The following is a 115343-nucleotide window of genomic DNA, read 5'->3' as shown; positions in this document are numbered from 1 at the left end:
AGACGGGCCGGGATTCGATACGGACGAGCCTGTGGAACATTTGGGCGAATCGCTGGCTCTGCCTCCTTTCCTTGAACCAAAACGCGAGGAAATCGAAGCGGTCCTGCATCCCATTGATACAAAGCAGGGATGACACGGATCTCGCAGAAGTTATGAGATAGTCCGGAATCATCCTGGTTCCATACGAAAGGAGTGCGTTGTATGGAGAGAGAGTACAAACGCTATACGGGAAAGGACATCGACGTCCTGTTCCATGCGGAAACATGCGCTCATGCGGCCAAGTGCGTGAGGGGGCTGCCGGGAGTTTTTGACGTAAAAAAGAAACCCTGGGTCAACGCCGACGGTGCCGAAGCGGACTTGATAGCGCAACTTATCGACCAATGCCCGAGCGGTGCGCTGAAATATGAAAGAAAACAAGGATAAAGCCCAGGAGAACCGTTTGCGGGGCATGTAGGAGGGGCAACGAATGTTGGAATTGAAACAGGACAGCAATACGTTTTATTTGGGGGAACCGGATCACAAGGAGGCGGAAATCCATTACGTGCGCAGAGAGGGCAAGCTGATCGTGGACCATACGTTTGTCGCTGAGAGTTTACGCGGCCGGAAGATCGGCGATGCCTTAGTCCGGAGAATGGTCGAGTTTGCGCGTGAGGAACAGGCGGTTCTTGTGCCGTTATGTCCTTTTGCTAAGAAAGTCATCGAACGTACGCCGGAGTATCAGGATATAGCATCGAAATGAGAAAAAGCATCCCGGGCCGCTTGTTTGGCCGGGGATGCTTTTTTAGTGTGAAAATGAGGATCTTGCAGGCTGCTCCTTGGATGGTGCCATCGGCTCGTTTGGTTCTTTCGAGTCCATGAACGGCCAGTAGTTGGCGGGGCCAAAGGTACGGACCATCACCGGAATGAACAGCGGAAGCAAGACCAGTGCGTACAGGAATAACCCGCACAACAGGATTGTAGCGATCTGCAGCAGCGACATGACCCCGGAAGGCAGCATCGCAGCGAACGTTCCGCCCAGAATGACGGCAGCGGACATAATGACTCCGCCCATATGCTTCATGGCCAGCAAAATCGCTTCCTGCGGTGACAAATGACGGTACTCTTTGAACCGGTCCATCAGGAAGATGCTGTAGTCTACGCCCAGCGCCATCAGCAGGACGAAACCGAAGAACGGCACGGCCCACGAGATGCCGGAATGGCCCAGCATGCGGACAAAGATTACTTCGGCAATCGCCAGGGAAGTGTAGTACGTCAGCAGCAAGGACAGGATCAGGTAGATCGGAATGACAATCGAACGGAACCGTACGATCAAGATTAATCCAATGCCGACCAGCATCAGCATTACGGTTCGGGCGTAATCGTCCGCCGAGATGTGACGCAGATCGTTGTTGATGCTCGTTACGCCGCTGACGGCGAATTCAGAACCTTCCAGCGGGGTGCCTTTGACGGCACGGGCTGCCGCTTCGTTAAGTGCATCGACCTTCTCCAGCGTCTTCACGTCATAAGGATTTCCCTCGAACACGACGTCGAACGTCGCCGTGCGGCGGTCTTCGGACATGTATACGTCCAGCGCTTTTTGGAAGTCAGCGTTCTTGAGCGCTTCCTCCGGCACGTACCAGCCTGTCATCTGCTTGTTCGGCTCATCGGACAGGCTCTGCAGGTAGTTTCCGGCCGAGTCGAGGCCGCCATTTACCTGTTTCAGGCCGTCGGCGCTCTGCTTCAAGCCGTCGGTCAACTGGCCGAGCTGACCGTCGAGCTGCGCGAAGCCGGTCTGCAGCTGTTTTTGCCCTTCGGCCAGGTCGCCGAGTCCCTGCGTGACCTGCGGCAGCTTCGCGAGGATCTGCCCTTGGCCGTCCGCTGCGCGGGCAATGCCCGCCTGCAGCTGATCGAGGCCTGCGGCGATCTTCGCCAGCCCCTGCGCCAAGGCGGCCTGCCCGGCGGCCGCCTGGTTCAGGCCGGCATTCGCCTTCGCCATGCCGGCGCTAACCCTCGCCAGCTGGCCGTTCAGCAGCTTCAGGCCGTCCGCCAGCGCGCCCGCTCCATCCTGGAGCTGGGCGACTGCGCCTTTCGTCTTCTGAAAATCCGGATCGCTTGCGATCTCCGGATATTTCTCCGCAAGGCCGCTCAGGCCTGAACCGACGCCGGCCAGCCCGCCGGCGAATCCGGACGCCTGCTGTGCGGCGCCCGTGTAGGCCTTGGACAGCTGGGCCAAACCGCCGCCCAGCTGCTCATACGAGTCCTGCAGCTGCTTCGCGGCTGCGGCTAACCGCCCGGCGCTGGCTTTCGCCTGCTTCACGCCCCGGCTGAGCTCCGCCGCCCCGCCGGAACCGTCGCGCAAGCCGCGCTCAATCTGCTGCAGCCCGGCGCCTAACTGCGTGACGCCGGTCTTCAGCTCGTTCGTGCCGTCGATCAGCGCCGACGTGCCGCTCACGGCTTCCTGCAGCTTCGGCGCGTTGCTGCTGAGCGAGCTGCTCGCCTCCGCCAACCCCGCCCCGATCTTGCCGAGCGCTTCGCCGCCCTGATCGAGACCGCTGCCGAGCGTGTCGGCCTGCTTCGCCACTTCAAAGTCCTCCTGGGCTTCGCCGGTCGGACGAGTGGCGCTGCGGACGGCTTTCACGCCGTCCACCTTGGCCAGCTCCCGTGTCACTTGTTCCACGGCCGCTAAGCCCTCGGTCGTATCCAGCGGCTGCTCCGCTTTCACGACCACCTTAGACGGCATCGACTCGCCCGGGCCGAAGCCGTCCGCAATATAATTGAACGCTTTGACCGAGTTGTATTTATCTCCAATTTCCTCAAGCGAGTTAAAAGAGGTAGATCCTTTGTACGCCACTAGAAACGGCACCACAATAATGCCTAGGATCACCAGAGCCCAAATCGGGCGGGTGAGAGAGAATTTGCCTGCCGCTCCCCACAGTCGGCTTGGTTTGTGCTCCAGGTCCCCTTTGGACGGCCAAAAAATCGCTTTTCCCAGCACCGCCATAAAGAACGGAACCAAAGTAACCAGCCCAATCAGCAGCATAGCAACGCCTACCGCAACAGCTACGGCTGATTTATAGAGTGCGAAGGTGGACAGCCCGATCGAGCTGAAGCCGACCAGCACCGCCAATCCGGAGAAGAACACCGTCTTCCCTGCCGTCCTGTAAGTATTCAGGATCGCTTCTTCGCGGTCTTTGCCTTGGGCAAGCTCTTCCTTAAACCGGCTGATCAACAGAATGCAGTAATCCGTACCGATCCCGAACATGACCGCTACCATGAAAATTTGAGTGAAGTTCGATAACGGGAAGTTTACCGTGTCTACAAGGATCGCTACCACGGATTGGGCCGTTACATAGCTTAACCCGACGACCAGCAGCGGTATGAACGGCGCCACCACCGAGCGGAACACGAGGAACAGGATCGCAAGGATGAAGACCACCGTGATCCACTCTGTTTTCTTCAGCCCTTCCTGTGAGCTCTGCACGACATCTTCGGAAATCAGCCATTCTCCGGTGTAGTAATGAGGTACCTTCACCCCGTCCAGTGCGGCATACAACCCATCGTGCATTTCCGCCGGCGTCCGGCCTTCCGATTTCACGTTGACCAGTGCCAAAACGGTTTGGCCGTCTTTAGAAACCAGCTGCTTCTCCAATTCTTTCGTGTCAAAATGAGTTGTCACCGACGCAATATCCGGGTCGCTCTTCAGCTTTTCAATTCCTTTTTTCATCTCTGCCCGGTCATCCGCGGTGAGAGAATGTTCCCCGTGGAACACTAGGACAGCGGAGGCTTCACCTGAATCCTTCTCCGAACCCGGATTCATTTCCCGGATCAGCTTAGCCGCATTGGATGAGGAATAGCCGTCCGGCACGCTGATTTGCCCTTTTTCCCGGACCAGCTCCTCCATATTGGGCGCCGACAGCATCAGTCCGACTGCAGCTCCGATCCACAGGATCAGCATCAGCCATCTCCATTTTACAATCTGTTTCATGGTTACTCCCGTCCTCCTTCTTGCTCTGATAACACTTTTCCTAACTTCTCTAATGTATTGATGAACGCCAGCGCCTCTTCTTCCTCAAAATGGACGATATATTTCGCCAGCAGCTGCTCAATGGTCCTGTTCAGCTCTTGGGACAGCCTCTTGCCCTCTTCGGTCAGCGCCAAATACGTGACTCTCCTGTCTTTTTCATCGGGATGCCGGACAATCAGTTCCTTTTCCGCCAGCCGGTTAATCATCGCAGTAATGGAACTCTTTCCTACAAAAAACACCTCGGACAGCTCCGAAGAAGTACACTGCTCCTGCTCGCCTATGTACTTCAAAATGCAAAATTGATCGGACGTCAAATGCTTCGGCATCCGCTCCGTAATCATCACGTTCATAGCCCGCTGAACGGTATTCATCGAAGAAAAATACCGGTCAATCAGCTGGGACAACAGCTTCGAATCCAAATGGCAGCCTCCTTCGGCTCGTACTAAATAGTTTCACAGTAAAACAGTTCTATATGTGAACTATATCAGCGGAAAATGGTTTCCGTCAACTAGAAACTGGGATATCCTTCAATTTATCAAATTTCCAAAAAGGGGACAGGAGTTCCATCTGGGCGTGCCGAATGTAGTCAAACAAAACTGCGCACAAAGGAGAATACCTATGACAAATACAAAGTCACTCATCAAGGGCATCGGCCAAGTATCCATTCCCGTCCGCCGCCTGAACGAATCCGCCGATTTCTACCGGGATGTGCTGGGCCTGCAGGAATTATTTCGCATGAACAACATGGCCTTGTTTGATTGCGGCGGCATCCACCTGCTGCTCGGTATCGCCGAAAAACCCGAATTCGACCACAAAAGCTCCATCATCTACTTCAATGTGGACAGCATTCACGAGGCTTATGACAGGCTCTGTTCTGCAGGCGTAACCTTCACCTCCGCACCCCACAAAGTCGGGGACCTCGGCACTGTGGAAATTTGGCTGGCATTCTTCACTGATCCGGACGATAATGTGCATGCCATCCGCAGCGAAATTTCAAAAAGCTAAATTTCTCACCCCAGCACGAAGAACCCCCATTCCGCAGAATGAGGGTTCTTTTGTCTTCCCTTATTAGCTAGCTGTAATTCCTGGGGCAGCATACATCAATCTTCCATAGGCCCCGCAACCACCTATTCCTGCACCTGAAAGGCCTGAACCTGCTCCAACAGCTTAGTCACTTTCATCTGTACCTCTGCCGCTTCCTCCGCGTCAAATCCCGCTGAGCATAATAGTTTCGCAGGGACATCGAACGCTTTTTCCTTCAAATTGGCGCCCTTCTCCGTCAGTGTGATCACCACGCTGCGCTCGTCGGACTTCTCCCGCTCCCGGGTTACCAGGCCCATCGACTCCATTTTCTTAAGCAGCGGAGTCAACGTTCCCGAATCCAGATACAGTTTTCCGCCCAGCTCCTTGACGGACACTCCGTCCTTCTCCCACAGCGCCAGCATCGTCACATACTGCGTATAGGTCAGCCCCAGCTCGTCGAGAATGGGACGGTACAGTTTGATAATTTCTCGGGAACAAGCATAAACTGCGAAACAAAGCTGGTTCTCCAGCTTCAGTATATCTTCCTGAGCGCCTGCCATGGTGCACCCTCCTGTTTCTATATTAAAATTGAACCAGTCAATTTAATTGCATACAATATAATTGGTATTGTAATTATATCACTGCTGCATAAGAGTGTCAAAGCAGCTTATGTGGTACAATTAAATTTAGTAAAATCATTTTCAGGAAGGGAGCCGGTCTTATGTCTATCTATGATATTGAAATGAAAACCATCAAAGGGGAAACCCAGCCGATGGATGATTACAGAGGCAAAGTGCTGCTGATTGTAAATACGGCCAGCAAATGCGGATTTACGCCTCAGTACACGGGCTTGGAGAAGCTTTATGAGGAGTATGCCGATCGCGGTCTGGTTGTCTTAGGCTTTCCCTGTAACCAATTTATGAATCAGGAGCCGGGGGACGAAACGGAGATTGCGGAATTTTGTTCGTTGAATCATGGGGTTACATTCCCGCTGTTTGCCAAGGTCGATGTGAACGGCTCGAACGCGCATCCGCTCTATAAGCATTTAACTTCGCATGCGCGCGGCTTCCTTGGTTCCAAGGCCATCAAATGGAATTTCACCAAATTCCTGATCGACCGTGAGGGTAATGTAGTGAAACGTTTTGCGCCGACGGATACGCCTGAGCAGATCGAAAAAGACATCAAAGCGCTGCTAACTTAATCTCCAGCAAAAAAGGGCAATCCCACGACAAGATGGCAAGCAAACACGGCCGCCTTGCAGGGATTGCCTTCTTCTGTTTCAACAGTTATTGCAGCTTCAGCCTCCGGCTGGCCGGCCGCAGCAGGTAAGAGGCAATCGTCAGTGCCAGAAACACAAGCGGCTGAGCAATGACGGACAAGGCATCCCCCGCAAGCGCATGAACGGCAGCGGCTCCCGACAGATGGAAAAAGAAGCCCGCATAAGCCCATTCTTTCAGCAGCGGAGTGCGCGGTATAACAACGGCTATCGCTCCGAGCAGCTTCCATACCCCGAGAATCGTGAGCAAGTATAGCGGAAAACCCAAATGCTTCATCTGTTCGACAGGCTGCTCTGCTCCCGTCAGGAACAGCGTCCCTCCAATTATAAAGCTCGCTGGTCCGAATAAAGTAGTCACCCAATAAGCGATCGTTCTCCAACGTGATTGATTCATGTTCTCAACATTCCTCTCCATAGTCAATGATTGCAGCATGAGTAACCCTAATTAGCGTCAATTCTTGCTCTATATAAACACAACGAATGAACCTGCTGACAATAGACACCCCTGTGGAAAATATTTTAGACAAAAAAAACCGTCCGACCCAGGGCCGACGGCTTTGCTTTTATACATAAAACATAGAAGACACGTACACAAAGCTAAACCAATCACAAATGCTGGATCATCCCATAAACCGTGTTCTTTAGAATCAATTGAAAATAAATTTCTAACACAATGGTATCCACAAATGTTATGACAAACCACAAAGGATACTTTTTCATACGCTGCTTTCCTCCGTACTCCGCTCTCCGTCCGTTACGGCCCCTTCACCCTTCCTCTGGGCGTTGACCAGCCGATGCAGCAGCTGAATGATCTCGGAAATTCCAATGAGCAGCATTCCGAACACAGCACCCGCTATCCACAGGTAAAGTGCGAAGATTCCGCTCCCGCTGACCAAGAGCCCGACAAAAAAGCTAAGCACGGTCAAACAACAACCGACGATAAACAAGACTGTGCCTGTCGTATTATAATCCTTCATCCGTTACCTCCGATTTTTTTCCATATTATAACACCTGAGGAACGAACAGTAACTCCTACCTTGAACTCAAAAGCTTACTCGTCCACCAAACGGTATCCTACTCCGCGGACGGTAGCGATATACTTTGGTGCGGCCGGGGTGTCGCCGAGTTTTTTGCGCAAGCTTTTGACATGGACGTCGACCACATTGCTTCCCCCGAAAAAGTCGCCGCCCCACAAGCGCTCCATCACCTCATCGCGGGACAGGACAGCCCCGTCGGATTGAAGGAACAGCTGGAGAAGCTCATATTCCGTCTTTGTGAGATCGATCCGGTTCCCCTGGTGGAGTACCGTCATTTTTTTCGTATAGACCTCCAGGTCTTTGAACTGACGGACGGCATCAGCCAGCCCCGGCTCGGCGCTTTCCAGCTTAACCGCCGAAGCTACACTGCTGCTGCTTTCCATCACGCGGTTTACATGCGTAAGCGCATCGGGGATCTCCATCGGCCACACGGCAGGCTGGCCGTATTCGGACAGCTCCTTGGCATCGACCTCGTCGCTAACTAGAAGCAGCGTCCGCTGCGCCCGCGCGGCATCCCGGTCCATAGCCTGAAACAAGCGGAGATCGCCCTCTGAAGCCTGGGTTGTAAAATCCAGGATGAAGGCGTCCACCGGGAAGTCGGACAGCAGCGAGGGCTCGAAACGGTGAAAAATCATCACATCGTTACAACTCGCTGAAAGCGCCGTAATCAGCTCCCGAAACCGGTTTGGAAACGGGCTCACCACGACAATCCGGCTCGTCCGGACACAGACGGCTCCAGTCATCGCCTGCAAATCCCGATCGTTTAGTTCTTCTGCGTTAAGCACTCGGCACACACTCCTTCAAAAACAACTTTCACTTCCGCCACCTGAAACCCGGTCTCCCGGGAAACCGCCGCAGCCCACTCCGCCGGAGGCTCCGTCATCACTTCATCCACTTTACCGCACTTGCTGCAAACGACGTGATGATGGTCCTCCGTGCGCGCATCGTACCGGCTGGCAGCCTCGCCCAGCTTCAACTCGCGGATCAGTCCGCTGTCCGTTAGGTACCGAAGCGAATTATAGATCGTGCCGTAGGCAAAGTTATGCCCCTTCTCGCGAAGCGCCTCAATGACATCAGCGGCTGTAGGATGATCATTACGGGTCTGGATCACTTCCAGAATCGCTTTGCGTTGGCTTGTTAAGTTAATTTTATTCATAAAGAACCACCTTCGGCTCGTATAGTAAATGGTTTTTATAATCGTATTTAGACTAAGTATAAATATATCTCTTCAAGAAATCAACTGTACAAAAAAAGGACCCTCGACGCCAAATGCGCCGAGGGTCTTTATTATATAGCTGCTTAATGGCGCTCGGGAGCAGACTTCCGGGGTTAGAGTAACCATTGTTGCCTCGTTAGTAATATCACATATCACTAACCGCGGCCTTGTTGGAAGTTAGTGATACCACATAGCACTAACTGGCACTCGGGAGCAGTTTCCGGGGTTAAAGTAACCATTGTCACCTCGTTAGTAATATCACAAATCACTAACTGCCGCCTCGTTGGAAGTTAGTGATACCACATAACACTAACTGGCACTCGGGAGCAGTTTCCGGGGTTAAACGCCCACCGGCAGCGTCACCTGAAACACAGAGCCCTCGCCCGGGGTGCTCTCCACCGTTACTGAGCCGCCGTGCATCTCGGCGATCCGCTTGACGATGGATAACCCCAGGCCGCTTCCTCCGCGCTCTCGGTTCCGTGACTGGTCCGCCTTGTAGAACCGCTCAAAGATATGAGCTTGTTCCTCCAACGTCATACCGATCCCCGTATCGGCAATGCGGACCCGCACCCACGCACCCTCCTGCTCCGCAGTAATCCGCAGCTCTCCGCCCGCAGGGGTGAATTTCACCCCGTTGCCAATGAGATTCATCCATACCTGGCTCAACAGCTCCTCATCGGCTGAAATATATAAGGGAGTAAGCGAAACTTCCGGCTCTACCCCCTTCTCCCGCCACTGCGGCTCGCAAGCCAGCAACACCTGTTTGAGCTGCATATCCAAGCGGTACCGTTTCGGTTCAAAAGGGTGATGATTCGACTCCAGAGATGTCAGCTTCAGCAGATTTTCACTGATTTTGGACAGCCGCCCGCTCTCCGTTTCAATGATGTTCAGGTAGCGTTTCCGGTCCTCCGCACTCAAGTCACCGCTCTGCAAAGCCCGGGCGAAGCCCTGTATCGAAGTCAACGGCGACTGGATTTCATGGGAAACGTTAGATACGAACTCCTGGCGCATTTTCTCCATCTGATCCAGCTCACTCGCCATATCTTTCAAACTGTCCACCAGCGTACCGAAAGGCCCCATATACTTCCGATCCTCCTCGCGCACCTCTACACGGTAGTCTCCTTTCGCTATTCTTTTCATCGATTCGACCAGGTTGGCCAGGATCTCCATCTGTTTCTGGCGCGCCTCTCTCGGGACAATCAGAAAAGCAGTTACCCCCATCAGGACAAATCCGCCGATAATGGACCATAAATAACTGCCAAACCCCTCCCAGAGAGGGTGCTGCACCGAAGCCGTTATATTTTTACGAACAAACGCAACCGCGAAAAAAGAAACGCTCCAAAATCCCGTTATGGCCAGCATAAAAACAGTCGTTCCCAGAGCTCTTCCCAGGGCCGGACGCTCTTCCATCTTTTTTCGAAAGCGCTTGATCCAAGGGGTTTCCGCATTCCACCTTTTCATGAACGCGCCTCCAGCCTGTACCCGAGCCCCCGGATCGTATGAATGCGGAAACCGCATTGCTCCTCTGAAAACCGGTCCCTCAGCCGGTTGATATGCACGTCTACCGTACGTTCGTTTCCTTCAAAATCATAGCCCCAGATCTGCTCGATCAGCTGTTCCCGGGTAACTGTGCTCCCGGGGGACCCCGCCAGTTTGAACAGCACTTCAAACTCCTTTAGAGGGAGTGTTAAAGCTTCCCCGTTCAACGAGGCCTCATACGTTTTTCGGTTCATCGTTAACCCGCCGACGCTCACGGTTTGAGAGACCGCAATTTTGTACCGCTTCAGCAGCGCCTTTACCCGGGCAATCAGTTCCTCCGGCTCGAACGGCTTCACCAGATAGTCGTCGGCGCCAAGGTCGAACCCTTTCACCTTTTGGGATGTCTCCCCTTTGGCGGTAAGCATTAATACGGGAAGATCGTAATTCTTCCGGATCTCCCTGCACAGCTCCCACCCGTCCATGTTCGGCATCATAATATCCATGACTACAAGGCTGATCCCGCCCGGTTCCTCCAGAAGGGCCAACGCTTTCATCCCGTCCGGGGCCATGACCGTCTCCAACCCTTCCCGCTCCAGAAACACCTTTACCAGCTCCCGAATATGGGGATCGTCATCCACCACGAGAATGTTAACCACGTGTGGACACCGCCTTATCGCCGGCTGCCGTAACCTTCACCGCAGTTTCCGCGCCTTCCCCGTCGTTCAGCCTCAGCTGATGCGTCGCAAATTCCCTATACAGGTCATGCGTCTCCAGCAGCTCTTCGTGAGTTCCGGCACCCGTAATGGTGCCTTTCTCGATAAAAATAATCTGGTCCGCATCCACCACTGTAGACAGCCTATGCGCAATAACCAGTGTCGTGCGTCCCTGCATCAGGTTGTTCAAAGCCTGCTGCACGACGCCTTCGGACTTGCTGTCCAGGCTGGACGTCGCCTCGTCCAGCATCAGAATCTGCGGGTCGCGCAGCAGCGCCCTCGCAATCCCGATCCGCTGCCGTTGCCCGCCCGACAGCTTGATCCCCCGCTCGCCGACTTCCGTATCGTATCCGTCCGGCAGCTCGCTGATGAACGTGTCGGCGTAAGCCATCGCCGCCGCACGGCGCAGCTCTTCTTCGCTTACGTCCCTGTCCAGGCCGTAGCAGATATTGTAGCGGATCGTGCCCGCCAGGATCGGGCTCTCTTGCGAAACGTAGCCGATATGGCTCCGCCAGGAATACAGGGAATAGGCGTCGATGGGCTCATCGCCCAATCGGATCACGCCAGCCTGCGGATGATAGTAGCGTTCCAGGAGCGAGAACAGCGTCGTCTTCCCTCCGCCGCTCGGCCCCACAATCGCCGTCACCTTGCCCGACGGCGCAGCAAAACTGACGTCCCGCAAAATCGGCTCGTCTTCGTTATAAGCAAAATGCAGCCCTTCCACATAGATCGTTTGCGCTGCATCCGTCAGCGTGTTCCCCGCATAAGGATCTTCCTCTTTCAAATCCAGCGTGGCGACGATCCGTTCGGTAGCGCCGACAGCCTTTTGCAATTGGGTAAAGAACATCGTCACTTGGCTGACCGGAAATATAATCTGGAACAAATACAACAGGAAGGCAACAAGCTCGCCGGCCGTCAGCTCACCGGAAGAGACGCGGACACCGCCGTAGCCGATAATGACCACTAGCAGCGTCATGATGACAAAAGTCATCAACGGCCCGACCATTGCCTGAACACGGCCTTCTTTGACCCCGAAGCGGAACAGGGCGGTAATCCCCTGCCGGCCGCGCTCATATTCCAGCTGCTCTGAGCCGGAGGACTTGACCAGACGGATTTCAGACAGAACTTGACTCAGGACAGCCGTAAATTTCGCTGTCTCATCCTGCGTTCCCTTGGCGATGTTATGCATCTGCCGGCCGAGCGGCATGAGGATGGCCATCGTCAACGGAATGGCGGTGAAGAGAACAAGCGTCATCTGCCAATCCAGAAACAGCAATATTGTAATAGAACCGATAATGGAAACAAGTCCTGTCACAAATGTGGCCATATGCTCGGATATGAGACCTTTCACCACGCCGGTGTCGTTCGTCATCCTGCTGATCGTATCGCCTGTCTGGTGCGTGTCGTAGTAAGGAACCGGCAGCACCAAAAGCTTTTTCCACAAACGGTCCCGGATATTCGCCACGACGTTCTGCCCGATCCTATTTAACATATAGATGGCGAATCCTGCAGCTACAGCCTGGACCGCGGCAGCAAGCGCCAGAAATGCGATGATAGTGACATTAAGAGAATCCTTGGAGAATTGATCGATGAGGTTTTTGGTAAACATCGGCACAAACAGGCCGGCTACCGTAGTAACTAAAGAAAGCGACAGCGCCGCCGCAATCCATGCTTTGGAGGGTTTGGTATCTGCAATGAGCTTCAAAAATCGCCGGAAGCCCTGTTTGGTCACTTTGACCGCTTCTTTCGGCTTTCCGGACGGCCCCAATTCTGTTTGATCATTAGACATCTTGTTCACCCGTTTCTATCAAAATAGGGAGCCCGGCAGCCGGAACGGTCCGCTCCTTGCAAAGCTCACTGTGCCAAGATTACTACGTCTTTATAAACAGAATATAAATTGGCCGGCCTGAAAGCAAATGACAACTCCTCAAGTCACAGAATAGGCGACAACAATCTCACGCAGGACTCTTTAAATTTAGCCAGGTAGGACCGCTTCCGATACGCATCTACTGTCAGTTCGTGGGAATGCAGCATGTCCACTTCGAACACGCGCTTCAGCCGGGAAGCTGACGCAGTGTCATACAATACGGCATTTACTTCAAAATTCAGCTTAAAGCTGCGAATATCGATGTTCGCTGTTCCGACCGAAGCGACTTTCCCGTCGACGACCATCGTTTTGGCGTGAAGAAACCCTTTTTCATATAAAAAGCATCGCACCCCCGCCTCCAACAGCTCGCCCAAATAGGAAAAGGACGCCAGATACACGAGTTTATGATCCGGCTGGCTCGGCAGCATAATTTTCACTTCCACTCCGGAGGCCGCAGCAATCGTAAGGGCGGTGATCAGGCTCTCGTCCGGGATAAAATAAGGGGTTTGCAGGTAGATGCTCTTTTTGGCGGAATGGATCATTTTGATATAAGAATTCTTGATCTGCTGCATTTCCGAATGAGGCCCGCTGGACACAATCTGCATGCCGGTTTTACCCGTGCCTTCCAGCTTAGGGAAACAATCCCCGTCAAACACATTCAAGCCGGTCGCCAAGCTCCAATCCAGCAGGAATAAGGCCTGCATCTGGCCGACCGCTCCGCCCTGCACTCTCAGATGGGTATCCCGCCAAAAGCCAAAGTGCTTGTTCAGCCCCAAATATTCATCCCCTACGTTGAAGCCGCCGATGTAGCCGATTTTGCCGTCGAAGACCGCCATTTTCCGGTGATTCCGGTAGTTGAGCCTTAGGTTGAAGTACGGAATTTTGGAGGGGAAAAAGACACCCACTTCGCCCCCGGCGGCGATCAGGCTATCAAAGAGGCTCTTAGGAGTACGGTTGCTTCCGATGGCGTCATACAGCAGGCGCACCTGAACCCCGGCCCGGGCTTTCTTCTCCAGCTCCTGTACCAGGCGCTGCCCGAGATGGTCGTTATGCACAATGTAATAGATTAAGTGAATATGGTCCTGCGCTTCGGCAATATCCTTGAACAACGCATCGAACTTCTGGTTCCCTTCCGTAAACAGCTCGATCTCGTTGTCCTGCGAGAAAATGGACTGGCTGCTCACCAGGTTCATATACATCATATCCCTGTATTCGGTCATAGCCGGGTCGTGAAACTTCATTTCGCCATGCTTCAGCTCTTCTTTCTGATGCTGGACATGGCTTTGAATCAGCATGCGCTGTTTCTTTTTGATCCGGTAGATTTTGCGGCGGCTCAGGTTCTGTCCCAACAACAGATACAGGATAAAGCCGATGTAGGGAAGGAAGAACATAACCATCAGCCATGCCCAGGTTACTGCGGCATTCCGCCGCTCCAGAAAGATGATGGCGCCTGCAAAAACGATATTGATTAACGGTAAAAGTGAGATTAAGTCCGGAAACTTCATGATGCGGCACCCTGCCCTTGGTTAATTATGGTGTAGCGTTCTATATTGTATCCATAAACGCCTCCATACTCAACAGAAACGAAAAATTACCGCAAATCGGAGGTCCTCAAGAAGTCATTTACCCGTTTCTTATACTCTTCACGATCCCCGCAGCCCTTGTACAGCCTATCATTCACCTGAGCAGCATTGCCGAAGAAAAAGCGTTCATACACCGTCTGCCGTCCGCCAAAAGCGCTGACGCTCATTTCCCAGGCGAGGCGTAACAGCCGGACATGATCTTTGCCGTTCCTGTCAACGCCCTGCAGGTAGCGTTGAAGCTGGCTTTCCAGGGGGGAATGGAAATCCTGTTCCCCGGGGATCATGATTACGCCGCTTGCACCGAGCAGCTGAATGATCTCGATCATTCGCGGGTACATTTTGGGATAATAGACGTTGGCGGCCAGCAGCGGTTTCCGGTCGGGCAGCATACTCCCCCAGCGGTCGCGGGAAGCGTTTCGTTCGGCTGCCAGCAGCAGCGATTTCAGCGTTTCTAACGCCAGGATCAGCTCCGTGACCATCTCTCTGACTTGGGGATAACGGTCGATGCCGCCGGTTTCAACCATCAATTCGGCAGTCCCTAGGAAGAATTCGGTTTTAGCCATGTTTTTGCACATGATTTGCATGCCCGCATGCGTGTGGAAATCACTTTCCTCAAAAAAGCGGACAGCCAGCTTCTGGTCCCCGCAGATAAATACTCTGTCCCACGGTACGAGCGCATCTTCAAACAGGACAAGGGTATCCATCTCCTCAAACCGGGAGCTGAGCGGGTAATCGTAGGCCGAGTCGCCGCCAACGAAGCTTTCCCTGCATACAAACCGGACACCGGGGTGGCTGCTTGGCACAGCAAAAGCAAAGGCGTACGGACTATCTTCTTCTTCGCACATAACGGGAGCTGGATAAACGAGAATTTCGTCGCAAGTGGCGCCTTGGGTGTCGAGGAGGAAAGCCCCCCTAATAACGATCCCGTCTTTGTTCTTATCGACAATACGAGTCGCAGTCGGCTCCTCAATCAGTGATAGAAGTACCGCCAAGTGAGCGGTTTTGGGTTGAACGAATACGTGGGAGAGGGTAATATCCTGTTCCCGGCAGTATTCGTAATAACGCCGCAGGTTAGCCGCATACTCCGGGTACTTCTCTTCTATAAAGCCCGCCGCCGCAGCAAAAGCCATCAGTGCCGTGTTCATATAATCCGGCGCCCTGCCTAGGAAGCCGTGATGCTGTAAGGCCCACGTCTGCATCATTTTCCGGCGGGCAGCCATATCTTTCTTGGTTTTGGGCTGGAGGAACGACAGTCCGACGGGGTCTCCGGTCAGGGGGGAGGGATAGGTCAGTTTGCGGCGGAAGGCCGGGTCCAGCTGCATATCGTACATTGCCGCTTGCGTGGACATCAGCCCTTTGAACGCAGGGTGCTCCGATAGAGGGCCATGAATTTGCCCGCCTGTTATCCTGACATCAGGCGGGTAGGAATCGATCCGCCGGATATACTCGGTGCCGCTCTTCACTGCCATGACGCATACACCTCTTTTGTGTGTTTACCGCATTATATTCCGGCGGCCGCGGACGGGTTCGTTATCCGCGGGCTGACATCCTTTGGACGATAGCCGAAGCCGTAAGCGAGAACGAAGCCAAAAAGCAGAGCAGCGCCGACGTTTCGAGAATTTCTTCGGCTGTTTGCTCCAGCCGTTCCACCGGTTTGGTCATGTTGGACACATCGTATGAATCCATCAAAACAGCGGTAACGGCGAGCACAGCCCCCGCTATAAACCAGCGCTTGGCCCCGGGGCGAAACTGCAGTTCTTTCCATACGAAGCGGAGAAAGATCAGTCCGGCGGCGGCATATAACAATACCAGAAAATCTCCCGCTCCTACCCAGGGAAGCAGCTTAATGCTTGCAGCCGTGCTGATGGCCTCGGATCGAGCAAGCGCGATAACTGGAGCCGTGGCCAATGTGACCTGCGGCGAAATCGTCGACTGAACGGGATCCGCCATATCCGCTCCTCTTTGTATTGTTAGGCTTACTTTGAGTATACAGCCCTACTTTTTACGTTACCAGATTCCCCTGTTCCGCGCCTGCTCCGCCAATAATCTGAGATCTTCAATAAATTTGTTATAAAGTACCGGGCGCCTCCTTACGGCCAAAGGATGATAGGCCGTATTCATCGGGATCCCGCTGAATTCCAACCACTGCCCCCGCAGCTGTTTTACTTCAGCCTCTTCGTTGGCCAGCAAAGACTGGAGCACTACATTTCCCAGTGCGCACAACAGCTTGGGCTGTCCTGCTTGAACTTGGGCATGCAGATGCTGCATACATAACTTGCGGGCAGCCGGTTTGTCATAAGCCCGCAAAGGCCGCCGCTTTAACAGATATGTTACATACACCTGATCTGCGGGAATCCCCGTATCCGCTAGTCCTTGAAGCAGCGTCTGCCTAGTGCCGCATACGACCGGATCTCCCTCCCGGGATTCCCTCGCCCCCGGATTATCCAAAATAAAGTATACGGCCGCTTCCGAATTCCCTTCCCCCCATATCATCCTGCTGTGAAGCCCTGCTTCTTTGCACATGTGGCAAGCCGCTGCCTCAGCAGGTACGACTTCCTCCGGAAGCCCGTCGCACGGACTGTAGATCATGCGGAACGTCCCCTCTCTTTTGTTACGATGTTGAAGTCTATATTTTCCTGGTTATTTCCTTTTTAATCCAGTCGCGTTTATCTTCATGCCGATATTTCCACGTGGAACATGGTTTGACAGAGCTGCCCCAAGTCCGTTACGATTCAGCTGAATGGATAAATACGGATAATTTCAATCAAAAGGGGGATATTATGAACCTTCGTCCTGTGTTACGCAAGATGGGAAACTCCAGCCTTCTCCCGTCTCCGCTTGGGCTTGGATGCTGGCAATTCAGCAACGGCCAGGGCTTGGTGGGCAAATTTTGGCCTGTGCTGCAGCCGCCGGATGTGCTGAAGATTGTCCGCACCAGCCTGGAGGGCGGGATCAATTGGTTCGATACCGCGGAAGTTTACGGGAACGGCCAATCCGAACAGATGCTGGCTCAAGCGTTGAAGCAGGCCGGCCCGCTGGCCGAGGAAGCGTATATTGCCACCAAGTGGTGGCCGCTGTTCCGCACCGCATCCAGCATCAGCGAAACCATTGAAGCGCGCAAACGAATGCTGGATCACCGGACCATCCATCTCCATCAGGTGCATCAGCCGTTTTCTTTTTCCTCTGTGAAGGAGGAAATGAATGCGATGGCCGGTTTGGTCAAACAAGGCCACATCCGGCATGTTGGCGTGAGTAACTTCTCGGCAGCCAAAATGCGCGAAGCAGACCAGGTTTTGCGTGAACATGGCCTGCGCCTTACCTCCAATCAGGTGAAGTACAGCCTGCTGGACCGCCGGATTGAACGCAACGGCATTCTGGAAACGGCACAGGAACTGGGCGTAGCGATCATTGCTTATTCCCCGTTGGAACAAGGTATTTTGAGCGGAAAGTTCCATCGGAACCCAGAGCTTGTGCAAGCGGTGAAAGGACCGCGCAAATGGTCCTCCGCCTTCCGCGCTTCCGGGATGCAGAAATCCAGGCCGCTGATCGAAGCGCTGGAGGAGATTGCAGTGCGTTACGACTCATCGCCTACTCAGATTGCACTCAACTGGCTGATCCATGCGCATGGCGATACTATCTTTGCCATTCCCGGCGCCTCTAAGACGCATCATGCCGAAGAAAATGTGAAAGCCATGCAAATCCGGCTGACACCTGATGAGATACGGCATCTAAGCGATGTGTCTAACCGGATCAAATAATGGGTTAGCTCTTATTCATAACAAAAACGCCCGGCCTCCCGAAGGTGCGGGCGTTTTTTCGCGTTTGTCTGATGTGCTGCGTATATTGATTATCTGTCTTCTTTCATCGGCTCTACTTGGGTCAGAGCGTCATAATCCGCCTCCAGCATATCCCGGGCAATGCCGGCGGGCTCCTGATAAGGGCTGTCCTGCGTCTGCGCTACCGCATGCTCGGCTTTGGCTAGGGCATTTTCCGCCTGATCGATCATTTGGGAAGAAGGATGGGACTGTGCCTGTTGTACGGCGTGGTGCGCGCGGTCCACGGAGTTTTGGGCTTGAGATATCGGGTTTTGCGCTTGCAGGCTGGTGTCGCGGTCGGGCATGGTTCGGCCTCCTTTGGATTTCAGGTCATCTCAGTTAATTTGTTGTAAAAGAGGGGCAATTATGCATAACACCTAACCGATCTAGGACCTTGGTCTGATTGATGATGCGCTCCGCTTGCCGCGAACGTTTAAGCAGTGGGTAATATGGGTTATGAGGTAACAGAGTGTTTTGGTGAGCATAAAGAATTTGGAAGTTAGCTAGGGGGAGCCGGATAGTGACGGAACGTAACCATACGATTATGCAGTTTTTTGAATGGCATGTGGAGGCCGATGGATCCCATTGGAACCGCTTGAAGGAGCTTGCGCCCGAGTTGAAGAGGCTGGGAATGGATTCTGTGTGGATTCCCCCGGTCACAAAAAGCCAGTCTGCTGAGGATACCGGATACAGTGTGTACGATCTGTACGATTTGGGCGAGTTTGATCAAAAGGGCACTGTGCGCACCAAATACGGCACCAAACAAGAGCTGATCGAGGCGATCCAGGCTTGCAAAGAGGCGGGAATCGCCGTTTATGTCGATCTTGTGATGAATCATAAAGCGGGAGCGGATGAGACCGAGACGTTCCAAGTGGTGCAGGTCAACGATCAGGACCGGACGGAAGTGATTTCGGAGCCTTTTGATATCGAGGGTTGGACGAAATTTACCTTTCCGGGGCGGGGGGACCGGTATTCGTCTTTCAAGTGGAATTTTGAGCATTTTAACGGCACGGATTATGACGCCAAAGACGGACGAACCGGCGTGTTCCGCATCGTCGGCGAAAATAAAGACTGGAACGAAAATGTCGATCACGAGTTCGGGAACTACGACTATCTGATGTTCGCCAACATCGATTATAATCATCCGGGCGTGCGCGAGGAAATGATCCGCTGGGGCCGCTGGATTGCGGAAACGACGGGCTGCGACGGGTTCCGGCTGGATGCGATCAAGCATATCAATCATCATTTTATTAAAGATTTTGTGTCGGCTGTGCTGGAGGACCGAGGCGAGAATTTCTATATTGTCGGGGAATTTTGGAACAATGATTTGGGTGCTTGTCAGCACTTTTTGGATACGGTGGAGTACAAAATCGACCTTTTCGACGTATCCTTACATTACAAGCTGTGTGAGGCTTCCAATTCCGGCAGAGACTTCGATTTGACAACCGTGTTTGACGATACGCTGGTGAAGTCACATCCTTTACATGCGGTGACGTTTGTAGATAACCATGATTCGCAGCCGGACGAGGCGCTGGAGTCGTGGGTGCAGGATTGGTTCAAGCAGAGTGCGTATGCGTTGATTTTACTGCGGCAGGACGGGTATCCCGTGGTGTTTTACGGCGATTACTACGGCATTGGCGGAGAGAACCCGATTCCCGGCAAAAAGGAAGCGATCGACCCGCTGTTACACGCCCGCTATCATAAGGCCTATGGGGAGCAGCAGGATTATTTTGACCATCCGAATACGATCGGCTGGGTGCGCTTGGGGGTGCCCGATGTGGAGGGCTCCGGCTGTGCGGTTGTGATCTCGAACGGCGAAGACGGCGAGAAGCGCATGTTTGTCGGGGAGGACCGCGCCGGCGAGGTGTGGTCGGACCTGACCGGCAACCGCGGCGACCAGGTGACCATCGGGGAGGACGGCTTCGCCGCCTTCCCCGTCACCGGCGGCAGCGTGTCGGTGTGGTGCCTAGGGGGCGCGGCGGAGTAGCGGCGCCGGAGCTGGGGGGCCGCTGGGGACGGGGTACCCCGCGCTGCAGCGGTACTTTTTACCGCTGCGGACGGGACTGGCACGATAGAGCGGTACTTTTTACCGCTCCAGCTACTGGCCCTACTCTGCAGCGGTACTTATTTCCGTTACAGCTGGCGGACGGGCGCTGTAGCGAACCTTTTTACCGCTGCAGCTGCCAACCGGACGCTGGAGCGGTACTTTTTGCCGCTGCAGCCAGTGCCCGTGCGCTGGAGCGGTATTTTTTACCGCTGCGGACGGGACTGGCACGATAGAGCGGTACTTTTTACCGCTCCAGCTACTGGCCCTACTCTGCAGCGGTACTTATTTCCGTTACAGCTGGCAGACGGGCGCTGTAGCGAACCTTTTTACCGCTGCAGCTGCCAACCGGACGCTGGAGCGGTACTTTTTACCGTTGCAGCCGGCACTAGAGCACCGGGGCGGTACATTACTAAATTTTGCACCAAACTGCAATTACTATCTGAATTTCAAGAAAGCCGAATCCCAGCGGACTCGGCTTTCTCTGATGCTATTTATCGCTTTTAAGTGGCTACGCCTGCTACTCCACCAAGCCCTGCTCCTTCAGCCATTCGTCGGCGACGTCGCGGGCCTTCCGCCCCTCAAGGTCCACCTTGCCGTTCAGTACAGACATGGCTTCGTCGTCGATTTTGCCTGCCAGCAGGTTAAGCGCCTCTGCCAGTTCCGGATGGGCTTTCAGCGTCTCCATACGGATGACCGGAGCTGCGAAGTAAGGCGGAAAGAACTGCTTGTCGTCCTTCAGCACTTTCAACTTAAAGGCCGGAATGCGGCCGTCGGTTGAAAAAGCGTCATTCACATCGGTTCTACCGTCTTTTACAGCACCGTAAGTCAGACCGGGATCCAATCCCTTGATCTCTTTAAACTTTAGGTTATAGGCTTTTTGCAGCCCTTTATAACCATCAGGGCGCTCCAAAAACTCAAACGTGGCCCCGAAGACCATATTGCCTGATTGCTTGGCCAGATCCGAGAACGTTTCAATCCCCAGCTGGTCCGCCCGGTCCTTTCGCATGGCCAGCGAGTACGTGTTGTTAAACCCGATCGGCTTCAGCCACGTAACTTGGAACTGCTTTTCATAAGCCGCCTTTACCTGGTTATACGTTTCGTTCGGATCTCCGCCTAACGGCTTCTGTTTTAAAACGGATGTCCAGCCGGTCCCGGTATACTCCGGATATATATCGATATCTCCGCTTACAATGGCATTGTGCGTTACTTGAGATCCCCCGAGAAACGGCTTCCGCACAACGTTCAGGTCTGTCTTGGCCTCAATTAATCCGGCAAAAATGTGTACAAGAATATCCTGCTCGGTGAAATTTTTCCCGCCAACAACGACCGTTTCTCCGCTTGTCCCCCCTTTGCCATACTGGGTAAACAAGCCTGCGATCAGCAGCAGCACCAATACTCCGGCAATCCCTGCCTCAATCCATTTGAACACCTTGGAACGCGGCTTCTTCTTACGTTTTAACCCTTTTGGCGTTGCAGCCTGTTCCAATCTTCCCAGCAAATAATCAAACAACAACGCCAGCAGCGCCGCCGGAATCGTACCAGCCAGGATCAACTCCGTATTCACCGTGGAAATCCCCCGGAAAATGAGGTCGCCTAACCCGCCCGCGCCTACAAACGAGGCCAATGTTGCAACCCCGATCAGCATGACGGTTGCCGTCCGGATCCCTGCCATGATGACACTCAGTGCCAAAGGCAGCTCCACCTTGGTCATCACCTGGAAGCTGGTCATCCCCATCCCTACGCCGGCTTCTTTAATAGGCTTCTCGACATTCATAATTCCCGTATAGGTGTTCCGCATGATCGGCAGCAGGGCATAAATCGTTAACGCCACAATGGCCGGTATCCGGCCTATCCCCAACAACGGAATCATAAAGCCTAGCAAAGCCAAGCTCGGTATAGTCTGAAAAAGCGATGCAACCCCGATAATCGGCGATGCCAGCCTCGGATAACGGGTCAGCAGCAGCCCTGTCGGAATCGAAATTAAAATAGCGATCAATAATGCAATAAATGAAATCTGTATATGCTCCATCGTGGCCCGGATGATCTCATCCTGCCGGTTTACGATTACCTGCCATAAATTCATACTATTTTCCAGCCTCCACTTACATTTGTTTAAGCAGTGCGTCGACCAAGCTTGAATTGGTCACCAGGCCGGCTAAATGTCCATTGTTGTGAACGACCGGAAGGCTGCTTAAACCATGCTTTTTCATCATTTCCACAGCTTCCCCGATGCCCGTACCAACCTCTACGAAAGGTGCATCGACCTTCATGATGCTCTGCAAGGACAATTCTTCATCATGGTACTGCTCTTCTAACATTTCTTTCGTAACTACGCCGCGCAAAATACGGTATTTATCAGTAATCAATAAGCTGTTGACGTGATGCTGCCGCATCAGCTTCGCCCCGTGCGCAAGTCCGCGTGTCAAGGCAGCCGTTACCGGATTCGTGATCATAACATCCTCAACACTAAGAGTACCCGCATCGGACAGCCTTCCTTCGCCGATGAACGTCCTCACAAAGTCATTCTTAGGCCGGCGCAAAATCTGGTCCGGCGTATCTGCCTGTACAATCTCCCCGTCTTTCATCAGAACGATCCGGTCCGCAATCTTCAACGCCTCGTCCATGTCGTGGGAAACAAAGACGATCGTTTTCTTTACTTCCTCCTGCAAACGTATCAGCTCATCCTGCAGCTGTTCGCGGCTGATCGGGTCCAGTGCGCTGAAAGGCTCGTCCATCAGAATAATGGACGGCTCCGCCGCCATGGCCCGGATTACCCCGATTCTCTGCTGCTGCCCGCCGCTCAGCTCGGCCGGGTATCGGTCCCGATATAGATCCGGGTTTAATCCCACCATCTCCATCAGCTCATCGATTCGCTTTTCGTAGGCGCGCTTGTCCATCTTTTTCAGTCTGGGAACGATGGCTACATTGTCTTTGATCGTCATATGAGGAAAAAGACCGATCTGCTGGATCACATAGCCGATGTTTCGGCGCAGCTCCACAGGATCGATCTTTGATATATCCTTACCGTCTACAAGAACCTGCCCTGAGGTCGGTTCCACTAACCGGTTTATCATTTTCATCGTCGTTGTTTTGCCGCAACCGCTGGGGCCGATCAGAGTAATCAGTTCGCCCGCCTTAACTTCCAAGTTCAATCCCTTTAATGCCGTACTGCCGTCAGGATACTTCTTAACTACATCTATAAATTGAATCAATTGCTTTGCACCTCGTTCTATTTGTATCTACTTCTCAGATTCCACCTAGATTAGTAATGTACCCATGGAAGTTCATTTTGAATCTCCAGGACCCGCGGATTATAGAAAAAGAGAGCCCTTAAAGGACTCTCTCAAACGTCAATATTACTTAGTATCCCTAAGTATAACTAGGTATTACTTGGTACTACAATCGTAAAGTATTACAATTAGTTACCAAGTATTACTTGGTAATATTTCATCTCATTTCAGTTTAAATCCATGACTCAATGTCATCTTCATCGATGTCGTCTTCAGCCGGTACAGGAGGCTCTGCAGCGTATTTCTCGTTCTGCTCAGCAGAGGATTGCGTACGGCCGGAAGCCGCCTGAGGCCCGGAAACATTTGCCTGTTTGGAATCGGCTGCGTCCCGTTCGGAAGATGCCTCCGTCGACCTAGAAGTATGGCCCGCCGTTTGTACAGGGACCGCCCGCTCGAACTCAGACTTTCGTGCATCCCCGGCATGCTCCCTTTCAACTGCAGCAGCCGGCGCCGACAGAGGTACCGCTGCAGCCGATGCAGCCGCAAGCTCCTGCCGGCCCTGCCCCAGTTCCTGCAAGGCAACCCCGGCCATTTGACTGACCGGTCCGCGTTCCGTTGGAATGTGCGCCTGTAAATTGCGAATGCCGTTTCGGCTGATCTCATTCTCGATCAAGTAACGCACCGAATCCATCAGATTCGTCTGCGTATTGATCCAGCTCATGACCGCGGGATCTTCATTCTTCTTCGTTTTTAAGCTAAAATTGTCGCCGGGTTGCTTGGTCTTCTTCACGCAGGCTGCACCGCTTTATTCTTCAGCACTTCGTAAATTTTTCCGCGGACAAACGCATCCAGTCCCATCGCATTCAGCTTCACGGCATACTCCGAAGGAATGTACAGCAGCTGCATTTCACGCTCGGAACACAGCTCTTCCAGATGAGCATAAAGCATCGAGCGCATCAGAATGCTTCCCCCGCCGTACACGCAGATCAGATCAATCTCGTTCCGCGCTTTGGTCAGCTGTTTTTTCACGTTCTGCACGATTTGGCGCACTTGGCTTTCCAAAGGGCGCTTCAACGTCTTCAAGGCACGTGCATGGTACTTATGCTTCGGATTCTTAATAACGTCACTGAAGAACTGGCGCGGACTGTCCGGCAGATGAATCAAGCGGTTGAACTCGTCCAGCGCCTCTTCGATCGCGTAGCCGACCCCGTGGTGGCTTCCGTGCACGAACTGACGAAGAAATTTGTTCCCGTCTGTAATCGGGTACTCGGTGGAACCGTCTCCGATGTCAACATGAAGGATGCGCTTGTCCTTGAAGTACGTCCCGCTAAATTTGGCGCCCATTTCATAGGTTTCCGCAAACTCTTTGAAAATGTCGCCCTCTCTCCAGTTGCCGTCGGCATCCTTTTGCAGCGTAAAAATAACCGGTGTCGCTTCCGGAACCACCTTCGTAAAAGGAAACACGATTTTCACAGCTACCCGATGCGTCCCCAAATGCACCGTTACATGATGCGTGCCAGACGTAAACCGCTTCTCGAACTTCGCGGAAGTTTCGTCCGTATGCTGGGTGACCGGCAGCGCCGTGGCCATATCTACTTCCAGGTCAATGCTAACCGGCACCTTTTTCTCTTCCTCATATGCCTTCTGAACGGCTACAGCCGCAATTTGAGCCAACGTATTGACGATAGGCAGGTCCATATCGCTCTTCAAATCGATGCCGATTTGCAGGTTATCCAGCAGCTCTCCGCTTTCCAGCGCAAATTTGCCGATATAGTACATGCCCGGACGTGCTGCCGGAGAATCGACGGTCACGACCAGCTGTTCCTGCAGGTTTTTGATGAAACTCTCGGGTGCTTGCTCTTCACTCCACGGAAGCTCGTCCACCGTACAGTTTACATTCGGCTGTTGAATCAGCTTCCCGTCTACGATCAGGTCGTGCTCGCTGTTTCCGTTATCGTTCCCTACGAAAAAATGATAGTTCATGAGGTCTTCCTCCTTCTTTCTATGTAAAAATACTAGACACGGTATTACTATGTCATACGAAGTAGTATAGTTCAACGGCAGAAGGACCCAGGAACTAGATTAAATTTTTCCAAGAATTTGTCGCAAAATGGTGAAGCCTGGCCTGCATCCCCGCAAAAGCATCATCAAACTGCTTGTGCCGGTGCCCGTTTGCCCCGGAAGGGTGCGGAAATCCCCACAAAACATCCGATTCCTTAAGACTGCCTCTTTCGGTCAGCGTCCGAAGGATATCCTCTACGGCCCTGCCCAAAGGAATGAGTAACGGAGACGATAAATGAGCCAGTTCCTGCTCCATACCGGCCACTGCTTTCGATCGCAAAAAACCGTTTCCCGCCAACCGCGGGGTGGAGCCGGTGTAATTTTTCCCTTTGTAAAATACGGGGTAGCGAAGCAGAGAAGTAGTGTGCACAAGCGTCTGATGTTCCGCGAAAAGGGTTCCGGCAGACGGAATGCCGAGATACCGGTGCACCTCCAGCTTGTCCAGCATGCCGATCAGGTTATGGCGCATAGAGCCGACAAAGCAGGCTGCCTCTTTCGCCCGGCGGCAAACGTCCTCTGGACTGCAGCCTTCCCTTACCGCTCTTGCGGCCGTTTCCCACGAAACTTTCATCTGATTCCAGCCTGGCGTGATGCCGACAATCATCAGCTTTGCTTTCGGTTGGAGGTAGTCGTTATGCGGGGCATAGTACACTTCCAGGTCGCCGTCCTTATCAAGCAGGATGGGTTCTTTCAACAAATCCTGGGCGGTCAGCGCCCGCTCCGGCAGCCGGGAAAGCTGTGACATGTATTGTTCCAACAGTGAATTCAGCAGCATATTTTCTCCCTCCACCCGTGTTTGCAGGACGCACTTCTCAACACTTTACTTTACCTTGTCCAAACTACTTCTTTACCATAAGATACCCGGTCTTCCGAAGCGGAGCAAGCTATTGGCCAAGAAGAAAGCCGACGCGGGTACGCCGGCTCTCAAACATCATAACGGATTAGTGCAAAAAAGGTTCGTTCCCCTTATTTCTTCTCCACATTTGCGCGCACAATCGCGAAGAACCAGCGCTCCGGCAGCAATTTGCGCAGGGGCAGCAGCCACGGCGCAGGGCTGCCCACCGCATAGCGGAGCCGGTTCGAACGATCCGTCGCCGCTTTATAGATGGAAGCTGCCACCGCTTCAGGCGCCACGCCATTAGCTCCTGCACTCTGCATACTGCTGCGGACAACCTTGACATAGTCCTGGTACTCCGGCAGTTCCCCGCTGTTGATGAAATCCTCTGAACGTGAATAGAAATCTGTTTTAATAACCCCAGGTTCGATAATTTTCACGTTAATTCCAAGAGGCTTCAGCTCATAATGCAGCGACTCGGAGAAGCCCTCCAGCGCCCATTTGGAGCCATGATACAGGCTGTAAAGCGGGAACGTCACCTTGCCGCCGACGGAGGTTACATTGATGATCGTCCCTTCCCGGCTCCCTCGAAAATGCGGCAGCAAAGCTTGAATCACCTGCATCGTGCCATATACGTTCGTCTCGAATTGCCTGCGGACCTGCTCTGGAGTAGAGGCCTCAAAGATACCTACCGCACCGTATCCTGCGTTATTCAACACCGCGTCAATGCGCCCGAAATCCCGGATCGCGTCCTCCACAGCCGCTTCAATACTTACCCTGTCGGTCACATCCAAACGATACGTCCGCACCCTTGATTGATCGTTATATCCCTTGCTTCCTTCCGGATTTCGCATCGTCGCCGCCACATTCCACCCTTTCGCCGCAAACAGCTCCGCAGCTGCTCTGCCGATCCCGGTAGAAGCACCTGTAATAAAAATCGTTTTTGACAAATAAATAACCTCCATACTAATAAGTTTCTATGTTTAAACATATTGACATAAATGATAAAAAAATTAATCTCTATCTTCGAAGCATGCACGGGTTTGTTCCGTTTAAATGTTTAAGTTCTTAAACATATTAAAACACGCTCAACCTTTCTTGTCAATCGCCGCAAGAAAGGCACCCTTTTCCAAAGGATGCCCCTCCATATCAATATCCGCAGCTTTAACTACCCGTTCCCCGCATCCGATTCCGCTGTCACCGGAATCAAGATCGTAAACTCCGGCTTCGTCGTATAGGGATCCTGGGACATCGGGTATTTCTCAAAATGAGTCAGATCCCTCTGGTCATGACGGTATCCGTTGCGCTCCATCCAGGCGAACAGGTTGCCGTACGATTGCTGTACGCTGTCCCCTTTCGGGTGAGAGTAAGTCAAGTACTCGCGTTCAGGCACGGTAACCGAAGTCATGCTTTCCGGAACCTGCTCAGCCTGCTCCACTTCTACTACGGCATAATGGGTGAACCGGTCCTTATCCGTGTGGTAGGACAGGCCCAGCAGCGTATGAGGATCCGTCACATGCTTGATCTCAAGCAACCGTCTCTGCACCTCTTCTTGAACGGCGCGGATTCCTCCCGCTTCCGCCTCGGCAAAGGTTCCCTCCCATTTTATGCCCACCGCCTGAAAGCCGTGATGTTTCTTAAATGTATATGGGGTCGTATCCATTATCCGCACCCTCCTTTTGTTCATCCCTAATCCGGATTATAACTTTATGAGCGGCTGCCAAGATGTATACCTTACCAATTCGACTTTCACGCAGCCAATCCTCCCGGACCCTGGATGTTACATTCCGTTATGCTGCAGCAGGTCCAGCCGGTTGCCGTATAAGTCCTCAAATACCACTTCCACGCCCCACGGCACTTGTTTCGGCTCCCCGAAAAACTTGACGCCCTTCGCTTTCATGCGCTCATAGTCTCCACGGCAGTCATCCGTCTCCAGCACAAAAAACACATGCCCCGCCGCCTGGCTCCCTACACGCTCCGCCTTTTCCGCCGAGTCCGCCTTCACAAACACGATCGCCGTTTCACTGTCCCTCGCAGGCGCAACTGTCACCCAACGCATATCCGGCCCGAACTTGTTATCCGCCATCAATTCAAAACCAAGTTTGTCCGTATAAAAATCAATCGCTTCCTCATAGTCCGCAACAAGCAGGGTTAGATGCCCGATTTTTTTGACCATCAACGACGACCTCCTATGTATTGTTCCTTTCCTAAGTATAAACCAAGATCGGCACAAACTTCCCTTTTTCAACCCATATGTCTTACTATAGAGAAAAAGGAGGCTGCGGAGATTGAACGTACTCGAGAAAAAAGTTACCTGGCTGGAATTGTTTTATGATCTGATCTTCGTGGCGGCGGTGGCGACGACAACCCATGTGCTGACGCATCCGGAGCACGGTGTCGTACCTGTGGAATCGCTGTTTAAGTATGTATTAATGTTTGTCCCGGTATGGTGGGCCTGGGTCGGCCAGACGCTGTTCATCAACCGGTTCGGGGAGGATTTGCTGCACCAGCGCTTATTTATGATGATCCAGATGATCTTCGTCCTGCTGATGACGTCCAGCTTATCCGAGAATTTCGACCCGTATTATTACACCTTTCTGATCGGCTATATCAGTTTGCGGACCTTAACGGCCCTGCAATATCTCTTCGTGCGAAGCAAAGAAACCGGGGCACGCAGGAGTATCGCTCACTTCCTGGGCACCCGGTTTTGGATCGGCATTATCATCTCGGCTTGTTCGGTTTTCTTTGAATCCTGGGTTCGGTACGCCATACTGTACAGCGGGATTGTAGTGGACATCATTATTCCGCTGCTGGGCCGGAAGGTTCTTGCGAAAATGCCAGTCAATACAGCCCATTTGCTGGAACGGTTCGCCTTGCTGACCCTTATCCTGTTCGGAGAAATGATTGTCAGCACGTTGGCTGTCCTGAAGCCTCAAAATGGAGACTGGAACTCGATCGCCTACTCGGTCGCTGCCTTTGTTCTGATCTTGTCGATGTGGTGGCAGTACTTTGACAGCGTAGAAAAGAAAACGAATAAGAGCCTCGACACGGTCGGCCACGCCATTATCTACGGGCATCTGTTTATCCTGATGTCGCTCAGCATGATGGCGGCAGCGATTAAACTGCTGTTTTTGGGCGAAGTTACCTACTCATTCGGGCTGATTGCTATCTATGGCGCCGCATTTCTCTTTTTTGCCGTCACTGCCTTGATCTTTCATCCGTACCGATTTGAGGAACAGCGTCTCCGCAAAACACAAATACTGGCACTAACCGTGCTGCTGCTCAGCCTGTTTGTACTTCAACTCCTTGTGCCTGTACCGAATTTAGCCGTGCTGGGCGGACTTGCGGGCTTCTTCATCGTGTATGCCTGGCTGACTACCAAGTGATGCACCTGCCGTTATGCAGTGTCAGGCTCTTTCGGCCATCCGCGCCCGTTCCCTGAGCAGCAGCCCGAACGTATCCACCACATCGACGCGAAAAGACGATCCTTTCAGCTTCTCGATCTCCCGGTAGGCATCCTCTTCGGAAATCGCCTGCCGGTACGATCTTGGCGTAATCATCGCCAGAAACACCTCCACCAGGCCCAGCATCTGAGACAGCACCGGAATCTGATCTCCTGTCAGCTGGTACGGATAGCCTGTACCGTCCACTTTTTCATGATGATGCAGGAATACCGTCTGAACATGGTGAAAATCCGGGATATCCTCGCACAATTCTTTGGCCATATAACAATGTTCTTGTACCACTTCGAACTCAAACTCCGACAGCTTGCCCTCTTTTTCAAACATGTAGTCCGGGAGCTTTACTCTGCTCACAAAATGCAGCAGCGACAACAAATCGATTTCCCAATCCTCTGCTGCAATGCCGCCATGCCTTTGGGCCAGCTCCTTCAGCAGAATGCTCATCTCGGTAATCTCCTTGCGGGAAGTCTGCGTCTTACGCTCCCCTACCGGGATAAAGCATTGAAGAAGATGGATCACCTGCTGTTTTTGCTGTGCCAGAAATTCGGCCTCCTGCCGGCTCGCCCGCTGCATGAACGCATAAACAATGATAGAGCCCAAGCCCATCATCCCCGACGCGAACAGCACTCTAGTGACAGCTTGGCGGACTGCCTCCTCCGCAATCAGGGTTCCGTAAGAAGCATCGTACAGGTTAAACGCCAGAAAATAAACGCTGAACAGCGCGCAGCTGCGAAGATAAGGTTTCATATTCAAAAGAACGCTGACAAGGACGGGGTACATGATAACGACCATCCATACATGTTCCTTCGGCAGCGGACTATAGAAGGAGAGGGAGGCAATCATCAGAAAAATGATCCATGCCGAAATTCGGCTGGAGTTCTTGATATTTCTGGATAAGGCCCAGTGCAGTCCGTACAAGCCCGCGGTGACCACGAGGACGACGAGCGAAGCCATAAACAGGTTCCAATTTTCCCGGGTGTCCTCCCCAAGCCAATAGATGAGACAGGCCATAGCGCTTCCGGCGCTGACCAAGGCAATCAAGGCAAGAACTAAATGAGGAACCGGCAGCGATTCATTACGTTCCGTTTTCAAAATACCCCTCCTAAGCCTGTATCCCCGCAAAACCCGGTATACACGGACCGGCCGCTCATGACGCTCCGCACCGTGCCCAGAATGACCTCCGGGTCGGTATCTTTGCTCAGGTATCCGTCTACGCCGGCGCTTTTTGCTTTATAAATATCTTCACTCTCGTCCAAAGCGGTCAATATGATCACTTTGATATCCGGGTACATCCTTTTCAGCTGTCTTGTTCCCTCGATCATAGAGCAGCCCGGCATTTTCAGATCGGTTAATACCAGCTCGGGCTTCAGCATAATAGACTGATCCATCGCATCATTCCCGTCAACGGCTTCTCCCACAATGCTGAAGTCCGGACACCCGCTTAACAGCATGCGCAGCCCTTGCCTTGCCATGGCATGATCATCCGCAATTACGACTCTATACATAGGCCAGGCTCCTTTCTCTAGGGATATATGCCGTTATGGTAGTTCCTTCCGAGGGAACCGACTGGAACGAGATGACCCCGTTCAATCCTTTCACCCGGTTCTCCATCCCGGTCAGCCCATGTTTGCCGGGCAGGTGAAGGCTGTCCGGATCCATCCCCACCCCGTTATCCTTGACGGTAACGGACCATTGGACGCTGGTCACCTCGATCCGCACATGCAGCCGTGTAGCCTTGGCGTGCTTGATCACATTGTTAGCGGCTTCCTCCACCAGATGATAGATCGCCTCTTCTATGTCCAGCAGCTCGCCAGGCACCCACCCGATTTTCTCAAATACCGGAACCACACCCGATTGCGCCGTGAGCCTTTGAAGCAGGTTCCCGATAGCGTGGTCCAAATGAAATGCCCGCTTCTCATCTTTCAGCTCCATTATGAAGTTACGGATTCCCTTGTGGCTCTCTTTCACCTTCTTCTCGACGTCGGCAACCAGCGGAAGCGCGTCCTGCGGGGAAGGCCCGGCCAACTGGGTGCGAAGCTGAAACAGCTGGATCGAGATGAAGAATAATTCTTGCGCTATCCCGTCATGAATGTTTTGGGCAATCTGGCTTCGTTCCGCCGCCAGAGCGTGCTCTTGGGCCTTGCGCGTCTCCGTTTCACGGTCCAGGGCACCTTCCAGCCTGACCAGGGACAGACGCACATACATCTTTTGAAGAAGAGTAAGCTCCTCCCGCTCCGCTTTTACCAACACCCAGCCGTATAAGCTGCCCGATTGATCCGTAAAAGGCTGCACATAAAACAAATGTTCTTCACCGGTTAGCGAATGAATGGCTGTATAGCTGCTGCGGACCGAATAAGGCTGCCTGGAGAGATAGTTGGCGTAGTAATTGTGCTCCCAACTCTGTTCCAATTCGGGACTGGAGGACGGCAGCACACAGATCCTGACCTCAGTACGGTCCAGTATTCTGGCCAGTAATCGTTCCAGGTAGGGAACCCGCTCCCGCAGGGAGGGCCCGGGCACACGGGAAGATGCATATAACATCACCAGCTTTCTGAGCTGTTTCACTGCATGCACGGTGACAAGATGGACAGCCCCCGCGACGCAAAAAAATATCAGAACATACAGCCCGAATGCCGCATGTTCCTTTAGCAGACTCATCAGGGAGATGCCGTCCATCAAAGCAAACACTGCCGCTGCCAATACGAAATACACCCAAACCAGCGGGTAATAGTTTCTCCAGCTCAAATACGCTTTGGCCGCTAACAAATCCGCAAAACAGTAGAACAGAAACGGACTGCTGAGCCCTCCGGTAGACCGGAGCAGCACCAAATGAAAGCTCATATAACCGGCAAGCCAGACGCCAGCCCTCCAGCCCCGCACCCGTTTCCACAGCAGCACACTGTATACCGCCTGCAGGCTTACAGTCAGCAGGACCAGCTCCGCCATTCGCATGTTTTCACCTCGATAGTCCAAAAGACCCATCAGCAAAAACAGCAGCCGCACCCCGATTGTGATATAAATTACAAAAAGTTTATCCTTCATGATGTGCTTTCCCCTAAGTTTCAGTAGTCAAACAGGAAATAATGTAATACAATGGAAATATGAGAATTAGTTTTTGGGACTTGAGAACTACATTGTAACACGAAAATAGAATCAGGAGGAATAAATTGTATGTTGAGCATGATCATACTTGATGACCATCCGCTCGTACGTCAAGGCATCCGCCTGGTCGTTTCCATGAATCCGGGAATCTTAGTGGCAGGCGAAGCTTCCACTCCAACGGAGGCGCTGGCTCTCATGAAGGAGAAGCAGCCGGATTTGGTCCTTGTCGATTTAAATTTGGGACAGGCGAACGGACTTCAATTTATCCAGGACGCGAAACAAGCGGGGTTCCTTTGCAAGTTTATGATTCTTACCTCCTCAGCGAGCCACAGTGAACTCGCTCTGGCCCAATCTTTGCAGGTGGAGGGGTTTTGCCTCAAAGAGGCTTTGCCGGAAGATCTAATGTATGCCATCGACGTGATTTCCCGGGGCCGAAAGTACTACGACCCGGTGTTTATGGACTCCCTTCTGGATCCGAAACAGCCTCAGGAAGATGCCGGTTTTTCTGAACTCACGCCGAAGGAGATGGAAGTACTTATGGCGCTGGGCAGAGGATTATCCAACAAGGAAATTGCCTCCGAGCAGTTTATTACAGAGTTTACCGTCAAGAAGCACGTCAGCCAGATTCTACTGAAACTGAACGTAGCCGACCGTACAAAGGCAGCCTTGTTTGCTTCCTCCAAAGGTCTCGTCCAGTTTGAGATGAAGGCAGCTTGTACATAGTAAAGATCCGAGGGGATGCTTTCCCACTCGGATCTTCTTTTGTTGCAGCCCTAGAGTTCCAGCGGTTTTGCGATCCTGTGCATCGGCCAAAGCGAAACGACGGCATAGCCTTTGACGTCGCTCGTAAGAATCTGGCCTAGCCCGGGATCCCGGCTGTCCAAGCTCGCTCCTGGGCTGCGGTTGTCTCCCGCAACAAAGATATGCCCCGGATCAACAGTCACTTCATCCATATCCTGCGATTGGCCCAGCGTGTACAGCTCGGCTAGCGGATTCCCGTTTACGTAGACCACTCCGCCCCTGATCGCCACCTTGTCGCCGCCAACCGCAATTACGCGTTTTATGATGCTGAAGTCCATCCGCTCATCCTTGATGGTAACTACGTCGCCGTATTTAGGCTCACTGAACAGCAGGGAGAGCTTGTTGATCAGCATAATATTGCCGTTTTGCAGCGTAGGATTCATGGAATTGCCGGACACTTTCGTCAGGCCTGCCAGGTTGTGGATGATAAGAAAAGCCGCGCCGATGATCAGCAAAAATCTAATCCAGCCCCATACTTCGCTTTTTACGGAGGGTTTAGAACTTCTTGCTGTGATCACGTCAGCTGGTTGCTCCGTCAAGGTTCTACTCTCCATATACATCCCCGGTAACACCCGGTTGCACCTGCTCAGCCGGCAGCGAAGGAGTAAACGTTAAGGCCGGAGGATCGTAACTGTCCATAAGCGAATCCATAGCCTGTTGTGCACTGGTTTCGATGGCGTTGAGCTTATCCAGAAGCTGCTGTTTATCCTGTTCGTTGGAAACGGAAGCCTGTTCCAGCAAGGCCGCTGCATATTGCCGAATAGCCTCGATGCGCAGCTTGGTCTGCTCCTCCGTAAAAGCGTCCATTTCCTTGGAGGACTGCTCAAGTCGGCTCTGCAGTTCTGTCTTTAACATTTCCTTCTGAATCTCGGTTTCAGACTTCACGGCTTGCTCCAAGCTCTCGATCGAGATTTCGGCTTTCTTGTTGTACCAAGACAGCAGCGAACCCGCAATGTCGATATCCGCATAGGAAACGCCTGTAACCGCAGCGATGGAAATAGTTAAAGATACAAGTCCAGCGGCGACTTTGGATTTTGACAATAAAGGCTTTTTACCTCTTCTAACCATAAGGGACCTCTCCTTTACCGCAAAATTATTCCGGGAGACCTGGGACAGGCCTCCCGGCTGAATTTACTTGAATTAGTTGTTGATTCCGTTCACTACCGCGTTCAGCGCGTCGATTGCTTCAGCTTGAAGCTGGTCGCTTTTTGCAACGATTCTGCCTTGGGCTGCTGCAGTCAGTTGCGCTGTCAGAGCTTCCAAAGTTGCTTTCAGCTCGCTGATTTTGCTGTCCAGGTTAGCGTTGATTTCGTTAGTCGCGTTCGCTTTGCCTTGTTCTACAAGACCGTTCAACTCAGCTTTAACAGCAGCGATCTTTGCTTGCAGAGCAGCAACTGCTTCGCTTTGTGTTTTTGTTGCAGCTTCGTTAAGTCTTGTTGTGTAAACGCCTTCGTGGTTTTTAACCGCGTTCGCGATGGATTTCTCAGAAGCTGTTCCGATAACGGCAAGATCTGAGTTCGTTTTTGCGTTAATACCGCTTACGAAGCTGTTGTATTCTGCTTGCATAGAACCTTGGATCGAGGAGTTTGTGCTGTCGATTTGGCCTAGGTAAGTGTTCAGCTGGCCGTTCACGTTGTTGTTTAGACGAGTTACTTCAGCTCTGCCGGTGTCTCTGATATTTTCACGAGCTGTGTTAATTGTGTTGTTAACCGAAGTGTTCAGCTTTGCCGTCTCAGCGTTGTAGTAGCTGTTGAAGTTTCCTGTAACCAGTGCTTTTGCTGCATTAGCTGTTGCCGTGTACCAGTTTTGCAGTTGTGTTCCTGCATTCGGGTTTACCGCCGCATAAGCCGTACCCATAGTCGCTACCATACTTACTGCCAATACCCCTGCCGCTACTTTGCTTTTCATAAATTTCATCTTCATCAATCTCCTTTTATTTGGTTTTCATTGCATCCTGAATCGTACTTTCGATAAGCTGCTGTAACTCTTCATCGATTTGCTTGTCCGCTTCGGTTATGTATCCGTCGAATAATTGCTGGCCGGATTCTGAGGCGATCTTTCTTTTCTGCTGTTCCAGTTGCTCCAGATACGCTTGGTTCCTGGACTTGATGGCTTGTGTCGTATCCAACGTTTCCTTGACGGCGCTGTACCCGGCATCGACTCCGGCTTTCAGAACCAGCTGTGCCGTTTTTAGCTGCAGTACCAAGTAAGCTTTGGGAAGTTCATTGCGTTCCACTTTACGTTGGATTTCCTTTTTGGACTGGTCCTTCGTCAGCTTGTACCATCCCTTCACCAAGGTGCCGGCGTCGGATTGTGCATAGGCGCTTCCAATTGCTAGAGCAGCGGATATCCCCAACGAGGCGGCAATAAACTTGAATTTAGTGCGTTTCATTGTGACCTCCTTTGTACTAGCCTTGCTTGTTGACTTAAGTATACTTCGCCCGAATTCATTCCGCGTCAGCCGGAAGTGTACTAATGATCTTTCTACTTTAGAGGCGGGGATGGTATACTTTCGTACCATAACGATGGCAGCGGCTTACGGCCGTCACATAAAAAAAGGCACCGCAGAGGGTGCCTTCTAACTAGTACTAGTGTTATCTGAGATTAAGCCAAAGCATCGGGATACCGAGCCCGATGATCCATAACATGGGGATGAAGTTCAGCAGCAGGGCAGCCCGCCTCTTCCGCACTCTAAGCATCCAAGCGGCAATGGAGCATAGGATCACCGCGACTGGAAAAAGGCCAATGATCGTCACAAAGGCGACGGCCTGCCAATGAAACCCGCTGTCAAAACCCATGAAAGATAAACCAAAGACACCCATCCAGGGTACCAGGCACAGCACGTAGAATGCCTGGGTGATGATAAAGATTCGCTTCATAAAGATCACCTGCTTTCAAGCTTTTCATTTTATGGTTATTTTACTAGTAACCATATATGGAAGCCATTAAGCATGTCGGAAAAGAGCCTTTCCTGCCCTTCTTTAAGAGAACTTGCCTGCAGCGCAAGTTACCTGCCTTTAGCAGGAGCGTCTCTCCCTTTAGCGGGGGGCTTTTTAGCCTTGGTGCATTTCAGGCAATACTGCCGCCCGTAGGCTTTGCCAAAGGAGACGATCTTCCGGATGCTGCTCTGGTCCGCCAGCTTTGTAAAGGGACAAGGGTCCGGCCGGGTGTTGACCTCCAGAATCCAAGGTATCCCGTTCCGGTCTACGGCGACATCCAGCCCCAACTCCTTCATGGCCGGATAAGCCCGGCCGAATTGCACTGCAGTAAGCCAAGCCAGCTTCTCCATGCTCCGCTTTGCCCGCTCCGCACCCGGCTTCGTCTTTATCAATTCCTCTAACCCGTAAATGGTCCCCCCTTGGCTTCCGTTCGTCACGGCTTTGCCGGGATGGGCCACCCTGCCCGCGATTCCCGTAGCCTCCCACTTGCCGGAAGGATTCTTCTGAATCATGACCCGGAAATCAAACGGCCGCCCTTTGCGCGTCAAGACATGAATTCCTCTCTGAACCAGATACGGCCTTAAAGAGGTATACCGCTGTATAGAGCGGTTCATTCCCTCGAAAGTCCGGAAAGACCGGGTAACTAGTCCGCGCTGATACCGGTATAAGCTTCCCTGCTTCTCCACTTTCATAACGCCAATCCCCAGAGACCCCGTATCAGGCTTTACATAGACCATACCAGTCCGGTCCAGCATCTGTTTCAGGCGAACGGAAGTAAGCGGATAAGTCTCGGGCACATGCCTGGCTAGTTCGGGGTCCCGGAGCAGAATCCGGGTCTTTTCCATTTTGCTCGAAACGGCGTTCCGGCCGGTGTTCAAGGGGATCCCCTCCATTTTTTTCATACATCATACGGCGCGGCAGCCGCGCGGGTGAAGACGCAAGCGCGCCGGCAAAAATTTATCACTCCGCTCGAACCCTAGGCAAGCTTCAGGCATAACGTGATAGGAGACTAAGAATAAGCCTTCAAAACCTGGGGACAACCCAACCGGAGGGGATAAACATATGCCGGCAAGGCACGTAGAGCACTGGAATTCGGTTATAAACCGCATGGCTTCCTGCCTCCCGTGGTACCAGCCTTGGCTTCTTCGTGCCGCGCAGGGTGCGTCGGCCGGGGAGGGCGGCTTGAGCGGACTGCCTTTGATTACTGCTGATGTACTGGAAGAGCATTATTATTCCGAAATCAACTTGCTGCATAAGCGCAATGATTTATACCGTTACCTTACTTCGGGAACGAGCTCTGGACGCCGCAAGGCCATCTATTATACGGAAGCCGACGAAGAGAACTATCTTAGGATTAAGCTGGACGTATTCCGCACCATCCTGGGGGAGGGCGTCTATCGTACGGCTTTGGCGGATATGGGCACGGGCCATGCTGAGGCGACGGCTTTGGATGTTTTTCGCCGCTTGGGGATGAAAGCGGAATCGGTTTCCTTCCGGCTGCCCGTGGAACAGCATCTGGAAAGGCTTGCCGAAGTGCGGCCGGAGGTTCTGTACACGATGCCGTCTATTTTAAACAGATTGCTGATGGAATCTCCGGACCCTTCCGCCTACGGGATCCGCCATGTGGTGTTGGTAGGGGAGATTGCACCGCCCTTATGGATACAGGCCGCAGCAGAACGGCTTGGAATCGGTGCGGACCAAATCACGGATACCTATGGTTCCATTGAGATCGGCACGATCGCTTATTTTTCCCATGAACATGGAAGGTATCTGTTTGCGGAAGGAATTCATGCTGAAGGCGTACAGCCGGAAGAGATTCATCCTGAGTTGGAGCCGCTGGTTCACCCCGACGAGCAGGTACTGGTGCTGACCTCGAGAGTGAGAGAAGCCTTCCCCGCTCTGCGTTATGTGACCTATGATATCGTGCGCGACCTGCGGCCGGTAACGGTCGGCGGGGAAGAAAGGCAAAGCTTTCAAAGCATCGTCCGGCGGATCGGACCGGATTTGAAGCATGGCGAAAAGATCAGCGTTTACGATATCGAAAATGTGGTCTACCGCCATCTGACCGATGCAGGCGTCAGGATCAAAGTAACCGGAAACGCCCTTCACGTCCTTGTCTATTCCAATAACGTCCCAGGAAAAGTGCTGGAGGCCATCCGGCTTGATTTGGAACGGCACATACCGGAAATCGGCCATATGATCTCGGCGGGGATTTTGGAACGGATGGAAGTCACTCAAGGGGAACGGGAACAGTCATACGACCGGTTTTCGATTAAAAATAAGAAAATAATCTACGAGTAGAGAAGGGATTCCATGAATTTGGAAGGCGGAATCGCCGATGCGATCGGCCGCACCCCGATGGTTCCCCTGCAGCGGATGTTTGAAGGTATGCCCGTACAGGTTTATGGGAAGCTGGAGTGGATGAATCCGGGGGGAAGCTCGAAGGACAGACCCGCCTTGTTTATGCTCCGGGAAGCCATCCGCCGCGGGGAGATCACGGAGGAGACTGTGATCGTCGAATCCAGTTCGGGAAATTTGGCAATCAGTCTGGCACAGCTGTGCTGTATGCTGGGACTTCGTTTCATTTGTGTGGTGGACCCTCGTACAACGGAGTCTCATAAACAGATTATCCGGACGCTTGGCGGGGAAATCGATCTGGTTACGGAAACGGACCCGGCAACGGGCGAGTTCCTGCCCGCGCGGATCCGCAGGGTACAAGAACTGTTATCGGAACTGCCGTCAGCCTTCTGGACCAACCAATACGGGAATCCAGATAACTATAAGGCCCATGCTGAGACTACGATGAGGGAAATCGCGGCGCAGCTGGCAAGCGTGGATTATCTATTCTGCGGAGTGAGCTCCTGCGGAACGATCCGGGGCTGCCAGGAGTATATCAGCAGCTTAGATATGAATACGAAAGTGATTGCGGTGGATGCGTTCGGCAGCGTTATTTTCGGCGGTTCGAAGGCCTCCCGCAAGCTGCCTGGATTGGGTGCCGGCATTCGACCGGGGCAGTATCGGGATAATGTTGCGGATCAGGTCATTTACGTGAGCGATATCGATTGTATCAAAGCCTGCAGGGACCTGGTTCGGACGGAAGGCATTCTTGCAGGCGCCTCCTCCGGAGGAGTGCTGGCAGCGGTCCGCAAAGCCGCCGGCACGCTTCCCCCAGGTTCCGTATGCGCCGCCATTCTGCCGGACCGGGGCGAGCGCTACTTATCCACTGTGTATAACAAGGAATGGGTGCTCCATGAACTGGGTGTGGATATGTGAATAAGCCGAAAGGAGTTTCCTTATGATTTATTTGCATGACGGCCATATCAGGGACATCGGTATCAATTGGCATGAGTTGACCTATGTGGTTGAGAGCACATTGCGGAGTAGCGCTGCCGGCAACTGCGTTCATCCTTTGAAGCCGTATTTGCGTTACGGGGACCGTGCCAACCGCATCATTGCGATGCCGGCTTATGTCGGAGAACCCCTGCATCTGGCGGGCATCAAATGGATTGCCAGCTTTCCCGGCAACCATGCCTTGGGCCTCCCGCGGGCTCATAATACGCTGTTGTTGAACGATGCCTCTACCGGAAAGCCGACTGCTTTCTTCCAGAGCGGCCTGCTCAACTGTCTTCGTACGGCAGCCGTCAGCGGAGTCATGACCACCGCCTTTCTGAAGGCGAGGCCGCTGGAGAAGCTGCGAGTCGGCATCATCGGCTGGGGCCCTATTGGCCGCGCGCACTTGGAGATGTTCATCGGCCTGTTCGAAGACCGCCTGGACCAGGTCATGATATACGACTTGAAGCCCGTTGCTGCCGAGTCCATACCGGAATCCGTGCGCAGTATCACTTTGATCGCTGACTACTGGCAGTCCGTTTATAGAGAGTCGGCTATTTGCGCTACTTGCACCGTTTCTCCTGAGCGTTATATTGATCAGGCACCGCCGCGGGGCTCCCTCCTTCTGAACGTGTCGCTGCGGGATTACCTGCCGGAAAGCGTCTCTTCTTTGAAAGCGGTCGTTGTAGACGACTGGCAGGAAATCTGCCGTGAAAATACAGATATCGAGCAGCTTCATCTGACTTGCGGCTTGCGGGAGGAAGATGCGATTCTGCTGGAGGATGTTGTCTGCGGTTCAGGCTTGGCAGACTATGCCTCATCAGACGAACCGGTCTTCTTCAATCCGATGGGCTTGGCGGTGTTCGATATTGCGATTGCCGGGCATTATCTTCAGGAAGCAGTGCGGCTCGGCGCGGGTGTGGTATTAGAGGACGGGTAACTCTGCAACAGAGTATGGGTTGTCCCCTGCACAACAAAAAAAAAGGGAGCCCCCATCCGGGACTCCCTCACATACGAATTGTTATGCAGCAACGTCTCTGCGGGTAAACACAAGCCATGACGTCAGATTAAACACGATGAAATACGCGCTGAGCACAAGAACGGAGAACGTCGTGGTCATCCCCTCCTGGTACGGCCTTTCGCCCAGGGACAGCCCCAAGTTCGAGAACAGCAGATATTTGCTCCACTCATAAGGCTGTAACAAATCCATCATCAGTGCGCCTGCAAACAAAGCGAAAATGGACAAGCCGATGGCCAAGGCACTGCTGCGGAATGCCGATGAGATCATGAACGCCATTGTGACGAACATGACAGTAGAAACACAGTTGATTAAATAGGATTCCCATAGGTTGGCGACCATATTCTTCTCGATGACCTGCCCTTCGGCGCCGATCTCCAATAACGGTAAATTCATATGACCGAACTGATAGAGGATTCCATTGAACAATACCGATACCGCAAATAAAATGACGAGCAGCAAAATACCGAACATCAGCATGGATAAATACTTGGATATCAGAATCTTCAGCCGGCTGGCCGGACGGATCAGGAGCAGCTTGATCGTGCCTCCTGTGAATTCCCCTGCCATGCTGTCCCCCGCCACAATGACGGTAAACAAGGTTATGAGTACAATCAGCTCCGCGGAATTGTTAATCCCGTCCCACATCGTCCCGTCCTCGGAACGGATATCGTTGTCCAGCCTGTACGAGTTTAGTTTCACCTGCTCTTCAAAATATGCCTTGGTTTCCGGATCCAGATCAGGGTCGGCCAACGCTTTTTGATATTTCCTTGTATCTTCCTGCACCTGCTGCTTCCAGCCATCCCCTTTTGCTTCCTTGCCGTCATAATACCAGTCCATGAAGCTTGCCAAAATAACAACGACGATCATCAGGCCCATCATGGTCCATGTGCGCCAGCGGCGGTACAGCTTCATATTCTCATTCAAAATCAGGTTAACCAACCTGAACACCCCCTGTCATTTCCAGGAACCGGTCTTCGAGAGACTGCCGGACTTCCTGCACACCATAGATAGGGACATCTCTGCGCATTAATTCGTAAAGAATGGCGGGAATATGATCCCTCTCCGTAATGAGTTCCACTCCTCCCGGAACTAAGGTAACGGAACTGACCGCTTCCATGCCCGAGAGCATAGCCACGTGCTTGTCTTCGAGCACAGCTTCGATCCTGTACCTTTGTTCCCCGCCGTCCGAACCGATAAAATCTTCAATCCGCTTCACATCGACCAGTTTCCCTTGCTGAAGGATGGCAACCCTGTCGCACATCAGCTCCATCTCAGAAAGCAAATGACTGGATACGATAACACTGATTCCTTCTTCTCTGGTCAAGTGCCGCAAATAGTCCCGGAGCTCCCGGATCCCGGCAGGATCCAGCCCGTTGGTAGGTTCATCCAGAATAAGGAGAGACGGTCTGTGAAGCAGCGCCTGTGCTACGCCTAACCGCTGGCGCATGCCAAGCGAATACTTTCTGACCTTGTCATGTATCCGGTCTTCCAGTTTTACCAATTTAATGACTTCCTCGATCCGTTCCTTCGTAACCCCCGGCACCATACGCGCATAATGAATCAGATTATGATACCCGCTCAGGAATTTATACATTTCCGGGTTCTCCACAATCGCCCCTACATGCCTGATCGCCTGTTCAAACTCGGTAGCAATGCTTTTGCCCATAATCCGGACCTCTCCTTTGGATATGGACATCAGGCCAACCATCATCCGGATGGTGGTCGTTTTACCGGCCCCGTTCGGCCCTAAGAATCCGAATACTTCCCCCTTATGCACTTCAAAAGACACATTGTCGATAATCGTTGCGCGCCCGATCTGCTTCGTCACATTTCGCAGACTGACTATGGCTTGTTCGCTCATGTACATCCCCCTTAATAAATAGACTTCTTATTTGTGCTGAATGATGATATCGGCCGAATCGGCCTTTACATCCGCCTTCCAGGCGCCCTCACCGATGATGCCTTTTATCCGTTCCGTATACTCCCCGTCGCGGTCCGTAACCATTGGCAGTGGAAGATGGGTCAGGATCCGCCCGTTAGTTGCAGCGGCATCCAATCGGTAGCCTTCTTTCTCAGGAATCAAAAGCCTGATTTCCCCTGTTTTTGCGAGTAATTGCAGATCTCCAAGTACGTTTGCTGCCTGAATCGCCGTTTCCCTGCCTTGGAGAGCAACAGGTCCCGATATCTCCTCCACTTGAATCGAACCAGCCAGCGTTGTACCGGTTACCCCTCCCTGGATCTTCCGAATCCGGGTCTGGTCGTACTGGTTCTGGAGATGAACTTTGCCTTGAATCTGCTCCGCATTCGTCTGGCCATTGTGGCTGTTCAAGTCGAGATTCCCGACAATGTCCGCTACATAAATATTGCTTAGGGAGGACTCGACAGATATATTCCCTTCTACATCCAAGATCTCCAGCATCCCTCTAGCCAGCTTCACTTTCACATCGCCGCGGGCAGCCTGAACACGAACCGCTCCTCCCTCGTTCTCCACCCGAAGGCTTAATGAATCAGGCAGGTAGAGGGTGTACTCCATGAAGACCCAATCGGAATGAATCGGCTTGCCGGCGGACAGGGCCCGGAACATCAGTTTCCCGTCCTTGGTTTCCGCTTGAACCGTGATCCGGTTAAGTTCTGCGGCAAGTTTCTCTTTCGAGGAGCCGGAAACCTTCACGTTGTATTCCAGCCGGATTTTCTCGCCTCCAGCGCGCTGTATGGACATGTTCACGCCGATGCCGGTCAGCAGCACTTCTTCAATCCCCTGTCGGTCCATCTCCACTTGACGCTGCTCTTCCGCGGTTTCACCATGCAGAGTTTGTTCATGAGCTTCGGTCCGCTGCACATTCACAAACTGCTCCGAGAACATTTCCAACATCTCTTCCTTCCGGATGGAAGCATCCAAAATCATAAGCACGAACAAAATGACGACAGAGGAGAGAAGAACGGTTCTTTTTTTGCGAAAAGACATCTTCACACCTCCACTTCTTTCTCGAAAATATATCCGTTTAATGCCAGCAGCCCTGCACTAATGAGCAGCAATACGGCAAACGGTCCGGGATGCAGATAAATGACCTCGGTATCGTTCCCGCCGTAAATCAGTTCCGGAGCCCATAGCAGCAAATCAGACAGGACAGGGCTGATCCGCAGCACAAGCCACAAAGTTCCGAAACACGCGCAGGTCATAACCAGCCATTTGAATTTTGCCGTAAGCTGCCCGCAGAGAAAGGTAAACTGGACCAAAAGAAGCAGGAACAAGGTTACCAGACAGTAAATCCAAAACGTGTTGAGAGCTATATTGAATAACGATGGGAACAGCGGCGGTAATTCTTCGGGCCCGATGACCTCTTCCCAGGCTACTTTCAACAGAACCAGGGCAAAGCTTACGCCGATCCAGAGCGAGGATGCCAGCAGCAGGGCAAAGACCGCCGCCAGTTTGGCCGTCAGCACCTTCCATCCGCGTATGGGAAGGGACAGCAGCAAATAAATCGAGTTGGTCCGCCACTCCGTATGCAGCTGATAGTACCCCGTTCCAATGGCCATAGCGGATACGAAGAGAAACGGCATGAACAGCGATACTACGATAAGCACCTCTTCGTCCAGATACGCCCTTTTATATAAAAGAATCAGATGCAGCAGCAGCACTACGGCACAAAACACTCCATACAAAGGAGCAAGACTTCTGATTTCCTTCTTCCATAAATTACTGAACCCCATTTAACCGTACACCTTCTCCCATATTTTCTCTAAGGAGCAACCATATTCTGAGCGGAGGTTCTCCGCCGTATCGAAGATCCGGACTCGGCCTTGCTGCAGGAAGATCACTTCGTCAAACATGGGCTCGGACTCATTCACCGAGTGCGTGGACAGCACGATCGTCTGCTCATCGGACTGAAATTCCTGCAGAATCAGGCGGATGATCTTCGCACGGGATGAGGGATCGATCCCGGAGAACGGCTCATCCAGCAGCACCAGCGGAACATTGCGCGACAAGGCGGCAATCAACTTCAGCCGGGCCCGCATGCCTTTGGACAGGTTCCGGACTTTCTGATTCCCGTCCAGTTCCATCGCCGCAAGCATGGAAGCCGCCTTCTCTTCCTGCCAATCCGTATAAAAATTGGAGATATAGGCTAACGTCTGCTTTACCGTCATCCATCCGTACAGATGATCGATTTCCGGCAAATAAGCCACGTGCTGCTTATTGCGCACATCCGGTTCCCTGCCGTTCACAAGAATGCTTCCGGATGTAGGATAGACCAGGCCTGCCATCATTTTGAGCAGCGTAGATTTGCCGCTTCCGTTAGGTCCGAGCAGCCCGATAATGCGGCCCCTTTGGACGGTGAGATCAATTCCCCGCAAAGCGTGCTTGAGTATATATTTCTTATGGATCCCTTTCAGCTCAACCACATTTTCATGCGAAGCAGTATGTAGATTCTCCATCGTTTATCCCCCCTTTGTCCCTTTATATAATTGGTTCTTCAGCATCGTTTCCATCTCAGTCGGCTCGATGCCCAAACCATCCATTTCCTCTATGAATTGCTGCACCGCAGCTTGCGCCATCTCGGAACGGATTCTGAGCAGCATCGCCGGATCGTTCTTGATAAACGTCCCTTGCCCCCGCAGCGTTTCCGTCAGGCCCTCCCGCTCCATCTCCTGGTATGCCCTTTGCACTGTATTCGGATTGACCTGCGACATTTGAGCCCGCTCTTTATGTGACGGAATCTTCGTTCCGGGTAACAGTTCTCCTCTAGCCAAAGCCTTCTTCACCTCATCCACCATTTGCAAATAAATCGGTTTCGGGCTGTCAAAATTAAGCTGCAACCACATTCCCTCCTTCTAACCGCGAGCCAGTGCACTATTGAACTAGTGCACTATTAGAATATGTGGATTGGGGCCAGTTGTCAATAAGGTAAATTCTGCGGTCTTTGGCCGGAATAGCGTGTGTGGAGTTCGTTAACCGAATCAGTGTAGTTCTTTTGGCATAAAGTTTTGTCCATGACCGTGACTTTTTAACATAATACTTCAGAAAACCAGAAGAAATCTGTTGTTGAAAGAGTACCTAGGACTTATACTAGAATTACCATAATGTTCTAAGGCACAAATGTTGCCAGCCCTGGTTTTCTATTGGATTGGTGATTTACAAATATGATACTATTGGAGGGGTTTCTATGAAAAAAATGGCGGTTGTTTTACTCGGTGCATTTCTATTTTTAAACGTAAGCGTCACAAGTACCTACGCAGCTAATGATGATACGGTATATCAGCAGGTGCTGGAGCAAGTTCAGGAAACAAATGAAGAAATTAGCGAGAAGATTGCGGAAGCAGATGAGCGTGCGGACGAGATTCTCGCAGAAGCTAAAGAAGAGGCAAGCACCAATGCGGCTCGATCTGAAGAGATTTTTGCCAAAGCGAATCAGGAGCTGGACAAACTGATCGCCGTCCTGATTAATGAAACGAATGCCCTCGCAGAGAATACGAAACGGTACGGCGAATCCAGAGGATATGAAATTATTTGCGAGCTGGTAGAAGTGGAAATCGGCGACCGCAAAGTATGGATCGACCCGCTGCGAGTAGGACACTAATACTAGTTGGAGGGTAAAGAATGAGAGGGCTTCATCTGGGGATTAACGGGATCTTCTTAGAAAAAACTATTGATGAATCCTCAGAACTAAGCCTTCTTGCAAGAGGTGACGGTTCGGAAGTCATTCTGCAGAAGATCAATGCGGAGAAAACCTTTTATGTGTTCCCCGGTGAGCATGCCGATACCATGGAGTTCTTCTTTATACTGGAAGGCACTTGTACATATGATAAGAAGGATGAACGGATCAGCCTGCATACAGGCGATTACTTCTATGTGAAGGATCTGGAAGACCCTGTATACTTTAAGGCTCAAACGGATGTCAGCATACTTTGGTTCTCAACCCAGCCGTTCTTCCACTTTATCAGCAAGAGTATCGAGAATTTAACTGCCATTGTCAAACAGATCGAAGAGAAAGATCAGTATACGTATCAGCATAGCGTCCGTGTGCAGGATTACTCTTTGAAGATTGCGAAAGAATTGCAGCTGTCCAAAGATAAATTGGAAAATTTATATTTCGCTTCCCTCTTTCATGACGTCGGCAAAATCAATACCCCCGCTGAGATCATGAACAAGACCGGAACGTTGACGGAAGAAGAGTTTGAAATCGTAAAGAGGCACGCTGCCGATGGATATGACATGGTGCAGTCTTCCTATTATGATCAAATCGGCCAAATTATACTGCAGCATCACGAACGGCTTGACGGTTCGGGTTACCCTAATGGCTTGAAAGGCGACCAGATTATTCTGGAGGCCCAAATTATAAGCGTCGCAGATACATTCGATGCTATGACTTCGGACCGGCCTTATCGTAAGGGAATGGACAGAAAGCAGTCCCTGAATGAGATCAAGAGTCTCATCGGCGTCCATTATAACCGCGACATTGTCGAAGCGTTTGAGAAAGCACTGCTTGCAGACGGATTGATAGATCCATCCTAAAGAAAGACCCGGTACTCTTGGTACCGGGTCTCTTTCATTTATATTTCCTTACGCACGATCGGAGCCACCTTGGTTCCGAGCAGCTCAATCGCTTTAAGTGTATCCTTATGGGAAATAGAGCTTGCATCCATATGGATCAGAAAACGGGTCACTCCCAAGTTTTTGCGAAGCAGAATAATCTTCTCCGCCACATATTCCGGATCCCCGGCGTAGAGCGCACCGCGCAGGCTGTTGGCTGCGTCGAAAGCATTCCGGTCGAACGTCCCGCTCCATCCGCGTTCACGTCCGATTACGGTGGACTGGTGCTGCCAATGCGGGTACAGCAAGTTTTCTGCCTCAGCCTTAGTATCAGCTATGAAGCCATGGGAGTGCGTAGCAATCGGGAGTTTGGACACATCATGGCCTGCCTTGGCTGCCGCACGTTTATACAGTTCAACCAGAGGCGCAAACCTCTCAGGCATTCCTCCAATAATGGCAAAAACAACCGGAAGCCCCAGCACCCCGGCCCGGACAGCAGACTCAGGGCTCCCTCCGGTACCAATCCAGACCGGGAGCGGCTGCTGAACCGCACGCGGGTATACGCCTAGATTGGGGATTGCAGCCCTGTGCCCTCCAGGCCATTCAACCTTCTCCGATTCGCGGATTCGAAGCAGTAATTCCAGCTTTTCTTCGAACAATTCATCGTAATCATCCAAACTGTAACCGAACAACGGGAACGATTCGATAAACGAGCCCCGGCCCGCCATAATCTCGGCCCGTCCGTCCGAAATCGCATCCAGGGTAGAGAACGACTGATACACACGAACAGGGTCGTCCGAAGATAATACCGTAACCGCGCTGGATAAACGGATACGGCTTGTCTTCGCTGCAGCCGCTGCCAGAATGACTGCAGGAGCGGATCCGGCATAATCCGGCCGGTGATGTTCACCGATCGCATACACGTCAAGCCCTGCCTGGTCAGCGGTGACAATCTCCTCCACCGCATTCCGAATCCGTTGTGCATGGCTCAACCCCGGCCCCAAAGGCCCGTCGGGCGATGCCTCCAAAAATGTACTGATTCCAATTTCCATTGCCATCGATTGCTCCTTTATGATTTATTGTCACTTTGCATAATATAGATCATTGTCTTCATTCCTATGAAAAATTATAACGAATCCTGCAGTCGGCCGCTATGTTCTAACTACATGCCGGGACGATCATCGTAGCTGCAGCACAAAAGCTCCCTCCGCGGATTCCGGTCCGCGGGAGGAGCTTTTATTTAAACCTGACTATGCTGGGCCATAGTTCTCTTCAAGAATTCCCTTGTGCGCTCTTGTTTAGGCCGGGTGAAAATCTCCTCTGGTGTCCCCTCTTCTGCGATCACGCCTTTGTCCATGAACACGACCCGATCCGACACTTCCCGTGCGAAATCCATCTCATGCGTCACGATCAGCATCGTAAGGCCGGAGTTCGCCAGCTCCTTCATGACCTTGAGCACCTCGCCGACCATCTCGGGGTCCAGGGCGGAGGTAGGCTCATCAAACAGCATCACATCCGGTTCCATGGATAATGCCCGGGCAATCGCTACACGCTGCTTTTGGCCGCCGGACAGCTGCTTCGGCTTCGCATTAATATAAGCTTCCATGCCTACCACTTTCAAATGCTTTCTGGCGATGCGCTCCGCTTCTTCCTTCGAGCGCTTCAGCACCTTCACCTGGCCTACCACACAGTTGCTCAGCACATCATGATTTTCAAAAAGGTTAAACTGCTGGAACACCATCCCCATTTTCGTCCGGTAGGAAGGAATGTCGTGTTTGCCGTCGAGAATATTTTGCCCGCGATAGTTGATCTGCCCGCCGTTTGGAGTTTCCAGCAGGTTTATACACCGGAGCAGCGTCGATTTCCCGGAGCCGGAGGAGCCGATAATGCTGACTACTTCGCCGTGGTTGACCGAAAAGCCGATGTCCTTCAGCACAGTGTTGGCGCCATAGCTTTTACTTAGATTTTGTATTTCGATGACTTTGTTCATAGGTCGCAGTCTCCTCCTTATCTTGCGGGCTCCATCGTGTAGCTTTTTTGGCCGTCCAGTTTCTTTTCAAAATGCCGCAAAATCCTCGTTACCGTTAACGTCATTACTAAATAAATCACACACGCCACAAAGAAGGATTCAAAATACCGGAAGTTATTGCCGGCGACCGATTTGGTCAGGAAGTACAGTTCCGATACGGAAATCACGTTCAGCACCGAAGTGTCTTTGATATTAATGACGAATTGATTGCCCGTAGCCGGTAAAATATTGCGAACCACCTGCGGCAGCACAATATTCATCATCATTTGCATGTGATTCATGCCGATCGCCTGAGCCGCCTCGAACTGTCCTTTGTCTATCGAAAGGATGCCGCCACGTACGATTTCCGCCATGTAAGCTCCCGTGTTGATAGAAACGATGAGGAAGGCAGCCGTCAAGACATTCATGTCTAGGCCGAGCCCTAATGCAGAACCGTAGTAGATGACCATGGCTTGCACGATCATAGGGGTTCCCCGGAAAATTTCAATATATACCGTCAAAAGGAGATTTGCACCATTCAGCAGGGTTCGTTGTCCCATGCGTGTTGGCGCAGGGATCGTTCGGATCACGCCCGCCAATAATCCTATAATGGCGCCGATGATCGTGCCGACTAGGGAAATGAGCAGCGTCATGCCTGCCCCGCGAAGGAACATCGGCCAGTTCTCTTCTACAATTTTGAGGATCCAGTCTAAACTCATAATTCGATATGCCTCCTGTATTTAAAAACCGACTGTACGGAATACAGCCGGCTTCTCGTTATGTTATTTGGCAGCTGGTTGGTTTTTGATAGCAGTATCCATGATCGCTGTGCGCTGCTCTTCGGTGATGCCTTTGAGAACCTCGTTAATTTTCGCTGTATCTTCGCTGCCTTTTTTCAGGCCGACCGCAATCGCTGTGTCATCCTCGGAGGTTTGGAAGCCTTCTTCCTTGAATTCTACCATCGCGAAGTTCTCATTGGCTGCAGAAGCACTCACTGCTTCCGGACGCTCGGAGACGTATCCGTCGATGATGCCGGACTCCAGGGCTACACGCATCGCAGGGAAGTTGTCCATTGCCGTTTGCTTGGATACGCCCTTGATTTGGTCAATGACCGAATAGTGGAACGTGTTAAGCTGTGCGGTTACTTTAGCCCCATTGAAATCTTGGATGGACGTGGCGTTTTCGTACTTGCCGCCTTTTTTCACGACCATGACCAGATTTGATTTATAGTAGTTTTCCGAAAAGTCGATGGTTTCTTTACGTTCTGCCGTAGGCGACATCCCCGCAATAATTGCATCGATCTTGCCTGAAGTCAGTGCCGGAACAAGCCCGTCCCACTCGGTTTTCACGATTTCCAACTCTTTGCCTAGGCCCTCTGCGATTTTCTTCGCGATTTCCACATCATACCCGCCTGCAAATTCAGCAGACCCTTTGATCGCTACCGCGCCATTGGAGTTGTCGTTTTGCGACCAGTTAAATGGAGCATAACCCGCTTCCATGCCTACTTTGAACGTCTCCTTGGATCCGGAGTTAGAAGAGCTGGACCCGGCCGTTTCATTCGATCCGCATCCCGCTAATAGAATTGCTGCCGACAATAACAGTGTTGAAACTAGTTTTGTTCTCTTTTTCATAGTAAAATTCCCCCTGATAAAATAATAAAAAAGCGGCCCGAGATCAGCTCAGGCCGCACTATGTATAGTACCAACATACCTCTGCTTCCCTTGGAAGATAGCGCAACTCAATAAACTGGGTGGTCTATTGAGACAGTCCTACAGCTCTTAACTGCAGGCCCAGCGCGTAATACTGAGCATATTACCCGCTTCGGCGGCCTTTCCTTCTCCATAGCCTCTTCGCCTTCTCAAGCTCCGCTATGAACTGTTAAACACCGCGCCTCTACCTCACCATGAAAGTGTGAGGTGATATTCAGTTATGATAAGTATGCTATATGGCATGGAGGTTGTCAATATTTAAACAGTGGTTGAATATGGTAGGAAGTATAAATTTATAGTATGATCCCATGAATTCGTATGAAAATTCTAGTTAGCCTCTAAGCTTCTCCATCCCCGCACTAACCTGACATTCCGTCTGATCCGGATACTTCACGGTGCCTCTAATCTCGCCGCTCTTGGTACGCTCCGCTTCCACTTCAATGATTCCGTGTGGAGTTGGAACCTCTGCCTTCACCCAATCGAGGGATCCCAGAGACGGTGTAACGGAGAAGTTCCCGAACCCTGGCGCCAAGGGTTGGATGCCGGCAACATACGCCTGCAAGCCATAGCTGCCCGTTCCGCCCCAGGCATGAGTGAGAGATAACGTGTCTCCCCGATCGCCAATCGGAAGACCGCCGTCAAGATTCATCATTTCCCAGTAGGTTTTGTGACCTTGCTCCAGATGGCTTCGTCCGACACGCCGCATGACTTCCAGCCCACGATCCGTCCGACCTGCGTGGAAGCTTGCCAACGTCTCGTAAGCGGACATGTATGGCCATATATTATTGTTGTGCCGCCAAACAGCGGATTGTTGCGGAAGTACGTCCCACCACCATGCACCGTCCACTGCCTCGTCGAACACAGGAACGACATTAATCGAGCCGCGTTCTGTCCAGAACTGCTTCTCAATCTCCTGCAAGATTTGCTCCCCTCTTGAGGGATCGACCACATCATGAAGAATCGCCCACAAGTTTCCGTCGATCGCAAATCGATCCCGATCCTTCGTGCCTGCAGGTATCATCGTCAAGAGAGGATTGCTCGGCACACTGAACTGAGCAAGGATGGAACGTTTCGTTCTTTCCGCCTGCTGCCGGCAATACTCCTGCATTGGATGCTTTACAAGAGAGAACATTTGAACAAGTGCATCCCAAGCCGCCTTCTGCGCCATCGCCAAGCCGCTGATCTTGCCCCGAGCGTCAATCGAATACATCCAGCTGTTGAGGCCGCTGATCAAGCCATCCGATTCCATTCGCTTGTTCATCCATGCCACGACATCGCATAACCTGCCCACATTAGCCTGCAGATACGCCAGATCTCCTGTCAGTAATACGTATTCCCACAAATTAACGATGGTCCACATCGTCCATTCATAGAAGATCTGGCCATAGGCACCGCTGCCTGGGATAATGCCTTGCTCCTCTCCTTCTGTGTGTTGGAGAGTTAAAAGCAATTCTATTGTATTCTTGACAATCTCGGGCTGGTCAAAGGCATATAAAGCAGTTAAGGAAGCAGGCCTGAGATCTCCACCCCAGATGTCTTTGTCCCGGCGAACGCCGTCCCAGATCACATAGTCCGAATAAGGACCTTGCAACGATCGCTGCGTATATTTCGAAGGCTGACTGCACAGCTCTACCGTATACGTCCCCATCGCCCAGCATTCGTTGATCAGATCGTCATTGCATTCGAAGCCCCCGACGTGTTGAAAAGGCGCAGCGGTATAATCGAGCCATAATCGGCGGATGGACAGCGGTTCGCTAGAACGGTTATCCAGTTCGAGATAACGAAGAACCGTCAAGTCCTCTTCCAACAGATAAGCTCCCTCTTCCCCGGAGAGCCATTGATCCAGTTGGCCGTAAGGGCGCATTCTCACATAAGCCGGAAATCTTCCGGCAACCCATGCTTCATCCTCGAAGCAGCGATACAGGGAAGGGAACAGCCTTTCGTCGCTCGTGTAGGCATAGCGTATCTGCGACCGCGCAGCAGCCGAGCCGTCTAATTCCATATGAAGCAGCCCTGCCCGCTTTACTTGAAAGTCAAAGCGAACCTTCTGTCCCGGCTGAAGTTCGAACGGCGCGAATCCATCCGGAACGAGCCTTCTTTCCTGTGGTGAAAAGGAGATTCTCATTTGCGCACCTCGCACGTGACGCCAGGCAAAAGGGATAGTTCCCGCCTGAGATCCTGTTTCATCCAATCACACACATCCCATAGATCGGCTAACGGAGTCCGTGTGTGAGGAACGGCATGCATATAGGGAATCGGCCCAAACTCCGGCGTAATCGTCAACGCTTGTTTTCCTCGTTCGGTGTGCAGTGTTACGATTCGTTTCCACCAGTCATAATGGGCTTGGCGCTCCAGAGCATACTCAGGCGCACTTGGGTCCGGCACCTGAGGTCCTTCGGCGAACCCTACCCGCGCATGAATATGAATGGCTCTTTCACAAGCAAGTTCAAGGGCGGCGGCATGATCCTCCAGCAGCGATTCGCATACGCATACCCAATGGCTAAAATCGGCAGCTATCTTCAATTCCTTGTAATGAGTAAGCAGTTGAGCCGTATGCCAGGGGGTAAACATCGCTCTGCCCCTATGCGTCTCATGAGCGACAGGTATGCCGGCCTTCTCCTCGATCCTCAGCGCATGCTCGAAGTATCGGCGCTGATCGTCCCATGACATGCTGTCTTTGGCGCTATGAATGACAATGACTCTCGGATTCAACTCTGCGGCTTTGAGTATGGCATATTCCGCCTCAGCCTCGTTGTTTGCAAAGCACAATACCGCTGTCGTAAAATCGTATTGTTCAGCAAGACGTCTAAATCTGGTAATATCCGCACCTTCCAGAGGAGTATGTTCGATTCCGTTATAACCGGCAGCGGCCATTTGCGCAAACTGCTCTTCCATCTCTCCCGACATACCCCATATGGACTTTAAAATTTGAATATTCATGAATGCTCACCTCGATATCGTATTCTCTACTTATCTTAGATAGCGGGCCCCGATTCATAAATAATATCCTCTTGTCATTCGGGTAGATTTTTGTCCGAATTCACTAAGTAACGCGCAAGAAGACGCCGAGGCGTTTCCACCTGGCGTCTCTTGCGCGTCTTCTTGCGCGTTAATCTGCTACTTATTCATTTATCTACCCTTTCACCGCACCCAGCGTAAGCCCTTTAACAAAGTATTTCTGCACAAAAGGATACGCAAGTACGATCGGACCCGTGGCCAGGACAGCCATAGCCATCCGCGCACTCTCTGCAGGCATCTCCGCCACGGAGGCGCTTGCATCAGCAGATACTAGGTTTGAGGTAAGGAATACCATGTTATTTTGGATCCGGTATAACAGGAATTGGAGGTTCACTAAAGATTGCTCTTCAATAAACATCATAGGGAGCCACCAATCGTTCCAGTAAGTCAATGCGAGAAACAATCCCACAGTGGCGAAGGCAGGCAGTGAAATTCTTGTCACGATGGAGAAGAAGATCCGGAATTCCCCCGCTCCGTCAAGCTTAGCGGACTCGACAATGGAATCGGGAACCCCGCTCTGAAAGAAGGTCTTCATAATGATAACGAAAAAAGCATTGATCAAATAAGGAATAATTAAAGCATAAAAGGTATCGTTTAAATGCAGCAGCTGGGTACAAACCAAATACCAAGGAACAAGTCCGCCGCTAAAGAGCATCGTAACCGCGGCATAGCCTGTAAAAAACTTCCCGTACCTAAAATCTTTTCTGGAGATGGCATACGCATAAAGAGAAGTAACCAGCAGCCCAAGGAATGTACCGACGAAGGTGGCCACGATCGTAATTCCATAGGCTTGGAGGACCATGCTGCTTCCGGATAAAATATAGCTGTAAGCGTCGAGCGACAGCTTTGCCGGAAGGAAGGAATAACCGTTCAAGCCCAGTGTCTTCTCATCCGTAAAGGAAATCGCGACTACCAGAAAGAATGGAATCACGCACAGCATGGCATAGACTGCTATGATGCAATGAATGACAAGCTTCCACACAGGTTTGACTTCGTTGACTTTGTTAGATTTATTCATATTGATCTCTCTCCCTTCTCAAGGTTCCCGACACTAGAAAATCGCCTTTTCCGGATCATATCTTTTAATCAACCAGTTCACTGTAACTATACAGATAAAGCCCATTATGGATTGATACAGCCCTGCCGCCGCTGACATGCCGATGTCTCCCGTTCCTCTCAATGCTCTAAATACATAGGTATCGATAACGTTCGTGACATTAAACAGGGGCCCGCTCTCCATAGGTGTTAGAAAGAAAAGTCCAAAATCAGAGTTAAAGATTCTGCCTATCCCCAGTAAAATCATGACAATAATGATGCCTGACAGCATGGGGACGGTAATTTTTCTGATCTGCTGCAGCTTATTGGCCCCATCCATGGCTGCTGCTTCATAGTAGCTTTCATCAATGGCCGCAATGGCCGCAAGATAAATAATCGTGTTATAGCCGGTATACTTTATCGTGTTTAACAGAAACAAGATGTACGGCCAATACTTCGTTTCCGAGTACCACATGACAGAGGGAAGGCCCATCGGCTCCAAAATCCTTTTATTAATGAAACCCAGATCCGGACTCAAAAAGGCATATAAGATGTAACTCAAAATAATCCAGGAAAGAATGTATGGCATCAAGAGGGCGCTTTGATAAGCTTTTACAAAATATTTGCTCTTGATCTCATCAAGGAGAATAGCAAGCCCCACTGCGAATACATTTCCAAGGACGATAAAGGCGAGATTGTACAGAATGGTGTTTCTCGTGATAATAAAGGCGTCCGGTGAGTTAATAAAAAACTGAAAGTTATCGAATAATACCCACTCGCTGTCGAAGAAATTCACAAACAGATTGCTTGAAAAGAACTTCATATCCTTAAACGCGATCAGCACGCCCGGCATGGGCAAATAACTTAACAGAAAGAATAGCAATGCACCCGGTAATACCATAAGGAACAGAGCTTTATTTCGACGGAACTCCCGAAAAAAAGACGGACCTGATTTCATCCGGTGTAACGCTTTACTCATAGTCATCCTCCTATGTTTGTTTTGATATGAGCATCATAAAACAGAATGGAATCGAAGCCTATTTCGCAATGTACACTTTGGTTGCATTTTGGTACGTATCCGGGGTTTGAAATCTAGACTTTTGTTTAGATTTGAAATCCTCAAAAAAATGACCGCCGAGGAATCCCGGCAGTCATTCAACGCATACCTTCTTATTTCTTCTTAGCCTTAAAAGCTTCGTATTGTTTGTTCATCTCATCGATGACCTTCATCAATCCGGCATCCTTAGCTTTCTTCTCAAAGGCCGGCAGGTACTTATCAAGATCGATCGAACCCGAAAGCAGGGAATCCCTATATTCGGTATCGACATTTTTAAGTGCGGCTACTTCTTTTTTCACGGGTTCTGCATCGAACGTAAACCCAAAGTCAGGGCCTCTAACCGCTTGTTTGTTAAACTCCTCAAAGTTCTTCCATTTGTTCGGGTCTTCACCTTTAAAGATGTAAGACAACAGCTGGTTGCCGAAAAGCCAGTTGGTCCCATGGTTCCAGCCCGAGTCTTTGCCGCCGTTAGCAGCAGGAGCGAAATCGATAATCTGTTTCTCTTTGTCTAACCATACCCAGTGCACTCCCTCTACCCCATAATCCATAAGATTGATTAGGTAAGGGTCTGTATACATCAAGTTGTAGAACATCAGAGAACGGGCAGGATCTTTCGCAGTGGTAGGAATGGCCATCATGGAGTTCGTTAGATCCGCTTGCGTAGAGACTACTTTTGACAACGGAACTTGATATAGATTTACACCATTTGATTTAGAAGCTTCTTTGTCGTTTCCAGGCTTTAACTGCGTCGGATAGCTGAACGCTTTTCCTGATTTCACTAGAGGAGCAAGGTCTTTCAAAGTTGCTGCATCTTTATTAATATATCCCTCTGTATAATACTTTCTTGTTGTGACTAAATAATCTTTATAGATGGGACTTTCGAAAACTGGTGCCCATTTATCCGTCGCCGTATCCAAATGAATGGCATAACTGATGGAATTCGCAAGTGTCATATCCCAGCCCAGACCGGCATGAAACACGGACAGCCCGCTTGTCATGACAAATGGCGTAATCGAAGGATCTTTTTCCTTTACAGCTTTGAAAACTGCTTCCAGATCTTTATAGGTCTTGATCTTCGTTAGATCAATGCCAAGCTTATCAGCCAGATCTTTGTTAAACATCACACCCGCTTGGGAAGCCATCTCTTTAATGGCCGGAAGATTGTACACCTTGCCATTAATGGATTGGGGCTCGATCCAATTCCGTTCGCTAAGAAGCTTCTTCGTTTCGGGTGCATATTTATCAAGTAATGGCGTTAGATCGGTCAGCAAACCTTTAGCTACAGCATTAGGGTATTGAAATGCCCAACTGTTACTTACAACCAGGTCGATTTTCTCGCCGGAGGCAAGAAGTGTCGATATTTTCTGATCGTAACTTCCCCAATCTAAAGCATGCAGCTTCACAGTCGTGTTGATTTTATCCTTCAGATAACTGTTCATCTTTTCTTCAATCAGTTCGACGTCCTTCTGCGGACCTGGACCTGTGTAGTACCAATCCAGTTCGATCGGCGGCAGTTCCGAGTTCGCTGAATTTCCCTGAGCAACATTTTCCTTTGCTGCATTTTCATTATTCCCGTTACTGCAGCCGGCGATGGCCATGGAACTAATGAGCACCAATGGCAAGACAAATTTTACAATACCTGCTTTGATCTTCAACCTTAATTCCTCCCCTAATGATGAATATAATTTCCTTGTGCCGCTTGTAAGGCGTGCACCTTGTCATTTATCGTAAGACTTCGTGTGAGGAAAGTATATTTCACAAACTAATCTTAGGTTGTATTTTCGTGCTCCGGGATGGTTTGAAATTTATATCAACCTTCGATTTTTATACTTCCATTCATGTTGTATTGTAAAACCAATCAGGTTGCCTATATACTAAATTCTACACGAGATGTCAGATCGTCAACGGGTATCTCCTAGATAAATCCCTTTATCGCTTTCCCAGGAGGATTGCCAATGTTTGCTGTTCTTCCCAAGAACCCTTTCAAGAAAAGAACCCTGTATTACAAAATCCTTTTCTACATCACCGTGATCGTGAGCGTATCGGTTCTTATCGTTTCTGCACTTCAATACAGCTATGCCAGGGATAACTCCATTAAGCAAATTAATGACTATAGTACGGAAAGCCTGCGCCAAGTAAGTTACAGCGCGAAGCTTCTGACAGATACTGCCCGCAATATGCTGTCTCAACTTATGTTAGATGCGGATGTCTTTGCTTTAATTAACGATACCACCCCTGATGAGAAGGAAATCGTCACGGGGATTCAAAAATTAGATACGTTTAAGAACAGTTTGGATTTCATACAATCGATCTACGTGTACAACAGAAATAACAGCACATTCTATTCCTCTCTATCTTCTCAATCTCTCCAACCGGAGAAGGAGTTTTTTGATACTGAACTTGTATCCATGCTCAAGCACCCGGATAACATCAAAAAATCAATTCCCATTTCCAGAAAAATACTGCTGCCTAACGTTCCACAGGATGAGCGGAATTATATCGATATCTTTACGTTTATCTATGTAGATAAGGGTTCGAACGGCGAGGTCGACAGTGCGATCGTCATCAATATTTCCGAGCTTTGGCTGCGAGAGGTAATCCAGGTCATCAATTCCGAGAAACTTGGGGAAATCGTGGTTGTAAACCACACAGGCAAAGTGATCAGCAGCAACCTGACCTACAGCCAAGTGAAGGAAGTTGAGCGGAGCGCCGGCCTCAAGCAAATTCTGCGTTCAGGTGAACCTTCGGGGGATTTAACTGCAGCCATCGGCGAAAATAAATACCTGCTCAATTACGTTTCTTTGGACAATGTGCAGTGGAAATTGATTCGTATCACCCAATATCAGGAATTCACTAAACAGCTGCACCAGCAGCTGGTAAAGACCATCATTTTCTCCCTGCTCATTATGCTTACCGGAGCCGTGTTGTCGCTGTTTCTTGGGCGGATGGTTTACAGGCCGGTGGATTCTGTTCTTTCCCATTTGGAAAACCAACTGTTTCAGAGCAAGAGCGACCGTTTTGAGCTTAAACATACCCTTCTAAGGAAACTGCTGCTCAGCGAAGAACTGGATGAGAAGAAACTCGAATCCCAGCTGCAAAAGTTCGGCACTCCTTTTTCTATCGAAACAGAGGTTGTGCTGGTTCTTTTTCAAATCGATAATTTTCAGGAATTTTGCAATAAATACAACTCCGGTGACCGCAAGCTTATGAAATATGCGCTGTTAAACATCGCGTCAGAAATCATGAGCAGTCTGTATCCGAATGAACCTGTGGAGCTGGAACCGAACCAGCTGGCACTTATCCTTGAAGTCGATCATAACACAGAAACCCTCTCCACTGAGGCATTCAAAGCAGCTATTGCGGACATCCAACAATCGGTAGAGAACTATCTGCATCTCACATTGACAACTGTAGTAAGCAATTCCGGCAGCTTATTTTTTGAAGCAGGCAAGTTATATCAGCAGGCCATAGAACGATCCTACTATAAATTTGATTCCGGGAAGACCTCTATCATCTTTTGCGATGAAATGGAATTAAAATCTGCGCAAGAATACGCGTTTCCTCAAGAATCGTGCAAAATCATGGTGGACAATCTGATGCTGGGGCGGTATGAGGACTCGCTACAGATATTCAAAGAAATCATTGAGTCTACAAGAGGCTTTTCGTTGTCAACGATCCAGACGGTATTGTCTAAGCTCATTATCCATATCAGCGATGCTGTTGAACAAATTAACAAAAACGCAGGCATCTCCTTATCCGTACATCTCAACACCTTTATTACTCACGTCACCAGCGCTGAAACGATAGCAGACGTGTATTCGGAATACGAGCATTTGTTAGAAAAAATACAGACCTTATCCGCTGATAAAAAATCAGGAAAACACGAAGAGTTGATTACCACCGTCAACCTGTTGATCCAAAATGGCCATGAAGATGTAAACCTATGTCTGGGAAGTATCGCCGAAAGCCTGGGCATGTCCTCACTCTATCTCGGAAGAATCTATAAAAAGCACACGTCTAAATCCGTTTCCGACACTATTAATGAAGTGAGACTCAAAAAAGCAATGGACCTATTAAAGGAAACCACTTTACCAATATCCAAAATCGTTGCCTCTTCGGGATTCGCCAATGACAAGTATTTCTTTACAATATTCAAAAAGCTGAATGGGATTACACCGACGGAATACCGGTCTAATGCTAGGAAGTTGCCGGATCATAGTATGTAGTTGGTGCTTTCGTGGAAAAAGACATAATGCAAAGAAGATGAACTTAGGGGGTTCATCTTCTTAATTTAAAGAGGCTCGCAACTATATTACTAATTTCCTTCAGCCGCCATAGCCGCTGCTTTTGTTTCGTGGACCGTGCCAAAGGGGTGCTCAGGCGGTGCATAGATTACGTATACTTTTAGCGGCTTATTCCCTATATTGGTAACATTATGCCATTTTCCTGCAGGTACCATAATGGCATAGTCCTCATAGGCTTTCTGTTCGAAGTCTAAGTTATCTTTCGTTTCGCCCATTTGAACAAGTCCTTGTCCCTCTTCGATACGTATGAATTGGTCGGTTGTCGGATGAACCTCTAAACCGATGTCATCTCCAATATTGATACTCATAACGGTTACTTGAAAATGTTTGCCGGTCCATAAAGCGGTGCGGTACGTATTGTTCTGTTTCGTAACTTTTTCAATATCAATTACAAGCGGTTTTTGTCCATAGTCGGTTACCGCTTGCCCATCCGATGATTCCAACCTTGCGGCATTATGAAAGAAACCCTGTTGAACCAACGGATTGTTTTGAAAATATCTTGTATAAGCTGGATGATACACCGGTGTATAAAAGGGAGTGTACCAAGGATAGGAGGGGACTACATACAAGGACAGCGGACTTGGATAGGTTCTAGGCATCCAATACATTTCATGTCATTCCTTTCCCAACATAAGTCGATACATCAGCGTATGCCTATGTTAGGAATAGGTACCTTGTATTAATCAGACAGACTGATTTACCTCGCTTCAACTATTCTGAAGTTGTCGATGCCGCTGCCTCGGCGATCGAAGCGGAGTAGAAGCAGCATCTGTTTTTTCCCCGCAGTTTTGCTTCATACATCGCTTGATCAGCATGTTGCAGCAGCATTTTCCCCTCACTGCCGTCTTCAGGATAGATGGCAACTCCAATACTGGCCGTTACATTGATCTCGAATCCATCGATGAACCGCAGCTCTTGAATGGATAAAATAATGCGATTTGCCACTTCCGCCAATTGCTCGTTGTTTTCAATCTCCTCAAGCAGGACGATGAATTCGTCACCCGCCCAACGCGCACATAGCCCCCGGTCTTCCACACACATCTGAAGAATGACAGCCACTTCCTGCAGCAGCCGGTCCCCCATCGTATGACCCAGCTTGTCGTTTACCTGTTTGAATCCGTCCAAATCCATGAAAAACACCGAGAACGTTCCGGTTTTGTTTTTCACGCGTTCCATCGTCTTCAACAGTCTTTCCCCAAGAAATCTGCGATTCGGGAGTCCAGTCAGCTCATCATAATTGGCCCTCCGCTCTTCATCCGTTCGGTCCCCGAATGCAAACAAATGTCCATGCAACAGCCCGCCTTCTTCCTTCTCGATCGGATTGACGTAACATTCGTAATATCGAGTTTCCCACTTACTCGTTACGATCGTGACCCGTTCCCGGAAAGGCGGTTTCCGGTGTTCCAAATATCCTTGGATCAACTCCCCTAAGGTGCCGTAGGAAGATTTCATCTTCTTGCAATAATCTGCTAACTGCTGTCCGCTGATTAGCGGCCTATCAAACATCTGCTCGAAGCGCCTGTTAGCAAAAACCACCTGGCCATCCTGGTTACACATAACAATCGCCTCTTGGCTCGATTCAAGCATCTTCTCGATGATTTTATTTTGCTCGGAATTCTTTTGGTACAGAGTTGTCATGTTTAAATACATTTTACTAAACTCATAGATCATCCCGCTCAGGACGATATTGGCGCAGACGAACGTGTTCCATTTGGCCACATACCAGCCGACACTAAATCTCCCGCCGCCGTAGAGGATGACCGCTACATCAAGCATAGAAGCAAGCAACGCAACACATAACCAGGACGACATCACGGTGCTGCCTCGAGTCATTCGGTAAAGCCAAACCAAAGTAATCAAGGTGGTGACGACAACAAATAATCCGAATCCATAGATAAAAAGAGGGGTAAGTTTGCCTTTAATGAGGAGAATCGGAAGCCATTCTTGCCAGTAGGTCGTTATGAAGGTGAATCCGCTTACGACGGCTATAACCGCTGCCAGTGTACATAGTGATATTTTTCTTGCCTGATCACTGGTCAACTGCACATGTTTGTATTTGGTCTCCATGAAGAGAAATAAACCGATCGATACAGCGAATCCCATATGCCACAGTAAATATAGCCAAGGCGCCGTCTGAGGGCTGGCATGAAACATACCTCCGGGTACGATTAAACCTGGAAAAGTTAACAAATACATGAAGCTCATTCCGCCCGAAAACAGATACCCTGCAAAAAGGAACAGAACCGACGGCGACCGACTAACCTGAAACTGGCTATAGAGCACGTAGGCAGTAATGAGCTCGAAGCAAATGACTGTTGAAAAAATAGCAGGCTGATATGCTTGCAGCTCTAATAATTGCACGCGCGCGAACGGAGCCGATAACATCGAAATGAGGGAGAGAATCACACCGATCATGAGAGCAAATCTTCGCTGGGAGCGATTCGTTTGCAAAGTTAAAAGATTGTCGACCTTGACTATAGGTTCCTGTAAGTAATTCATGGAAACCTCCTGATATTACGAATAGTAGTCATAATTCGACAAGATTTTCATTTTTCCTTTACAAACGGCAATATAAGCCACTCCATTGTCAGGAGTGGCTTATTCTTACGTGTTACTTGAAAGTATCATCCCTACTGTCCGTTTTACGGAATAAGCATAGGCTAACAAGTATCATTAGTATTGAAACAGTGATCATCATCGTATTTGAAAGTCCAAATTCAGCAAAATGATATCCTTTCCACATCAGTCCGGGCACCACTCCTCTAATTAGCTTTTGTGCTGCCGTGACGAAAAGTACCATGGCCAATACTCTCAAAAAAACTTTTATTTGTATTCCTCCCATTTCTTCAACGCCCGATTAGACCGTATAGCATGAGATTGTACAATTCACCGGCTTTTGCCTTATATACGGAAGCAGTTCCCCATTGATCCAAGCATGCCAGCCGTGGCCTGCAAAAACTCCAACACCGTCTCTGTAGAGATGGTGTTGTCCTATGGAGCGGTGTTTTCAATAAGTGATGCGGTCAGGAAGCTTAAGGCTACGCCGCCGCATCTATGTCACTGTTACGTTAAATAAGCTCTTTACGATTAGACAAAGTTCGGTAGAGCACGCAGCCAAACACAACGCTTAAAGCCGCACAGAGCCCAATCACGCCATATCCGGCCTGAAGCCCGCGCAACAATCCTATGGCGGAATCCGCCTCGTATAGATGTTTGACCGCCTCTGTGATCGCACCAATGACATAGTTGCCGACCACACTGCCCAATCCCATGAGCGTGACCGTTATCGTAATGGCGGTTTCGCTTTCTTTCGGATATCTTTTGGCAATGAAGGCCATGACCGTGGGGTATATCATCGCGATACCGATGCCGGATGCGGCAAACAGGAAAGCTGCCCTTTCCCCTCCCGCAATAGCAAGGAACGTAGACAAGCTGGACAGTCCAGAGAACACGATTAGGGACAAAATAAAGCCAATTCGATCTGTAACCGCACCTAACAGGAGTCGAGCGAGTGTGAAGCACAGGAAGAACGCTGACAGCATCCCTGAAGCTTCTACGGTATTCCAATTATAAGCCTTCTCCAGATAGTTGACTAACCAGCTGCCTATAGCAAGCTCTGAGACGACACCGAAGGTAAGAATGGCCACCATCAGCCATAGAACCCGGTCATGCAGCATGAGCTTCATGGGAACCCGCTCTCCCGTTCCCTGCTCCTCCTCCGATGGAAATGAGCTTGCAAGTGTGAGTGCGATCGGGATGACGGCTAACAAAAGCATGCTCAAATACATGCCACGCCAGTCCAGCGTATGTCCGTAGATCGTGACGCTCATCAATCCTGTCGCCACCAGAGGAGCCACCGTAGAGCTGAGGCCATAGAACCCGTGTGCCAGTTCATCATCATACCCGTATTACGGATAAAAATCCGCGCGCTCAAGATAGCCAAACCAATTTCTAGCATCCCATTTCCCATATACATGAGGAAGTAAGAGGACGCGAACATCGGATAACTATGCGAAAAATAGATGAGAACCCCCGCGACCAACATCGTTCCGAACGCGGCTACACTTACAAATTTTATACCCAGCCTACGAGTAAGATAAGCTGTAAAAGAGCAGGCAATCAGGTATCCTAGCGCGTTCAATGATAACAAAGTACCCAGCTGCGATTCGCTTAACATGAATTCCATCTGAATTCTTGGAACAGCGGGTCCCTTCACATTCTCGGATATGCCAAAAATAATAAAGCCTATAAAGATCGTCGCCAGCTGCATGGCGTAGGTTCGGTTAAGTTTGAAGAAACGCTGATTCATGTGATAATGCTCCTTGCAAAGTAGAATGTCCGATAAACCGGAACAATCCTATCAGTTTACCTTTTTACATCATAAACATCTAAACATGAGTACCATTTGACCGCCAAATATACCTCAATCGTATTTCATCAATACAAGCACCTAAATGCAGCCCTTTCACCGCATGTCTATGACGGCAAGTATAAAGGCTATCCTCACCGATAGTCTTTTTTGAAGCTTACTTTCTTGCGTCTAGAACAAACATGGACGCGTCCCTTCCCATGAAGATTTTACTTCCAGTATAAAAAGTCCTGGATTGAATATCCTTATACCCTATTTTCATCATAAGGTCCTTCAACTCTGCTTGAATGAATCCGTTATGGACGATTTCTGAAGCTACTTCTTCATTTTTATCAAAGTCAACTATTAATAAATGTCCACCCTCATTCAGAACTTTAAATAACCTCGATAGAACTGACTCAACATCATGAATATGAAGCAGAACCTGAGCCATAAAAATGTAGTCAGTATCTAACCCCGATTGACTTTCTTTCTCAAAATCAAAACATAGGGTATCTGCATTTTGAATATCTAAATCAGCAATTTTTTTCTTAACTTGATTCATCATGCTTTCTGAGGTATCCAGAAAAATCATAGCATTAAATTCATTTACCAAATTCAATCCTACGAGACCGGTTCCGCAACCAAAATCAACTGCGTTTTTGCCTTTAGTATCAATTAAATAACTACGTATGGCTTCCGACGCTACCTTTGCTATTTGAATTCGTTCGGAAGTGTCATACATATTTGCTATCAATTCAAACTTGTCCGTATTTCCCACGCATACCCCTCCATTACGATTCCCAACTTTTCCCACTTATTCTTCCTATCGAAAATAACAAACTTGTCGTTACTTGTGATACGGTTCACCACGATTGATCTTCACCGCACGATAAATCTGCTCGATCAGCACGAGTCGCATCAGCTGATGCGGCAAGGTCATGCGCCCGAAGCTCAGCTTCTGCTGGGCGCGGGCCAACACCGCATCGGCGAGTCCGTTCGATCCGCCGATGATGAAGCAGATGTGGCTCGTCCCGTAGGTGCCCAGTTTATCAAACTGGGCGGCCAGTTCCTCCGAGGACCACATCTGCCCCTCAATCGCGAGCGCAATGACATGCGCGTCGCTCTTCACTTGCGCGAGAATACGCTCGCCCTCTCGCGCCTTCACAATGGCCTCCTCCGCCGCACTCATCGTCTCCGGAGCCTTCTCGTCCGCCACCTCGGTCATCACGAGCTTAACGTACGGCCCCAGCCGCTTCGCATACTCCGCAATGCCCTGCACCAGGTACTTTTCTTTCAACTTGCCCACCGATATGATCTGAACCTGCATCAGCAGCACTCCCACCAGTTAGTTTCTATATGTATACAGTAACCAGCCCTTAGCGAAATCCCTTTCGCTGTGGCACATCCACATTACTCTATTTACCTTGTTTTGAAGCCCCCACACTAACTCATCGACCGCGATTTTCCTTATGGTGTTGCCCCAGCAGCGAGATAGCGAAAAAGAGTGTCTTCCCTTCCCCCAAAACGATCTTTTTCCCGAAAACAGCGTAATCCCGCATCCAAATAAGGGTAACCCTTACCATCAGCACCTCCAACCGCAAGGACTCATATCCGGTTGAGCGTTGGTCAACTCTACCACCGCAAAGCTCCCCCCAAACAACAAAAAAATGGGAGCCGAAGCCCCCATTTCCCCTACACCACCAAAAACTTGCCCTTCTGCGCACACTGCTCGCAATGTGCCGGCGGGTCCCAATGGTTGAAATGCGTGCATTCCAAATCCACCAGGTCCGGTGCGTCCTCGTATTCGTCCACGAATTTATCGATTGCCAGTTCCAAATGATCTTTACATACCACGTACATAAAGTTACCTCGCTTTAGCTGTCATGATGAGAAGAATAAATGCGACTATACTCCCTATTTTACCTCAAAAAGCCTCCCGCGGACATCCCTAACGAGCAGATTCCAGAAACAAGCAGTCAGCCGGGGCAATGGTTTTGGGGGCTTACTGCCTACTCCTCATCCGCCCGCTGTTCCAGTACCACATCTACCGTCTCCAGCTTGCCCTCGCGGTAATACGATATCTTCACCGTATCGCCGATGGACTTCTTCTCGTATAGGTATTTACGCAGATCCAGTTCGCTGGCAATGTCCACATCGTCCATCTTCACGATGACATCGTTGAACCGCAGCCCCGCCTTCAAGGCCGGTCCCTGCGCTTCTAGCACGATAATACCAGTATCCACATCCTTCGGCAGTTTTAGTACGTCCGTAGGCGAGTCTTCGCTGCCTTCTTCTCCCAGATAGTTCTGGAGATCAATCGTGGAAACGCCCAAATACGGCCGGTCGACTTTTCCGTGCTTAATCAGTTCGTTCACAATCGGCATCGCATCATTAATAGGAATCGCAAACCCTAAGCCCTCAACGCCCATGTCCGCGACCTTCATGCTGTTGATGCCCACTACTTTACCGTCCAGATTCACCAAAGCGCCGCCGCTGTTCCCCTGATTGATCGCTGCGTCCGTCTGGATGACTTCCTGCTCCCAATCATAAGTCCCGTCATTGCTCAGTGAAATCGGCAGAACACGGTGTGTGGAGCTCACGATCCCGAAGGTAATAGACTGGGAATACCCGAGTCCCAGAGGGTTGCCGATGGCAATGACCCATTCGCCGATCTGCAGCTGCTCGGAGTTTCCGAGCTCCGCCACGTTCTTCACGCCCGCGCTGTCAATTTCCAACACCGCTAGATCCGTGATCGGATCCTGGCCTATCAGTTTCGCATTTTTTTGCGTGCCGTCGGAAAGAATAACCTGCAGATCCGCAGAATTATCCACCACATGGCTGTTTGTGATGATCCGGGCAATTTTACCCTCTTTTGCAAAAATAACGCCGGACCCCAAAGCCGACTCCCCCTGCACCTGGTTGCCGCTTTCGTCAAGATCCCCGTTCTGCTGGTTAATGACGCTCACTACGGAAGCATTGACCTTCGCAGCAGCATGAATAATCTTATCATTCCCGGCGATGCCCATCCGGTCGGATAGCGCCGCTTTGCCCCCGGCACCCTCGCTCTTCCCGTCCATCGCAGTGATCGCAAACGCCGTAACCAAAACGCTCAGAACACAAGTGACCGCCACCACCGTCCACATACGGGGACTACTGGTAGCACGGCCTTTAATCGAACGCACGAGTCTCTCCCGCACGGGCACCTTCGTCGTATAGAATTCATCTCCAAAGAAACTCACAGCCATCTCTCCCCTCGGGTGGGCACTATCCTTCTAGAATCTATTTATCTATCACTCCATAGGAATGTTTTCTAAACCAAAAGACTATAATAGACTATAACCCAACCATGCACAAAAACCAATTTTTTACTTTAATTTTACTATACTGCGTTAAAGGGGAAATGTCTAATGAACCGTGTCCACTCCCACCTCCGCGAGGTCGATATGATCGGAAAGCTGGCTGATCTGAAAACATTCCAGGCTCACCAGTCCCTTCTGTTGCATGCATTGATAGATTTGCTGAATGAAAAAGGAATCGTCACCAAAGAGGAAATCGCTGCGCGGGCCGAACAGCTGGACGGCTTTACTTCCGGCTGATCGTATCCCACATCGTAGGACGGTCATAGAACGTATCCATTAACGTGACCTCTTTCTCCTGCACGCGAATTCCCTGTTCTTCTAATATGTTATTCACGGTTAGTTTGGCCAAATCCATCATATTGTGATCTCTGCTCAAATGCGCTAAGTACACCCGCTTCGTATCCCCGGACAAAAGCTCGCAGAGTGCGTCCCCGGCGGCTTCGTTGGATAAATGGCCGATGTCGCTGAGGATTCGCCGCTTGATGTTCCACGGGTATTTCCCCATGCGCAGCATGCCCACATCATGATTCGACTCCAGCACCAGCACATCGGAATCGATAATCGCTTCCTTCACTTTGCCGCTCATGTACCCAAGATCGGTAGCCAGGCTTAATTTCTCTTCTTCGTGATAAAAAGAATACCCGACCGGCTCCGCAGCATCATGGGAAATCCCGAACGACGCCACTTTCAGAGAGCCAAAATCCTTCATCTCCCCGGTATCCATGACCTTTACCTTGTCTTCGGCAATTTTGCCGATCTGCTTATTCAGTTCTTCCCATGTCTTCTCGTTAGCATAGACCGGCAGATCGTACTTACGTGCGAACGCCCCAAGCCCTTTAATATGGTCGGAGTGTTCATGCGTTACCAGAATCCCGTCTATATCGGCCGCATTCACGTCACGCTCGCTGAGCAGCTGTTCCATGCGCTTCGCGCTAAAGCCGACGTCGACCAGCAGCTTTGCATCTTCGGTCTCCACAATCGTTGCATTCCCCGTGGATCCGCTCGACAACACGCTGAATCTTATTCCCATTCTTGTTTCTCCTTTTGCGACGGGTCTTCCACAGCCCCGCTGATGGCATGGACATAATAAATGCCCCCGCCTTCAATCGCAATCCGCCAATACGGAGCCAATACCTGTACCGGGGAGTTAAACGACTGGCCGTGATAACCGAGCCGCACATCCTGAATCGCGGACCCGTTCGGCAAATAATTCTCGATGACACGCCCGACCGCCTTGTAAGCGGACAGCACCTGCTGTTTCGGTTCCCCGTTCCCTAGAGGTTTATCGGCATAACTCTGGCTGAATGCGGTAATTTTCTGATTTTCGTGATAGAGCTTCATTTTCATTTCAAAAAGCGGATACCCGCCGTACATCTGCTGCAGGACGAACACGCCGCCTCCGCTCGTCACGGGATCCAGCTCGTAATGTTCCGTGTGCTCCGCCTTGCCCTGAAGCGCCTTTTCCAGCTGCTTTCGGTTAAATACCGCCTTCGTCTCAATCTGCGGATCTAACGGCACCTGCTGCTCCGTACTCACCGTCTGATTGAACGTGACGGTAATCTGCAGGCTGGGCGTTTCCTTCGGAATTTTCGTGTCTAATCCCAACCGGATCTGTTTCTGCTGCATAATCGCCTGAATGTCCTCTGTCAGTCCGTTGAAGGACGGGCTCGACCTCGTCTCCTTGTAATCGTTCCACAGCTGAAAGCCGAGCAGCACATTAAGCATCAGAAAGGACAGAATCAGCACTGTTTTGGCCTTGCCCCAATCCATACCCCATCTCCTTTGCTACAAAATGTGCCTCTCGCCGTCCGCCGTCTCCACGGCCCAGACCGGGCGCAGCTCTACGTACTTTTCCGTAATGGTCGGCACGTAAGCCGGATACAGATCTCTTACCGGAGAAGGAAGCTTGCGGTTAAGCAGCCGGTCCTGCAGCTCCTTGCCGCCGGGCAGCTCCAGCTGTGTCTTCTCGGTGACCGGCTTATCCAGGTTGATCAAGGACCGCTCGTACGCGGAAACTACGCCCTTTTGAGCGGTTAACCGCATATACCCGAACGACGCTCCCTCGTCCGAAATAATCGGATAAGGCCCGTAATACTGCTGGAACATGAACCGGTTGTTGCCGTCCGCCTCGCTGCCGCCGGTCTCGTGAAGAATGTACTTGCCGTTCCAGCCCCCGTGCCGGTTCACAAACTGCACCGATGCATAGAGGTTCTCCAGTACGTTATTGCTGCTGTCTACAGGCGCAATCGGGTCCGTGTAGGTAATCCACTTGGATTTGTTGATGACCCTCAGCCCTCTTTTGCTGTCCGTATAGATGACCGAACCGTCCTTCTCCGGCAAATTGCGCGTAATGCCAGGGTCCGGGAACAGGCTCCGCTGCATTTGGTCGGATGTAAACTGGTCGTAAGGAATCCGGTATTTCACAATTTTCAGCGGTTCTGAAGGCAGGTAATACTCCCCGTACTCTGTTGCATAAGGCGTCTTAAATTCCCCGAAACCTACGAATTCCTCTACGTCTTTCACCGTCAAATCGGCTTTCGTAGATTCATAGATCGCCGATCCCGTATCGTTCACGAACAGGGTGCGAACCTCTTCTTTATTTTCTTTCATATAAATCCAGATACGGTTAATTGTATCAGATTCCAACGCCGTGTCTCCCTGAATTTGCATCATTCTCGCTAGGAGATTCATGGGAATTCCTTTATTGAACCGGATCTCCACACCCTTGAAGGTTTTGCGGATTTCACTCCAGTCCACAGTTAGAATAGACAATCGCTGGAATCCGTCAAACGTCCGCCCTTTGAGCCGCTGAAAAATCAGGTTATAAAACTCCGTCTCCGGATACAGCACGGTGTGCTTGTCCAAGCCGAAATGCAAAATCATTTCGTCCGGCTGCAGCAAATTCTCCGCGGTTTCCTCTGTTCCCTGTAAATCCGTGCGGATATAGCCGCTCTCCGGCTGGTTCGTAATGCTGAAATTCGGAAAGTTATAGGCCAAAAAGTAACTCTGCAGCAGACTCAACAGCACCAGCACTGCAAGCAGTACCGATTTCGCTTTCTCTTTCATCAGGCCGTCACGCTCCCTTCCGCTGCAACCGGCAGCGTGAAGCTGACCTTCGTGCCTTGATTCACCTCAGACTCCAGGGAGATCGTGCCTCCATGAGCCTTCACAATTTCCCGGGCAATCGACAGGCCTAAGCCCGTACCGCCCATATTCCGCGAACGGGCTTTATCCACCCGGTAGAAGCGGTCAAAAATCCGCCCAAGATCCTTCTTCGGAATCCCGATACCGGTATCCTTGACGGCGATCTCGACGATTCCCGCTTCAGGCAGCCGAGCCGACAGCTCAATATTTCCGCCGTCCGGCATATATTTGATAGCGTTCGACACTAAGTTGTCGAGCACCTGATCGATTTGGTCGCGGTCGATAGAAGCCGTCCCCACGCCCGCTTCGCGGATAATGCGCATGCTGATCGACTTCTGCTTCAGCTGAAAAGAAAACCGGTCCGCCACTTCCTCGAGCATCTCGATCATGTCGGTCTTCACCCGCTGGATCGCTGCATTGCGCGAATCCAGCCTGGACAGGTGCAGCAGATCCGTAACGAGCCGGATCATCCGCTCGGTTTCGTTGCGCGTCACGCCGATGAAGCGTTTCGCGAGCGACGGATCCTCCACGGCGCCGTCGTCGAGCGCCTCGAGGTAGCTTTTGATCGTGGTGAGCGGCGTGCGCAGCTCATGCGATACGTTCGCTACAAACTCGCGGCGTGACTGCTCCAGCTCTTCCTGCTCCGTGATATCCTGCAGCACCGCAATGGCGCCGGTGACGCCTTTCTCGCGGCTCAGAATCGGAGTGAACGTTACGCGCACGATTAGAGGCTCCTCCTCTGGATGCAGCGTGAGCCGCACCACGGAGGCCTCCAATCCGCCGCTAAGGAACGGTGCCAGCACCGCCGGCTCCATGCCCAGCAGCCCGGAGAGCAGCGAGCCTTCCGCGCGCCCCGGCTTCACTTTGAGCATCTGCATGCCCCGCCGATTCATCAGGATGACTTGTCCCAGCGTGTCCGTCGCTACAACCCCGTCGGAGAGATTGGTCAGAATCGAAGCCAGCTTCTCCTTCTCTTCTTCATTGATCGACAAGGCCTCCTGCAGCCGGTTCGTCATGTAGTTGAACGCTTCGCCCAGCTGCCCGATTTCGTCGCTGCCGAGAATCTTCACCTTCTGCTCGAAGTTGCCCTCTGCTACAGCCGTAGCCTGTTTCGTAATTTCCTTGATCGGATTGGTAATCATATGCGAAAGCACGACACCCAGCAGCGCGGTCAGCACCAGAGCGAACAATGTGCCGGAAATGAAAATCCGGTTAATATCGTCCATATCCTGGTAGAGGTTTTTCATCGATGCTTCCAGGTACACCGCACCGACGATCCGTCCGCTTTCATCGAATGCCGGCTTGGCAATGACCTTTTTGCGGTTGTTGTCCGCATCGACGATTTCCTCTTCGTTATCTTTGATCCCCTGAAGCGCACGGCTGACGAGCGTTTTGGTTACCTTTTGCCCGATATAGGCCTGCTGCATCTGCTTCGACACGGCGATAACGATTCCGTTCGCATCAATAATTTGAATCTCCGCTTCCCCGATGCTGAGCAAATCCTGTACATACGGGTTCAGATCTTCCCCGCTCCGGGGTTTCTTCGTCTTATCCTGGTTCATGCTCTCGGCAATTTTCGGCCCGATATACACGGACAGGAAATCCGCCTGCTTCGTCAGGTCGTTCGTAAAGTTGGTGATTAACGAATGCTTCAGCGTCGAAACAAAATACACCCCGATCAGCTGCATCGCAATCAAAATCAGCAGTACATAAATGATAATCAGCTTCAGCTGGATCGTCTGAAGAAAACGAAGCCCTTTCATCAGAACCCACCGGCTTTAGGGCTGCGCATCATATACCCGAGTCCTCTCCGCGTGGTAATGTACTCCGGTTTACTAGGGTCGTCCTCTATCTTCTCCCGCAGCCTGCGGATCGTTACGTCCACCGTACGCACGTCGCCGAAGTACTCAAACCCCCATACCGCTTGCAGCAGGTGCTCCCGCGTCATCACTTTGCTCGCATTCTTGGCCATGTAATACAGCAGCTCGTATTCTCTATGGGTCAGGTCCAGCGGCTCGCCGTCCTTATATACGATATACATGTCCGTATCGATCATCAGGTTATGGATCCGGATGCCGTTCACCGGGCGCTGGGCTTCCTCCTGCTGTGTTTGTGCGGTCGCCTTCGTCTGCCTGCGCAGATGCGCTTTTACCCTGGCCAGCAGCTCTCTCGTGCCAAAAGGCTTCGTAACGTAATCGTCCGCCCCTAGCTCCAACCCCAGCACTTTATCAATCTCCGAATCCTTTGCCGTCAGCATAATGATCGGAATATCCATACGGGAGCGCACCTCGCGGCATACATCCATGCCATCCTTTACCGGAAGCATCAAGTCTAGCAATATCAAATCAGGCTCTTCCCGGAATGCGAGTTCTACGGCCTCTCCGCCGTCAAAGGCGCAAATCACCTGATAGCCTTCCTTCTCCAAATTAAACTTCAGAATATCCGCAATCGGTTGTTCGTCATCCACAACGAGGATCTTGCCGTACATCCTGCATTCACCGCCTTCTGTCTTTATGTTGTTTACGCTCGTTCAAACGCTCGTACCGCCTGGGAAATCCCCCGGCAAGCCCATAGCTGTATTTTAACATACTAAGCTACTGACTACTAATGACCCCAGCCCCCTATTTTTCCTCCAAAAACAAGAAACACCGCGGCTTAGACAGCTGCGATGCTCCAACTTAAACATATAATATAAGATAAGTTCAATATTCCATTTTACAGATAGCTTAGCGGATTTTTGAGAACCCCGTTCTTGTATACTTCAAAATGCAGATGAACACCCGTAGAGTGCCCTGTGCTTCCCATAACGCCAAGTTTCTGGCCTTTCCCTACTTTGGTCCCTTCCGAGACACTGATGCTTCTCAAATGGCCGTACAGCGTCTGGTAGCCGTTCTGGTGATCGACGATGACGCAATTGCCGTAACCGGATTTGACCCCGGCAAAAATGACTTTTCCGTTATCCGCCGCTTTGATTGTGGAACCGCCTACCAGGTCGATGCCTTTGTGCTGGCGGCCCCAGCGCTTGCCGAACGTGGAAGTCAGTCTAGCATTCGATACCGGATAAGAGAACACGCCGGTTCCTTCCTCAATGACCACCTTGGTTCCTTTCAAAATGATCTCCGGAATGGATTTCCGCTCCACTTCTTGGCCCACCACTTCTTCATCCAGTACGAGCCCGTTAAGCTTTGTCAGCTTGTAGATGACCTTCTTGGAACCGTTGGCCCCTTGCTGCACGCGCTTCATTTTACCCTTTTTCAACGTCTTGTCGTATTGGTAGATCACGCTGTGTTCAATCTCGTGACGTTCCACCACCTGTTCGATCGTCTTGACGTTCACGGCTGGCCGTTTGACGGTCAAATCCAAGGTGTCGCCGACTTTGATCATATCGTCCTCAATCCACGGATTGTTCTTGTACAGCTGCTCCTTTGGAATATCGAACCGGTTGGCGATACAGCCGACACAGTCGCCTTCCTTGACTATGTACTTTACGGGTTTTTCTGCTCCGGAGAACAGGGTGGCCAGTACAGCCGCTGCGTCTTTCACCTGATTAGGATCGGTAACCGTTACTTGGTCGGTGCTGAGCTTTTCCATCACCTGCACGTATTTCATCGTTCTGCCGACTGCAGGCGATGACTTTGCAGTTCCGGTCTTGGCAGTTCCGGTCTTGGCAGTACCGGTCTTCTCACTTACCGAAGCCAGCCTCATGAACGTAACGGCTTTATTCTGCTTCTTTGCCAAGGACGGCGCAAACTTCGTTCGTACTCGGTTCAGGATGTAATCAGCAGTTGCCTGGTCCTTCACCGTTCCGATGACTTTGCCGTTCACTTTCACTTGAATGCCGGCTGCCTTTGCTTCGAGCAGGCGGTCCAGCTGCTTGAAGGCGGCTGCATTATCGCTCTTTGCTTTGTAGGCTTTCTCGCTCTTGATGCTGAGTTGATCGTCATTCACCGCCATGTTGACGTTCGGATGCTGCTTTTTCACAGCTTCGTTCTTGGCTTGAATGAACTGATCGACTACTTTGGGGCTGCTCACTGTTCCCGCTTCTTTATTTGCTACGTAAACGTGGAACACTTCCACGGTATGGGCCTTCACATATTGCTGGCCTGCGATGATGCTGACAGCAATCAATCCTGCCGCCCCTGCGGCAAACCATGCATTTCTCTTACGGGTCGGAGCCGTCTTCTCCTGCTGCTTCGCCGCTTGCTCGGGCACAGCGGGTGTCGCGGTGCTGCTTTGCTTACGGTTGAATCTGAATAACGACATGTCTCTCTCCTTAAGTATGGTCTTCAAATAAAACAAACCGGATTCGGAGGCGTAACGCCTTTCATCAACGGTTCACTTTGACTACTGTACCATAGCCTAATTCGATTTTTCAACTGCAGGTGCCTGTCCATCCCCGAACAACGCCATCAACTGACCATATTCTTCCTCGGTAAAATACTTTTCCAGGAGCGTTTTCACACTTGCCAATTCCTGCTCCGTGATGCCGTCCTCTATGTACGCAGAAATTTTCTGCATCTCCCCGGATGGCAGCTTTTTTTGCATCATTGCGAAAATTTCAATTTTCTGTTCTGCCGTCAGCTGCTCCTTTTTCTCCTTGAGTTCATCCGTAGACATTACAACAGGATCATCCAGTTCGCCGCTGTCACTTCCAGAGTTTTGGCTCCAGGCAGGCAGCGCGTCTTCGCCGAATGGATCGCTGCCGGTGCTGCCGGCATTGCCGCTTGCGTCCGTGCCCGAGTCGTTGCCTGTGCCCGTGCCACTGTCTGTGCCCGTGTCACTGCCCGCACCAGCACCTGTATCGCTATCTGCACCCGAGTCACTGCCTGTGCCGATACCCGTTTCACTGCCCGCTCCGTTACCGCTGTTACTGCCAGAAGCATCTCCGTCTCCTGCCGCAGAGCCGCCATCCCCGCTGGATGCAGCCGGATCGTCGCTCCCTTGGCCGTTCCCGCTTCCTGACCCCGAAGTACCGCTGTCTGCACTCTTACCGCCACCGGATAACCCGCTTAAACTACCTAACAGCTGCCCCATCTCTAATTTGCCGCCGGTCATATTCACGTTAAACTGCCCCAGCAGCTTTTCCACATAATGATTAATGACAACATATGATGTGTAAATCGATAACAAACTCACCAGCACTGTCGTTCCTACTACTTTTCCCAGCCATTTCATAAATTTCATGTCTCACTCCGCCTTCCCGTCTGCACGTTCTGTTCGCTAGTATCCAGTATTGACGGGTCCGGCCGCTTTTCAACCCCCACTCTAGTAATTTTGTATCATACATTACCTATCATGATAATTCTGTTACTCTACATTTCACGTAACGGACTTTGGGCGTTACAGCTACTCCCCGGTCCACGTAGCGGTACTTTTAGGTGCTACAGCTACTCCACGATCCACGTAACGGTACTTTTAGGCACTACAGTTACTCCCTGCTCCTCGTAACGGTACTTTTAGGCACTACAGCTACTCCCTGCTCCTCGTAACGGTACTTTTGGACACTACAGCTACTCCCCACTCCACGCAACGGTACTTTTGGGCGTTGCAGCTACTCCCCGCTCCATGCAACGGTACTTTTAGGCGTTACAGTTACTCCCCGGTCCACGTAACGGTACTTTTAGGCGTTACAGCTACTCCCGCTCCATACAACGGTACTTTTAGGCGTTACAGTTACTCCCCGGTCCACGCAACGGTACTTTTGGGCGTTGCAGCTACTCCCCGCTCCATGCAACGCTACTTTTAGGCGTTACAGTTACTCACACACACAAAAAAGCCCCCACCCTCTGCCAAAGCAGAAGATGGAGGCCTTACTACAGTCCATTATACGTATATCGGTCTTACTTGGTTCGTTTGCTCCCGGTTGCGTCCTACGGAGAAGATGGAAATCGGAATCCCGGACAGCTGGGAAACACGCTCCAGGTAGTGACGCGCATTCGCAGGAAGTTCATCCAGTGAGCGAACGCCGGTTACGTCTTCCGTCCAGCCCGGCAGCTCTTCGTATACCGCTTCGCACTCAGCCAGCATGTTCAAAGAAGCCGGATAGTAGTCGATTACTTCGCCTTTGTACTTGTAGCCTGTGCAAATTTTCACCGTTTCCAGCCCAGTCAGCACGTCGATCGAATTCAGGGACAGCCCTGTAATCCCGCTGACACGGCGCGCATGGCGGACTACGACGCTGTCAAACCAGCCGACGCGGCGCGGACGGCCGGTAGTCGTGCCGTACTCGTGACCTTTTTCACGGATAAGATCGCCAATTTCATTGATTTGCTCCGTAGGGAACGGTCCGTCACCTACACGGGTTGTGTAAGCCTTTGCGACGCCGATGACCTGGTGAATCTTCGTAGGGCCTACGCCGGAACCGATACATACGCCGCCAGCCGTAGGGTTGGACGAAGTAACATACGGATATGTACCTTGGTCAATATCCAGCATGACGCCTTGCGCGCCTTCAAAAAGTACCCGTCTGCCGTTATCGATGGAATCGTTCAGCACAACCGAAGTATCTGTAACGTAAGGACGAAGAATTTCCGCGAACTCCAAATATTCTTTCAGAATCGGCTCAAATTCCAAACCTCGCGTTCCGTATACTTGCTCGATCAGATGATTTTTCTCTTCCAGCACGCGTTTCAGCTTCATCTCGAACTCTTTGGCGTCCATCAGGTCCGCAATCCGGATCCCGCTACGAGCCGCTTTATCCATGTAAGCCGGGCCGATCCCTTTACGGGTGGTACCGATCTTGTTCGCGCCTTTGCGGTCCTCTTCCAGGCCGTCCAGAACCATGTGATAAGGCATGATGACGTGAGCGCGGTCGCTGATTTTCAGGTTCTTCGTTGTAAAGCCATTATCATGGATATAGTTAATTTCTTCGATCAGCGCAGCAGGATTTATAACCATGCCGTTGCCGATGACACAAATTTTATCGCTATAAAAGATTCCCGATGGAATGAGATGCAGCTTATACTTCTTATCCTTAATGAGAATGGTGTGGCCTGCGTTGTTACCCCCTTGGTAACGGGCTACCACTTCTGCGCTTTCCGCCAAGAAGTCAGTAATTTTCCCTTTGCCTTCGTCGCCCCACTGGGTACCTACCACAACTACAGTTGACATTCCATTACCCCCACACGTGTGTTTATCACACCGTTAATTTGCCGCAAAATCAGCAGCTTATTCAGTTTATCAGTATACCGTACTAAAGTCAAACGCAAAAACGAACAATAACATCCCGCGGGACATTATTGTTCGGATTTAGTTACTGTGCATAGGCCATATCCTGGTGAGCCCGGTCCAGACTGACGAATTTATTATAATTTTTCAAAAAGACCAATTCCACCGTTCCCACGGGTCCGTTACGCTGCTTAGCGATAATGATCTCGATAATGTTCTTCTTCTCGGATTCCTTATCGTAATAATCGTCACGGTAAAGGAACGCAACGATATCGGCATCCTGCTCGATCGAACCGGATTCCCGAAGGTCGGACATCATCGGACGCTTGTCCTGCCGCTGCTCAACGCCCCGGCTCAGCTGGGACAGCGCGATGACCGGCACTTCCAGCTCCCTTGCAATCTGCTTCAGCGTACGGGAAATCTCGGATACTTCTTGCTGGCGGTTCTCCCCAGCTTTGCCCCGGCCGGAAATCAGCTGAAGATAATCGATGAGAATCATCCCGAGTCCCTTCTCTTTCTTCAACCGGCGGCATTTGGCCCGAATCTCCGACACGGTAATCCCGGGCGTATCATCAATATAAATCTCGGCTTCGGACAAGGCACCGATCGCCATCGTCATCTTCTCCCAATCGTCCGCTTCCAGCGTACCGGTACGCATCCGTCCGGCGTCAACGTTAGCTTCGGCACAGACGATACGGTTTACCAGCTGCGCTGCGGACATCTCGAGCGAGAAGATCGCGACGGTTTCCTTCGCCCGCACGCCCACGTTCTGGGCGACGTTCAGTGCGAACGCCGTCTTACCAACGGAAGGACGGGCCGCGACGATAATCAAGTCGCTTCGCTGGAACCCGGACGTCATCTTGTCCAGGTCCACAAACCCCGACGGAATGCCCGTCATGTCACCTTTGCTCTGGTGGAGGAACTCCACCCGCTCAAACACTTCCATGAGAACATCCCGGATGGAGATGAACCCGCTGCCCGTGCGGCGGTTTGAAATTTCCAGAATCCGCTGCTCCGCTTCGTTCAGAATGCCGCCAACATCGTCCGCCCCGCCGTATCCGTTGCTCACGATTTCCGTGGCCGTCCGGATCAGGCGGCGCAGCATCGACTTCTCTTCGACGATCGCCGCGTAATAATCTACGTTAGCGGCCGTCGGAACGCTGTTGGCCAGCTTGGCCAAATAACTTACACCGCCGATGTCCTCGAGCTCCTGCTTGTCCTGAAGACGGGACGTCAGGGTGATCAAGTCCACCGGCTGGTTGCCTTCCCCCAGCTCCACCATCGCCTCAAAAATCCGTTGGTGGGCGGTACTGTAGAAATCCTCGCTGCGGATCCGTTCCATCGAGGTGACAAGCGCCTCGCTGTCGAGCAGCACGGCGCCGAGCACAGCCTGCTCGGCTTCCAGATTTTGCGGCGGGATGCGGTCAAAGAACATTTCCCCGTTCATAGGTTGACCGCTCCTCCTTATTCTTCCGTGATGTGCACTTTAACCGTCGCTTTTACTTCCGGGTGCAGTTTCACAGGCACTTCGGTAATGCCAAGCGTGCGGATCGGGTCCGCCAGTTCGATCTTGCGCTTATCTACTTTAATCTGGCGCGCCGCCAGCTCCTCAGCAATCTGCTTACTGGTGATAGAGCCGAACAGGCGGCCGTCTTTGCCGATTTTGGATTTGATGGAAATCGTCATAGCTTCCACTTTAGCAGCGAGCTCTTGGGCATCCTGCTTTTCTTTCTCTTTACGCTTGCCTTCAGAAATCGTTTGCTGTTCCAGCGTCTTCACGTTACCTTCAGAAGCGGCCTTTACCAGCCCTTTCGGCAGCAGAAAATTATTTACGTAGCCTTCGGAAAGGTCTTTGATATCCCCTTTTTTTCCTTGGCCTTTCACATCTTTCAAGAAAATGACTCTCATTCGAACAACCCCTCTTCCTCTTCCATTTGATTAAGCACTTCGCGCAGTTTCCGGTTTGCCTCTGCAAGGGTGCCGTCCAGCTGCGTAGCCGCATTCGTCAGATGTCCGCCGCCGCCCAGTTGCTCCATAATCACCTGAACATTGATCTGCCCCGTAGAGCGTGCGCTGATCCCGATGAACCCGTCCGGCCGTTCGCTGATGACGAACGAAGCCAGAATTTCATTCATGTTAAGCAGAGTGTCCGCTACTTGGGCAATCGTCAACTGCGGCACTTTGCTTCCCGGCTCTGATACGGCAATTGCAATATGATCGTTAATGATCTCGGCGTTCTTGATGATCTCCGCCTTTTTCATGTAATCCGTCAGATCTTCCTTCAAAAGCTTACGCACCAACGCCGAATCCGCACCGTTACGGCGCAGATAAGAGGCGGCCTCAAAGGTCCGCGCTCCCGTCTGGAGCGAGAAGCTCTTCGTATCCACCACAATGCCCGCAAGCAGGGCCGTAGCTTCCAATGGACTGATCTCCATCGGATCGTGGAAATATTGCAGCAGCTCGGTAACCAGTTCACAAGTGGAGGATGCGTATGGCTCCATGTAAACCAGTATCGCGTCTCCGATGAAATCCTCACCCCTGCGGTGGTGATCCACAATGACGATGCGATGTGTATTCTGCAGAATTCTAGGCTCTTTAAGCATCGAAGCCTTATGTGTATCCAGCACGGCCACGAGCGTGCGAGGATTAACCAGCGTAAGCGCCTCCTCGGGCGAGATGAAACTCAGCCCGATGCGCTCATCCTCGCTGAGCAAGTCCAGCAGCCTCTTGATGGAAGGATTGACCCCTTCCAGCACGATATAGCCTTCCTTGCCGCTCAAATGCACGGCTTTCAGCATGCCTACCGCTGCGCCGATCACATCCATATCCGGGTTTTTATGTCCCGTGATAATAACCTTCTCGCTCTCCTTGATCAAATCGCGGAGCGCGTGCGAAATGACGCGGGCCCGTACCCGGGTGCGTTTCTCCACGGCGTTCGATCTCCCGCCGTAGAAGGACAGTCGCTGGCCCATCTTGACGGCCACCTGATCGCCCCCGCGGCCCAACGCCATATCCAAACTCGTCTGCATCAGCTGGCCGAGTTCAATTAAATTCGTCGATCCGCCGGCAAAGCCCATACTGATCGTCAATGGCAGCTTATGATCAGCCGTCAGTTCACGGATTTCGTCCAGCAGTTCAAATTTTGTCTGTTCGAGTTCCTTCAGCGTATGCTGATCTAACACGAGCAAATATTTATCCGAGGCAATACGCTTCAGGAAAATTTCATACTGCAGCGCCCATTCCGCGATTTGGCTAGTCACTTTCGACATCATCAGGTTCCGGCTCTGATCGTCCATCCCCTGAGTCACTTCATCCAGATTATCCATCATCACGATCCCGAGGACTGTCTTCTCTTCCTCGTAGCTCTTGGAAAGAAGGTGGTACTCGCTCACATCACGGAAATACATTAATCGTTCTTCGTATCGGGCATACACCTGGTAAACCTTGAGTCCGATCTGCACCTCGAATATCTGCTCTTTCTTGCCTTTCAGCGCAGGGAAAATCTCGTCCATCGGCTGTCCGATCAACGAATCCCGATCCGCCATCACGGCGATATACGGGTTGCTCCACTCAATCGTGCGATCCTCGTTATACAGCAGTATTCCAAGCGGAAGCTCATTCACCACTTCATTGCCCGCCCGCTTGACACGGTGGGATAACGTGCTGATGTATTCATTCAAATCGTGCCGGAAAGCTTTCTCGGCTTGAATCGTGTAGTAGACCAACACACCGCATAAAATCACCGCTGCTAATCCTAATTCCCAATGAAAATAAGCCAGCCCCAGCGAAAGCAGAAGAATCAAGGCCAACGCCCAGACGATATGCAAACCGTGCCAACGGGTCAGCAGAAATTTCGGCATTTCGTTTCGCTCCCCATTAATTTTTCAGCCTTTGCCGGATTGGGAACGCTGTATCAAATACGCCGAGCAGACTCAGCGGCGGGAAGAAAATCACAGCGGCCAAACCCAGGACTAACCAAACCTTGTTCCATTTCTTCAAATCAGCAACAAAACATAAGAAACTGAACGCCTGCACACAGAAGGCAAAATTCAGCAGCGGCATCAGATTAATCAGGATTACAGCCATCGTGGAATTATGATCATCCGCGGGGATGAACAGATTGGCGATCATGCCCACCAGGTAATAGAACACAAGCGATCTTGGCAGCATCCAGTCTTTGAAAGGCCTCACTTTAGGCAGTTCCACGTTCTGGCGCTTCAAAATCCGGCGGGTCAGCGTATGCCCGATCGTTACAAAATAGAAGGATCCGGCGATCATATAGAGAGGAATCAGCTGAATAATCAAATCTGACAACTGATCAATGTAGTCCCTTGGCAGCATTGCCTTAGAGGCATCGGGAAGGTTCTTCATGGTCTCTTCTACCAGATCGGCCAACGTTCTTCCGAAATCAAATCCAAGAAGTCCGCTTACGGCAAATCCGGCCACCATGACGCCCAGCACGGTCAAAATCCCCGAGGTGGTTACGGCAATTGCGCTTTTCTGTTTCTTATATAAGGAACCCATGACCACAGCCGGCACTGCAAAAAATAACGTGAGCACCAACGTAATCAATCCCAGCGACTGAAGAAAGACGAAGGGCAGCACGCATAACGCCGCAAGGCACAAGGAGAACCGCTTCGCATCCAGCGTTACGCTTAGAATCAGCAGCGGAACTAAGAGCACACTCAGCGCAAGAAAATTAAACGGTGTAAGCATCAGTAATAATAACGCTAAGTAAAGAACTGCCCATAAATACGGCTTAATACGATTACCCAACAAGTTCACCTCTTATGAAAATCCGCTATAAGCTGCTGCAACTGCCATTTGGGCCAGCATTATTGTTGATTATACCACAAACTCCGCCGGTCTGCCGAAGGCCGCCATATGAAAAACAGCAAGGCAGCAGTGCTGTCCTTACTGTTCGTACCATATCTTTTCCCTTATTAATTCACTTTAATGTAATCTCAAGCCTGTGCGGACAACCCTTTGAAAGCGGTGTTGGCGCAATAATCGATCACTTCGCTGCGTCTTACGATTCCGATAAACTTGTTGGTGTCATCGACGACAGGAACAAAGTTCTGTACTTTCGCCAGGCTGATCAGATCCTCCATATTTGCGTCGATCCTGACACTCTTGTGCTGCAGTCTCAGGGGAACATCGGATAAATGATAACGGGAAGCTTCATCAAATGATAATTTGGCCGTATTCTTGATAAACCATAACAAATCGCCCTCCGTCACAGTCCCCATATATTCTCCCTGTTCATTCAGGATCGGGACGGCTGTGTACCGGTGGTATTCCATTCGCTCCAGAGTTTGCCGCAGCGTCGATTCCATGGTCATATAAGCTACTTCCTTCTTCGGAAGCAGAAAAAACGCTACATTCATCATCTCGCTCTGTCTCCTACATCAGTATAATGCGTGTGAAAAAAGTTCTCTTTCTATTAACCATCTTATCACACCTTGCCCCACCCAACCTGAATCCAACCTTAAAATTACGCTCCTGATTATATTATGTACGGCGCCGGCAAGGATTGTATTCTTAAAACATTTACACGCCCTTAACATAAAGAATGCCGCCGGAACCAGCCCGGCGGCATCTGCTTTATTTTAATTACAGCTGCGCTGTCTTCTTCCAATCTGCCGCAAATTTGTCCAAACCTTGATCCGTCAGAGGATGCTTAGAAATTTGCTCGATTACGGAGAACGGAATCGTGGCAATGTGCGCTCCTGCCATCGCTACACGCGTTACGTGGTCCGGATGGCGGACGGATGCGGCAATGATTTGCGAGTCCAGGTTATGCGTACGGAACAGCTCGGCTACTTTGGCCACAAGCTGAACTCCGTCTTCCGAAATGTCATCCAGTCTGCCCAGAAACGGGGAGACGTAGGTAGCGCCTGCGCGGGCCGCCAGCAGTGCTTGATTGACTGTGAAAATCAGCGTTACATTGGTTTTCACGCCTTTTTTCGTCAGGTACCGGCAAGCTTCCAGGCCAGCGAGCGTCATCGGAAGTTTAATGGTGATATTGTTATCGTTATTGTTGATTTTAATCAATTCATTCGCTTGCGCAATCATATCCTCAGCTGTTAATGCATCCGGCGTAACTTCGGCAGATACGGATTCGACTTCGGGAACTTCACGCAAAATCTCTGCGATGCGGTCTTCAAACTTCACGCCTTCTTTGGCTACCAGCGATGGGTTCGTCGTTACACCGGATAATACGCCGATTTTATAAGCTTTCTTAATGTCCTCAACATTTGCGGTATCGATAAAAAATTTCATAGTACCTGCCTCCGTTTATCGTTTTTTAGTTACCCAATACTTCTTTAGCCGAACGTACCACATTCTTAACAGAGAAGCCAAAATACTCCATTACTTCCCCGCCCGGGCCAGAAGCACCGAATGTGTCTATAGATAATACTTTGCCCTGCGGTCCTGCATAACGTTCCCAGCCTAAGGAAATGCCCGCTTCTAACGTTACCCGCTTTGTGACGGAATCCGGAAGCACATTTTGCTTATAGGCCTCAGGCTGACGGTCGAACATTTCTCTGCTAGGCATAGCTACTACCCGCACCGAACGGTTTTCCCGTTCCAATTCCGCTTTGGCGCTTACAGCCAAGGATACTTCAGAACCGGTTGCGATTAGGATGACATCCGGTGCCGCATTCGTTTCTTCCAGAATATATGCGCCTTTTGCTACATGTTGCACATTGCCTTTGGTCGCTTCATATACAGGCAGATTCTGTCTGCTGAGAACCAAGGCTACAGGACCTTCCTTCTGCTGCAGCGCATAAGCCCATGCACTTGCCGTTTCGTTGGCATCGGACGGGCGAATCACCGTTAGGCCCGGAATGGTGCGCAGGGCAGCCAAATGCTCGACAGGCTCATGCGTCGGGCCGTCTTCCCCTACTGCGATGGAGTCGTGGGTAAAGACATAAATTACAGGAAGCTTTTGCAGAGCTGCCAACCGGATGGACGGGCGCAAGTAATCGCTGAATACGAAGAAGGTGCTTACGAAAGGCTTCACCCCTCCATGAAGGGCCATCCCGTTTCCTGCGGCGCCCATCGCATGTTCGCGTACACCAAAGTACACATTGCGTCCTCCATAAGAATCAATAGCGAATGTTGGCTCTCCGCTGATATCCGTCATCGTGGAATGGGATAAATCCGCACTGCCTCCGAAAATGGAAGGGACCGTTTTAATGTAATGATTGATCGCTGATCCGCTTGCCACCCGGGTGGAGATGCTTTTTGAAACGTCAAAAGTAAGGATATCTTCTGCAGAAAGCGTCAGCGAGCCATTAATGGCTTCCTCAAGCTCTTTGCCCTGTACTGGATATTGTGCCTTATATGAGTTGAATAATTGCTTCCATTCTTCTTCTTTCATAGCACCTTGCTGCTTCAATTGTGCAAAATGTGCCCTCACTTCGTCAGGAACTGTAAACTCTTCTTCATGTTTCCAGCCATATACTTCTTTGGTCGCTTTCGCTTCCTCTTTACCAAGCGGGTTCCCGTGAGCTTTGTTAGTGCCCGCGACCTTGCTTCCGTATCCGATAATCGTGCGGATTTCAATTATCGTAGGCTGGGACGTGTTTTGTTTTGCCGCTGCGATCGCTTCGCTGATGGCCGAAACATCATTGCCGTCTTCTACCCGTAAATATTGCCAATTCGCCGATTCGGCTCTCTTTTTCATATCCTCGCCAAAGGAAAGATTCAGGTCCCCATCCAGGGAAATGTCATTGGAGTCATACAGCGCTATTAATTTGCCAAGCTTCATATGGCCCGCCATCGACATCGCCTCATACGACACGCCTTCCATTAAGCAGCCATCGCCGACTAGAGCGTACGTATAATGGTCGACTACCGGGAACCCGTCTTTATTAAATTTAGAAGCCAGGTGTGCTTCAGCCATCGCCATACCGACAGCCATTGCAATACCTTGGCCAAGTGGGCCGGTGGTTGCGTCTACACCGTCTGTGTGCCCGTATTCGGGATGACCCGGCGTCTTGCTGTTCAGCTTACGGAACTGCTTCAAATCCTCAAGAGAGACCTCATAGCCGGCTAAATGCAAAAGGCTGTAAAGCAAAGCCGAACCATGGCCGGCCGAAAGAACGAAACGGTCCCGGTTAAACCATTTGGAATGAGCAGGACTGTGCTGCAGATGTTTGGCCCACAAGGTGTAAGCCATCGGTGCAGCTCCCATCGGCAGGCCTGGATGGCCTGAATTCGCACTGTTAATAGCATCGATGGATAAAGTCCTGATCGTATCGATTGCGAGTTGATCCATAGCTGTTGCAGAAAGAGTTTGCGTGTTAGACATACATTTGTTCTCCTTTTTTCGTTTCATTTGCTGGTTCAAGCTGGTCGTCCAGCCACCAGTGGTACCCATCCTTAGCTAACAAGTCATAGGATTCGGCAGGACCGTAACTTCCGGCTGTATAAGAATGAAGCGGCACCAGGTTTTCCTCAAATGCTTCCAGTACCGGTTGAACCCATTTCCAGGACAATTCCACCTCATCCCAGTGGGCAAAGAACGTGGGATCGCCATGCAGAGCATCATGAATTAAATTCTCGTAAGCCTCGGGAACGTCGCCCCGGCTCGTGTGGAAATCGATGTGAATAGGCTGGAATTCCCCTTTATGCTGAGGATCTCTTGTATTCAGCTGTAAAGTTATCCCTTCGTTTGGGCTGATTTCAAAAACCAGCAGATTCGGGGATGGGCCTTCTTCGTGAACAGATGGGTGTTGTTTTAACGGCTCTTTAAACTCAACGACGATCCGCGTTATTTTATCCTTCATCCTTTTCCCGGTCCGGATATAGAACGGTACGCCCCGCCAGAACACATCATCAATTTGCAGCTTCGCCGCAATGAACGTGTCATTCATGGAATCGGAGGGGATACCCGGTTCCGATGTATAGCCGGTGACCGGCTGTCCCTGAATCGTTCCAGCTGTGTATTGGCCGCGGATCACGCTGGTGCCGACATCCGCTTTTTGCAGCGGTTCGAGTGCTTCCATGACCATTTTCTTCTGGGAACGGACCTTTTGAGCTGTACTGTTCTTCGGCAGGTGAATAGCGAGCATCATAAGCAATTGCAGCATATGATTTTGGAACATATCCCTTACGGCGCCGACATGGTCGTAATACCCCGCCCGTTCCTCAACGCCGACCGTTTCGCTGGCCGTAATCTGCACATTGGCAATGTAACGATTGGTCCACAGCGCCTGGAGGACCGGGTTCGTTTGCTGAAGGACCTCCAGCTTTTGGACCATAGGCTTGCCAAGATAATGATCGATACGGAAAATCTCCTCTTCCGTAAAGGACTTACTCAAATGTTCATTTAATTTACGGGCTGACGCTAGATCGTGCCCAAACGGTTTCTCAATCACCAGGCGCTTCCAGCCGTTCGCCGACCCTAGCCCGCTTTCTTGAATGTTCGTTGCAATAGTTTCAAAATATTCCGGACCTACCGACAAATAAAACATGCGGTTAGGCGCAATTTGCAGCTCCTGCTCCCGTTGCTCGACCAGTGTCAGCAATTTTTTGTAATCGTCTGTATTCCCTATTTCCAGAACACTGTAACGTAACGCATCCAGAAATTTTTTCAATACTCCCGCATCTGAAGCCTTGCGTCTGGAAAAAGTATGAATGGATTGCTCCACATTGGCTCTAAAGGTTTCATTAGACCATTCTCTTCTTCCCAAACCGATTAAGGAAAAAGATTGCGGAAGCTTTTGTTCCACAAATAAATTATATAAGGCAGGATAGATTTTTCTTTTGGCCAAATCCCCTGTTGCACCAAATAAAATAAAAGTAGCTGGTTCCATGTAATAATCTCCTTTCATCTGTTGCTTACATCCACTATAATACGAAGTACACCTATACATGTAATAAATATATTTCACAGGAGCTATAGATGATGTCTATGACCATAAATTACGAACTGTACAAAGTCTTTTATTGGGCCGCCAAAACAGGGAGTCTTAGCCAGGCAGCCAAAGCGTTATACTTAACTCAACCAAGTGTCAGTCATGCCATTAAACAGCTGGAAGACAGCTTTGGCCTTACCTTGTTTTACAGAAACTCCAAGGGTGTGGACCTCACCCCGGAAGGTTCCGTATTGTATTCCTATATAGAGCAGTCCCAAATTCTGATTTCACTTGCTGAAGAGAAAATGGCCGCATTGAAAAATTTGGACAGCGGAGAGCTGCGCATCGGCGGCAGTGATTCATTGTTTAAACATTATTTGCTGCCATATTTGGAAGACTTTCACCAAAAACATCCGGGCATCAAGCTTCACTTAAATCATGGAACTACGCCGGAAATCATCTCTTTTCTTAAAGAAGGGCGAATCGATCTGGGTGTCGTCCGGATGCCGATCGTTGATCCCCAGCTTGAAGTGAGGGAGAGCTTCCAGCTACAGGAGTGTTTTGTTGCGGGGAAACGGTACACGGAATTAGAAGGTGCAGTACTATCCTTGGATATGTTGCTCCAATACCCCGTCATCTTATTCTCCCGGAACAGCCGTGCCCGGATGGCAATCACTGAGCTTTTCGAAAGCTACGGCCATAAGCTGAAGCCGGAAATTGAAGTGGGCAGTGTAGAGCTTTTAATTGAGTTTGCCCGAAAAGGGCTTGGCATTTCCTATGTAACCCGGGAATTCGTCACGAAGGAATTGGAAGAGGGCTCGCTGTTTGAAATTCAATTGGATGTGAAATTACCCCCTTCCCACGTAGGGATCATGATTATGCGGAATATGCCTTTGTCTGCTTCCACCGGCAGGTTTATCGATCTGGTTCGGTAGACGCCTTCGAGGAAACAAAAACAGCCGGATCCTTAGGATCCGGCTGTTCTCTATATAACGGATTACTCCGTAGTGTATGGCAGTAAAGCGATTTGACGGGAGCGTTTGATCGCAGTCGTCAGAGCGCGTTGGTACTTCGCGCTTGTTCCAGTTACACGGCGAGGTAGAATTTTACCGCGCTCGCTGATGAACTTCTTAAGCAGATCGGTATCTTTGTAGTCGATGTGCTTAATTTTGTTAACAGTGAAGAAGCAAACTTTACGACGCTTGTTGCGTCCGCCTTTACGGGAGAATTTCTTCTCGCCGCGCTCTTCGCCGCCGTTCTCTCTTTTTTGGAAAGCCATTCAATATCATCCTTTCTACATGAAATATTCCATTCCCGCTTCAGGGAATTAGAAGGGCAAATCATCATCCGAAATATCAATCGGTTTGCCGTCGTCGGAGAATGGATCCTGGTTGCCTCGGGATGCAGTTCCTCTGGAGAAATTACCGCCTGATCCTTCTTCACGGGTAAACCCGCCGCCGTTATTGCTGCCGCCCTCACGGTTTCCGCTGTTGTTCGATTCTAGGAATCTAACATTATCGGCTACCACTTCGGTTACATAAACGCGTTTGCCTTCAGCATTGTCGTAATTGCGGGTCTGGATTCTTCCTTCCACCGCAGTCAGACGGCCTTTACGAAGATAATTCGCGCAAGTTTCCGCCAGCTGTCTCCATGTAACAATATTAATAAAATCGGCTTCTCTTTCACCGTTCTGATCTTTAAAGTTACGGTCTACCGCCAGAGAAAATTGAGTTACGGCCACGCCAGCCGGAGTATAACGAAGTTCCGGATCTTTGGTTAATCTGCCAATCAGAATGACGCGATTCAACATGGGTTTCCCCTCCTTAGCATGGAATTACGGGCACTTATTAAGCAGTTACGTCTTGAGTGATCAGGTAACGAATGACTTCATCAGAAATCTTCATTACGCGTTCAAGTTCGGAAACTACGGACGGTTCTGCTGTAAAATTAACCAGAACATAAACTCCGTCACGGAACTTCTCGATCTCATACGCAAGACGGCGCTTACCCATTACATCGTGCTTCGTAATTTCGCCACCGTTGTTAGTGATGATGCCTTGGAATTTTTCAACTGTAGATTGAACTGCTTCCTGTTCAATATCCGTACGGATAATGTACATGACTTCATATTTGCGCATTGATTTTCACCTCCTCATGGACTTAGCGGTCCCCTATCGCTAGGGAACAAGGAGCGAGCGTTAACTCGCATACCTGAGTATTATAGCAAAAGTGCCCAGTCGGCACAAGCCCCAGCCAACATTTTACATGAACGGCTCTTCATGGTTTGTACCGGATCGGGCACACTAGATCAAGACTTTCGTGAGATGAGGTGATTATCCGTGGGTGAACAATCGTTATTTGAACCCGGGCAAAAAGCGCCTAACAACGGCATTTATTACGAAGTAGGCGAAGATGATTTTCACATGAACATCAATAACCCCAAACAAGTCGAGCTAAGTAAAGGCGACCGGTTCCCGGAAACAACCAACGAAGACCGCAAATGGAGACGCAAAGGGACTCATTAAGCCGCATTCACCTGCGCTACCAACAAAAAAACCTCTTACATCTGTAAGAGGTTATCCTTCGTATGTATGGCGGAAAGAGTGGGATTCGAACCCACGCACGCCTTGCGACGCCTAGCTGATTTCGAGTCAGCCCCCTTGGGCCTCTTGGGTACCTTTCCGCGCTTAGCCCATGCCGTCAAAATTGACGGGCAAGAAACATTGTACCACAGTACAAGCCGTATTGCAATCTTCAACCCGTTACATAGAACTGCCTTCTTCTTCCCGGGCTGCCGATCGAATCACTTTCTTCATTTTCTTTTCAAACTGAGCCCGGGGGATCATCACGCTGTGTTTGCAGCCGACACATTTGATGCGGATATCCATTCCCATCCGGATAATCTCCATCTCATTCGTTCCGCATGGATGCGATTTCTTCATCTGCACGACATCACCGAGTTGAAATTGCTTCGGTTCCATGGTTTCTCCCCCGTTTCCTATTCTTTAGTACACGTCGCCTTTTAGGTCAGCACCTGCTTTAACCTCGTCCATGGCGCGTTTAATTTCTGCATTAAGCAGCCTGGACACGGCCATATGAGTGTTTGTCCTGCATTCCGCAGTAATGCGAACCACCACTTCTGCAGTGCCTACGGATTGAATGCCGAGCACCTCAGGCTGCCTGACCATATCCTCGCTCTTTTCAAACTCCTTGGCTACGGTTTCCTTAATTGCTTCAATCGCAGAGTCCACATGGATATCGTTAGGTATCGTAATATCAACAACCGCAATCGAATTGTTCAACGAATAGTTCGTAACTTGAACTATCGATCCGTTGGGGATGAAATGAACTTCCCCTGTCCAGCTTTTCAGCCTTGTTGTCCTTAGGCCGATCACTTCTACCGTGCCTTTATAGGTACCGGTTTGGATCGTATCTCCGACGGCAAACTGATCCTCGAAAATAATAAAAAATCCCGTAATAATATCCTTTACAAGCGTCTGCGCACCGAAACCGATTGCAAGTCCTAGCACGCCTGCCCCTGCCAGCAATGGAGCCAAGTTAATCCCGATTTCCGAAAGTACGAGCAGAATGATAATAAAGTAAACCGTAGAGGACACGATATTTTTGACTAGTTTAACTATCGTGTGCGTTCTTCTCGTGTCGATTTTCAGCCGGGTATGTTCCCGCTCCTTCATCGCTTGATCAAGGATCTTAAACGCTATGTTAACGAGCACTCTGCCGAGGATAATTATAATTACAATTTTTAAAACAACCCAGCCAACCAACTGCCAGGTCTCAATACTGGTCAGGTTATTCCAATAATCCTCCGGTTTCCATTTGCCTAAAGCATTCACACAGACAACCTCCCCTACATATGAATGTTATCATACCCGTTGTCCGATTTTAAGTAAATACCGCGAATTTCCACCTGCTCGCTCTGAATAATCTGCTTCACCTGCTGTAGATCTTTTTTGGGAAATTGGATGGATAATGCGCAGCCTGCTGTGATCTCTTTGGGTGTCGGGCATGTATCGATTTCAATATCAGCGTACTCAAGCAGCATTTCCGTTCTAAGTGCCTGCTGTGTCGAATCAAAAGCAATCAACATCTCCCATTCCAAACTGCGCACCCCCTTTCTCTTAAATAAAGATTCTACGTATAAAAGTAATAGATTGTCCGTATACTGTATTATTCCCAAAAGCGCGTATATGGAGGAATCGATATGAGCTTCTCATTTAAACTGCCTAGCAGAAAAGAGTCGTCCCCTTTAAAAGTTTCATATACAGACCCGGGCATCTTTGGCATACTCAGCGTACAGTTATCGGAATTATTAAGCGCCGTCCAGCCTGGTCAAGAAATCGTGGTCGTTTGTGTGGGAACGGACCGTTCTACCGGCGATGCTTTAGGCCCGTTGGTCGGAACACAGTTGAATAAATACTCTACTGCACCGTTTACTGTATACGGCACGTTAGAAGATCCTGTTCATGCCATGAACCTGAGCGAGACGCTCGATTCTGTCCAAGAGAAGCATCGTAACCCTTTTATTATCGCTGTTGATGCCTGTTTAGGCCAGTTGACCAGCGTAGGCTCCATCCAAATCGGCAGCGGCCCGGTTAAACCAGGTGCCGGTGTCAATAAAGATCTCCCTCCGGTCGGTGACTGCCATATTACAGGTATCGTGAACGTCGGGGGATTTATGGAATATTTCGTTCTGCAAAATACCCGTCTAAGTTTAGTTATGAAAATGTCCGAAATCATAAGCCGCAGCATCCAGGCAACTATTAGCCTGCATCATCGCCAAGCCAACCGGGGCTAGCCTTTCTTGACTGCCAGCTGAATAGCCTGCTTCTCTTCCGGGGTGAGCGGATAAGCGGAATCACCGCCGGAGAGCGGCTTGCTGTATACATAGGTTTCTTCCCTGCTGTGCAGCCCGCTCATGACAACACCGTTCAGCGCTTCATCGACAATAGCTACCGAGAAGCTCAAATCGCTTCCACGGTCCGCAAAGGCATTATACCGGTGAACGCCTACATAACCCTTCATCTCTTTTTGTTTGGATTCCAAACGCGAAACTTTTGCCTTTTGCTCAGAATTTTCATTTCGAAGCGCCTCTACCTGTTCTTGCAGTTGAATGATCAACCCCTCCAGGTTGGCCACCCCGCTCTCCCCCATCATGCGCTTGTACCGCTTCTTCATTCTCGACAGTTTGACTGAATTCATCAGCCAAAGAAGCAGCACCAATCCCAAAGCGATGATTATGACACCAATCAATAAATCCGAATCCACATTCAGTATAGTCCCCATTGTTCCGCTAACTCCTAACCCTTTATGTATGTCTGCCTCTGTCAGTGTTTCTTGCAGATTTCCGCTATAGACTCAATAAAATAGCTCACTTCATCTGCTGTGTTAAAATATCCGATCCCTGCCCTCACGGCTCCCCTTCCCAAAGTTCCTGCACTCTCATGGGCAAGAGGTGTGCAATGATAGCCGGACCGTACTGCTATATTGTAATGCCTATCCAGCCAAAAGGCTACCTCTGAGGAGTCTTTTCCCTCTATTGTAAACGCGACAATCCCTGTTCTTGTTACACCTTGGCCAGTACCCAAAATATGGATTCCATTCAAGCTGCACAGGCCTTCCATCATTTGTTGTGTCAACGCCCATTCTTTCTCATGAATGGCTTCTACTGTTTCCTGAAGCACAAATTTAACGCCGGCTGCCAGTCCTGCAATGCCCGGAGTGTTCTGCGTTCCCGCTTCATAGCGGTCAGGCCGAACCACAGGCTGTTCAATCGCCTCAGATTGGCTTCCAGTGCCACCGTGAAGCAAAGGCACTAGTTCCAGTTCGGGGTGAAGATAGAGCCCTCCTGTCCCTTGAGGACCGTACAAACCTTTATGTCCCGGAAATGCCAACATATCAATGCCCATTTGCTCCACGTTTATCGGGATGATGCCCGCACTTTGCGCTGCGTCGACCAGAATTTTTGCATTAGGAGCAATTGATTTAACTAATGCGCTCATTTCACCAATCGGCTGGATCGAACCAAGCAGATTGGAGCTATGGTTTATCACGACTAATCTTGTGTCAGGCCGGACCGTTTCTTTCAACTCTTCCAGTTTTACATACCCCTGTTGATCGGTTGTGATGTAATCCAGATTTATAGCCTGGGCAGACTTTGCCTGTTCGAGCGGCCTGCGAACAGAGTTATGCTCCAATGAGGTAGTAATAACGTGATCACCCGGACGGACATAACCTTTGATTGCTTGATTCAATGCCATTGTCGCATTGGGTGCAAATGAAATATCCACTGGATTCTTCACACCGAATAAGATGGCAAGCTGCTTGCGTGCATTAAATAGCGCTCTGCTTGCACGCACGGCCATCGAGTGGCTTCCCCGCCCTGGGTTCGCAGCATAGTCCTGAACACATTCCATCATCGCTTCTGCAACACCTGGCGGCTTAGGCCATGAGGATGCCGCATTATCAAAGTAGGTTATTTTCAATTCGCTTCCCCCTCTGAACAAAGAAAGCACACCCGAGGGTATGCTTCCGAGTTGGCTTGCAATGGTTGTAAATTCCTTTAACCTTGTAAAAGGGTTAATAACCGTTCCAAATCTTCTTTAGAAAAGTACAGTAATTCGATCTTTCCTTTATCTTTTGCATGCTTAATTTTTACTGTTGTCTTAAATCTATCCCTTAATCCATCTTCGATTTCATGAATATAAGGATCCTTATTTTTCATCCTATTTTGGATCGCTTTATCTTTTGGCGTGGAAGATTCTTCCTCTTTTCGTTGGATTGCTTCTTCCAGATCGCGTACACTCCAGGAATTGCGAATGGATAACTCTGCCATATCCTTCTGGGAGTTCTCTTCCTTTAATCCCGCAATGGCACGGGCATGGCCCATGGACAGTGTTCCACGTGAAACATAGTTTTTGATCTCTTCAGGAAGTTGAAGCAGTCGTAAAAAGTTAGCGATATGAGAACGTGACTTGCCTACTTTCGCAGACAATTCCTCTTGGGTTAGTGTGAATTGATCAATCAAAGCCTGATAGGCGATGGCTATTTCAATTGCATTTAAATCCTCACGCTGCAGGTTTTCAATGAGTGCAATTTCCATTACTTGCTGATCTGTAAACTTCCGGACAACAGCTGGAATGGTTGGTTTGCCGCAAACCTGCGAAGCTCTATACCTGCGTTCTCCAGCTATAATTTCATAACCGCGGAGCACCGTACGCACAATGATTGGTTGAATAACACCGTGTTCTTTAATGGATGCAGCCAGTTCCTGAATGCTTTCATCATTAAATGTTTTCCGCGGCTGATAAGGATTGGCCCGAAGCTGATTAATTGGAATTTCAATCACTTTATCATCTTCGCTTACATTAAGGGATGGAATCAACGCATCTAATCCACGGCCTAAACGCTTACTCATATGAAATCACTTCCTTGGCTAGTTCCATATACACTTCCGCGCCCTTCGATCTGGAATCATAGGTGATAATGGATTGTCCATGGCTCGGTGCTTCACTTAAACGAACATTTCTAGGAATGATGGTTTGGTAGACTTTTTGCTGAAAGTATTTCTTAACCTCTTCAATCACTTGGATACCTAGGTTTGTTCTTGCATCGAGCATGGTCAAGAGAACGCCCTCAATTTGGAGAGTCGTGTTCAAGTGTTTTTGAACCAAACGAACCGTATTTAGCAGCTGGCTAAGTCCTTCCAACGCATAATACTCACATTGAATTGGGATAATCACCGAATCTGCTGCCGTAAGAGAATTCACAGTAAGGATGCCTAAAGATGGCGGGCAGTCAATGAGAATGTAATCAAACATGTGCTTAACAAGAGAGAGCGATTTTTTCAATCGGACCTCTCTTGAAATCGTTGGCACCAGCTCGATTTCCGCTCCCGCCAACTGAATTGTTGCAGGTATAACCTTAAGGTTTTCAATATTTGTATCACAAATAGCATCTTTAGGATGAACATCATTGATAATGATGTCATAAATACAGTAATTCACATCAGCTTTATTAATTCCTATTCCGCTGGTCGTATTGCCTTGCGGATCTATATCAACGAGCAGAACCCGTTTTCCCAAAGAAGCCAGGGAAGCACCTAAGTTAACGGAGGTTGTAGTTTTCCCTACTCCGCCCTTCTGGTTTGTAATGGCTATAATTTTAGACAATACCATTTCACCTCTATCAATTTTCGCCCAAAAAAGCAGTCTATGAAACTAGATGTCTACTTCTACCATGCTGTTGATCATAGGAAATATTCCATAAAGACAGAAAAAGCGGCAATCCGCCGCTCCTAGCAGTAATAAGTTTACTTATTTTTTAGGAATTTGAATTACAATTTCGTAGTGATCTTCCAGGTCACGTTCATTCGTCTTAATTTCCAAACCGGAGCCAACTACCATTTCAACGGATTGACGTATCGTATTCAAGGCAAGGCGAACATCTTTAGTAAAAGAAATTCGCTTCTGCTTCTTCAACTTAGATGCCTCTTTATAAAAATTAACGCGCGCTTCCGTCTGTTTTACATTCAACTCTTTGCTGATGATGTCATCCAGCACTTTTTGCTGCAGCTCTTCGGTATCCAAAGATAATAAAGCTCTTGCATGGCGTTCCGAAATTTTACGCTCCAACAAAGCGGCCTTTACCGGTTCACTCAGGTGAAGCAATCGAATTTTATTCGCTATCGTGGATTGGCTTTTACCTAGACGTTGAGCCAAGCTTTCCTGAGTGAGATCATGCATCTCAATTAACTGCTGGTAAGCACTAGCCTCTTCAATAGATGTTAACCCTTCACGCTGCAAGTTTTCGATCAAAGCAATAGAAGCCGTCTGGGAATCATTGAAATCGCGTACGATAGCAGGAATCGTATCCATTCCCAGCTTCTTAACTGCACGCCATCTCCGTTCACCGGCAATGAGTTCATATTGTCCGTTCCGAACCCGAACGACTACCGGCTGAATGATACCGTGGGTACGGATCGTCTGGCACAGCTCATCCAAGCGTTCATCATCAAAAATCGTTCTAGGTTGATAGGGGCTTGGAACCAGCTCATCGACAGGCAGATTTCTCACTTCATCGTTGTTTAATTTCTCATTTAAGCCAAACAGCTTTGAAATATGCTCTTTCATAGCGATCAATACCACCCGATCTGTAGTAAAAAACGGAACTCTACTTACAACAATTCTCCAACACCTGTTTCATTTCCTGCTTTTTCTACATAAAAATTGATCTTTTCACAAAATGGTAAATGTTTCACGTGAAACATTCCGAGAGCCATCTCACATCAAGGGACTTTTCAAAGGAGTCCCTGCTTTTCTAGGATAAGCTTTTGGGGTAACATCCTTCTTATGAATGACCATGATATGGCGATCAGACAATTCAACTGGAAGTTTGAATGAATGCACTTCATGAAGTACAGCATTCAGTTTCTTCAGACTGCCCTTTGCTTCATCCAACTCCTCCGCAGGGTTCGAACCCTTCATAGCGGCAAACGTTCCGCCCTTCCGCACAAACGGAAGACAAAATTCATTCAACACATTGAGACGAGCAACAGCACGGGCAGTAACTAAATCAAACCGATCTCGAAGCTCCGGTTTACGGGCCATGTCTTCCGCCCTGCCATGCAGGCTAGTTACCTCAGACAACCCTGTCTCCGACACCAAGTGGGTAAGAAAATGGATCCGCTTATTCAAGGAATCGATAATCGTTACTTTCAGATGAGGAAACATAATTTTCAAAGGTATGCTGGGGAATCCCGCGCCTGAACCTACATCCGCCATCGTAGAAACACTATCCATAGGGATGTAGAAAGCAAGAGAGATGGAATCATAAAAATGTTTCAGATAGACCTGGTCCCGATCTGTTATGCCGGTTAGATTCATCTTTTCATTCCAGGAAACCAGCTCGCGGTAATATGCCTCAAACTGGTTCCATTGTTCCTCCGTAACGGTTAATCCCTTTTCTTGCAAAAGTCCTGTAAATTGTTCCTTTACGTTATCCATGTTCCATTCCTCTATCCGCGAGCTGCAGTTACGCGGTTATAATGTTCAAGGTATACAAGAAGAATCGAAATGTCTGCCGGCGTAACTCCGGAAATCCGGGAAGCTTGCCCGATGGAGATAGGACGAATCTCGGATAGTCTTTGTTTCGCCTCATTCGCCAGACCATGAACTTCATGATACTCGATATCTTCCGGAATCCTTTTCTTCTCCATCTTACGAAGACGTTCCACTTGTAGAAGCTGTTTCTCAATGTATCCCGAGTATTTTACTTGGATTTCTACCTGTTCCTTCATTTCATCCGTTAAACCTGAAGGTTCCTCAAGGAGCTTATCCACATGTTCATAAGTAACCTCAGGCCGGCGAAGCAGAGAAAGAACATCTGTTCCCTGGGTTATCATTGCTGTTCCGGCTTCATCCAAAATAGCCTGAACCCGCTCATCCGGCTTCACTTTCACTTCTGCCAGTCGTTTGATCTCAGCTTCAACACGTTCCTTTTTGTCGACAAACCGGTCATACCTCTCTTGAGGAATCAACCCGATGTCATAACCAATCGGTGTCAATCTCAGATCCGCATTGTCGTGGCGGAGAAGCAAACGATACTCAGCACGAGAGGTCAAGAGACGGTAAGGCTCGCTTGTTCCTTTAGTTACCAGATCGTCAATTAAGACACCGATATAACCTTGGGACCGCTCCAAAATAACAGGCTCTTTCTCCTGTACCTTGCGGGCTGCATTAATCCCTGCCATAATACCCTGGCCTGCCGCTTCCTCGTATCCGGATGTTCCGTTAATCTGACCGGCTGTAAACAGCCCCTTGATCAGCTTGGTTTCCAACGAAGGCCAAAGCTGGGTTGGAACAACCGCATCATACTCAATGGCGTAACCGGTACGCATCATTTCTACTTTCTCCAGACCTGGAATGGAACGCAAAATGTTCAGCTGCACATCTTCCGGCATACTGGTAGACAGCCCTTGCACGTAATACTCTGATGTATTGCGTCCTTCCGGTTCCAGAAAAATTTGGTGCTTCGGTTTATCGCTGAAACGCACGATTTTATCTTCAATGGATGGGCAATATCGCGGCCCGGTCCCTTCGATCGCACCGGAGAACATTGGTGCACGGTGGAGATTATCGCTAATAATCTGATGGGTTTCCCCTGATGTATACGTTAACCAGCAAGGCAGCTGTTCCGACTCGGGACCTTCTTTTGTTTCATATGAGAAAAACTTTGGTTCCGCATCTCCAGGCTGGATTTCCGTCTTGGAAAAATCAATCGTATCTTTGTGTACCCGCGGAGGCGTGCCTGTCTTAAAACGTACCAACTGTAAGCCCAATTCCCGCAGATGCTCAGAAAGCTTTACTGAAGGCTGCTGGTTGTTAGGACCGCTCTCATACATCAGCTCACCCATAATCACTTTACCGCGCAGGTACGTCCCTGTGGTAAGCACTACAGCTTTGGCCCTGTATTCAGCACCTGTTTTGGTGATGACTCCGACACAGCTGCCGTCTTCCACGATCAATTGCTCGACCATTCCTTGCCGCAGCGTGAGATGATCCGTTCTTTCGATGGTTTCCTTCATCATGTGCTGATAGGAAAACTTATCAGCTTGCGCACGAAGAGCGTGAACCGCCGGCCCCTTTCCTGTATTCAACATTCTCATTTGAATATAAGTTTTATCGATATTGCGGCCCATTTCTCCGCCCAGCGCATCGATTTCCCGGACTACATGGCCTTTAGCCGGCCCGCCGATGGAGGGGTTACATGGCATAAACGCAACCATATCCAGGTTAATCGTAAGCAGCATAGTTTCGCAGCCCATACGTGCAGATGCGAGTGCGGCTTCACAGCCTGCATGGCCCGCACCGATAACGATAACATCGTAGTTTCCGCCTGCATAATTCAATGTTTTCTACCTCCTTGTACCTAAAGCTTGAACGCTTATCTATTATTTGCCCAAACAAAATTGGGAGAAAATTTGATCAATCAACGATTCACTGACTGCGTCCCCGATGATTTCACCAAGCCGTTCCCAAGCAAGACGAATATCGATCTGAATCATATCTATAGGAACGTACACTTCTGCAGCCTCTTTGCCCTCTTCTAACGACTGTCTTGCCTGCTTTAGAAGTGCGATATGCCGGACGTTGCTGACGTACGTCAAATCGTTGCTTTCCAATGTGCCGCTGAAAAACAAACCTGAAATCGCCTTTTCCAGTTGATCGAGCCCTTCCTGTTCCAATATGGACAATGTAACTACCTGTTGAGCTGGAAAATGCGAATAAAGCACCTTCAAATCAACCTGCTGCGGAAGATCCGTTTTATTTGCGATGACGATGGTTTGCTTCCCTTGGAGCTGCTGCATCATTGCAAGTTCATCTTCATGCAGAGGCTCATTATAGTTTACCACAAACAGGATCAAGTCGGCCTGCTCCAGCGCATTTCTTGATTTCTCCACCCCAATTTGCTCGACAAGGTCAGTAGTTTCCCGAATCCCCGCCGTATCCAAAAGCTTTAGTGGAATGCCATTAATCGTGACAAACTCCTCGATTACATCCCGGGTGGTACCCGGAATATCCGTTACAATCGCTTTATTCTCTTGAGCCAAAGCATTTAACAAAGATGATTTCCCTACATTAGGACGACCAACAATTGCAGTGACGATACCTTCCCTCAGGATCTTCCCTTCGCTGGCCGTCTTCAACAGACGGTCAATCTCTTCTATAGCAGCCGTACTTTTGTTTACAATCAAGGAACTCGTCATTTCCTGTACATCATGCTCCGGATAATCAATGTTCACTTCAATGTGAGCCATCAGTTCAATCAGTTCATGCCGGATCTGTTTAATTTTTTTGGACAATGCACCGTCCACTTGCTTTAACGCTATATTAAAAGCCCTGTCCGACTTCGAACGAATCAGATCAATAACGGCTTCGGCCTGCGATAAATCCAAACGACCGTTAATAAAGGCACGCTTCGTGAACTCGCCCGGCTCCGCCAAACGCACATCCTGCTGCAGCAGCAAGTCCAGCACCCGCTTTACGGATACCACACCGCCATGGCAGTGGATTTCCACAACATCCTCCATCGTGAACGAGCGTGGAGCACGCATTACAATGGCCAGCACTTCCTCAACTTTAATGCCGTCTTTTGGATTAAAGATATGACCGTAGGTCACTGTATGCGTCGGCACCTCTGTCAGCGGGGTTTTGCTTTTGAAAATACGTTCCGTTTCTTTCACCGCATCGGTTCCGCTCACGCGAATAATCGCGATCCCCGCCTCCCCCACAGCAGTGGAAATCGCGGCAATCGTATCTGAAATCATAATGCACCTCATTTCCTAGGCAATAATTCCTCATAGCTTGCCCTAAAAGCTTCTATTTCCAACTTCCGTTATATCAAAAAAAGCAATGACTTCGCATCCGTCTAGGGAAGTCATTGCGTTTGATTCATTTCATTGCAATTACAACTCTGCGATTCGGTTCATCGCCTTTACTGTAGGTTTTCACCTTCGGATGGTTCTGAAGCCTGGCATGAATCACTTTGCGTTCCTGGGAGGACATCGGTTCGAGAACTACTTCTTTTCTCGTTTTCAACACACGGCCTGCCAAGCGTTCGGAAAGTTCCTCAAGTGTCTGCTTCCGCCGTTCCCGAAAATTTTCAGCATCCAGGTGAATCCGCAGATGGGATGTTGAATACCTGTTGCCAACGATATTCACTAAATATTGAAGGGAATCCAATGTCTGACCCCTGCGGCCGATCAAAATACCCAATTCGCGGCCAACCAGATTAATCAGTATTCCATCTCTGGAATTGTGCCTCTCCAGGGAAACTTCCAAGTTCATCGAGCGAGTGATCTGTAACAAATAGTTCATCGCTTCCTCAACCGGATCGACAGGTTCAGGCAAGAGAGTCAACTCTACCTTAGCAGGCTTAGAGCCAAAACCAAGGAAACCCTTGGTCGGCTGTTCCAGCACAAGGATTTCAACCCGATCCTCCGAGACGTTCAGTTCCGAAAGCCCGGCTCTGACAGCGTCATCTATCGTTTTCCCCGTAGAGACCATTTTCATTTGGAAACCTCTCCCTTAGTATTCGCTTGAGATCTTCCATAAATAAAGTAAGTCTGAACAATGGTGAAAATGTTACTGTATATCCAGTATAACGGCAAAGCCGCTGCAAAGTTCATCGCCATAACAAAAATCAAAACCGGGAAGATAAACATCAGACTCTGCATTTGTGCCGTCATCTGGCTTGACATCATCTTCTGCTGAATAAACGTAGTCAAAGCTGCAATCAACGGAAGGATATAATAAGGATCCTTCTCTCCCAGCTGCATCCATAGGAACGTGTGGCCGCTGATCTCGGAGTTACGCACGATCGCATTATACAAAGCGATCAGAATCGGCATCTGGATAAAGATCGGCAGACAGCCGGCCAGAGGATTCACACCTTGAGACTGGAACAGTTTCATGGTCTCTTCCTGCTGCTTTTGAGGGTTATCTTTGTGTTTTTCTTTAATTTTCTTTAATTCCGGCTGAATCTCCTGCATACGCTTGGAGCTCTTATACTGCTTTAGCGTCAACGGAAGAATGATTAATCGGATAATCACGGTAACAATTAAAATGGATAAACCGTATTGACCTCCAAATAAATCAGCAAACCAATCTAACGACTTAGATAGAGGATACACAAAATAACGATCCCAAATCCCGTTCTCCGGATTTATCGGAGCAGTCGTATTTCCGCAGCCCGACAGCACAAGCATAACGGAAATCAATGCAAAGACAAGCCATTTACGACGAGACACACCAAAACTCCTCTCTAACCTTCCATATCCATTCAATAGATAGATGTCACCAAATAAAATATATCATAGAACCGGGTATAATGGAAATGATCCTGGGTTGGCCTGAATGCTATGTATTCCTTGCGCGCGGCTTCAATAATGAAGCTTTTCTGAGCACATGCAGCAAACTCTTCTCCAATTGGTCGAATTCCATATCCACTGCCGGTTTCCGGACGATAAACACCAGATCATAATGAGGGAGCACCGCAGGTTCGTGCTTTCTCATAATTTCTTTGACAAGCCGGCGCATCCGGTTGCGGATGACCGCGTTTCCAACTTTCTTGCTGACCGAGATGCCGACACGAATCGTATCCACGGAGGCCTGGGACAGCTTATATACGACAAATTGGTGATTCGCCGCGGAAACTCCATACCGGTACACCTTGTTAAAATCTTCTCTTCGGGTTAAACGCAGTTCTTTTTGCACATTACTCTCCACCGGCACCGTATTTCGTTCAACTTCAAGTTTTTACATTTGCAGGCTAATCTAAACCTGAGCAGGCATGGTGAAATGTCTTTCGCGGGTCCTTGAAGGCGGAAGTTCGTTTCATTCCGGAGAAAATCAGAACCGGGTATAGCGAAAAAGGTATTCTTTCCGATATTTGAAACATAAACAGGCACAACAAATAACCCCGCAAAAGGGTTGCGAGGCATGCGGCCCCGACCGGTTCAGAAGCCTGAATCTTCTTAAGCCCCAGGTATATGTGCATTCTTATAGAAGAAGCACGATTATTCCTGAGTGAAAAATGCAAAAAGGCCACCTGCAGTGGCCTGTTTCTTATGCGCTGATAACTTTTCTGCCTTTTAGACGACGAGCGGCAAGAACTTTACGGCCGTTCTTCGTGCTCATTCTTTTACGGAAACCATGAACCTTCGCGCGTTTGCTAACATTCGGTTTAAATGTAGGTCTCATCTATTTGCACCTCCTAAGGAAATACGTTCTTTTGCATAAAATGCCTTTATACATTAAACCATCTCCCCTCCTAAAAGTCAACCGAAAATCCATTGTGGAAAAATAATTATCAACAGGCAGTAACAGGTCGACGGCGTTCGATAAAATATTATCAACAACCTAGGACTTGTGTATAAGTTTTCGTCAGGTTTCGTCAAAAATGCCCCTTTTTTAACAAACTATAAACAATATCTTGTGTTGTTCATAAAAACTGTACACAACCTATTGAAATTGTGGATAAATTAGCGGATTTCATTGAAAACCAGGCACCGTTTTGATATTATAAGATTACTTTTTATGTGGATACCTTCGAATTCTCCCCATATTTATTAACAGGCTGTGGATAACATTGTGAACAATTTGTCCCCTTCTTTATAAAGCCTCTTTTCATTCTCTTAACTTTGTGGATAATTCGACATTTTTCTGATAATGTCCTATACTGTATTTTCATGGCTCTAGCCACATGCAATTTTTTAAAGGAGGATACATTCTGTGGAAGGCCAGAAGAACGACTTATGGCAGCAGGTGTTGTCTGTCATCCAGACCAAGCTGAGCAAACCCAGCTTTGATACCTGGTTGAAATCAACGAAAGCCAAAGTGTTTAACGAGTCTACGCTAATTATTTGCGCACCGAACACTTTTGCCCGTGAGTGGCTAGAAAGCCGGTATACCAAACTTGTACGCACAACTGTTCAGGAATATATGGGTTATACCGTGGATGTGAAATTTGTCATCGAGGAGAATGGGCCGGAAGAGGAAGAACCCGTGCAGCCACCTGTGGTGCAGCCGGCTTCGCCTGTTGTTCAAGAAGAGAAATTCAACCATATGCTGAACCCTAAATATACATTCGATACGTTCGTCATCGGTTCGGGGAACCGTTTTGCGCATGCAGCTTCGCTCGCGGTAGCGGAAGCGCCGGCCAAAGCATATAACCCGTTGTTTTTGTATGGGGGCGTAGGTCTGGGCAAAACCCACTTAATGCATGCGATCGGCCATTATATATTAGAAAATAACCCTAGAAGCCGCGTTCTATACATCTCTTCAGAGAAGTTTACGAACGAATTCATTAACGCCATCCGGGATAACCGCGGTGAAAGCTTCCGAAACAAATACAGAAATATCGACATTCTTCTTATCGACGATATTCAGTTCCTTGCCGGTAAAGAACAGACGCAGGAGGAATTCTTCCATACGTTTAACGCGCTGCACGAAGAACGGAAGCAGATTATTATCTCCAGTGACCGGCCTCCGAAAGAGATTCCGACACTGGAAGAACGGCTCAGATCCCGGTTTGAATGGGGTTTGATCACAGATATTCAACCGCCTGATCTGGAAACGAGGATTGCGATCTTGCGGAAGAAAGCGAAAGCGGAGAACCTGGATATCCCTAACGAAGCGATGATGTATATCGCGAATCAGATCGATTCCAACATCCGCGAGCTTGAAGGCGCGTTAATCCGTGTAGTAGCGTATTCGTCGCTGATTAACGAGGACGTCACCTCGCATCTGGCTGCCGAAGCACTGAAGGATATCATCCCTTCCAGCCGCCCGAAGGTCATTACCATTCTCGATATTCAGCAGAAAGTATCCGAATTCTACGGACTGAAGCTGGAAGAGTTCAAAGCAAGGAAACGTACCAAAGCCGTAGCGTTCCCGCGCCAGGTTGCCATGTATCTTTCCCGGGAATTAACGGATTTCTCTCTTCCAAGAATAGGCGAAGCATTCGGAGGCAGAGACCATACTACGGTAATCCACGCTCATGACAAAATTGCGGTTGCAATGAAACAGGATCAGGAACTGTACAAAATCATCAACAACATCACCGAGAAGATCAAAAATTCTTCCTAAAGTTGTTCACAGTTGAATTTAAATACGTATAAGCCTATGCACACTCTATTCACATGTGGATAGGCTTATCTCATGTATGAAATTATCGCTTATCCACATATTCAGTGCCCCTACTACTATTACTAATAAAATAAAAGTATTATGATAGTGTATGCGGAGCGTTTAAAGAATAGGACTAAGCGATTTAAATTTGTCTAGGAGTGACAATATGAAATTAACAATATCGAAAAGTTATTTGAACGATTCCATCGGCCATGTATCCAAAGCCATCTCCAGCCGTACTACAATTCCTATTCTTACCGGAATTAAGATTGAAGCTACCTACCAAGGCGTAACCTTAACCGCCAGCGATACCGATATTTCAATCCAAAGCTTTATCCCTATAGAGCATAACAATCAAACCGTTATTCAAATCCAAAAAGCCGGCAGCGTCGTATTGCCTGCTAAATTTTTCGTAGAAATAATTAAAAAGCTGCCGTCTCAGGAAATCGAAATTGAAGTCACGGAACAATTCCAAACCTTTATCCGTTCGGGCTCTTCTGATATTCAAATGGTCGGTATGGATCCCGAAGAATTCCCGGTGCTTCCGAGTATTGAAGAGAATCACGTTTTGTCCGTTCCTGGAGATCTGCTGAAAACAATGATCAAGCAAACAGTCTTCGCAATTTCGACAAACGAAACAACTCCAATTCTAACGGGGATTCTATGGAAATTGACTAACGGTGAACTGAAACTTCTTGCAACGGATCGTCACCGGCTCGCTACACGTGAAGCAGCCATTGAAGCCGATCCGGAATTGAACTTTCATAACATCGTTATTTCAGGGAAAACTTTGAATGAACTAAGCAAAATCATTCCAGATCAGAACACCATGGTAGATATTGTCGTCGCCGATAACCAGGTATTGTTCAAGATTGACTTTGTTCTGTTCTATTCCCGTATTTTGGACGGAACTTATCCGGATACTTCTAAGATTATTCCGACCGTCTACAAAACAGAACTAGTTCTGAACACCAAACAGTTTACAGAAGCAATCGACCGTGCTTACCTGTTGTCGCGCGAAGAGAAGACCAACATCGTGAAGCTGATTACGAAAGACGAGAAAAGTGTCGAAATCTCTTCCAGCTCATCCGAATTAGGAAAAGTAACCGAAGGATTAGACGTTGACATGATGACCGGCGAAGAACTGAAAATATCTTTTAACTCCAAATACATGCTTGACGTATTAAAAGTAATCGACAGTGAGTCGATTCATATCGGTTTCACCGGTGCGATGAGCCCGATCATTATTAAACCGAATGATCATGTAAGCAGCTTGTATCTGATTTTGCCATACCGGACGACGAACTAAACCGAGAGGACCTGTGAAGTCATGAAAAGCGTTGCGATTAAAGACGAATACATCACGCTTGGACAATTCCTGAAGCTGGCCGATGTGATATCCACAGGTGGACAAGCTAAATTTTTCGTTCAGGAAGAAACGATTCATGTGAATGGCGAACCGGAAAACCGCCGCGGACGAAAACTTTATCCACAGGATACGGTAAAGGTGGAGGGATTCGGCGAATACCAGGTGACCCGGAGCTGATGTTTCTTAAACAGTTAACCTTGGATCACTATCGGAACTATGACAAAGTTCAAATCGAAACGGATCAGAATGTAAATATTTTTTTGGGACCGAATGCACAGGGGAAGACCAACTTACTCGAGGCGATCTTTGTCATGGCTTTGACGAAATCGCATCGCACCTCTAAGGACAAAGAGCTGATTTCCTGGAACGGCCAAGCCGCCCAGCTTCATGGAGAAGTGGAACGGAAATACGGAACCGTCAAGCTCGACCTATCTATCACCCCTTTAGGCAAAAAGGCCAAAATCAACGGTCTCGAACAAAAAAAGTTAAGTAATTTTATAGGCGCACTCAATGTGGTGATGTTCGCTCCGGAGGACTTGGAAATTGTAAAAGGCTCTCCGGGCGTACGCCGCCGTTTTCTTGATATGGAGATCGGGCAAGTGCAGCCGGCCTATCTTTACGACCTTTCGCAATACCACAAAGTGCTGGCGCAGCGTAACAATATGCTGAAAGCAGGCAATTTCACCAGCGTGACCAACCAAGCCATGATGGAAGTGTGGAATGAGCAGTTGGTCCAGTACGGTACTAAAATTATGAAAAAGCGTCAAAGCTTTATAAATAAACTTCAACAGTGGGCCCAGCAGATTCATTCCGGGATTACGAACGGGGCCGAGCAGATTCGAATCGACTACGTTCCTTCTTTCGGAGCCAAGGATGTTCAGGATGAAACTATTGTTTTTGAACAATTTATGTTAAAGTTATCCCAGGTGAAAGATCAGGAAATCCGGCGGGGTGTCACTTTGGCCGGACCACATCGGGATGATCTTGTTTTTTCCATTAACGGGAAGGACGTACAGACGTTCGGTTCCCAAGGCCAGCAGCGTACAACTGCCCTGTCCCTAAAACTGGCAGAAATCGAACTGATCCGGGAAGAGGTTGGAGAGTACCCGATACTTCTTCTTGATGATGTGCTCTCAGAGCTTGATCAGTACCGTCAGACGCAGTTGATAGAAACTTTTCAGAATAAGGTTCAGACTTTCATCACGACGACCGGAATTGAGAGTGTGAATCTGAATCGTTTACAGGGTGCCAAGCTGTTTCAGGTTCGAAACGGCAGTATCGCCCTATAATTATAGATTGGTTTGCGGCAGGAAGGAGAGAGCGGTATTGTTTATTCATTTGGGCGGCGAGAAGATCATTCGTTCTTCCGAGTTAATCGCTATTTTTGATATTTCAATCGAGAGCTCATCCAAAATCTCCAAGCAATTTGTAGAATATGCGGAAGAAGACAAGAAGATGGAAACCATCGGAGAAGAAGAAGCCAAGTCTATCGTGGTGACGCGTGACCGAATCTATTATTCCCCCATTTCCTCCACAACTTTGAAGAAACGCGCCAATCATTTCATAACGATGTAGACCATTCGAAAATAAATAAGTAGGTGACAAGCCATGTCTTTGGAACAGCACACGTACGACGAAAGTCAGATTCAAGTATTGGAAGGTCTGGAAGCCGTTCGTAAGAGACCGGGAATGTACATCGGCTCGACCGGATCGAAAGGACTTCACCATCTCGTATGGGAAGTTGTAGATAACAGTATTGACGAGGCTTTGGCCGGTTACTGTACGAAAATCGATGTAACCGTTCATAAGGATAACAGTGTGACCGTAACGGACAACGGACGGGGAATCCCTGTCGGGGAAAACGTGAAACTGAAGAAATCAACGCTTGAAGTTGTTATGACGGTCCTTCATGCCGGCGGTAAGTTCGGCGGAGAGGGTTATAAAGTTTCCGGGGGCCTGCACGGGGTAGGTATTTCCGTAGTGAATGCGCTGTCCAGCATGGTCAAGGTCATCGTAAAGCGGGAAGGCAAAATCCATCAGCAGGAATACCGCCGCGGTGCGCCTGAGTATGACATCAAAATCATCGGGGAAACAGCGGATACCGGTACTTCGGTTACGTTTACACCCGACTCTGAAATTTTTACGGAAACGACTGAATACGACTATGACGTGCTGCAGTCCCGTATACGGGAACTTGCTTTTCTGAACGGCGGCATCGAGATCAACCTCATAGACGAGCGCACGGATGTAGCAAATTCGTTTAAATATGACGGGGGAATCGTGTCTTTCGTAGATTATCTTAACCGCAACAGAGAGAAGGTTCATCCGGAGCCGATCTATGTGGAAGGCAAAAAGGATCATATCCATGTAGAAGTGGCTCTCCAGTACAATGACAGCTACAGTGAGAACATCTACTCTTTTGCTAACAATATCAACACGCACGAAGGCGGTACGCATGAGTCCGGCTTTAAGAGTGCGCTGACTAGAATTATTAACGACTATGCCCGTAAAACAGGTGTTATCAAAGACAATAATTCGAACCTATCGGGCGATGATGTCCGTGAAGGCCTGACAGCGATCATTTCCGTGAAAATACCTGAGCCCCAGTTCGAAGGCCAGACGAAGACAAAACTCGGGAACAGTGAAGTTAGAGGGATTGTAGAGTCTTTCTTTGCGGAGAAGTTTCAGGAGTTTTTAGAGGAGAATCCTGCCGTTTCGAGAAAGATTCTTGATAAAGGTCTTCAGGCAGCCAGAGCTCGGGAGGCCGCACGGAAAGCGCGTGAGCTGACCCGCCGCAAGAGCGCGCTCGAGGTAAGCTCGCTTCCAGGAAAGCTGGCTGACTGCTCTTCCAAGGATGCAGCGCAAAGCGAAATTTTCCTTGTAGAGGGTGACTCTGCAGGAGGTTCAGCCAAACAAGGACGGGACCGTCACTTCCAGGCAATTTTGCCGCTCAAAGGTAAAATTCTGAACGTAGAGAAAGCAAGACTCGATAAGATTCTTTCGAATCTGGAGATCCGGGCTATGATAACGGCGCTAGGCACGGGAATCGGGGACGACTTCGATATCACGAAGGCCCGTTATCACAAAATCGTCATTATGACAGATGCCGACGTAGACGGTGCGCATATTCGCACGCTGATCCTAACGTTCTTCTACCGGTACATGAGGCAGCTGATTGAAGCAGGCTATGTGTATATTGCACAGCCTCCGCTCTTCAAGATTGAGCGCAACAAAGTGATCCGTTACGCGGACAGTGAGAAGATGAGAGATCAGATTATTGCTGAATTCGGAGAAGGCGCCAAGGTCAACGTACAGCGTTACAAAGGTCTTGGAGAGATGAATGCGGAGCAGCTCTGGGAAACGACGATGGATCCGGAAAGCCGTACCATGCTTCAGGTATCCATCCAGGATGCGATTGATGCGGATATGATTTTCGATACGCTCATGGGCGACAATGTCGAACCCCGCAGGGATTTCATCCAACAGCATGCTAAAAATGTTAAGAATCTCGATTTTTAATACATGTGGAAGACCGTCCGTTACCGGGCGGTTTTTTAAAATAGCACGCAGATTCTGGGAAAGTTTAATTGTACTCTTTTTGTGAAAGTAATATAATTATAAATAGTGTGTTTATGAAGCTAACCTTCTTTACAACAAGAACGGCAGCCTGATTATTCCTACCACAGACCTAAGTCAGTTTGAACAATAGAATCAGCTATTGATATAAAGTTTTCCTGTAAGGAAGACGTTCAGGAGGTTCAGCATGGCGGAAGAAATACGTTCCCAAATCAAAGATAGAGATATCGGCACGGAGATGCGAGACTCGTTCATGGATTATGCGATGAGCATCATTGTAAGCCGTGCTCTTCCGGATGTAAGAGACGGATTGAAACCCGTCCATAGAAGGATACTGTTCGCGATGTCCGAACTCGGAATGACCTCGGACAAGCCTTACAAGAAGTCCGCAAGGATTGTCGGCGAAGTTATCGGTAAGTACCATCCGCACGGTGATTCTGCGGTTTATGAGTCCATGGTTCGTATGGCGCAGGATTTTTCAATGCGCTACATGCTTGTAGACGGACATGGTAACTTTGGTTCGATCGACGGTGATTATGCAGCGGCAATGCGTTACACGGAAGCAAGGCTCTCGAAGATTGCTATGGAGATGCTGCGCGATATCAACAAAGAAACGATAGACTTCGCCCCGAACTATGACGGTGAAGAGCATGAACCGGTTGTATTGCCGGCAAGATTCCCGAATCTGCTGGTGAACGGGGTAACGGGCATTGCGGTAGGTATGGCAACAAATATTCCTCCGCATAACCTCGGAGAAGTCATTGACGGCGTTATGGCATTGATAAAAAATCCGGATATTACTCCACTAGAGCTTATGGATTACATCAAAGGACCGGATTTCCCTACAGCCGGCTATATCCTAGGCCGTGAGGGGATCCGTCAGGCCTATGCTACCGGCCGCGGTTCTGTTACGATGCGGGCGAAGGTTGAGATTGAGGAGAACAACGGCAAAGCCAGAATTATTGTTCATGAGCTGCCGTATCAAGTCATCAAGGCCCGTTTGGTCGAAAAGATTGCCGAACTGGTACGCGAGAAGAAAATCGACGGCATTACCGATCTGCGGGACGAGTCCGACCGTAACGGGATGCGGGTCGTTATTGAGCTCCGCCGTGATGTAGTACCTAACGTAGTTCTTAATAATTTATATAAACAGACTTCCATGCAGTCCAATTTCGGGATCAATATGCTGGCTCTGGTAAACCGTGAGCCTAAGGTGCTGAATCTGAAAGATGTACTGTATCATTATCTGCAGCATCAGATCGAAGTTATCCGCCGCCGTACGGAGTTTGAACTTAAGAAGGCGGAAGCTAGAGCGCATATTCTCGAAGGATTGCGTATCGCTCTCGATCATTTGGATGAAGTGATCGCATTGATCCGTGCTTCCCAGACTACAGACATTGCGCGTGAGGGATTGATTTCCCGATTCAATTTAAGCCTGGAGCAAGCCCAAGCGATTCTGGATATGCGACTGCAGCGCCTGACGGGCCTGGAACGCGAGAAAATCGAGAACGAATATGCGGAGCTTATGAAGAAGATCGCGGAATACAAGGCTATTCTTGCAAGTGAGCAGTTAGTGCTTGATATCATTAGCACGGAATTGATGGAAGTCCGGGATCGTTTCGCTGATCCCCGCCGTACGGAGATTACTGTTGGTGAAGAGAGCATTCTTGATGAGGATCTGATTCCTCAGGAAGAAGTAGTCGTTACCGTCACGCACAGCGGATATGTGAAGCGCCTGCCGATTACAACATACCGCAGCCAGCGCCGTGGCGGACGCGGTGTAGTGGGTATGGATACGAAGGAGAATGACTTCGTAGAGCACTTGTTCACAACGAACTCTCACCACTATCTGATGTTCTTCACCGACAAAGGCAAGGTGTACCGGATTAAAGCATATGAAATTCCGGATCTTAGCCGTACGGCAAGAGGAACTCCGATTATCAACCTGATCGAGATTGAGCAGGGAGAGAAGATCAATGCGGTGATTCCTGTGCAGAACTTCGACGAAGAGCACTTCCTCTTCTTTGCAACGAAGTCGGGAATCGTGAAGAAGACGCCGCTTGATGACTACTCGAACATCCGTAAGGGCGGACTCATTGCAATTAACCTCCGTGAAGACGATACCCTTATCGGTGTGAAACTCACGGACGGTACGAAAGAAATTGTAATGGGTACCAGCGACGGCATGTCGATCCGTTTCCCTGAGCAGGACGTGCGTGCTATGGGACGTTCCGCAACCGGTGTAAAAGGGATCACGCTGAGCGAGAATGATTCGGTAATTGATATGGACGTGATTGAGGAAACGAATGACATCCTTATCGTTACATCCAAAGGATATGGCAAACGTACGCCAATCTCCGAATACCGGACGCAGTCACGCGGCGGAAAAGGGATCAAAACACTCAACGTTACTAGCAAGAACGGTGTAGTGGTAGGTCTTAAGGTAGTGAAAACAGATGAGGATCTGATGATCATTACCGCTTCCGGCACTTTGATCCGTATGGATATAGCGGCCATCTCCACCATGGGACGCAATACCCAAGGGGTAAGGCTGATTAATATTAAAGAAGATGATGAAGTAGCTACGTTGACCCGTGTAGAGAAGAGTGAGGAGACGGAACATGACGATGAGGACGGTGCGGAAGATGTACTGGACCAGAATCATGACCCGGCAGCCGAACAAACAGAGGGTTCAATAGAGGAACAAACATCACAGGATCCGGATACAGAAGCATAAAACAATTAAAGGATTGGAGCGCTGAACTCCAGTCCTTTTTTTCGAATAGAGGATTAGGGAGGTTTAGCCAAATATGCCCATAGTAAATGTATCGCAGCTCAGATCAGGGGAAAAATTAAACCAAAACGTGACTACCTCGCTTGGGGGAACCCTTTTTTTTAAGGGAAAGCAGCTAGTTCCAAGGGATATTGAAGTATTGAAGGCATTTCTTATTCCGGCTGTAACAGTGGAAGGCAAGCATGAAACTCCGGTAAAGACAGAACAGCAGCAGCTTGAACCTGAAGGCCAAGATACGGGTAATCTTTTTTATACTGAATACGACCGTATGATCGCCTTGCTGAAAAAGTCCGTAAACACAGCCAACGGCGGAGCGGGCTTGCCTATTCTGGATATCCGCCAGCAGATGGAGTCTTTGGTGCAGCTCATGGACCACTATAATATACTTACGTTTTTGCCTAAAATGAACGGGAGCGACGATTATGTATACCACAACAGTATCCTGGTAGCTCTAACCTCATACCTTCTTGCCAGGTGGCACGGTTTCCCGAATAAAGACTGGATGCAGATCGCGCTGGCCGGCCTATTTCATGACATCGGGAACATTAAAGTGGATGCGGCCATTCTAAATAAGCCGTCTAAACTGACAATGGAAGAACTCGAAGAAATGAAGAAGCATACGGTATACGGTTATAATTTGCTGAAAAACGTACCTGCCATCAACGAAGGTGTGAAACTGGCGGCGTTGCAGCATCATGAGAAAATTGACGGTACTGGGTATCCATTGGGACTTAAAGATGAAAAGATCCATATCTACGCGAAAGTGGTTGCCATAGCAGATATTTTCCATGCAATGACCAGCCAGCGGGCACATAAGAAGGCGGAATCGCCGTATTTGGTTCTGGAACAATTATTTGCGGAGTCATTCGGGAAGTTAGATCCTGCATTGGTGCAGACGTTCATTCAAAAGGTAACTCAATTCGGTAACGGTACCGTTGTACGGCTTAACGACAATCGAATTGGAGAGGTTGTATTCTCCGATCGTGCGCATCCGACAAGGCCATGGGTCAAAGTGGACGGACATATCGTTAATCTGACAATAGACAGGCAATACTACATACAGGAAGTCATTCAGTAAAAAAGTTATCGGAGCGGGTTGACATTAGATTGCCCACGGTGTTATATTGTTAATCCGCCCGGTGGTTATGCTGGTGATTATGAGTAGTTGAATCATGATCATAATGATTTTTAAAAAAAGCTTGCAAAGTACTAGGCGGATGTGATATATTATTCAAGTCGCCGCTGACAAGAACAACGAGCGAAACGACAAGAAGTATCACAGTTTGATCTTTGAAAACTGAACATCGAGCGAATTAAGCAGTCACATGACAGTGACTTTAATAAACAAGTCAGCATCAACAATGAGTCATCAGCTTTTCTTTTATGGAGAGTTTGATCCTGGCTCAGGACGAACGCTGGCGGCGTGCCTAATACATGCAAGTCGAGCGGAGTGGAGGAGAAGCTTGCTTCTCTGATACTTAGCGGCGGACGGGTGAGTAACACGTAG

The 115343-nt window shown here is 49.8% G+C and carries 115 protein-coding genes, 1 tRNA gene, 1 rRNA gene, 1 pseudogene and 1 riboswitch (1 of these 119 running past the window's edge); of the genes and pseudogenes, 29 read left to right on the top strand and 89 right to left on the bottom strand.

Annotation, left to right across the window (positions count from 1 at the left end; translation table 11 throughout):
• From ACFSUF_RS23460 to ACFSUF_RS23450, 3 genes are all read left to right on the top strand, one after another.
• Nucleotides 1-133, top strand: partial view of a ring-cleaving dioxygenase gene (locus ACFSUF_RS23460; protein WP_377607184.1) — the 3' end only. Its footprint begins 842 nt before the window's first position; only the last 133 of its 975 coding nucleotides appear in the window; its start codon lies off the left edge, out of view; the stop codon is at nt 131-133.
• A gap of 68 nt (nt 134-201) precedes the next feature.
• On the top strand, nt 202-423 hold the full coding sequence (locus tag ACFSUF_RS23455; RefSeq protein WP_377607182.1) for a (4Fe-4S)-binding protein: 222 nt from the start codon (nt 202-204) through the stop codon (nt 421-423).
• Between the two features lie 43 nt (nt 424-466).
• The gene (locus ACFSUF_RS23450) at nt 467-739 is read left to right on the top strand and encodes a GNAT family N-acetyltransferase (RefSeq protein WP_377607180.1); all 273 of its coding nucleotides are present in this window, start codon (nt 467-469) and stop codon (nt 737-739) included.
• A gap of 42 nt (nt 740-781) precedes the next feature.
• Here the strand turns inward: ACFSUF_RS23450 and ACFSUF_RS23445 are convergent, their stop codons facing one another.
• Together ACFSUF_RS23445 and ACFSUF_RS23440 are read right to left on the bottom strand one after the other, a co-directional pair.
• A complete protein-coding gene (locus tag ACFSUF_RS23445; protein ID WP_377607178.1) occupies nt 782-3964 on the bottom strand; it encodes an efflux RND transporter permease subunit in 3183 nt (1060 codons plus the stop codon).
• A 2-nt stretch (nt 3965-3966) separates the two neighbouring features.
• Entirely contained in the window at nt 3967-4422 is a 456-nt protein-coding gene (locus tag ACFSUF_RS23440) for a MarR family winged helix-turn-helix transcriptional regulator (protein WP_377607175.1), read from the bottom strand.
• A 199-nt stretch (nt 4423-4621) separates the two neighbouring features.
• On the opposite strand from ACFSUF_RS23440, the gene ACFSUF_RS23435 reads away from it, so the two are divergent.
• Nucleotides 4622-5008 carry a VOC family protein gene (locus ACFSUF_RS23435; protein ID WP_377607173.1) on the top strand — a complete coding sequence of 129 codons (387 nt, stop codon included), beginning with the start codon at nt 4622-4624 and terminating at the stop codon, nt 5006-5008.
• Nucleotides 5009-5130: 122 nt separating this feature from the next.
• Here ACFSUF_RS23435 and ACFSUF_RS23430 read toward each other — a convergent pair whose 3' ends face one another.
• Nucleotides 5131-5586 (bottom strand): MarR family winged helix-turn-helix transcriptional regulator, encoded by a 456-nt coding sequence (locus ACFSUF_RS23430; protein WP_377607171.1) that lies wholly within the window; start codon nt 5584-5586, stop codon nt 5131-5133.
• A 161-nt stretch (nt 5587-5747) separates the two neighbouring features.
• Between ACFSUF_RS23430 and ACFSUF_RS23425 the strand changes: the two genes are divergently transcribed.
• Nucleotides 5748-6227, top strand: coding sequence for a glutathione peroxidase (locus tag ACFSUF_RS23425; RefSeq protein ID WP_377607170.1), 480 nt, complete (start codon nt 5748-5750; stop codon nt 6225-6227).
• An 85-nt stretch (nt 6228-6312) separates the two neighbouring features.
• Here the strand turns inward: ACFSUF_RS23425 and ACFSUF_RS23420 are convergent, their stop codons facing one another.
• The 11 genes from ACFSUF_RS23420 to ACFSUF_RS23370 all read right to left on the bottom strand — a co-directional run bounded on the left by ACFSUF_RS23420 (nt 6313) and on the right by ACFSUF_RS23370 (nt 16786).
• Nucleotides 6313-6696 (bottom strand): DoxX family protein, encoded by a 384-nt coding sequence (locus ACFSUF_RS23420; protein ID WP_377607168.1) that lies wholly within the window; start codon nt 6694-6696, stop codon nt 6313-6315.
• 322 nt (nt 6697-7018) lie between these two features.
• A complete protein-coding gene (locus ACFSUF_RS23415; RefSeq protein ID WP_377607166.1) occupies nt 7019-7279 on the bottom strand; it encodes a hypothetical protein in 261 nt (86 codons plus the stop codon).
• A gap of 74 nt (nt 7280-7353) precedes the next feature.
• Entirely contained in the window at nt 7354-8124 is a 771-nt protein-coding gene (locus ACFSUF_RS23410) for a winged helix-turn-helix domain-containing protein (protein ID WP_377607164.1), read from the bottom strand.
• Nucleotides 8103-8495 carry a Fur family transcriptional regulator gene (locus ACFSUF_RS23405; protein WP_377607162.1) on the bottom strand — a complete coding sequence of 131 codons (393 nt, stop codon included), beginning with the start codon at nt 8493-8495 and terminating at the stop codon, nt 8103-8105. The genes ACFSUF_RS23410 and ACFSUF_RS23405 overlap by 22 nt, the downstream gene beginning before the upstream one ends.
• Before the next feature lie 399 nt (nt 8496-8894).
• Complete coding sequence (locus tag ACFSUF_RS23400; RefSeq protein ID WP_377607160.1) at nt 8895-10016, bottom strand: sensor histidine kinase; 1122 nt, start codon at nt 10014-10016, stop codon at nt 8895-8897.
• Entirely contained in the window at nt 10013-10690 is a 678-nt protein-coding gene (locus tag ACFSUF_RS23395) for a response regulator transcription factor (protein WP_377607158.1), read from the bottom strand. The genes ACFSUF_RS23400 and ACFSUF_RS23395 overlap by 4 nt, the downstream gene beginning before the upstream one ends.
• Entirely contained in the window at nt 10683-12536 is a 1854-nt protein-coding gene (locus tag ACFSUF_RS23390; RefSeq protein ID WP_377607156.1) for an ABC transporter ATP-binding protein, read from the bottom strand. The genes ACFSUF_RS23395 and ACFSUF_RS23390 overlap by 8 nt, the downstream gene beginning before the upstream one ends.
• Nucleotides 12537-12679: 143 nt before the next feature.
• Nucleotides 12680-14119 (bottom strand): cardiolipin synthase, encoded by a 1440-nt coding sequence (gene cls / locus ACFSUF_RS23385; protein ID WP_377607154.1) that lies wholly within the window; start codon nt 14117-14119, stop codon nt 12680-12682.
• 86 nt (nt 14120-14205) lie between these two features.
• Entirely contained in the window at nt 14206-15666 is a 1461-nt protein-coding gene (gene hpaB, locus ACFSUF_RS23380) for a 4-hydroxyphenylacetate 3-monooxygenase, oxygenase component (RefSeq protein WP_377607152.1), read from the bottom strand.
• 61 nt (nt 15667-15727) lie between these two features.
• Entirely contained in the window at nt 15728-16147 is a 420-nt protein-coding gene (locus ACFSUF_RS23375) for a hypothetical protein (protein WP_377607150.1), read from the bottom strand.
• Nucleotides 16148-16204: 57 nt separating this feature from the next.
• Nucleotides 16205-16786, bottom strand: a complete 582-nt coding sequence (locus ACFSUF_RS23370) for a uracil-DNA glycosylase (RefSeq protein ID WP_377607149.1) — start codon at nt 16784-16786, stop codon at nt 16205-16207.
• Nucleotides 16787-16977: 191 nt separating this feature from the next.
• Between ACFSUF_RS23370 and ACFSUF_RS23365 the strand changes: the two genes are divergently transcribed.
• A complete protein-coding gene (locus ACFSUF_RS23365) occupies nt 16978-17955 on the top strand; it encodes an aldo/keto reductase (protein ID WP_377607147.1) in 978 nt (325 codons plus the stop codon).
• Nucleotides 17956-18044: 89 nt separating this feature from the next.
• Here the strand turns inward: ACFSUF_RS23365 and ACFSUF_RS23360 are convergent, their stop codons facing one another.
• Entirely contained in the window at nt 18045-18317 is a 273-nt protein-coding gene (locus ACFSUF_RS23360; RefSeq protein ID WP_377607145.1) for a hypothetical protein, read from the bottom strand.
• Nucleotides 18318-18556: 239 nt separating this feature from the next.
• Here ACFSUF_RS23360 and ACFSUF_RS23355 point away from each other — a divergent pair, with 239 nt between their 5' ends.
• Together ACFSUF_RS23355 and ACFSUF_RS23350 are read left to right on the top strand one after the other, a co-directional pair.
• Nucleotides 18557-19999: an alpha-amylase gene (locus ACFSUF_RS23355; protein ID WP_377607608.1), complete on the top strand. Its 1443-nt coding sequence runs from the start codon at nt 18557-18559 to the stop codon at nt 19997-19999.
• Entirely contained in the window at nt 19972-20292 is a 321-nt protein-coding gene (locus ACFSUF_RS23350; RefSeq protein ID WP_377607143.1) for a hypothetical protein, read from the top strand. The genes ACFSUF_RS23355 and ACFSUF_RS23350 overlap by 28 nt, the downstream gene beginning before the upstream one ends.
• Nucleotides 20293-20576: 284 nt before the next feature.
• On the opposite strand, the gene ACFSUF_RS23345 is transcribed toward ACFSUF_RS23350, so the two are convergent.
• The 8 genes from ACFSUF_RS23345 to ACFSUF_RS23310 all read right to left on the bottom strand — a co-directional run bounded on the left by ACFSUF_RS23345 (nt 20577) and on the right by ACFSUF_RS23310 (nt 28361).
• Nucleotides 20577-22142: a glycine betaine ABC transporter substrate-binding protein gene (locus ACFSUF_RS23345; protein ID WP_377607141.1), complete on the bottom strand. Its 1566-nt coding sequence runs from the start codon at nt 22140-22142 to the stop codon at nt 20577-20579.
• 19 nt (nt 22143-22161) lie between these two features.
• Nucleotides 22162-23271 carry an ABC transporter ATP-binding protein gene (locus tag ACFSUF_RS23340; RefSeq protein WP_377607139.1) on the bottom strand — a complete coding sequence of 370 codons (1110 nt, stop codon included), beginning with the start codon at nt 23269-23271 and terminating at the stop codon, nt 22162-22164.
• Between the two features lie 250 nt (nt 23272-23521).
• Nucleotides 23522-24079 (bottom strand): hypothetical protein, encoded by a 558-nt coding sequence (locus ACFSUF_RS23335; RefSeq protein ID WP_377607137.1) that lies wholly within the window; start codon nt 24077-24079, stop codon nt 23522-23524.
• The gene (locus tag ACFSUF_RS23330; protein ID WP_377607136.1) at nt 24076-25272 is read right to left on the bottom strand and encodes a hypothetical protein; all 1197 of its coding nucleotides are present in this window, start codon (nt 25270-25272) and stop codon (nt 24076-24078) included. Before ACFSUF_RS23330 ends, ACFSUF_RS23335 begins: the two co-directional genes overlap by 4 nt.
• A 94-nt stretch (nt 25273-25366) precedes the next feature.
• Nucleotides 25367-26125 (bottom strand): hypothetical protein, encoded by a 759-nt coding sequence (locus ACFSUF_RS23325; protein WP_377607134.1) that lies wholly within the window; start codon nt 26123-26125, stop codon nt 25367-25369.
• A gap of 191 nt (nt 26126-26316) precedes the next feature.
• Complete coding sequence (locus ACFSUF_RS23320; RefSeq protein ID WP_377607132.1) at nt 26317-27135, bottom strand: SDR family oxidoreductase; 819 nt, start codon at nt 27133-27135, stop codon at nt 26317-26319.
• Between the two features lie 218 nt (nt 27136-27353).
• Nucleotides 27354-27848, bottom strand: a complete 495-nt coding sequence (locus ACFSUF_RS23315) for a GyrI-like domain-containing protein (RefSeq protein ID WP_377607130.1) — start codon at nt 27846-27848, stop codon at nt 27354-27356.
• A 117-nt stretch (nt 27849-27965) separates the two neighbouring features.
• Entirely contained in the window at nt 27966-28361 is a 396-nt protein-coding gene (locus ACFSUF_RS23310) for a VOC family protein (RefSeq protein WP_377607606.1), read from the bottom strand.
• A 112-nt stretch (nt 28362-28473) separates the two neighbouring features.
• Between ACFSUF_RS23310 and ACFSUF_RS23305 the strand changes: the two genes are divergently transcribed.
• A complete protein-coding gene (locus tag ACFSUF_RS23305) occupies nt 28474-29571 on the top strand; it encodes a low temperature requirement protein A (protein ID WP_377607129.1) in 1098 nt (365 codons plus the stop codon).
• A 21-nt stretch (nt 29572-29592) separates the two neighbouring features.
• Here ACFSUF_RS23305 and ACFSUF_RS23300 read toward each other — a convergent pair whose 3' ends face one another.
• Genes ACFSUF_RS23300 through ACFSUF_RS23290 form a run of 3 tightly spaced genes read right to left on the bottom strand, consistent with a single transcriptional unit; the run spans nt 29593 to nt 32688 of the window.
• Nucleotides 29593-30738: an HD-GYP domain-containing protein gene (locus tag ACFSUF_RS23300; RefSeq protein WP_377607127.1), complete on the bottom strand. Its 1146-nt coding sequence runs from the start codon at nt 30736-30738 to the stop codon at nt 29593-29595.
• The gene (locus ACFSUF_RS23295) at nt 30735-31151 is read right to left on the bottom strand and encodes a response regulator (RefSeq protein ID WP_377607125.1); all 417 of its coding nucleotides are present in this window, start codon (nt 31149-31151) and stop codon (nt 30735-30737) included. The genes ACFSUF_RS23300 and ACFSUF_RS23295 overlap by 4 nt, the downstream gene beginning before the upstream one ends.
• The gene (locus ACFSUF_RS23290) at nt 31144-32688 is read right to left on the bottom strand and encodes a sensor histidine kinase (protein WP_377607123.1); all 1545 of its coding nucleotides are present in this window, start codon (nt 32686-32688) and stop codon (nt 31144-31146) included. Before ACFSUF_RS23290 ends, ACFSUF_RS23295 begins: the two co-directional genes overlap by 8 nt.
• 129 nt (nt 32689-32817) lie before the next feature.
• Here ACFSUF_RS23290 and ACFSUF_RS23285 point away from each other — a divergent pair, with 129 nt between their 5' ends.
• Nucleotides 32818-33471: a response regulator gene (locus ACFSUF_RS23285; protein ID WP_377607121.1), complete on the top strand. Its 654-nt coding sequence runs from the start codon at nt 32818-32820 to the stop codon at nt 33469-33471.
• A gap of 50 nt (nt 33472-33521) precedes the next feature.
• Here ACFSUF_RS23285 and lepB read toward each other — a convergent pair whose 3' ends face one another.
• The 6 genes from lepB to ACFSUF_RS23255 all read right to left on the bottom strand — a co-directional run bounded on the left by lepB (nt 33522) and on the right by ACFSUF_RS23255 (nt 37366).
• Nucleotides 33522-34088, bottom strand: coding sequence for a signal peptidase I (gene lepB / locus ACFSUF_RS23280; RefSeq protein WP_377607119.1), 567 nt, complete (start codon nt 34086-34088; stop codon nt 33522-33524).
• Between the two features lie 4 nt (nt 34089-34092).
• Nucleotides 34093-34617 (bottom strand): hypothetical protein, encoded by a 525-nt coding sequence (locus ACFSUF_RS23275; RefSeq protein ID WP_377607117.1) that lies wholly within the window; start codon nt 34615-34617, stop codon nt 34093-34095.
• A gap of 72 nt (nt 34618-34689) precedes the next feature.
• The gene (locus ACFSUF_RS23270; protein WP_377607115.1) at nt 34690-35466 is read right to left on the bottom strand and encodes a hypothetical protein; all 777 of its coding nucleotides are present in this window, start codon (nt 35464-35466) and stop codon (nt 34690-34692) included.
• 16 nt (nt 35467-35482) lie between these two features.
• Complete coding sequence (locus ACFSUF_RS23265) at nt 35483-35941, bottom strand: hypothetical protein (protein WP_377607113.1); 459 nt, start codon at nt 35939-35941, stop codon at nt 35483-35485.
• 202 nt (nt 35942-36143) lie between these two features.
• Nucleotides 36144-36428, bottom strand: coding sequence for a hypothetical protein (locus ACFSUF_RS23260; protein WP_377607111.1), 285 nt, complete (start codon nt 36426-36428; stop codon nt 36144-36146).
• Between the two features lie 128 nt (nt 36429-36556).
• On the bottom strand, nt 36557-37366 hold the full coding sequence (locus ACFSUF_RS23255) for a YheC/YheD family protein (protein ID WP_377607109.1): 810 nt from the start codon (nt 37364-37366) through the stop codon (nt 36557-36559).
• A gap of 184 nt (nt 37367-37550) precedes the next feature.
• Here ACFSUF_RS23255 and ACFSUF_RS23250 point away from each other — a divergent pair, with 184 nt between their 5' ends.
• Genes ACFSUF_RS23250 through ACFSUF_RS23240 form a run of 3 tightly spaced genes read left to right on the top strand, consistent with a single transcriptional unit; the run spans nt 37551 to nt 40758 of the window.
• The gene (locus tag ACFSUF_RS23250; protein WP_377607107.1) at nt 37551-38789 is read left to right on the top strand and encodes a CoF synthetase; all 1239 of its coding nucleotides are present in this window, start codon (nt 37551-37553) and stop codon (nt 38787-38789) included.
• 12 nt (nt 38790-38801) lie between these two features.
• Nucleotides 38802-39761 (top strand): 2,3-diaminopropionate biosynthesis protein SbnA, encoded by a 960-nt coding sequence (sbnA, locus tag ACFSUF_RS23245; RefSeq protein WP_377607105.1) that lies wholly within the window; start codon nt 38802-38804, stop codon nt 39759-39761.
• A 22-nt stretch (nt 39762-39783) separates the two neighbouring features.
• Nucleotides 39784-40758 carry a 2,3-diaminopropionate biosynthesis protein SbnB gene (locus tag ACFSUF_RS23240; protein ID WP_377607103.1) on the top strand — a complete coding sequence of 325 codons (975 nt, stop codon included), beginning with the start codon at nt 39784-39786 and terminating at the stop codon, nt 40756-40758.
• Nucleotides 40759-40839: 81 nt separating this feature from the next.
• Here the strand turns inward: ACFSUF_RS23240 and ACFSUF_RS23235 are convergent, their stop codons facing one another.
• Genes ACFSUF_RS23235 through ACFSUF_RS23210 form a run of 6 tightly spaced genes read right to left on the bottom strand, consistent with a single transcriptional unit; the run spans nt 40840 to nt 45654 of the window.
• Nucleotides 40840-41778, bottom strand: a complete 939-nt coding sequence (locus tag ACFSUF_RS23235; RefSeq protein ID WP_377607101.1) for an ABC transporter permease — start codon at nt 41776-41778, stop codon at nt 40840-40842.
• Complete coding sequence (locus ACFSUF_RS23230; RefSeq protein WP_377607099.1) at nt 41771-42700, bottom strand: ABC transporter ATP-binding protein; 930 nt, start codon at nt 42698-42700, stop codon at nt 41771-41773. Before ACFSUF_RS23230 ends, ACFSUF_RS23235 begins: the two co-directional genes overlap by 8 nt.
• A 27-nt stretch (nt 42701-42727) precedes the next feature.
• A complete protein-coding gene (locus ACFSUF_RS23225) occupies nt 42728-43804 on the bottom strand; it encodes a DUF4097 family beta strand repeat-containing protein (protein ID WP_377607097.1) in 1077 nt (358 codons plus the stop codon).
• A 2-nt stretch (nt 43805-43806) separates the two neighbouring features.
• Nucleotides 43807-44550 carry a hypothetical protein gene (locus ACFSUF_RS23220; RefSeq protein WP_377607095.1) on the bottom strand — a complete coding sequence of 248 codons (744 nt, stop codon included), beginning with the start codon at nt 44548-44550 and terminating at the stop codon, nt 43807-43809.
• Nucleotides 44551-45273 carry an ABC transporter ATP-binding protein gene (locus tag ACFSUF_RS23215; protein ID WP_377607093.1) on the bottom strand — a complete coding sequence of 241 codons (723 nt, stop codon included), beginning with the start codon at nt 45271-45273 and terminating at the stop codon, nt 44551-44553.
• A gap of 3 nt (nt 45274-45276) precedes the next feature.
• On the bottom strand, nt 45277-45654 hold the full coding sequence (locus ACFSUF_RS23210) for a GntR family transcriptional regulator (protein ID WP_377607091.1): 378 nt from the start codon (nt 45652-45654) through the stop codon (nt 45277-45279).
• A gap of 347 nt (nt 45655-46001) precedes the next feature.
• Between ACFSUF_RS23210 and ACFSUF_RS23205 the strand changes: the two genes are divergently transcribed.
• Together ACFSUF_RS23205 and ACFSUF_RS23200 are read left to right on the top strand one after the other, a co-directional pair.
• On the top strand, nt 46002-46415 hold the full coding sequence (locus ACFSUF_RS23205; protein WP_377607089.1) for a hypothetical protein: 414 nt from the start codon (nt 46002-46004) through the stop codon (nt 46413-46415).
• Nucleotides 46416-46435: 20 nt separating this feature from the next.
• Nucleotides 46436-47350 (top strand): HD domain-containing phosphohydrolase, encoded by a 915-nt coding sequence (locus ACFSUF_RS23200; protein WP_377607087.1) that lies wholly within the window; start codon nt 46436-46438, stop codon nt 47348-47350.
• Between the two features lie 38 nt (nt 47351-47388).
• Here the strand turns inward: ACFSUF_RS23200 and ACFSUF_RS23195 are convergent, their stop codons facing one another.
• The 9 genes from ACFSUF_RS23195 to ACFSUF_RS23155 form a co-directional block, all read right to left on the bottom strand.
• On the bottom strand, nt 47389-48420 hold the full coding sequence (locus tag ACFSUF_RS23195) for an Atu2307/SP_0267 family LLM class monooxygenase (RefSeq protein ID WP_377607604.1): 1032 nt from the start codon (nt 48418-48420) through the stop codon (nt 47389-47391).
• A 188-nt stretch (nt 48421-48608) separates the two neighbouring features.
• Nucleotides 48609-49358 (bottom strand): amino acid ABC transporter ATP-binding protein, encoded by a 750-nt coding sequence (locus ACFSUF_RS23190; RefSeq protein ID WP_377607085.1) that lies wholly within the window; start codon nt 49356-49358, stop codon nt 48609-48611.
• 17 nt (nt 49359-49375) lie between these two features.
• Complete coding sequence (locus ACFSUF_RS23185; RefSeq protein ID WP_377607083.1) at nt 49376-50095, bottom strand: amino acid ABC transporter permease; 720 nt, start codon at nt 50093-50095, stop codon at nt 49376-49378.
• Nucleotides 50096-50158: 63 nt separating this feature from the next.
• Nucleotides 50159-51007: a transporter substrate-binding domain-containing protein gene (locus ACFSUF_RS23180; RefSeq protein ID WP_377607081.1), complete on the bottom strand. Its 849-nt coding sequence runs from the start codon at nt 51005-51007 to the stop codon at nt 50159-50161.
• A 90-nt stretch (nt 51008-51097) separates the two neighbouring features.
• Nucleotides 51098-51280: riboswitch (Lysine riboswitch) on the bottom strand.
• A gap of 136 nt (nt 51281-51416) precedes the next feature.
• Nucleotides 51417-53210: an alpha-L-rhamnosidase C-terminal domain-containing protein gene (locus ACFSUF_RS23175; protein ID WP_377607079.1), complete on the bottom strand. Its 1794-nt coding sequence runs from the start codon at nt 53208-53210 to the stop codon at nt 51417-51419.
• Nucleotides 53207-54025, bottom strand: coding sequence for a sugar phosphate isomerase/epimerase family protein (locus ACFSUF_RS23170; RefSeq protein WP_377607077.1), 819 nt, complete (start codon nt 54023-54025; stop codon nt 53207-53209). The genes ACFSUF_RS23175 and ACFSUF_RS23170 overlap by 4 nt, the downstream gene beginning before the upstream one ends.
• A 193-nt stretch (nt 54026-54218) precedes the next feature.
• A complete protein-coding gene (locus ACFSUF_RS23165) occupies nt 54219-55121 on the bottom strand; it encodes a carbohydrate ABC transporter permease (protein ID WP_377607075.1) in 903 nt (300 codons plus the stop codon).
• Nucleotides 55122-55154: 33 nt separating this feature from the next.
• The gene (locus ACFSUF_RS23160; protein ID WP_377607073.1) at nt 55155-56117 is read right to left on the bottom strand and encodes an ABC transporter permease; all 963 of its coding nucleotides are present in this window, start codon (nt 56115-56117) and stop codon (nt 55155-55157) included.
• A 191-nt stretch (nt 56118-56308) separates the two neighbouring features.
• Nucleotides 56309-57850: an ABC transporter substrate-binding protein gene (locus ACFSUF_RS23155; protein WP_377607071.1), complete on the bottom strand. Its 1542-nt coding sequence runs from the start codon at nt 57848-57850 to the stop codon at nt 56309-56311.
• A gap of 300 nt (nt 57851-58150) precedes the next feature.
• Between ACFSUF_RS23155 and ACFSUF_RS23150 the strand changes: the two genes are divergently transcribed.
• Nucleotides 58151-60421: an AraC family transcriptional regulator gene (locus ACFSUF_RS23150; protein WP_377607069.1), complete on the top strand. Its 2271-nt coding sequence runs from the start codon at nt 58151-58153 to the stop codon at nt 60419-60421.
• 89 nt (nt 60422-60510) lie between these two features.
• On the opposite strand, the gene ACFSUF_RS23145 is transcribed toward ACFSUF_RS23150, so the two are convergent.
• From ACFSUF_RS23145 to ACFSUF_RS23115, 7 genes and pseudogenes are all read right to left on the bottom strand, one after another.
• Complete coding sequence (locus ACFSUF_RS23145) at nt 60511-61107, bottom strand: cupin domain-containing protein (protein WP_377607067.1); 597 nt, start codon at nt 61105-61107, stop codon at nt 60511-60513.
• A 103-nt stretch (nt 61108-61210) separates the two neighbouring features.
• Nucleotides 61211-62998, bottom strand: a complete 1788-nt coding sequence (locus tag ACFSUF_RS23140) for a diguanylate cyclase domain-containing protein (protein ID WP_377607065.1) — start codon at nt 62996-62998, stop codon at nt 61211-61213.
• Between the two features lie 569 nt (nt 62999-63567).
• Nucleotides 63568-64808: pseudogene (locus tag ACFSUF_RS23135) on the bottom strand (MFS transporter).
• A gap of 217 nt (nt 64809-65025) precedes the next feature.
• On the bottom strand, nt 65026-65628 hold the full coding sequence (locus tag ACFSUF_RS23130; protein WP_377607063.1) for a class I SAM-dependent methyltransferase: 603 nt from the start codon (nt 65626-65628) through the stop codon (nt 65026-65028).
• A gap of 69 nt (nt 65629-65697) precedes the next feature.
• Complete coding sequence (gene rlmH, locus ACFSUF_RS23125; protein ID WP_377607061.1) at nt 65698-66177, bottom strand: 23S rRNA (pseudouridine(1915)-N(3))-methyltransferase RlmH; 480 nt, start codon at nt 66175-66177, stop codon at nt 65698-65700.
• A 365-nt stretch (nt 66178-66542) separates the two neighbouring features.
• A complete protein-coding gene (locus tag ACFSUF_RS23120) occupies nt 66543-66710 on the bottom strand; it encodes a CxxH/CxxC protein (protein WP_377607059.1) in 168 nt (55 codons plus the stop codon).
• 149 nt (nt 66711-66859) lie between these two features.
• Nucleotides 66860-68089, bottom strand: coding sequence for a S1C family serine protease (locus ACFSUF_RS23115; protein ID WP_377607057.1), 1230 nt, complete (start codon nt 68087-68089; stop codon nt 66860-66862).
• Between the two features lie 168 nt (nt 68090-68257).
• On the opposite strand from ACFSUF_RS23115, the gene ACFSUF_RS23110 reads away from it, so the two are divergent.
• Nucleotides 68258-68446, top strand: coding sequence for a hypothetical protein (locus ACFSUF_RS23110; protein WP_377607055.1), 189 nt, complete (start codon nt 68258-68260; stop codon nt 68444-68446).
• Here the strand turns inward: ACFSUF_RS23110 and ACFSUF_RS23105 are convergent.
• The 16 genes from ACFSUF_RS23105 to zwf form a co-directional block, all read right to left on the bottom strand.
• Entirely contained in the window at nt 68433-69239 is an 807-nt protein-coding gene (locus ACFSUF_RS23105; protein ID WP_377607053.1) for an MBL fold metallo-hydrolase, read from the bottom strand. The genes ACFSUF_RS23110 and ACFSUF_RS23105 overlap by 14 nt on opposite strands.
• The gene (yycI, locus tag ACFSUF_RS23100) at nt 69230-69979 is read right to left on the bottom strand and encodes a two-component system regulatory protein YycI (protein ID WP_377607051.1); all 750 of its coding nucleotides are present in this window, start codon (nt 69977-69979) and stop codon (nt 69230-69232) included. The genes ACFSUF_RS23105 and yycI overlap by 10 nt, the downstream gene beginning before the upstream one ends.
• A 15-nt stretch (nt 69980-69994) precedes the next feature.
• Nucleotides 69995-71275 carry a YycH family regulatory protein gene (locus ACFSUF_RS23095; RefSeq protein WP_377607049.1) on the bottom strand — a complete coding sequence of 427 codons (1281 nt, stop codon included), beginning with the start codon at nt 71273-71275 and terminating at the stop codon, nt 69995-69997.
• Nucleotides 71275-73116 carry a cell wall metabolism sensor histidine kinase WalK gene (gene walK / locus ACFSUF_RS23090; protein WP_377607047.1) on the bottom strand — a complete coding sequence of 614 codons (1842 nt, stop codon included), beginning with the start codon at nt 73114-73116 and terminating at the stop codon, nt 71275-71277. The genes ACFSUF_RS23095 and walK overlap by 1 nt, the downstream gene beginning before the upstream one ends.
• A complete protein-coding gene (yycF, locus tag ACFSUF_RS23085; protein WP_377607046.1) occupies nt 73116-73841 on the bottom strand; it encodes a response regulator YycF in 726 nt (241 codons plus the stop codon). Before yycF ends, walK begins: the two co-directional genes overlap by 1 nt.
• Nucleotides 73842-74068: 227 nt before the next feature.
• The gene (locus ACFSUF_RS23080) at nt 74069-75616 is read right to left on the bottom strand and encodes a peptidoglycan DD-metalloendopeptidase family protein (protein WP_377607044.1); all 1548 of its coding nucleotides are present in this window, start codon (nt 75614-75616) and stop codon (nt 74069-74071) included.
• A 96-nt stretch (nt 75617-75712) separates the two neighbouring features.
• Nucleotides 75713-76537 (bottom strand): hypothetical protein, encoded by an 825-nt coding sequence (locus ACFSUF_RS23075; protein ID WP_377607042.1) that lies wholly within the window; start codon nt 76535-76537, stop codon nt 75713-75715.
• A gap of 639 nt (nt 76538-77176) precedes the next feature.
• Nucleotides 77177-78463 carry an adenylosuccinate synthase gene (locus ACFSUF_RS23070; protein WP_377607041.1) on the bottom strand — a complete coding sequence of 429 codons (1287 nt, stop codon included), beginning with the start codon at nt 78461-78463 and terminating at the stop codon, nt 77177-77179.
• Between the two features lie 142 nt (nt 78464-78605).
• The gene (gene dnaB / locus ACFSUF_RS23065; RefSeq protein ID WP_377607039.1) at nt 78606-79967 is read right to left on the bottom strand and encodes a replicative DNA helicase; all 1362 of its coding nucleotides are present in this window, start codon (nt 79965-79967) and stop codon (nt 78606-78608) included.
• Nucleotides 79968-79984: 17 nt separating this feature from the next.
• The gene (gene rplI / locus ACFSUF_RS23060) at nt 79985-80428 is read right to left on the bottom strand and encodes a 50S ribosomal protein L9 (protein ID WP_377607037.1); all 444 of its coding nucleotides are present in this window, start codon (nt 80426-80428) and stop codon (nt 79985-79987) included.
• Complete coding sequence (locus ACFSUF_RS23055; protein WP_377607035.1) at nt 80425-82380, bottom strand: DHH family phosphoesterase; 1956 nt, start codon at nt 82378-82380, stop codon at nt 80425-80427. The genes rplI and ACFSUF_RS23055 overlap by 4 nt, the downstream gene beginning before the upstream one ends.
• Before the next feature lie 16 nt (nt 82381-82396).
• Nucleotides 82397-83296, bottom strand: a complete 900-nt coding sequence (locus ACFSUF_RS23050; protein WP_377607033.1) for a DUF2232 domain-containing protein — start codon at nt 83294-83296, stop codon at nt 82397-82399.
• 188 nt (nt 83297-83484) lie between these two features.
• A complete protein-coding gene (locus ACFSUF_RS23045) occupies nt 83485-83907 on the bottom strand; it encodes a CBS domain-containing protein (RefSeq protein ID WP_377607603.1) in 423 nt (140 codons plus the stop codon).
• A 226-nt stretch (nt 83908-84133) separates the two neighbouring features.
• The gene (fsa, locus tag ACFSUF_RS23040; RefSeq protein ID WP_377607031.1) at nt 84134-84802 is read right to left on the bottom strand and encodes a fructose-6-phosphate aldolase; all 669 of its coding nucleotides are present in this window, start codon (nt 84800-84802) and stop codon (nt 84134-84136) included.
• A gap of 25 nt (nt 84803-84827) precedes the next feature.
• Nucleotides 84828-86840, bottom strand: coding sequence for a transketolase (tkt, locus tag ACFSUF_RS23035; RefSeq protein ID WP_377607029.1), 2013 nt, complete (start codon nt 86838-86840; stop codon nt 84828-84830).
• The gene (gene zwf / locus ACFSUF_RS23030) at nt 86833-88347 is read right to left on the bottom strand and encodes a glucose-6-phosphate dehydrogenase (protein WP_377607028.1); all 1515 of its coding nucleotides are present in this window, start codon (nt 88345-88347) and stop codon (nt 86833-86835) included. The genes tkt and zwf overlap by 8 nt, the downstream gene beginning before the upstream one ends.
• A gap of 98 nt (nt 88348-88445) precedes the next feature.
• Here zwf and ACFSUF_RS23025 point away from each other — a divergent pair, with 98 nt between their 5' ends.
• Complete coding sequence (locus tag ACFSUF_RS23025) at nt 88446-89324, top strand: LysR family transcriptional regulator (RefSeq protein WP_377607601.1); 879 nt, start codon at nt 88446-88448, stop codon at nt 89322-89324.
• 62 nt (nt 89325-89386) lie between these two features.
• On the opposite strand, the gene rpsR is transcribed toward ACFSUF_RS23025, so the two are convergent.
• From rpsR to rpsF, 3 genes are read right to left on the bottom strand one after another with little or no spacing between them, the layout of a single operon-like run.
• Complete coding sequence (rpsR, locus tag ACFSUF_RS23020) at nt 89387-89668, bottom strand: 30S ribosomal protein S18 (RefSeq protein WP_377607026.1); 282 nt, start codon at nt 89666-89668, stop codon at nt 89387-89389.
• Nucleotides 89669-89716: 48 nt separating this feature from the next.
• Entirely contained in the window at nt 89717-90199 is a 483-nt protein-coding gene (gene ssb / locus ACFSUF_RS23015; RefSeq protein WP_377607024.1) for a single-stranded DNA-binding protein, read from the bottom strand.
• Between the two features lie 37 nt (nt 90200-90236).
• On the bottom strand, nt 90237-90527 hold the full coding sequence (rpsF, locus tag ACFSUF_RS23010; RefSeq protein WP_377607022.1) for a 30S ribosomal protein S6: 291 nt from the start codon (nt 90525-90527) through the stop codon (nt 90237-90239).
• Between the two features lie 201 nt (nt 90528-90728).
• On the opposite strand from rpsF, the gene ACFSUF_RS23005 reads away from it, so the two are divergent.
• Nucleotides 90729-90914, top strand: a complete 186-nt coding sequence (locus ACFSUF_RS23005; protein WP_377607020.1) for a YjzC family protein — start codon at nt 90729-90731, stop codon at nt 90912-90914.
• Nucleotides 90915-90981: 67 nt separating this feature from the next.
• On the opposite strand, the gene ACFSUF_RS23000 is transcribed toward ACFSUF_RS23005, so the two are convergent.
• The 4 genes from ACFSUF_RS23000 to ACFSUF_RS22985 form a co-directional block, all read right to left on the bottom strand.
• Nucleotides 90982-91072: transfer RNA gene (locus tag ACFSUF_RS23000), tRNA-Ser, on the bottom strand.
• A gap of 79 nt (nt 91073-91151) precedes the next feature.
• Nucleotides 91152-91370: a DUF951 domain-containing protein gene (locus ACFSUF_RS22995; RefSeq protein WP_377607018.1), complete on the bottom strand. Its 219-nt coding sequence runs from the start codon at nt 91368-91370 to the stop codon at nt 91152-91154.
• A gap of 24 nt (nt 91371-91394) precedes the next feature.
• Nucleotides 91395-92243 carry a mechanosensitive ion channel family protein gene (locus ACFSUF_RS22990; RefSeq protein ID WP_377607017.1) on the bottom strand — a complete coding sequence of 283 codons (849 nt, stop codon included), beginning with the start codon at nt 92241-92243 and terminating at the stop codon, nt 91395-91397.
• Nucleotides 92244-92257: 14 nt separating this feature from the next.
• Nucleotides 92258-92497, bottom strand: a complete 240-nt coding sequence (locus ACFSUF_RS22985) for a DUF3343 domain-containing protein (protein WP_377607599.1) — start codon at nt 92495-92497, stop codon at nt 92258-92260.
• A 114-nt stretch (nt 92498-92611) separates the two neighbouring features.
• Here ACFSUF_RS22985 and yyaC point away from each other — a divergent pair, with 114 nt between their 5' ends.
• A complete protein-coding gene (yyaC, locus tag ACFSUF_RS22980; protein WP_377607015.1) occupies nt 92612-93205 on the top strand; it encodes a spore protease YyaC in 594 nt (197 codons plus the stop codon).
• Here the strand turns inward: yyaC and ACFSUF_RS22975 are convergent.
• The 12 genes from ACFSUF_RS22975 to rpmH all read right to left on the bottom strand — a co-directional run bounded on the left by ACFSUF_RS22975 (nt 93202) and on the right by rpmH (nt 104168).
• Entirely contained in the window at nt 93202-93693 is a 492-nt protein-coding gene (locus ACFSUF_RS22975; RefSeq protein ID WP_377607013.1) for a DUF4446 family protein, read from the bottom strand. The two genes, yyaC and ACFSUF_RS22975, sit on opposite strands and share 4 nt — an antisense overlap.
• A 41-nt stretch (nt 93694-93734) precedes the next feature.
• Complete coding sequence (locus ACFSUF_RS22970; RefSeq protein WP_377607011.1) at nt 93735-94892, bottom strand: aminotransferase class V-fold PLP-dependent enzyme; 1158 nt, start codon at nt 94890-94892, stop codon at nt 93735-93737.
• 77 nt (nt 94893-94969) lie between these two features.
• Nucleotides 94970-95824 (bottom strand): ParB/RepB/Spo0J family partition protein, encoded by an 855-nt coding sequence (locus tag ACFSUF_RS22965; protein WP_377607009.1) that lies wholly within the window; start codon nt 95822-95824, stop codon nt 94970-94972.
• The gene (locus ACFSUF_RS22960; RefSeq protein WP_377607007.1) at nt 95817-96578 is read right to left on the bottom strand and encodes a ParA family protein; all 762 of its coding nucleotides are present in this window, start codon (nt 96576-96578) and stop codon (nt 95817-95819) included. Before ACFSUF_RS22960 ends, ACFSUF_RS22965 begins: the two co-directional genes overlap by 8 nt.
• 144 nt (nt 96579-96722) lie before the next feature.
• The gene (gene noc / locus ACFSUF_RS22955; protein ID WP_377607005.1) at nt 96723-97538 is read right to left on the bottom strand and encodes a nucleoid occlusion protein; all 816 of its coding nucleotides are present in this window, start codon (nt 97536-97538) and stop codon (nt 96723-96725) included.
• A 150-nt stretch (nt 97539-97688) separates the two neighbouring features.
• On the bottom strand, nt 97689-98411 hold the full coding sequence (rsmG, locus tag ACFSUF_RS22950) for a 16S rRNA (guanine(527)-N(7))-methyltransferase RsmG (protein ID WP_377607003.1): 723 nt from the start codon (nt 98409-98411) through the stop codon (nt 97689-97691).
• A gap of 11 nt (nt 98412-98422) precedes the next feature.
• A complete protein-coding gene (mnmG, locus tag ACFSUF_RS22945; RefSeq protein ID WP_377607001.1) occupies nt 98423-100315 on the bottom strand; it encodes a tRNA uridine-5-carboxymethylaminomethyl(34) synthesis enzyme MnmG in 1893 nt (630 codons plus the stop codon).
• A 42-nt stretch (nt 100316-100357) separates the two neighbouring features.
• A complete protein-coding gene (mnmE, locus tag ACFSUF_RS22940; protein WP_377606999.1) occupies nt 100358-101734 on the bottom strand; it encodes a tRNA uridine-5-carboxymethylaminomethyl(34) synthesis GTPase MnmE in 1377 nt (458 codons plus the stop codon).
• 124 nt (nt 101735-101858) lie between these two features.
• Nucleotides 101859-102479 (bottom strand): RNA-binding cell elongation regulator Jag/EloR, encoded by a 621-nt coding sequence (gene jag, locus ACFSUF_RS22935; protein ID WP_377606997.1) that lies wholly within the window; start codon nt 102477-102479, stop codon nt 101859-101861.
• The gene (gene yidC / locus ACFSUF_RS22930; protein WP_377606995.1) at nt 102476-103216 is read right to left on the bottom strand and encodes a membrane protein insertase YidC; all 741 of its coding nucleotides are present in this window, start codon (nt 103214-103216) and stop codon (nt 102476-102478) included. Before yidC ends, jag begins: the two co-directional genes overlap by 4 nt.
• Nucleotides 103217-103325: 109 nt before the next feature.
• Nucleotides 103326-103682 carry a ribonuclease P protein component gene (gene rnpA / locus ACFSUF_RS22925; protein ID WP_377606993.1) on the bottom strand — a complete coding sequence of 119 codons (357 nt, stop codon included), beginning with the start codon at nt 103680-103682 and terminating at the stop codon, nt 103326-103328.
• A 351-nt stretch (nt 103683-104033) separates the two neighbouring features.
• Entirely contained in the window at nt 104034-104168 is a 135-nt protein-coding gene (gene rpmH / locus ACFSUF_RS22920) for a 50S ribosomal protein L34 (RefSeq protein ID WP_377606991.1), read from the bottom strand.
• A 531-nt stretch (nt 104169-104699) separates the two neighbouring features.
• Here rpmH and dnaA point away from each other — a divergent pair.
• The 9 genes from dnaA to ACFSUF_RS22875 form a co-directional block, all read left to right on the top strand.
• Nucleotides 104700-106055, top strand: coding sequence for a chromosomal replication initiator protein DnaA (gene dnaA, locus ACFSUF_RS22915; RefSeq protein WP_377606989.1), 1356 nt, complete (start codon nt 104700-104702; stop codon nt 106053-106055).
• 208 nt (nt 106056-106263) lie between these two features.
• Entirely contained in the window at nt 106264-107406 is a 1143-nt protein-coding gene (gene dnaN, locus ACFSUF_RS22910; RefSeq protein WP_377606987.1) for a DNA polymerase III subunit beta, read from the top strand.
• A 21-nt stretch (nt 107407-107427) separates the two neighbouring features.
• A complete protein-coding gene (gene yaaA / locus ACFSUF_RS22905; protein ID WP_377606986.1) occupies nt 107428-107643 on the top strand; it encodes a S4 domain-containing protein YaaA in 216 nt (71 codons plus the stop codon).
• Complete coding sequence (gene recF / locus ACFSUF_RS22900) at nt 107643-108755, top strand: DNA replication/repair protein RecF (protein ID WP_377606985.1); 1113 nt, start codon at nt 107643-107645, stop codon at nt 108753-108755. Before yaaA ends, recF begins: the two co-directional genes overlap by 1 nt.
• A 37-nt stretch (nt 108756-108792) precedes the next feature.
• On the top strand, nt 108793-109041 hold the full coding sequence (remB, locus tag ACFSUF_RS22895; protein ID WP_377606983.1) for an extracellular matrix regulator RemB: 249 nt from the start codon (nt 108793-108795) through the stop codon (nt 109039-109041).
• Nucleotides 109042-109074: 33 nt separating this feature from the next.
• A complete protein-coding gene (gyrB, locus tag ACFSUF_RS22890; protein ID WP_377606981.1) occupies nt 109075-110985 on the top strand; it encodes a DNA topoisomerase (ATP-hydrolyzing) subunit B in 1911 nt (636 codons plus the stop codon).
• 244 nt (nt 110986-111229) lie between these two features.
• Complete coding sequence (gene gyrA, locus ACFSUF_RS22885) at nt 111230-113779, top strand: DNA gyrase subunit A (protein WP_377606979.1); 2550 nt, start codon at nt 111230-111232, stop codon at nt 113777-113779.
• Nucleotides 113780-113852: 73 nt separating this feature from the next.
• The gene (locus tag ACFSUF_RS22880; RefSeq protein WP_377606977.1) at nt 113853-114914 is read left to right on the top strand and encodes an HD-GYP domain-containing protein; all 1062 of its coding nucleotides are present in this window, start codon (nt 113853-113855) and stop codon (nt 114912-114914) included.
• Between the two features lie 302 nt (nt 114915-115216).
• Nucleotides 115217-115343 (top strand): 16S ribosomal RNA (locus tag ACFSUF_RS22875); the annotation flags it as partial.

The sequence above is a fragment of the Paenibacillus gansuensis genome (assembly GCF_042684925.1).
GTDB classification, from domain to species: domain Bacteria; phylum Bacillota; class Bacilli; order Paenibacillales; family DY6; genus Paenibacillus_N; species Paenibacillus_N gansuensis.
Note: the sequence above shows the minus strand (reverse complement) of the source record. Positions and strands in the feature narration are given on the sequence as shown.

What these genes read in the sequence shown, in the direction of transcription:
- ACFSUF_RS23455 (WP_377607182.1), top strand. Translation starts at nt 202, where the DNA reads ATGGAGAGAGAGTACAAACGCTATACGGGAAAGGACATCGACGTCCTG.
- ACFSUF_RS23450 (WP_377607180.1), top strand. Translation starts at nt 467, where the DNA reads ATGTTGGAATTGAAACAGGACAGCAATACGTTTTATTTGGGGGAACCG.
- ACFSUF_RS23445 (WP_377607178.1), bottom strand. Translation starts at nt 3,964, where the DNA reads ATGAAACAGATTGTAAAATGGAGATGGCTGATGCTGATCCTGTGGATC.
- ACFSUF_RS23435 (WP_377607173.1), top strand. Translation starts at nt 4,622, where the DNA reads ATGACAAATACAAAGTCACTCATCAAGGGCATCGGCCAAGTATCCATT.
- ACFSUF_RS23430 (WP_377607171.1), bottom strand. Translation starts at nt 5,586, where the DNA reads ATGGCAGGCGCTCAGGAAGATATACTGAAGCTGGAGAACCAGCTTTGT.
- ACFSUF_RS23425 (WP_377607170.1), top strand. Translation starts at nt 5,748, where the DNA reads ATGTCTATCTATGATATTGAAATGAAAACCATCAAAGGGGAAACCCAG.
- ACFSUF_RS23420 (WP_377607168.1), bottom strand. Translation starts at nt 6,696, where the DNA reads ATGAATCAATCACGTTGGAGAACGATCGCTTATTGGGTGACTACTTTA.
- ACFSUF_RS23415 (WP_377607166.1), bottom strand. Translation starts at nt 7,279, where the DNA reads ATGAAGGATTATAATACGACAGGCACAGTCTTGTTTATCGTCGGTTGT.
- ACFSUF_RS23405 (WP_377607162.1), bottom strand. Translation starts at nt 8,495, where the DNA reads ATGAATAAAATTAACTTAACAAGCCAACGCAAAGCGATTCTGGAAGTG.
- ACFSUF_RS23400 (WP_377607160.1), bottom strand. Translation starts at nt 10,016, where the DNA reads ATGAAAAGGTGGAATGCGGAAACCCCTTGGATCAAGCGCTTTCGAAAA.
- ACFSUF_RS23390 (WP_377607156.1), bottom strand. Translation starts at nt 12,536, where the DNA reads ATGTCTAATGATCAAACAGAATTGGGGCCGTCCGGAAAGCCGAAAGAA.
- cls (WP_377607154.1), bottom strand. Translation starts at nt 14,119, where the DNA reads ATGAAGTTTCCGGACTTAATCTCACTTTTACCGTTAATCAATATCGTT.
- hpaB (WP_377607152.1), bottom strand. Translation starts at nt 15,666, where the DNA reads ATGGCAGTGAAGAGCGGCACCGAGTATATCCGGCGGATCGATTCCTAC.
- ACFSUF_RS23375 (WP_377607150.1), bottom strand. Translation starts at nt 16,147, where the DNA reads ATGGCGGATCCCGTTCAGTCGACGATTTCGCCGCAGGTCACATTGGCC.
- ACFSUF_RS23370 (WP_377607149.1), bottom strand. Translation starts at nt 16,786, where the DNA reads ATGATCTACAGTCCGTGCGACGGGCTTCCGGAGGAAGTCGTACCTGCT.
- ACFSUF_RS23365 (WP_377607147.1), top strand. Translation starts at nt 16,978, where the DNA reads ATGAACCTTCGTCCTGTGTTACGCAAGATGGGAAACTCCAGCCTTCTC.
- ACFSUF_RS23360 (WP_377607145.1), bottom strand. Translation starts at nt 18,317, where the DNA reads ATGCCCGACCGCGACACCAGCCTGCAAGCGCAAAACCCGATATCTCAA.
- ACFSUF_RS23355 (WP_377607608.1), top strand. Translation starts at nt 18,557, where the DNA reads ATGCAGTTTTTTGAATGGCATGTGGAGGCCGATGGATCCCATTGGAAC.
- ACFSUF_RS23345 (WP_377607141.1), bottom strand. Translation starts at nt 22,142, where the DNA reads ATGAATTTATGGCAGGTAATCGTAAACCGGCAGGATGAGATCATCCGG.
- ACFSUF_RS23330 (WP_377607136.1), bottom strand. Translation starts at nt 25,272, where the DNA reads ATGAACTATCATTTTTTCGTAGGGAACGATAACGGAAACAGCGAGCAC.
- ACFSUF_RS23325 (WP_377607134.1), bottom strand. Translation starts at nt 26,125, where the DNA reads ATGCTGCTGAATTCACTGTTGGAACAATACATGTCACAGCTTTCCCGG.
- ACFSUF_RS23315 (WP_377607130.1), bottom strand. Translation starts at nt 27,848, where the DNA reads ATGGATACGACCCCATATACATTTAAGAAACATCACGGCTTTCAGGCG.
- ACFSUF_RS23310 (WP_377607606.1), bottom strand. Translation starts at nt 28,361, where the DNA reads ATGGTCAAAAAAATCGGGCATCTAACCCTGCTTGTTGCGGACTATGAG.
- ACFSUF_RS23295 (WP_377607125.1), bottom strand. Translation starts at nt 31,151, where the DNA reads ATGTATAGAGTCGTAATTGCGGATGATCATGCCATGGCAAGGCAAGGG.
- ACFSUF_RS23290 (WP_377607123.1), bottom strand. Translation starts at nt 32,688, where the DNA reads ATGAAGGATAAACTTTTTGTAATTTATATCACAATCGGGGTGCGGCTG.
- ACFSUF_RS23285 (WP_377607121.1), top strand. Translation starts at nt 32,818, where the DNA reads ATGTTGAGCATGATCATACTTGATGACCATCCGCTCGTACGTCAAGGC.
- ACFSUF_RS23275 (WP_377607117.1), bottom strand. Translation starts at nt 34,617, where the DNA reads ATGGTTAGAAGAGGTAAAAAGCCTTTATTGTCAAAATCCAAAGTCGCC.
- ACFSUF_RS23270 (WP_377607115.1), bottom strand. Translation starts at nt 35,466, where the DNA reads ATGAAATTTATGAAAAGCAAAGTAGCGGCAGGGGTATTGGCAGTAAGT.
- ACFSUF_RS23265 (WP_377607113.1), bottom strand. Translation starts at nt 35,941, where the DNA reads ATGAAACGCACTAAATTCAAGTTTATTGCCGCCTCGTTGGGGATATCC.
- ACFSUF_RS23260 (WP_377607111.1), bottom strand. Translation starts at nt 36,428, where the DNA reads ATGAAGCGAATCTTTATCATCACCCAGGCATTCTACGTGCTGTGCCTG.
- ACFSUF_RS23250 (WP_377607107.1), top strand. Translation starts at nt 37,551, where the DNA reads ATGCCGGCAAGGCACGTAGAGCACTGGAATTCGGTTATAAACCGCATG.
- sbnA (WP_377607105.1), top strand. Translation starts at nt 38,802, where the DNA reads ATGAATTTGGAAGGCGGAATCGCCGATGCGATCGGCCGCACCCCGATG.
- ACFSUF_RS23240 (WP_377607103.1), top strand. Translation starts at nt 39,784, where the DNA reads ATGATTTATTTGCATGACGGCCATATCAGGGACATCGGTATCAATTGG.
- ACFSUF_RS23230 (WP_377607099.1), bottom strand. Translation starts at nt 42,700, where the DNA reads ATGAGCGAACAAGCCATAGTCAGTCTGCGAAATGTGACGAAGCAGATC.
- ACFSUF_RS23225 (WP_377607097.1), bottom strand. Translation starts at nt 43,804, where the DNA reads ATGTCTTTTCGCAAAAAAAGAACCGTTCTTCTCTCCTCTGTCGTCATT.
- ACFSUF_RS23220 (WP_377607095.1), bottom strand. Translation starts at nt 44,550, where the DNA reads ATGGGGTTCAGTAATTTATGGAAGAAGGAAATCAGAAGTCTTGCTCCT.
- ACFSUF_RS23215 (WP_377607093.1), bottom strand. Translation starts at nt 45,273, where the DNA reads ATGGAGAATCTACATACTGCTTCGCATGAAAATGTGGTTGAGCTGAAA.
- ACFSUF_RS23205 (WP_377607089.1), top strand. Translation starts at nt 46,002, where the DNA reads ATGAAAAAAATGGCGGTTGTTTTACTCGGTGCATTTCTATTTTTAAAC.
- ACFSUF_RS23200 (WP_377607087.1), top strand. Translation starts at nt 46,436, where the DNA reads ATGAGAGGGCTTCATCTGGGGATTAACGGGATCTTCTTAGAAAAAACT.
- ACFSUF_RS23195 (WP_377607604.1), bottom strand. Translation starts at nt 48,420, where the DNA reads ATGGAAATTGGAATCAGTACATTTTTGGAGGCATCGCCCGACGGGCCT.
- ACFSUF_RS23190 (WP_377607085.1), bottom strand. Translation starts at nt 49,358, where the DNA reads ATGAACAAAGTCATCGAAATACAAAATCTAAGTAAAAGCTATGGCGCC.
- ACFSUF_RS23185 (WP_377607083.1), bottom strand. Translation starts at nt 50,095, where the DNA reads ATGAGTTTAGACTGGATCCTCAAAATTGTAGAAGAGAACTGGCCGATG.
- ACFSUF_RS23180 (WP_377607081.1), bottom strand. Translation starts at nt 51,007, where the DNA reads ATGAAAAAGAGAACAAAACTAGTTTCAACACTGTTATTGTCGGCAGCA.
- ACFSUF_RS23175 (WP_377607079.1), bottom strand. Translation starts at nt 53,210, where the DNA reads ATGAGAATCTCCTTTTCACCACAGGAAAGAAGGCTCGTTCCGGATGGA.
- ACFSUF_RS23170 (WP_377607077.1), bottom strand. Translation starts at nt 54,025, where the DNA reads ATGAATATTCAAATTTTAAAGTCCATATGGGGTATGTCGGGAGAGATG.
- ACFSUF_RS23165 (WP_377607075.1), bottom strand. Translation starts at nt 55,121, where the DNA reads ATGAATAAATCTAACAAAGTCAACGAAGTCAAACCTGTGTGGAAGCTT.
- ACFSUF_RS23160 (WP_377607073.1), bottom strand. Translation starts at nt 56,117, where the DNA reads ATGAGTAAAGCGTTACACCGGATGAAATCAGGTCCGTCTTTTTTTCGG.
- ACFSUF_RS23150 (WP_377607069.1), top strand. Translation starts at nt 58,151, where the DNA reads ATGTTTGCTGTTCTTCCCAAGAACCCTTTCAAGAAAAGAACCCTGTAT.
- ACFSUF_RS23145 (WP_377607067.1), bottom strand. Translation starts at nt 61,107, where the DNA reads ATGTATTGGATGCCTAGAACCTATCCAAGTCCGCTGTCCTTGTATGTA.
- ACFSUF_RS23140 (WP_377607065.1), bottom strand. Translation starts at nt 62,998, where the DNA reads ATGAATTACTTACAGGAACCTATAGTCAAGGTCGACAATCTTTTAACT.
- rlmH (WP_377607061.1), bottom strand. Translation starts at nt 66,177, where the DNA reads ATGCAGGTTCAGATCATATCGGTGGGCAAGTTGAAAGAAAAGTACCTG.
- ACFSUF_RS23120 (WP_377607059.1), bottom strand. Translation starts at nt 66,710, where the DNA reads ATGTACGTGGTATGTAAAGATCATTTGGAACTGGCAATCGATAAATTC.
- ACFSUF_RS23110 (WP_377607055.1), top strand. Translation starts at nt 68,258, where the DNA reads ATGAACCGTGTCCACTCCCACCTCCGCGAGGTCGATATGATCGGAAAG.
- ACFSUF_RS23105 (WP_377607053.1), bottom strand. Translation starts at nt 69,239, where the DNA reads ATGGGAATAAGATTCAGCGTGTTGTCGAGCGGATCCACGGGGAATGCA.
- yycI (WP_377607051.1), bottom strand. Translation starts at nt 69,979, where the DNA reads ATGGATTGGGGCAAGGCCAAAACAGTGCTGATTCTGTCCTTTCTGATG.
- ACFSUF_RS23095 (WP_377607049.1), bottom strand. Translation starts at nt 71,275, where the DNA reads ATGAAAGAGAAAGCGAAATCGGTACTGCTTGCAGTGCTGGTGCTGTTG.
- walK (WP_377607047.1), bottom strand. Translation starts at nt 73,116, where the DNA reads ATGAAAGGGCTTCGTTTTCTTCAGACGATCCAGCTGAAGCTGATTATC.
- yycF (WP_377607046.1), bottom strand. Translation starts at nt 73,841, where the DNA reads ATGTACGGCAAGATCCTCGTTGTGGATGACGAACAACCGATTGCGGAT.
- ACFSUF_RS23080 (WP_377607044.1), bottom strand. Translation starts at nt 75,616, where the DNA reads ATGTCGTTATTCAGATTCAACCGTAAGCAAAGCAGCACCGCGACACCC.
- ACFSUF_RS23075 (WP_377607042.1), bottom strand. Translation starts at nt 76,537, where the DNA reads ATGAAATTTATGAAATGGCTGGGAAAAGTAGTAGGAACGACAGTGCTG.
- ACFSUF_RS23070 (WP_377607041.1), bottom strand. Translation starts at nt 78,463, where the DNA reads ATGTCAACTGTAGTTGTGGTAGGTACCCAGTGGGGCGACGAAGGCAAA.
- dnaB (WP_377607039.1), bottom strand. Translation starts at nt 79,967, where the DNA reads ATGAACGGGGAAATGTTCTTTGACCGCATCCCGCCGCAAAATCTGGAA.
- rplI (WP_377607037.1), bottom strand. Translation starts at nt 80,428, where the DNA reads ATGAGAGTCATTTTCTTGAAAGATGTGAAAGGCCAAGGAAAAAAAGGG.
- ACFSUF_RS23055 (WP_377607035.1), bottom strand. Translation starts at nt 82,380, where the DNA reads ATGCCGAAATTTCTGCTGACCCGTTGGCACGGTTTGCATATCGTCTGG.
- ACFSUF_RS23045 (WP_377607603.1), bottom strand. Translation starts at nt 83,907, where the DNA reads ATGAATGTAGCGTTTTTTCTGCTTCCGAAGAAGGAAGTAGCTTATATG.
- fsa (WP_377607031.1), bottom strand. Translation starts at nt 84,802, where the DNA reads ATGAAATTTTTTATCGATACCGCAAATGTTGAGGACATTAAGAAAGCT.
- tkt (WP_377607029.1), bottom strand. Translation starts at nt 86,840, where the DNA reads ATGTCTAACACGCAAACTCTTTCTGCAACAGCTATGGATCAACTCGCA.
- zwf (WP_377607028.1), bottom strand. Translation starts at nt 88,347, where the DNA reads ATGGAACCAGCTACTTTTATTTTATTTGGTGCAACAGGGGATTTGGCC.
- ACFSUF_RS23025 (WP_377607601.1), top strand. Translation starts at nt 88,446, where the DNA reads ATGACCATAAATTACGAACTGTACAAAGTCTTTTATTGGGCCGCCAAA.
- rpsR (WP_377607026.1), bottom strand. Translation starts at nt 89,668, where the DNA reads ATGGCTTTCCAAAAAAGAGAGAACGGCGGCGAAGAGCGCGGCGAGAAG.
- ssb (WP_377607024.1), bottom strand. Translation starts at nt 90,199, where the DNA reads ATGTTGAATCGCGTCATTCTGATTGGCAGATTAACCAAAGATCCGGAA.
- rpsF (WP_377607022.1), bottom strand. Translation starts at nt 90,527, where the DNA reads ATGCGCAAATATGAAGTCATGTACATTATCCGTACGGATATTGAACAG.
- ACFSUF_RS22995 (WP_377607018.1), bottom strand. Translation starts at nt 91,370, where the DNA reads ATGGAACCGAAGCAATTTCAACTCGGTGATGTCGTGCAGATGAAGAAA.
- ACFSUF_RS22985 (WP_377607599.1), bottom strand. Translation starts at nt 92,497, where the DNA reads ATGTTGATTGCTTTTGATTCGACACAGCAGGCACTTAGAACGGAAATG.
- yyaC (WP_377607015.1), top strand. Translation starts at nt 92,612, where the DNA reads ATGAGCTTCTCATTTAAACTGCCTAGCAGAAAAGAGTCGTCCCCTTTA.
- ACFSUF_RS22975 (WP_377607013.1), bottom strand. Translation starts at nt 93,693, where the DNA reads ATGGGGACTATACTGAATGTGGATTCGGATTTATTGATTGGTGTCATA.
- ACFSUF_RS22965 (WP_377607009.1), bottom strand. Translation starts at nt 95,824, where the DNA reads ATGAGTAAGCGTTTAGGCCGTGGATTAGATGCGTTGATTCCATCCCTT.
- noc (WP_377607005.1), bottom strand. Translation starts at nt 97,538, where the DNA reads ATGAAAGAGCATATTTCAAAGCTGTTTGGCTTAAATGAGAAATTAAAC.
- rsmG (WP_377607003.1), bottom strand. Translation starts at nt 98,411, where the DNA reads ATGGATAACGTAAAGGAACAATTTACAGGACTTTTGCAAGAAAAGGGA.
- mnmE (WP_377606999.1), bottom strand. Translation starts at nt 101,734, where the DNA reads ATGATTTCAGATACGATTGCCGCGATTTCCACTGCTGTGGGGGAGGCG.
- jag (WP_377606997.1), bottom strand. Translation starts at nt 102,479, where the DNA reads ATGAAAATGGTCTCTACGGGGAAAACGATAGATGACGCTGTCAGAGCC.
- rpmH (WP_377606991.1), bottom strand. Translation starts at nt 104,168, where the DNA reads ATGAGACCTACATTTAAACCGAATGTTAGCAAACGCGCGAAGGTTCAT.
- dnaN (WP_377606987.1), top strand. Translation starts at nt 106,264, where the DNA reads ATGAAATTAACAATATCGAAAAGTTATTTGAACGATTCCATCGGCCAT.
- yaaA (WP_377606986.1), top strand. Translation starts at nt 107,428, where the DNA reads ATGAAAAGCGTTGCGATTAAAGACGAATACATCACGCTTGGACAATTC.
- recF (WP_377606985.1), top strand. Translation starts at nt 107,643, where the DNA reads ATGTTTCTTAAACAGTTAACCTTGGATCACTATCGGAACTATGACAAA.
- gyrB (WP_377606981.1), top strand. Translation starts at nt 109,075, where the DNA reads ATGTCTTTGGAACAGCACACGTACGACGAAAGTCAGATTCAAGTATTG.
- gyrA (WP_377606979.1), top strand. Translation starts at nt 111,230, where the DNA reads ATGGCGGAAGAAATACGTTCCCAAATCAAAGATAGAGATATCGGCACG.
- ACFSUF_RS22880 (WP_377606977.1), top strand. Translation starts at nt 113,853, where the DNA reads ATGCCCATAGTAAATGTATCGCAGCTCAGATCAGGGGAAAAATTAAAC.